This is a genomic window from Pontibacter pamirensis (assembly GCF_010015475.1).
In the GTDB taxonomy this organism is placed as follows: Bacteria; Bacteroidota; Bacteroidia; order Cytophagales; family Hymenobacteraceae; genus Pontibacter; species Pontibacter pamirensis.
Window position 1 is genome coordinate 57,672 of sequence record NZ_SSNI01000015.1, and the last position, 84,030, is coordinate 141,701.

At 48.9% G+C, this 84,030-nt stretch carries 77 protein-coding genes and 1 tRNA gene (1 of these 78 cut by a window edge); 27 read left to right on the forward strand and 51 right to left on the reverse strand.

Annotated features, from left to right (window positions below):
* The 3 genes from E1919_RS13835 to truA form a co-directional block, all read right to left on the reverse strand.
* Window positions 1-503, reverse strand: the 5' portion of a protein-coding gene (locus tag E1919_RS13835) for a GyrI-like domain-containing protein (protein WP_162053996.1). Its footprint begins 19 nt before the window's first position; 503 of the gene's 522 nt are visible here — the first part of the coding sequence; it begins with the start codon at window positions 501-503; the stop codon falls past the left edge of the window.
* A complete protein-coding gene (locus E1919_RS13840) occupies window positions 500-2,269 on the reverse strand; it encodes an ABC transporter ATP-binding protein (protein WP_162053997.1) in 1,770 nt (589 codons plus the stop codon). The genes E1919_RS13835 and E1919_RS13840 overlap by 4 nt, the downstream gene beginning before the upstream one ends.
* 338 nt (window positions 2,270-2,607) lie before the next feature.
* Complete coding sequence (truA, locus tag E1919_RS13845) at window positions 2,608-3,369, reverse strand: tRNA pseudouridine(38-40) synthase TruA (protein WP_162053998.1); 762 nt, start codon at window positions 3,367-3,369, stop codon at window positions 2,608-2,610.
* A gap of 347 nt (window positions 3,370-3,716) precedes the next feature.
* On the opposite strand from truA, the gene E1919_RS13850 reads away from it, so the two are divergent.
* The gene (locus tag E1919_RS13850; RefSeq protein WP_162053999.1) at window positions 3,717-4,217 is read left to right on the forward strand and encodes a DUF4293 domain-containing protein; all 501 of its coding nucleotides are present in this window, start codon (window positions 3,717-3,719) and stop codon (window positions 4,215-4,217) included.
* A 188-nt stretch (window positions 4,218-4,405) separates the two neighbouring features.
* Here E1919_RS13850 and E1919_RS13855 read toward each other — a convergent pair whose 3' ends face one another.
* The 7 genes from E1919_RS13855 to E1919_RS13885 all read right to left on the reverse strand — a co-directional run bounded on the left by E1919_RS13855 (window position 4,406) and on the right by E1919_RS13885 (window position 12,392).
* Window positions 4,406-5,149 (reverse strand): DUF4476 domain-containing protein, encoded by a 744-nt coding sequence (locus E1919_RS13855; protein WP_162054000.1) that lies wholly within the window; start codon window positions 5,147-5,149, stop codon window positions 4,406-4,408.
* Between the two features lie 171 nt (window positions 5,150-5,320).
* Window positions 5,321-6,010: an outer membrane beta-barrel protein gene (locus tag E1919_RS13860; RefSeq protein WP_162054001.1), complete on the reverse strand. Its 690-nt coding sequence runs from the start codon at window positions 6,008-6,010 to the stop codon at window positions 5,321-5,323.
* Window positions 6,011-6,147: 137 nt separating this feature from the next.
* Window positions 6,148-7,317, reverse strand: a complete 1,170-nt coding sequence (locus E1919_RS13865; RefSeq protein ID WP_162054002.1) for an AIR synthase related protein — start codon at window positions 7,315-7,317, stop codon at window positions 6,148-6,150.
* A gap of 147 nt (window positions 7,318-7,464) precedes the next feature.
* Window positions 7,465-9,486 (reverse strand): CHU_0125 family OmpA-like outer membrane integrity protein, encoded by a 2,022-nt coding sequence (locus E1919_RS13870; protein ID WP_237144377.1) that lies wholly within the window; start codon window positions 9,484-9,486, stop codon window positions 7,465-7,467.
* Window positions 9,441-9,923, reverse strand: a complete 483-nt coding sequence (locus E1919_RS13875) for a hypothetical protein (RefSeq protein WP_162054004.1) — start codon at window positions 9,921-9,923, stop codon at window positions 9,441-9,443. The genes E1919_RS13870 and E1919_RS13875 overlap by 46 nt, the downstream gene beginning before the upstream one ends.
* Window positions 9,924-10,030: 107 nt before the next feature.
* Window positions 10,031-10,852 carry a (Fe-S)-binding protein gene (locus tag E1919_RS13880; RefSeq protein WP_237144379.1) on the reverse strand — a complete coding sequence of 274 codons (822 nt, stop codon included), beginning with the start codon at window positions 10,850-10,852 and terminating at the stop codon, window positions 10,031-10,033.
* Window positions 10,853-11,018: 166 nt separating this feature from the next.
* A complete protein-coding gene (locus E1919_RS13885) occupies window positions 11,019-12,392 on the reverse strand; it encodes a 4Fe-4S dicluster domain-containing protein (RefSeq protein WP_162054005.1) in 1,374 nt (457 codons plus the stop codon).
* Window positions 12,393-12,560: 168 nt separating this feature from the next.
* On the opposite strand from E1919_RS13885, the gene E1919_RS13890 reads away from it, so the two are divergent.
* Window positions 12,561-12,633: transfer RNA gene (locus tag E1919_RS13890), tRNA-Phe, on the forward strand.
* Window positions 12,634-12,847: 214 nt separating this feature from the next.
* Here E1919_RS13890 and E1919_RS13895 read toward each other — a convergent pair.
* Window positions 12,848-13,948 carry a DnaJ domain-containing protein gene (locus E1919_RS13895; protein WP_162054006.1) on the reverse strand — a complete coding sequence of 367 codons (1,101 nt, stop codon included), beginning with the start codon at window positions 13,946-13,948 and terminating at the stop codon, window positions 12,848-12,850.
* Window positions 13,949-14,129: 181 nt separating this feature from the next.
* On the opposite strand from E1919_RS13895, the gene E1919_RS13900 reads away from it, so the two are divergent.
* Genes E1919_RS13900 through E1919_RS13910 form a run of 3 tightly spaced genes read left to right on the forward strand, consistent with a single transcriptional unit; the run spans window position 14,130 to window position 15,974 of the window.
* On the forward strand, window positions 14,130-14,510 hold the full coding sequence (locus E1919_RS13900; protein ID WP_162054007.1) for a phage holin family protein: 381 nt from the start codon (window positions 14,130-14,132) through the stop codon (window positions 14,508-14,510).
* Window positions 14,507-15,217, forward strand: a complete 711-nt coding sequence (locus tag E1919_RS13905; RefSeq protein WP_162054008.1) for a hypothetical protein — start codon at window positions 14,507-14,509, stop codon at window positions 15,215-15,217. The genes E1919_RS13900 and E1919_RS13905 overlap by 4 nt, the downstream gene beginning before the upstream one ends.
* Window positions 15,207-15,974, forward strand: coding sequence for a phosphoglycerol geranylgeranyltransferase (locus E1919_RS13910; RefSeq protein WP_162054009.1), 768 nt, complete (start codon window positions 15,207-15,209; stop codon window positions 15,972-15,974). The genes E1919_RS13905 and E1919_RS13910 overlap by 11 nt, the downstream gene beginning before the upstream one ends.
* Here the strand turns inward: E1919_RS13910 and E1919_RS13915 are convergent.
* From E1919_RS13915 to panC, 7 genes are all read right to left on the reverse strand, one after another.
* Window positions 15,957-16,883 (reverse strand): AraC family transcriptional regulator, encoded by a 927-nt coding sequence (locus E1919_RS13915; protein WP_115566281.1) that lies wholly within the window; start codon window positions 16,881-16,883, stop codon window positions 15,957-15,959. The two genes, E1919_RS13910 and E1919_RS13915, sit on opposite strands and share 18 nt — an antisense overlap.
* A gap of 157 nt (window positions 16,884-17,040) precedes the next feature.
* Window positions 17,041-18,183, reverse strand: a complete 1,143-nt coding sequence (locus E1919_RS13920) for an acyl-CoA dehydrogenase (RefSeq protein ID WP_162054010.1) — start codon at window positions 18,181-18,183, stop codon at window positions 17,041-17,043.
* 218 nt (window positions 18,184-18,401) lie between these two features.
* Window positions 18,402-19,082, reverse strand: coding sequence for a zinc metallopeptidase (locus tag E1919_RS13925; protein ID WP_162054011.1), 681 nt, complete (start codon window positions 19,080-19,082; stop codon window positions 18,402-18,404).
* Between the two features lie 14 nt (window positions 19,083-19,096).
* Window positions 19,097-19,588, reverse strand: coding sequence for a D-glycero-beta-D-manno-heptose 1-phosphate adenylyltransferase (gene rfaE2, locus E1919_RS13930; protein ID WP_162054012.1), 492 nt, complete (start codon window positions 19,586-19,588; stop codon window positions 19,097-19,099).
* A complete protein-coding gene (locus tag E1919_RS13935) occupies window positions 19,572-20,621 on the reverse strand; it encodes a lysylphosphatidylglycerol synthase transmembrane domain-containing protein (RefSeq protein ID WP_162054013.1) in 1,050 nt (349 codons plus the stop codon). The genes rfaE2 and E1919_RS13935 overlap by 17 nt, the downstream gene beginning before the upstream one ends.
* 9 nt (window positions 20,622-20,630) lie before the next feature.
* Window positions 20,631-20,978, reverse strand: a complete 348-nt coding sequence (panD, locus tag E1919_RS13940; RefSeq protein ID WP_115566286.1) for an aspartate 1-decarboxylase — start codon at window positions 20,976-20,978, stop codon at window positions 20,631-20,633.
* A gap of 97 nt (window positions 20,979-21,075) precedes the next feature.
* Window positions 21,076-21,933, reverse strand: a complete 858-nt coding sequence (gene panC, locus E1919_RS13945) for a pantoate--beta-alanine ligase (protein ID WP_162054014.1) — start codon at window positions 21,931-21,933, stop codon at window positions 21,076-21,078.
* A gap of 136 nt (window positions 21,934-22,069) precedes the next feature.
* Between panC and E1919_RS13950 the strand changes: the two genes are divergently transcribed.
* On the forward strand, window positions 22,070-22,882 hold the full coding sequence (locus E1919_RS13950) for a glycogen/starch synthase (RefSeq protein ID WP_162054015.1): 813 nt from the start codon (window positions 22,070-22,072) through the stop codon (window positions 22,880-22,882).
* 160 nt (window positions 22,883-23,042) lie between these two features.
* Window positions 23,043-24,878, forward strand: coding sequence for a glutamine--fructose-6-phosphate transaminase (isomerizing) (gene glmS, locus E1919_RS13955; RefSeq protein ID WP_162054016.1), 1,836 nt, complete (start codon window positions 23,043-23,045; stop codon window positions 24,876-24,878).
* Window positions 24,879-24,948: 70 nt separating this feature from the next.
* On the opposite strand, the gene E1919_RS13960 is transcribed toward glmS, so the two are convergent.
* The gene (locus E1919_RS13960) at window positions 24,949-25,626 is read right to left on the reverse strand and encodes a 3-hydroxyacyl-CoA dehydrogenase family protein (protein WP_162054017.1); all 678 of its coding nucleotides are present in this window, start codon (window positions 25,624-25,626) and stop codon (window positions 24,949-24,951) included.
* Window positions 25,627-25,677: 51 nt separating this feature from the next.
* On the opposite strand from E1919_RS13960, the gene E1919_RS13965 reads away from it, so the two are divergent.
* Window positions 25,678-26,058, forward strand: a complete 381-nt coding sequence (locus tag E1919_RS13965; RefSeq protein WP_162054018.1) for a RidA family protein — start codon at window positions 25,678-25,680, stop codon at window positions 26,056-26,058.
* 150 nt (window positions 26,059-26,208) lie between these two features.
* On the opposite strand, the gene E1919_RS13970 is transcribed toward E1919_RS13965, so the two are convergent.
* Window positions 26,209-27,231, reverse strand: coding sequence for a YihY/virulence factor BrkB family protein (locus E1919_RS13970; protein WP_162054019.1), 1,023 nt, complete (start codon window positions 27,229-27,231; stop codon window positions 26,209-26,211).
* 184 nt (window positions 27,232-27,415) lie between these two features.
* On the opposite strand from E1919_RS13970, the gene gltX reads away from it, so the two are divergent.
* From gltX to E1919_RS13985, 3 genes are all read left to right on the forward strand, one after another.
* The gene (gene gltX / locus E1919_RS13975; RefSeq protein WP_162054020.1) at window positions 27,416-28,957 is read left to right on the forward strand and encodes a glutamate--tRNA ligase; all 1,542 of its coding nucleotides are present in this window, start codon (window positions 27,416-27,418) and stop codon (window positions 28,955-28,957) included.
* A 128-nt stretch (window positions 28,958-29,085) separates the two neighbouring features.
* Window positions 29,086-29,448 carry a hypothetical protein gene (locus E1919_RS13980; RefSeq protein ID WP_162054021.1) on the forward strand — a complete coding sequence of 121 codons (363 nt, stop codon included), beginning with the start codon at window positions 29,086-29,088 and terminating at the stop codon, window positions 29,446-29,448.
* A 145-nt stretch (window positions 29,449-29,593) separates the two neighbouring features.
* On the forward strand, window positions 29,594-30,361 hold the full coding sequence (locus tag E1919_RS13985) for a TIGR00266 family protein (protein ID WP_162054022.1): 768 nt from the start codon (window positions 29,594-29,596) through the stop codon (window positions 30,359-30,361).
* Window positions 30,362-30,494: 133 nt separating this feature from the next.
* On the opposite strand, the gene E1919_RS13990 is transcribed toward E1919_RS13985, so the two are convergent.
* The gene (locus tag E1919_RS13990; RefSeq protein ID WP_162054068.1) at window positions 30,495-31,979 is read right to left on the reverse strand and encodes a GH3 auxin-responsive promoter family protein; all 1,485 of its coding nucleotides are present in this window, start codon (window positions 31,977-31,979) and stop codon (window positions 30,495-30,497) included.
* Window positions 31,980-32,059: 80 nt separating this feature from the next.
* Window positions 32,060-32,791 carry an LPS export ABC transporter ATP-binding protein gene (gene lptB, locus E1919_RS13995; protein ID WP_162054069.1) on the reverse strand — a complete coding sequence of 244 codons (732 nt, stop codon included), beginning with the start codon at window positions 32,789-32,791 and terminating at the stop codon, window positions 32,060-32,062.
* A gap of 192 nt (window positions 32,792-32,983) precedes the next feature.
* Between lptB and E1919_RS14000 the strand changes: the two genes are divergently transcribed.
* Both E1919_RS14000 and E1919_RS14005 read left to right on the forward strand, forming a co-directional pair.
* Window positions 32,984-33,802 (forward strand): glycoside hydrolase family 25 protein, encoded by an 819-nt coding sequence (locus E1919_RS14000; protein WP_162054023.1) that lies wholly within the window; start codon window positions 32,984-32,986, stop codon window positions 33,800-33,802.
* Between the two features lie 105 nt (window positions 33,803-33,907).
* Window positions 33,908-34,477 (forward strand): hypothetical protein, encoded by a 570-nt coding sequence (locus E1919_RS14005; RefSeq protein ID WP_162054024.1) that lies wholly within the window; start codon window positions 33,908-33,910, stop codon window positions 34,475-34,477.
* A 46-nt stretch (window positions 34,478-34,523) separates the two neighbouring features.
* Here the strand turns inward: E1919_RS14005 and recJ are convergent, their stop codons facing one another.
* The 11 genes from recJ to E1919_RS14060 all read right to left on the reverse strand — a co-directional run bounded on the left by recJ (window position 34,524) and on the right by E1919_RS14060 (window position 47,902).
* Window positions 34,524-36,230: a single-stranded-DNA-specific exonuclease RecJ gene (gene recJ / locus E1919_RS14010; protein ID WP_162054025.1), complete on the reverse strand. Its 1,707-nt coding sequence runs from the start codon at window positions 36,228-36,230 to the stop codon at window positions 34,524-34,526.
* A gap of 337 nt (window positions 36,231-36,567) precedes the next feature.
* Complete coding sequence (locus tag E1919_RS14015) at window positions 36,568-38,385, reverse strand: tetratricopeptide repeat protein (RefSeq protein ID WP_162054026.1); 1,818 nt, start codon at window positions 38,383-38,385, stop codon at window positions 36,568-36,570.
* A 283-nt stretch (window positions 38,386-38,668) separates the two neighbouring features.
* Complete coding sequence (locus E1919_RS14020; protein ID WP_162054027.1) at window positions 38,669-40,780, reverse strand: peptidylprolyl isomerase; 2,112 nt, start codon at window positions 40,778-40,780, stop codon at window positions 38,669-38,671.
* Window positions 40,781-40,843: 63 nt separating this feature from the next.
* Window positions 40,844-42,157: a hemolysin family protein gene (locus tag E1919_RS14025; RefSeq protein WP_162054028.1), complete on the reverse strand. Its 1,314-nt coding sequence runs from the start codon at window positions 42,155-42,157 to the stop codon at window positions 40,844-40,846.
* Between the two features lie 23 nt (window positions 42,158-42,180).
* The gene (locus tag E1919_RS14030) at window positions 42,181-42,354 is read right to left on the reverse strand and encodes a hypothetical protein (protein ID WP_162054029.1); all 174 of its coding nucleotides are present in this window, start codon (window positions 42,352-42,354) and stop codon (window positions 42,181-42,183) included.
* Window positions 42,354-42,890 carry an LPS export ABC transporter periplasmic protein LptC gene (gene lptC, locus E1919_RS14035; protein WP_237144381.1) on the reverse strand — a complete coding sequence of 179 codons (537 nt, stop codon included), beginning with the start codon at window positions 42,888-42,890 and terminating at the stop codon, window positions 42,354-42,356. Before lptC ends, E1919_RS14030 begins: the two co-directional genes overlap by 1 nt.
* Window positions 42,891-43,028: 138 nt before the next feature.
* Window positions 43,029-44,306, reverse strand: a complete 1,278-nt coding sequence (locus E1919_RS14040) for a hypothetical protein (RefSeq protein WP_162054030.1) — start codon at window positions 44,304-44,306, stop codon at window positions 43,029-43,031.
* Window positions 44,299-45,018: a type III pantothenate kinase gene (locus tag E1919_RS14045; protein ID WP_162054031.1), complete on the reverse strand. Its 720-nt coding sequence runs from the start codon at window positions 45,016-45,018 to the stop codon at window positions 44,299-44,301. The genes E1919_RS14040 and E1919_RS14045 overlap by 8 nt, the downstream gene beginning before the upstream one ends.
* 4 nt (window positions 45,019-45,022) lie before the next feature.
* Window positions 45,023-46,825 (reverse strand): pseudouridine synthase, encoded by a 1,803-nt coding sequence (locus tag E1919_RS14050; RefSeq protein WP_162054032.1) that lies wholly within the window; start codon window positions 46,823-46,825, stop codon window positions 45,023-45,025.
* A gap of 99 nt (window positions 46,826-46,924) precedes the next feature.
* Window positions 46,925-47,488 (reverse strand): SMC-Scp complex subunit ScpB, encoded by a 564-nt coding sequence (scpB, locus tag E1919_RS14055; RefSeq protein WP_162054033.1) that lies wholly within the window; start codon window positions 47,486-47,488, stop codon window positions 46,925-46,927.
* Window positions 47,489-47,512: 24 nt separating this feature from the next.
* A complete protein-coding gene (locus E1919_RS14060) occupies window positions 47,513-47,902 on the reverse strand; it encodes a TraR/DksA family transcriptional regulator (protein ID WP_115566308.1) in 390 nt (129 codons plus the stop codon).
* A gap of 373 nt (window positions 47,903-48,275) precedes the next feature.
* On the opposite strand from E1919_RS14060, the gene E1919_RS14065 reads away from it, so the two are divergent.
* Window positions 48,276-48,881: a DUF3575 domain-containing protein gene (locus tag E1919_RS14065; RefSeq protein ID WP_162054034.1), complete on the forward strand. Its 606-nt coding sequence runs from the start codon at window positions 48,276-48,278 to the stop codon at window positions 48,879-48,881.
* Between the two features lie 129 nt (window positions 48,882-49,010).
* Here the strand turns inward: E1919_RS14065 and ribH are convergent, their stop codons facing one another.
* The 3 genes from ribH to pdhA all read right to left on the reverse strand — a co-directional run bounded on the left by ribH (window position 49,011) and on the right by pdhA (window position 51,575).
* A complete protein-coding gene (gene ribH, locus E1919_RS14070; protein WP_162054035.1) occupies window positions 49,011-49,487 on the reverse strand; it encodes a 6,7-dimethyl-8-ribityllumazine synthase in 477 nt (158 codons plus the stop codon).
* Window positions 49,488-49,684: 197 nt separating this feature from the next.
* Entirely contained in the window at window positions 49,685-50,410 is a 726-nt protein-coding gene (locus E1919_RS14075) for a tetratricopeptide repeat protein (protein ID WP_162054036.1), read from the reverse strand.
* A 118-nt stretch (window positions 50,411-50,528) separates the two neighbouring features.
* On the reverse strand, window positions 50,529-51,575 hold the full coding sequence (gene pdhA, locus E1919_RS14080) for a pyruvate dehydrogenase (acetyl-transferring) E1 component subunit alpha (protein WP_162054037.1): 1,047 nt from the start codon (window positions 51,573-51,575) through the stop codon (window positions 50,529-50,531).
* Between the two features lie 138 nt (window positions 51,576-51,713).
* Here pdhA and recF point away from each other — a divergent pair, with 138 nt between their 5' ends.
* From recF to E1919_RS14105, 5 genes are all read left to right on the forward strand, one after another.
* Window positions 51,714-52,820: a DNA replication/repair protein RecF gene (gene recF, locus E1919_RS14085; protein WP_162054038.1), complete on the forward strand. Its 1,107-nt coding sequence runs from the start codon at window positions 51,714-51,716 to the stop codon at window positions 52,818-52,820.
* A 144-nt stretch (window positions 52,821-52,964) separates the two neighbouring features.
* Window positions 52,965-53,264 (forward strand): nucleotidyltransferase family protein, encoded by a 300-nt coding sequence (locus E1919_RS14090; RefSeq protein WP_162054039.1) that lies wholly within the window; start codon window positions 52,965-52,967, stop codon window positions 53,262-53,264.
* Window positions 53,257-53,544: a HepT-like ribonuclease domain-containing protein gene (locus E1919_RS14095; protein WP_237144382.1), complete on the forward strand. Its 288-nt coding sequence runs from the start codon at window positions 53,257-53,259 to the stop codon at window positions 53,542-53,544. Before E1919_RS14090 ends, E1919_RS14095 begins: the two co-directional genes overlap by 8 nt.
* Before the next feature lie 109 nt (window positions 53,545-53,653).
* Window positions 53,654-53,977 carry a DciA family protein gene (locus E1919_RS14100; protein WP_162054040.1) on the forward strand — a complete coding sequence of 108 codons (324 nt, stop codon included), beginning with the start codon at window positions 53,654-53,656 and terminating at the stop codon, window positions 53,975-53,977.
* Window positions 53,978-54,050: 73 nt separating this feature from the next.
* Complete coding sequence (locus E1919_RS14105) at window positions 54,051-54,605, forward strand: acyl-CoA thioesterase (protein WP_162054071.1); 555 nt, start codon at window positions 54,051-54,053, stop codon at window positions 54,603-54,605.
* Between the two features lie 105 nt (window positions 54,606-54,710).
* Here E1919_RS14105 and E1919_RS14110 read toward each other — a convergent pair whose 3' ends face one another.
* Window positions 54,711-56,804 (reverse strand): GEVED domain-containing protein, encoded by a 2,094-nt coding sequence (locus tag E1919_RS14110; RefSeq protein WP_162054041.1) that lies wholly within the window; start codon window positions 56,802-56,804, stop codon window positions 54,711-54,713.
* A gap of 589 nt (window positions 56,805-57,393) precedes the next feature.
* Here E1919_RS14110 and E1919_RS14115 point away from each other — a divergent pair.
* The gene (locus E1919_RS14115) at window positions 57,394-58,776 is read left to right on the forward strand and encodes a M28 family metallopeptidase (RefSeq protein WP_162054042.1); all 1,383 of its coding nucleotides are present in this window, start codon (window positions 57,394-57,396) and stop codon (window positions 58,774-58,776) included.
* Between the two features lie 78 nt (window positions 58,777-58,854).
* Here E1919_RS14115 and E1919_RS14120 read toward each other — a convergent pair whose 3' ends face one another.
* The 4 genes from E1919_RS14120 to E1919_RS28105 form a co-directional block, all read right to left on the reverse strand.
* On the reverse strand, window positions 58,855-59,121 hold the full coding sequence (locus tag E1919_RS14120) for a hypothetical protein (RefSeq protein ID WP_162054043.1): 267 nt from the start codon (window positions 59,119-59,121) through the stop codon (window positions 58,855-58,857).
* A gap of 134 nt (window positions 59,122-59,255) precedes the next feature.
* The gene (locus E1919_RS14125; RefSeq protein ID WP_162054044.1) at window positions 59,256-59,978 is read right to left on the reverse strand and encodes a head GIN domain-containing protein; all 723 of its coding nucleotides are present in this window, start codon (window positions 59,976-59,978) and stop codon (window positions 59,256-59,258) included.
* 160 nt (window positions 59,979-60,138) lie between these two features.
* Window positions 60,139-60,516: a hypothetical protein gene (locus E1919_RS14130; RefSeq protein WP_162054045.1), complete on the reverse strand. Its 378-nt coding sequence runs from the start codon at window positions 60,514-60,516 to the stop codon at window positions 60,139-60,141.
* A gap of 3 nt (window positions 60,517-60,519) precedes the next feature.
* Window positions 60,520-60,726, reverse strand: a complete 207-nt coding sequence (locus tag E1919_RS28105; protein WP_394351777.1) for a zinc ribbon domain-containing protein — start codon at window positions 60,724-60,726, stop codon at window positions 60,520-60,522.
* A 146-nt stretch (window positions 60,727-60,872) separates the two neighbouring features.
* Here E1919_RS28105 and E1919_RS14140 point away from each other — a divergent pair, with 146 nt between their 5' ends.
* From E1919_RS14140 to E1919_RS14160, 5 genes are all read left to right on the forward strand, one after another.
* Window positions 60,873-61,679, forward strand: coding sequence for an N-formylglutamate amidohydrolase (locus E1919_RS14140; protein ID WP_162054047.1), 807 nt, complete (start codon window positions 60,873-60,875; stop codon window positions 61,677-61,679).
* 87 nt (window positions 61,680-61,766) lie between these two features.
* Complete coding sequence (locus E1919_RS14145) at window positions 61,767-63,614, forward strand: flavohemoglobin expression-modulating QEGLA motif protein (RefSeq protein WP_162054048.1); 1,848 nt, start codon at window positions 61,767-61,769, stop codon at window positions 63,612-63,614.
* A gap of 50 nt (window positions 63,615-63,664) precedes the next feature.
* Window positions 63,665-64,714, forward strand: a complete 1,050-nt coding sequence (locus E1919_RS14150) for a glutathione synthetase (RefSeq protein ID WP_162054049.1) — start codon at window positions 63,665-63,667, stop codon at window positions 64,712-64,714.
* A gap of 830 nt (window positions 64,715-65,544) precedes the next feature.
* Window positions 65,545-67,875 carry a TonB-dependent receptor gene (locus E1919_RS14155; RefSeq protein WP_162054050.1) on the forward strand — a complete coding sequence of 777 codons (2,331 nt, stop codon included), beginning with the start codon at window positions 65,545-65,547 and terminating at the stop codon, window positions 67,873-67,875.
* Between the two features lie 11 nt (window positions 67,876-67,886).
* A complete protein-coding gene (locus E1919_RS14160) occupies window positions 67,887-68,681 on the forward strand; it encodes a DUF4249 domain-containing protein (protein WP_162054051.1) in 795 nt (264 codons plus the stop codon).
* A gap of 73 nt (window positions 68,682-68,754) precedes the next feature.
* Here E1919_RS14160 and E1919_RS14165 read toward each other — a convergent pair whose 3' ends face one another.
* Together E1919_RS14165 and E1919_RS14170 are read right to left on the reverse strand one after the other, a co-directional pair.
* Window positions 68,755-69,213: a hypothetical protein gene (locus E1919_RS14165; protein ID WP_162054052.1), complete on the reverse strand. Its 459-nt coding sequence runs from the start codon at window positions 69,211-69,213 to the stop codon at window positions 68,755-68,757.
* A gap of 23 nt (window positions 69,214-69,236) precedes the next feature.
* Entirely contained in the window at window positions 69,237-69,755 is a 519-nt protein-coding gene (locus E1919_RS14170; RefSeq protein ID WP_162054053.1) for a hypothetical protein, read from the reverse strand.
* Between the two features lie 350 nt (window positions 69,756-70,105).
* On the opposite strand from E1919_RS14170, the gene E1919_RS14175 reads away from it, so the two are divergent.
* A complete protein-coding gene (locus E1919_RS14175; RefSeq protein WP_162054072.1) occupies window positions 70,106-71,956 on the forward strand; it encodes an ABC transporter ATP-binding protein in 1,851 nt (616 codons plus the stop codon).
* A gap of 58 nt (window positions 71,957-72,014) precedes the next feature.
* Here E1919_RS14175 and E1919_RS14180 read toward each other — a convergent pair whose 3' ends face one another.
* The 7 genes from E1919_RS14180 to rnr all read right to left on the reverse strand — a co-directional run bounded on the left by E1919_RS14180 (window position 72,015) and on the right by rnr (window position 80,184).
* Complete coding sequence (locus tag E1919_RS14180) at window positions 72,015-72,794, reverse strand: DUF2490 domain-containing protein (RefSeq protein WP_162054054.1); 780 nt, start codon at window positions 72,792-72,794, stop codon at window positions 72,015-72,017.
* Between the two features lie 227 nt (window positions 72,795-73,021).
* Complete coding sequence (locus tag E1919_RS14185) at window positions 73,022-74,800, reverse strand: SLC13 family permease (protein ID WP_162054055.1); 1,779 nt, start codon at window positions 74,798-74,800, stop codon at window positions 73,022-73,024.
* A gap of 184 nt (window positions 74,801-74,984) precedes the next feature.
* On the reverse strand, window positions 74,985-75,416 hold the full coding sequence (locus E1919_RS14190; RefSeq protein ID WP_162054056.1) for a hypothetical protein: 432 nt from the start codon (window positions 75,414-75,416) through the stop codon (window positions 74,985-74,987).
* Between the two features lie 175 nt (window positions 75,417-75,591).
* Entirely contained in the window at window positions 75,592-76,077 is a 486-nt protein-coding gene (locus tag E1919_RS14195; protein ID WP_162054057.1) for a fasciclin domain-containing protein, read from the reverse strand.
* Window positions 76,078-76,176: 99 nt separating this feature from the next.
* A complete protein-coding gene (locus E1919_RS14200; protein ID WP_162054058.1) occupies window positions 76,177-76,806 on the reverse strand; it encodes a rhomboid family intramembrane serine protease in 630 nt (209 codons plus the stop codon).
* A 122-nt stretch (window positions 76,807-76,928) separates the two neighbouring features.
* Window positions 76,929-77,903, reverse strand: a complete 975-nt coding sequence (locus E1919_RS14205; protein ID WP_162054059.1) for a polyprenyl synthetase family protein — start codon at window positions 77,901-77,903, stop codon at window positions 76,929-76,931.
* Between the two features lie 10 nt (window positions 77,904-77,913).
* A complete protein-coding gene (gene rnr, locus E1919_RS14210) occupies window positions 77,914-80,184 on the reverse strand; it encodes a ribonuclease R (protein WP_162054060.1) in 2,271 nt (756 codons plus the stop codon).
* 326 nt (window positions 80,185-80,510) lie between these two features.
* On the opposite strand from rnr, the gene E1919_RS14215 reads away from it, so the two are divergent.
* On the forward strand, window positions 80,511-82,034 hold the full coding sequence (locus E1919_RS14215) for a tetratricopeptide repeat protein (protein WP_162054061.1): 1,524 nt from the start codon (window positions 80,511-80,513) through the stop codon (window positions 82,032-82,034).
* Window positions 82,035-82,081: 47 nt separating this feature from the next.
* Here E1919_RS14215 and E1919_RS14220 read toward each other — a convergent pair whose 3' ends face one another.
* Complete coding sequence (locus E1919_RS14220; RefSeq protein WP_162054062.1) at window positions 82,082-83,899, reverse strand: ABC transporter ATP-binding protein; 1,818 nt, start codon at window positions 83,897-83,899, stop codon at window positions 82,082-82,084.
* Between the last annotated feature and the right edge of the window lie 131 nt (window positions 83,900-84,030).

Below are 84,030 nucleotides of genomic sequence, written 5' to 3' on the forward strand. Positions count from 1 at the left end.
TCTACCACTCCCCTGTCATCTTCCGGAAACCATTCCACAAAGAAATCCTCCAGCTGCAGGTTCTCTTCCCGTGCATAGTCAAAAACAGCCGCATAAAGTTTATCAGGTGCCACCGCTATCGTAGCATTTACTTCGGCACGGACTACCTGCCTGCCGCCTGGCACAGCACGCAGTTCATACCCTGCAGGCAAAGTAATGTTATTTGTGTCTGGTACAATCACGCCAACAAAGGCTCTTAAGCTGTCCCCGCTTTTATCCGGGTCGTTGTAGTAGATATTTCCCAGCATGCCCTCCAGTTCGTTGTTGTCCAGCACCTCGGCTGCCCGTTGAAAAGTTTTGCTCAAAGCTTCGTCCTTTATAGAACCTACATAGGGTTGGCCTGCTACATACTTTGTTTCAGAGGTAATAACAGAAACCTCCGGAGCCGTAAAACCACCAATATATGTGTAGAACACCAACAAAATAATGGCGACACCGGCCATTACATAGAAGAATACTTTCATAAGTCAATCATGTTCTTGTACTGCATCTTATGTAGCTGGGCGTAGTAGCCGTTCAGCTCCAACAGCTCTTCGTGCGTGCCCATCTCTTTCAGTTCGCCCCTATCCAGCACAATAATTTTATCTGCTTTCTGAATGGTAGACAAACGGTGCGCGATAACAATAGAGGTACGTCCGTGCATCAGCTGGTCAATAGCGTACTGTATGAGCTCCTCTGTTTCAGAGTCTACACTGGAGGTGGCTTCGTCCAGGATGATAACCTCCGGGCTATACACCATGGCCCGCACAAAAGAGATTAGCTGACGCTGCCCTACAGATAGCGTGGCCCCGCGCTCCATTACCTGGTAGTCCAGCCCACCGGGTAGGCGCTCTATGAATTTACGCGCCCCCACCAAATCAGCGGCTTCCCATATCTGCTCTTTGGTGATGGCCTTGTTGCCTAAGGTAATATTATCGGCGATTGTGCCGGAGAACAGGAACACATCCTGCATCACCACACCAATATGGTGGCGCAACACACTCAGGTCATACTCCTGCAGGTCGTGGCCATCTATAATAATGTTCCCTTTATTGATTTCGTAGAAGCGGTTCAGCAGGTTGATGACAGATGTTTTACCTGCACCAGTGGCGCCAACAAAGGCTACCGACTGCCCGGCCTTCACTTCAAAAGACAAGTCTCGCAGCACCCAGTCTTCCTCCTTATAGGCAAACCACACGTTCTGAAAGCTCACATTGCCGCGTATCTTCTCTGGTGCATAGCTCCCGTTGTCAGGAATCAGTTCTTTGCTATCGAGCAGGCGCATGAGGCGCTCTGTACTCACCACACCTAACTGCAAGGTGTTAAAGCGGTCGGCAATCATCCGGATCGGGCGGAAGAACATCTGGATGTATAAGATAAAGGCCATCAGCGTACCGAGCGAAGTTTCATCTTCAATCACACCGTGGGCGCCATACCACACCAGTAGCCCCAGACCGGCCGCCCCGATAATTTCCGCTACCGGAAAGTAGATGGAATAATACATTACGGAGCGGATGTTGGCGCGGGTGTGCTCTTTGTTGATGGCTTTGAATTTGTCCATCTCGCGGTGCTCATTGTTGAAGATCTGCACGATACTCATGCCGGTGATATGCTCCTGCACAAAAGAGTTCAGCTTCGCCACTGCCGTGCGCACCTCCTGAAAGGTGCCTTTTATCTTTTCCTTAAAGATGTAGGTACTGATGATCATGATCGGAAACGTGGAAAGGCTGACCAGCGTCAGTTCCCAGTCAATGTAAAACATAAAGCCCACGATGAACACAAGCTGCAGAATATCGCCAATCATAGCCGCCAGCCCCTCACTAAACACGTCCGAAAGCGTCTCCACGTCCGATACGTTGCGTGTCACAAGGGTACCAATCGGGGTTCTGTCGAAAAACTTCAGGCGCAGGTCCAGGATATGGCGGTAGAGTTTGATGCGTATGTCGCGCACCACATTCTGCCCTAACCAGCCGGCAAAATAGGTATGCAGGTACTGCACAATAGCATGCACCACCAACAGCACCCCCAGTATCACGAACATGCGGTTCAGGCCTTCCCAGTCGTTGTTCAGAATCTCGTTATCCACGGTATACTGAATCAGGAAAGGACGTAGCGCAGCTAGGATAGCTGAGGCAAAGGTTAAGACAACGATAAAGTAAAAGGTTTTCATATACGGTGTCACAAAAGTGAACAGCCGCTTCAGCACGTCAGAGTCTAATACTATACCACTGTTTTTAGATTTATCTTCCAAAGTAATTAAAAGTCGCTACAGGTTGTGGATGAGATGGCGCAGCCGAAGCCATGCCTTCTTCTAACCGTTTGTAAAGTTAATAGTTTTGGATCAGGATTCTCAGGATTTGTATGATGTACAGGATTTACGCAATAAGGCTTCAAATGGTACCGCTGTCTGCTTAGATAGTTGATGCAGTGACCGGATTTTCTTTTGTTGTCATAGTTTATCTCCGGCCTTGCTGTCTTCTGGCGAAATGCTCGGTTTTTAAGCGCTTTTAGAGCAGACGCTCGCAGGAGCTGCGCACGCTGCGAGGTCTTTGGAACAGGCTCGCAGGGAACAGAGCTCCCTCTCCTGTTTTAGGAGAGGGTTGGGGTGAGGTTAAGTATACCCTCCGGATACTCCACCTTTGCCAGGTACAGGCCCTCTGCCGGCGCTGCCCCGCTGGACTGGCGGCGGTCCTGGCTGGCCACCACCTTCTCAAACTGCGCCACCGTCAGTTTGCCGCGGCCTACGTCTACCAGCGTACCGACAATCAGGCGCACCATGCCGCGCAGAAAACGGTTAGCGCGAACAGTAAACACCAGCTCCTCCCCTTGCTGCCGCCACACCGCCTCATACATGTCACAGCGGTAGTGTTTGGTATCGCCTTTTACTTTGCTGAAGGTGGTAAAATCTTCATACTTCAAAAGTATAGCGGCAGCCTCGTTCATTTTCTCCACATCCAGCGGGCGGCTGTGGTGGTAGGCGTAAAATCGTTTAAAAGGATTTGGGGTGAGAGATATATGATAGTGATAGGTGCGGGCAAGGGCATCGAAGCGGGCATGGGCATCGTCCGGCACCAGGTACAGTTGCTTTGCCACCACGTCGTCTGGCAGCAGGCGGTTAAAACGGTACACAGACTGCTGCGTATCAAGCTCCTGCTCCACATCGAAATGCACGAACTGCTGGCTGGCATGCACCCCGGTATCGGTGCGGCCGCTCCCGGTAGAATCGATTTGCTGCCGCAGCACTTTGCTCAGGCAATCGTCCAGCACCTCCTGCACCGATAGCGCATTAAGCTGCACCTGCCATCCGTGAAACCGGGTGCCGTCGTAGACTATCTCTAGAAAGTAACGCATGGTGCAAAGGTATAAAATTCCGGGGGCTAACGCATAAACCTAACAGCGCCGCTAAGAGTTGTGCGCAGCTGCGGCCAGCAGACTCTCGCAGGAGCTGCGCACGCTGCGAAATTTTTAGTATAGATCAGTTTAGATCATACCTCTTTGCGTTTCACGTGAAATGCTGTCTCGGTTTGTTAAGCATTCCGTGGGCGCAACTTTATCTCTGTAGGTATAGCAGGGAGGCTGCTGCCATACTCTACCGCCAGGTGCTTTGATGGCTTAACAGCATCAGCTTTGCGCATCTAATTTTTGTTTTACAGGTCTTTGTATAATTTTGCATCTCTTTATGAGTTAAAAAATATTTTATGATACAAAGAATCCAAACCGTATTTCTCTTCCTGCTAATCGTAGCGATGGTCTCGATGTTGTTTCTGCCGCTTTGGTCCAAGACAGATGCCGTTACAGGAGAAACTGTTGTGCTTTCGGCCTGGAGCCTGAAATCAGTCATCCTGAATGAGGAGGGCGATCCTATCGGGGCAGGAACGCTTCCGGAGCACGGCACCATTGGCATTGGCTTGCTGGCTATTGCAGCGGCAGTGATTGCAGCTTATGAAATCTTCCAGTACAGGAGCCGTCTAAACCAAATGAAACTAGGCTTGTTAAACACACTTGTGATGGCTGCACTGCTGGGCACTGCCTTCTATTATGCCACTTACGTTGGATCCGAAATGGTAGAGGCTAATAGCAATGGCTCCTATCATGCCGGGTTTTACATGCCCGTGTTCGGACTCCTGTTCAACGCTTTGTCAAACCGCTTTATCAAACGTGATGAAGACCTGGTACGGTCCGTAGACAGACTTAGGTAAGTTTAGGAGTTAGAGAGTTAAAAAGTTAGAAAGCCAAAAGCCGCTTCCGGACACTGCGTATGAGAGCGGCTTTTAACTTTCTAGCCTATTAATTCATAGCATGATTATGTACATGCAAAGAAAGGGACTCCATTGATTCATTTAAACTCTCTAACTTTCTAACTCCCAAACTCTCTAACTCAAGGTAACTACCTACGGCTGTTGCTGTAGCGTTCCAGTTCTTCCACGTTGCTGTCGAAGCGGAACACATCGTAGACGTAGTAAAAGTGCTCCCGGTCGCAGAGATAGTCGTAGGCAAACTTTGCAAACTCCACCTGGTTGGATTCATACTCAAATTGCTGTAACAGGCGCCTCAGGTCTTCTGCCATGATACTGCCGCTACGCACTGCTTCCCGGGCAATGGTTAGTTTGGTATTATCGAATTCCCGGCTGTTCATAGCTTGTATCACCCGGTCCAATTCCTGTGCTGTCAGCAAGTTGCGGCAGTTGTTGTCCTCGTAGCGGGGTGGTTGCGGCTCACGTCGGTTTTGGCGACCATAGTCCTCGTAACTTTCGTCATAGCGAGGTAAGGGCGGAACAGGGGTAACGACTACGGGTGGTGGCACTACTCTAACCTCCCTGATTAGGTGCAGATAAGCCCTCCTGCCTCTGGTACGCACGCCATAGTTAGCTTCCACCCCATTCGGCACAAGCACGCGCTGCCCCATCCGGTATACACCACGCCGGCTCCTGACACTCACCTCCACCAGGTGCCTGCCTGGCTGCAGGTGATTAATGCGCACATAATTCGATGCCCTGTGGTTAATAGTTCTGCCGTTCAGCTTGATATAGAATACCTCGCCTCTTTCGGCACTGAAGGTAAGAACGGAAGCTTGCGCCATCACCGGTAACACCAGTAGCACAAGCAGGAACGGGAGTAGAAGCTTTTTCATCGGGAGTATAGTTTTCAGCTTATACTTCTGTTAAACCAAGTTCTGTGCCAGACTAGATTACCTTATCCTATAGTGGACGACAAGTGCCAAGGATCTGTAAATTTGCTCTGACTTGGCTGAAGTAGTATATTGTCTCCTCCAGTACCTTTCTTCAAACCGCTGCTCAATTGGCTAGAGGCTATAATTAAACCCGACTCCCACAGATTTAGAAATGCGGAGAAACCCAGTAAAACCCTGGTCCCAATCATAGTAAAATGAATTGTTTCCTGTCAGGTTATATTTGAAGCCATGATATTCTATAAGTCCACTGAAGCGCTTGCTTATTTTATAGTTTAAGCCCAAGCCAGCAGTAACAAAGGCATTCATACCAGCGTCTCTTACATTCAGTACCGTTGAGATGTCATCCTGCCGTGTCTCTATCCTTTTGAACTTGGTGGTGCCAAAGGCGGGCATAACCGTACCGGTGCCATATAGTTGAAACCGTCTGAAAACTTTGAACAACACGTATCGCATGGTAACAGGCACAGCCAAAACGTGCGTGTTGGAGTAGGAATCGTACATCAGGGTGTCTGGGGAACCCGGCGACCAGTTATTATGGTCCGAGCTGCCCCCGTAAGCAAGCCCTGCCTGTATGCTTGCCCGCTCATTCAGCTGATAACCGAAGTTGACTGAAAGCGGGGCAAAATAACCTGACGTGACATCCTGAGCACCCTTGGGGTTTTTATAGTAGATATGGTGGGAGACAGTACTGAAACTGACACCAACATAAAATCTGCTCCTATCGGATACAGCGGAGTCTGGCTGCTGGGCTACGGCTTCTAAAGAGAGCAGCAGAAAAAGGAAGATTAGGTTTGTTCTCATGGTCAGACTACTATACGCCTCTGTGTAAATATAAAAATAATATAATCTGCACATACTGAAATATTTGCAACATCAGACACAAAAAAATAGCCACAGGTTGGCTCCTGTGGCTATTCTAAAGGTATAGTTATAAGCTGCTACCCTTCATAGTAAAACTCACCATACTTGCTTTTGATAGTCAGTTCGTTGGTTTTGCTATTCTCCACACGGCCAATAATTTTCGCCTCCACGCCAAACGCTTTGGAAATATCTATCAGATCCTTCGCATGGGCCTCCGGCAGGTAAATCTCCAGGCGGTGCCCCATATTAAAGACTTTGTACATCTCTTTCCAGTCGGTGTGGCTCTGCTCCTGTATAATGCGGAACAGCGGCGGCACCGGGAACAGGTTATCCTTCACAACGTGTACCTTATCGGTGAAGTGCAGGACCTTGGTTTGCGCTCCGCCACTGCAATGCACCATACCGTGGATGTGCTGTCGGTGCTCCTTCAGTATCTCCATCACGATGGGTGCGTAGGTGCGTGTCGGCGACAACACCAACTTCCCCATCTCCATACCTGTTTCTTTGTTTACGTCTGTCAGCCTACAGTTTCCTGAGTATACCAAGTCTATTGGTAGCTCCGGATCATAGCTTTCAGGGTAAGAGGCAGAGAGGTATTTATGGAACACATCGTGCCGAGCAGAGGTAAGCCCGTTGCTGCCCATACCTCCGTTGTACTCGTCCTCGTAAGTAGCCTGCCCATAGGAAGCAAAGCCCACAATCACGTCTCCGGCCTGGATGTTGTCGTTCGAGATCACCTCATCGCGGCGCATGCGGGCTGTCACAGTGCTGTCCACAATGATGGTGCGCACCAGGTCACCTACATCGGCTGTTTCGCCGCCGGTGCTGTAGATGCCCACGCCATTGTCGCGCAGCATTTGCAGCACCTCTTCAGTACCGTTAATAATGGCTGCAATCACCTCCCCCGGAATCAGGTTCTTGTTTCTTCCGATTGTAGAGGACAGCAGGATGTTATCGGTGGCACCCACACACAGCAGGTCGTCGGTGTTCATGACCACGGCATCCTGGGCAATACCTTTCCACACACTCAGGTCACCGGTTTCTTTCCAGTACATATAGGCCAGCGATGACTTGGTGCCCGCGCCGTCGGCATGCATGATGGCGCAGTATTCCGGGTCGCCGGTGAGTATATCGGGAATAATCTTGCAGAATGCTTTCGGGAAAAGTCCTTTGTCGATGTTCTTGATAGCGTTGTGCACATCTTCTTTAGAGGCTGAAACGCCACGGCGTAGGTATCTATTTTCCATAGCTCAGGGTAGTTTTTACAAATTTAAGAAAGGCTTTTGGATTAGCGGCAGCGGCAAGTATAAATTCAGAAGATAGACGCAGCGGCATAAATAAAACGAGCAGCATGAGGATTAACTCATGCTGCTCGTTTTGTAGCGCTACACTGATTACTCCTGTATACGCACCACTTTAAATTCGGTACGTCGGTTACGCTGATGTTCTTCCTCTGTTGTGGCGTTTGGCACCACAGGGCGGCTTTCACCATAACCTCTCGCTGTGATGCGGGAGCGGTCTATGCCTTCGGATATGATGTACTCTACGGCAGACTCGGCACGGCGCTGCGACAGGTCCTGGTTATAGGCATCGCTGCCGCGCTCATCGGTATGAGAACTCAACTCAATGGATATACCCGGGTTGTCTTTTAGTATCTGCACCAGCTTGTCCAGCTCCTCTGCCGCATCCGGACGAATGTTTGCTTTATCGTAGTCGTAGAAAATGTTCTCCAGCACAATCGCCTTCTCCCGCACAATTTCATTCAGCACCAAAGTAGCAGTTAGCCGCACTTCGTTAGTTCCTTCCTCCAGTTCATCCTGCGGAGGCGTTTTACCCACTGTCGTTATTTGCTCGCGGGCTGTAAAGAAGCCGGGCTTCTCCGCCACCAGCGAGTAAGTAGAAGCAGAATCGAGCGGGAACATAAACTGCCCGTTCGCATCTGTCGTTGTGGTGCTCAGCCTCTGGCCACTTGCATCCTGCAGCACAACGGTGCTGTTTGGTACTGGCGTGCGCTGGGTGGTGCCTTCACGCTGCTGATACAATGTGCCATCCACAAAGAAATTAACTAGCCTGATGTCACTCCTTACAAAGCGGTACAGGTCATCGCCCCCCTTGCCGCCCTCGCGGTTAGAGGAGAAGAAACCCATGTTGCCCGCCCCGACAAAGATGCCGAAATCATCACCTGGTGAGTTGATGGGCTGCCCCATATTTACCGGCTTGCCATCCTCAATGCGGAACAGATCCAGGTTACCCAAACCCGGCAGTCCATCAGAAGCAACATATAAAGTACCATCCGGACCTACAGACACGAAGTCTTCATTGCCCGGTGTGTTTATTTCAGGGCCGAGGTTCTCTGGTCTGGAGAAGCGGCCATTATCGTCGATGGTGGTTTTGTAGATATCGTTCCCACCCAGGCCACCTCTGCGGCTGGAGGAGAAGTACAGTGTTCTGCCGTCAGGGGAGAAAGCCGGGGAAGAGTCCCAGGCCTCGGGGTCGTTAATGCTGAGCAACTGTGGTTCTGTCCAGGCGCCCGATCGGAAGTTTGAGATAAACAAATCCACGTTCTGGCGGCCCTTTTTCGTTCCCTGGTTTCCCCGGGCAAATATTATAGTGCGCCCCTCGTTTGTGAAAGTGGCCAGGGCATCATGTATTCCTTCTGTGTTGATGTTCTCGTACGGACGCACAGCACCGCCCATTTCAGCAGCAGAATCTGTAAGCGTAGTGGCATACAGGTTTAAGAAGCCTTCGCCATTTCCCAAATACTCTTTACCCGGACCACGCGTGGAGGAGAATACTAGTTCATTTTCCAGCATGTATGGCGCAAACTCCGAAGCCTCTGTGTTCAGCGCCTCCAGATTGCTGATCTTATATGGCGTGGTGAGGCGAAGTATATTGCTGAGGGAACTCAGTGTTTCAACCTCGCGGGCGGCCAGCGCCTTTAGTTGCGGGCTGGTGCCTACGCGCACGTAATCCTGCAGTTGCCGCAGCGCCTCCTCATATTGTCCGTTGGCTTTCAGGGCAAGCCCATAGTAATAATAAGCGTCTTCTTTTCGGAAATTGGCATCCAGGGCTGCTTTATAATAAGGCATTGCCTCCGCTATGCGGTTGGAACGGCGGTAGGCCTCCGCTATTTTGTAGTTTACCTCGCCAGGATTGTTGGTATTCGCCAGTGCCTGTTTATAGAACTCGATGGCACGCTCATACTGTTCCCGCTCAAAACGTTTATCGCCTTTGCTCAGGTACTGGCCTGCACAACCGCCGAGCACCAGCAGGAGCAACAACAATACACTGATGGATTTAATTTGATGCGCTATGGATTTGAATTTCAGCGTCTGGTGCATGAACAAAATATGGTTAGGGTTTTGCCGTATCAGAAATAGCGGGAAAGCCAGCTGTTTCCGGCAGGCCGTGGCCATGCTTCCTGCAGCTCTCCGTAATTATTTACTAATGTATCAAAGTATAACGTATTCTCACTAATCTCGCCAGCTAATACCTTCTTTTTCAGTTCCTGCACACTTACCAGCTCTACCTCCCCCTCTTTCAGGAACGCCAGTTGCGTGCGGTCGAAAAAGGAGACCTGAAGCTGTTGCTCCAACTCCCGCACAAAATTAACGGATTTGTCGATGGAGCAACCGCTGGCAGCGGCGGCTGTTTCGTTATTGGCCAGCACTAAAAACTGGTTGTGCAGCAGCTCCGCAGAAGCCTGAAGGCCAGTACCATGACTACTCCACTCCTCTGCAAAACGCTGCAGCATCGGTTTTATTTTGTCCTGCTCTGCCTCCTTTAAGGGCCTGTTAGCCTGGTAAATCCAGAGGCGCGCATGTGGCGGCAGTTTGCTAAATGGAATGTACATTTTTTGATTGTTATTTTTTTTTGCTACATGGTTCAATTGTTAAATGGGTGATGAATTTAAGATGATTATCTAACCATTTAACAATTAAACCATGTAGCAATTAATCCTTACTTCGTAAGCCCTTCTGCCTGAGCAATCAGTTCGGCGATGTCGAACACCTGTACGTTTTCTTCCTGGTCCTTGTTCTTCACACCGTCGTTCATCATCACCATGCAAAAAGGACAGGCCGTGGCAATCACACTGTTTCCGCCTGTACCTAAGGTTGCCAGTGCCTCTTCTGTTCTTTCTACGTTCACATCCTTTTTGCCTGGCTCCGGCTCCTTAAACATCTGGGCACCACCAGCGCCGCAGCAGAGGCCGTTCGCACGCACACGTTTCATCTCCACGAGGTCTGCATCCAGCACCGCCAGCACTTCGCGCGGGGCCTCGTATATGTCGTTAGCGCGGCCCAGGTAGCAGGAGTCGTGGTACGTGATGCGGCGGCCTTTAAAGCTCCCGCCCTCTTTTACGCGTACTTTTCCCTCGTTAATCAGCTGCTGCAAAAACGTGGAGTGGTGAATGACTTCATAGTTGCCTCCCAAATCCGGGTACTCATTCTTCATGGTGTTGAAGCAGTGCGGGCAGGCGGTTACAATCTTCTTTACGTTATAGCCATTCAGCACTTCAATGTTGGTCAGGGCCTGCATCTGGAACAGGAACTCATTGCCGGCGCGCTTCGCTGGCTCGCCGGTGCAGCTTTCTTCAGTGCCTAACACCGCATACTTCACACCTATATGCTCTAAAATCTGTACAAAGGCACGCGTTACTCTTTTATAACGGTCATCGAAAGAACCCGCACAGCCCACCCAAAAAAGAATTTCCGGCTCTTCGCCGCTGGCAGCCATCTCCGCCATAGTAGGCACTTTCACTAATCTCTTATTTTCTTCCATCTGTATTTATGAATTGTTGGTTGCTAACTGATGATCGCCATTCTATACCTACCCCTTTCTACTTCTCTTTATTGTTCACAAGAAGCAGGTATAGCCAGGGCAGGACACAGCAATCAACCGTGTAACAATTCAACCTTCAATCAATTAACAAGTTAACAATCAACAATTAATTTTTGCTCGGCACGTAAATTTCGTCGGCCCAGTTAAAGCGGTCAGCTGGAGAAAAGGCCCAGGGAGCACCGTTGTTCTCGATGTTAGTGAACATCGTGTTGAGTGAAGCCGGCGCAGCAGATTCTTCCAGCACCAGGTAACGGCGCAGGTCCATAATGACGGATAGTTGATCAATGTTTACCGGGCAGGACTCCACACAGGCATTACAGGTAGTGCAGGCCCAAAGCTCTTCTGGTGTAATGTACCCCCGCAACAAGGTTTTCTCCTCAGTTACCTCCACACGCTCTTCGCCTAATTCCTTATAATGATTTGGTGCAAATATCGCCGGGTGCTCTCCCTTTTCTTCCATTCTGTCGCGGGTATCCATCACGATCTTACGCGGGGAAAGCAGCTTACCAGTAATGTTGGCCGGGCAAACAGAGGTGCAGCGTCCGCACTCGGTGCAGGTATAGGAGTCCATTAACTGCTTCCAGGTTAGGTCTTCTACATCCTTGGCGCCAAAGCGCTGTATGATTGGGTTGCCTTCTGCATCCATTTCAGGGGCTGGGGGCTGATAGCCCGGGTCCAGCATCGCTTTGATTTCATGCGTAATAGCTGGGTTTGTGGTGAACTTCCCTTTCGGCTTTAAGTTAGAGTAGTATACATTCGGGAAGGCCATGATGATGTGGAAGTGCTTGGAGCTTGGCAGGTAGTTCATGAAGGCAAGAATACCCACAATATGAAACCACCAGCCTACTTTCGCTATCACATAAAGCTGCTCCGGGTTATCTCCAAAAACATCCACGAAGAACTGGCTGACAGGATAGTAGCCTACCACCTCGCCACCTGTCAGCAGCACGCGCTTCATGTCTGCAATGTTGAACACGAACAGCGCAAGCATCAGCACAATCTCAGTAATGAGAATGATGTTAGCGTCTAGTTTTGGCCAGGCACGCAGTTCTACGCCATTCCATAGCCGGGGTACCTTTGTGACATTACGCCGCCACAGGAACATAACGCAGGCAATGATCACGAGCGCCGCCAGCACTTCGTTTAGGGCCATCAGGCCGCTGTACAACGGGCCCACAAAACCGAGCACGCGGTGCGTACCAAAAATGCCGTCAATCAGAATCTCCAGTACCTCCACGTTTATCACAATGAAGCCTACATACACGAACAGGTGCAGCACAGCAGGCAACATACGCTTAAACATTTTCTGCTGCCCAAAAGCCACCAGCAAAGTTTTATTAATACGTTCCGATGGATTGTCGTTAAGCGTAGTATCACGCCCCATCAGCACATTCTTGCGAATATTCCGCACCTGCCACACAAACAGTCCAATACCGATGGCAGCCACAATCAAAAAGATAATATTTTCTATTCCTATCACAGCAAACTATTCGTTATACATACTAATTTATAGCTAAAGATAGCAGAATACTGAGAATAATGTACGCAGGATGCATTTTTAAAAATATTTTTCGCCAGAATATTTGCTACTTAAAAGTTAGTTGCTACTTTTGCATACCCTTACGGAACAAGGGGGCACAACAGAGCTGGTGATGTAGCTCAGTCGGTAGAGCAAAGGACTGAAAATCCTTGTGTCGGTGGTTCGATTCCACTCATCACCACGAAAACCTCTCCTTAAACGGAGAGGTTTTTTTGTTTCTGGGCCTGTCTAAGAAGCAGTTTTTAGATATAGAAGAGGCTTCGGCAGTCCATAAGGATTGAAGCAGAATTAACAGTTTCTTTTTTGGCTAGTCCTGTGTCACCCCTTAACGTTGGTTCTCCAGAGAACCTTAGATTAGGGGGCACCAAAATCAAGGGGAAGTGACAGCTGTTGGCTTAGTCTTGGCAGTTGGTCTCCAGTTCCAGCAGCGCCGCAGAGTAGCCTAACTGGTAAGCCTTATACAAGTGCGCACAAGCCGAGTCCGATTGCTGCTCTAGCTGCGTACGCCCCAGCAGGTAGTAAATGCGCCCGTTTCCTTTGTCCAGTGCCAGTGCCCACCGGTAATCCTGCTCTGATAAATCATAGTTCCCCAACTTATAGTGTCCAAAGCCGCGGTAGGTCAGTGCTGACACAACATCCGAACCGCTGCTGGTTTTCTCAAGGTAAACGGATAGGTCAGCAATGGCTGGCTCATACTTTGTCAGGTAAAAGAGCCTTACCTCCCCCCGCTCCAGATATGCTCTCCAGAATGTGTTATCCAGTTCAAGCGCCAGTGTAAAGTCCTGTTCTGCCTGCTCGTACTGTTTCAGTTGCTGATAGCTGCGCCCGCGCATATAGAATACCTGTGCTGAAGGCTGCTCCCGCAATGCGATAACCCTGTTCAAGTCCCGCAGTGCCGAGGAGTAATTGTCGAACACGTTCAGTTCTATCTTAGCCCTTGCCTCGTAAGCCGCTGCGTTTTCAGGCATAAACTGAATGGCATCCGACAGCAGGCGGTGCGCACTGCTGTACTTCCCATCTTCTATATATGTCAGAGCTGTTTTGTACTTATCCTCGCCCGTAATATGATCCATGGCCACTTTCAGCAGCAGGCTGAAGAACAGCAAGCCTGCCACAAAGGCAAAGGTAATGTACCAGTCCTTGCGTGAGAAGCTATTATCATCGCGCTTGATATTGCGGTAGTGGCGTTCAGACACCCCTGCGGGTGGCCGTGAATGGGCGTAGCGTGGGTCCTCATACCGCTGCCGGTACTGCACTACCGAGCGCTGCTGCTGCTGCCGCTGAAACTGCAGGCGCATATCGTATCGGGCGCGTTTGCCGGGGTTAGACAGTGTCTGATAAGCACTGTTCACCAGCTTAAACAGTTCTTCGGCACGCGCGTTCCCTGGGTTCCTGTCCGGGTGGTACTTGAGCGCGAGCCGCTTATAAGCCCCTTTCACTTCTTGCAGAGAAGCTCCCGGGCTTATACCTAAAACGTTATATAGATTGTATTCCAAGCAGGTGTTAAGCTAAGAAAGTCGCTGTTAAATTTACCTAAATCCGGACAAGATATCGCAAAATCCGTACTACACTTTTAACTTCTTATATATTACGTATTTTAACTTAATTATACTTTACGTAAATTTTTGTCTATACCCTCGTATACAGGTAAAGCGTAAAAAAAAGCTAAAAGAAACTATGGAAATACAAGACAATGGAACACGGGACAGAAATCCCAACCTCATGGAGAACCTGATGGGGTATATTGACACTCGGATTGACATCATAAAGCTTGAGATACAGGAAAAGTTAAAAGCAGTCTTTGTGAGCACATTGCACTTTGCTTTGCTTGGGTTTATCGCTTTCATGTGCTTTATCTTCGTGAATATTTTTCTGGGCCTGTTGCTTAACTCCCTGCTAGATAGCACCTTTTGGGGTTTTGGCATTGTAGCACTTTTCTACATCATCATCCTGGTGGTGTTATTGGTAGGTCTAGACAAGAAGGCTTTCCAGAGCGTAGCAGATAAATCCTTTGACAATACATTATATAAACCAGACAAAAGAGAACCACACGTATGAGCGAGTTAACTAATCCTTTATTTAACAATGAGCGGGAGTTTTTAGAGCGACAGAAAGAAGAGTATAAAAACGCCCTGATAGGTGATGTTGATCAGATAAAATCCCAGGGACAGGAATACGGCAAAAAAGCAGCCATGGCTGGCGGGGTTTTACTAGCAGGCTACCTGCTGAAACGCATGATTAGTGGCGGCGCAAGTAAAGTAAAGTCAATTAAGGCGGAGCGAAAGAAGAAGAAGAAAGAGAAAAAGAACGCTATTAAGAGCATGGTCGCCACAGAAAACCATGTTACGCACGTACCATCCTCTACGCCTGTAATAGACGCTGATGTGAGGCAAAGGCATGTCAGGCTTGTGGCCGCCTCCACGCCTATTATAGATTACGATTCTCTGATGCATGAGCAGGAGGATGAGTATACTATCTCCTCGGAGCATATGCCCCACGCGGATCAAAGCCACAGCAGCAACAACGATACCCTCGATAAGACAAAAAAAAAGGTTAAATCAAAAGCTAAGGGTTTAAAGCGGTCTGGAGTAGGCAAAGTGCTTACACAGCAGGCAGTGGCATTCTTGCTCATATATGCAGGCAAAAAGCTGGAAGAATACTTACACAGTGTCTCTGAAAATAACGATATTGCAGCTAAGCCTGTAGTAGAGGTTACAGAAATAGAGACAACTGAGTATATTGTTCCGAAAGAGGATGCCATTTAAAGACAACCATCAAAAAATACAATACCAAAAAACAGGCAGGAAGCATTTTGCAGTTTTGCTCGACCCCGACAACCTGACAGAGGCTTCCTGCCTGAACCTTATTGACGTAGGTGCGTCTCACCCTATTGATTTCTTTTTTGTTGGCGGCAGCCTGATTACGACGGATAACCAGGCAGGCATTATCCGGCTCCTGAAAAAGAATACGGCTACGCCTGTTATTCTTTTCCCGAGCAACAGCCAGCATATCGACAAACAGGCAGACGGTATTTTGCTGCTCTCCCTCATTTCTGGCCGTAACCCTGACTTCCTTATAGGGCAGCATGTGCTTGCCGCCCCTACCCTTAGGGCCAGCGGGCTGCAGGTTTATCCTACAGGTTATATATTAGTGGATTCCGGCCGCCAGACCACCGCCTCTTACATGAGCGGCACTACACCTGTTCCTCACGATAAGCCAGCTATTGCCGCCTGCACTGCTATGGCCGGTGAACTGCTGGGCCTGCGTTACATCTATTTAGATGGCGGCAGCGGTGCCCTTACCCCTGTTGCCCCTGATATGATTGCGGCAGTGCGTGAGGCTGTAGACATTCCGGTTATAGTGGGTGGCGGCATTAACACAACAGCCAAGGCAACAGCTGCGCTGGAGGCAGGTGCCGACGTGATTGTGATAGGGAACCACATAGAAAAAAACCCCGGCTTTCTGGCCGAGGTTTCTAATCTTGTCTCTTCGTACAACGTTACTTTAGATGTTCACCGCTGATTCGCGGCGGCGCATCTTACCGGCAGGTATACCGAACATCATCTTAAAGCGACGGCAGAAATAAGCGGTGTCTTTGTAACCCACTTCCTTGCCAATCTCACGGATGCTCTTCTTGGTCGTGCGCAGTAAGAACACGGCACGCTCCATACGCTGGTACTCAATGTAGTCTTGTGGGTTAATGCCTGTCAGCATTTTGAAATACTGCCCAACATAGTCTTCCGATACATTTGCAACGTTAGAAAGCACTTTATTTGATAAGTCGCCACCAATGTTCTCCTTAATGTAGTTGAACAGGTCGATGAGGCGCGGGTCTTTGAAGTAAGTGCTGTTTGTAGCCAGTTGCTCCACGAACATTCTGTTACGCAGGATGTGGCGCACAATCTCCACCACTATTTGCTCAGTATACAGATTGATCAGGCGCTCTTTGCCAGGCAACTCCTGCATGCTCTCCTCCACTACTTTGATGACCAGGTTGGCCAGCTTGCTGTTGTTAGAGATCAGGAATGCTGGCAGGTCCAGAGAAGCAAAGAAGTTAACAGAGTCGAATACCTTCGCCTCAAAGCTCACATAGCTGTGGCTCTCTTCCGCATCACCTATCAGATCAAGATCGTTATTGCTTTTAAAGAACTTCTCCCTGTTTGTGATCAGGTCATCGTTCGTGATGGACTTTCCTTCACCTGATGGGCCATAGGTAACTTTTGTGCTTCGGCCGCCCGGAATGAATAGAAGTTCCCCTTCTTCTACTAACTGCTCCTCGTTGCCAAAAAAGATGCTGCCCTTATGGAGCAGAATCAAATTGTTACCTACATCATAGTAATTGCGCACCGTAAACGGCTGCTGCAACACCAGATTCTTAGCTTTAATGAATCGCACCCCAAGCGACTCAATAATCTTATTGTAATCTTCCATGTATGTTTACCAACTAACTTTTATACTGTTGTCCCTTTAATTTGGCCTAAAGCTAAGATTATTCTTTATAAAATTCAAAAATAATTTAAAAATTAAATTTTAATTAGAAAAACTATATCTAAGGCTTAAGCAGCAGGAACACAGCTATTTAAGACGATTATTTCTTAAGTAATTCTCTCGAAATTACTATTTTTTGTATCTCTGAGGTACCCTCATAAATTTGTGTGATTTTAGCATCGCGCATTAAACGCTCCACATGGTACTCTTTCACGAAGCCATAACCACCATGCACCTGTACTGCCTCCACAGTAGTTTCCATGGCCACTTTTGAGGCAAACAGCTTCGCCATAGCACCGGATTTAGTATAGTCCTGATGGGTGTCTTTGTCGTAGGCTGCCTGCAGGCATAGCAGACGGGCAGCTTCAATATTAGTCGCCATATCGGCCAACTTGAACTGAATTGCCTGGTGTTTTGCTATCTCTACTCCAAACGCTTTGCGCTCCTGCGCATATTTAACAGCAAGTTCGTAGGCTCCGGATGCAATGCCGAGCGCCTGTGCGGCAATACCAATGCGGCCACCAGCCAATGTTGCCATTGCAAATTTAAATCCGAAGCCGTCTTCGCCAATGCGGTTTTCCTTTGGCACCTTCACATCTGTAAACATTAACGAATGTGTGTCAGAACCCCGTATACCCAATTTGTTTTCTTTATTGCCAACCACAAAACCTTCCATGTCGCGCTCCACGATCAAAGCGTTGATGCCACGGTGCTTCTTCTCTGGATTAGTTTGCGCCATCACAATGTACACAGAAGCAGTGCTGCCGTTTGTGATCCAGTTTTTGGTGCCATTTAGCAGGTAATAGTCTCCTTTGTCTTCGGCAATGGTACGCTGTGAGGTGGCATCAGAGCCGGCTTCTGGCTCCGACAGGCAGAAAGCACCTATTACTTCACCTGTAGCTAGCTTTGTCAGATACTTTTGCTTTTGTTCTTCAGTGCCATACGTTTCGAGGCCCCAGCAAACAAGCGAATTGTTTACTGACATGACAACAGAGGCAGAAGCATCTACTTTTGAAATCTCTTCCATGGCCAGTATATATGACACAGCATCCATACCGCCACCGCCGTATTTCGGGTCCACCATCATTCCTAAAAAACCAAGTTCACCCAATTTCTTAACCTGCTCTGCAGGAAACTTCTGTTCTTCATCGCGCTCGATTACACCAGGCAGAAGTTCCGTTTGGGCAAAATCCCGGGCGGCAGCCTGTACTGCTAATTGTTCTTCCGTAAATTGAAAATCCATTCTTGATTTATCTATATAAATTTTCTACTAAACCTTATCTGGTACAAAACTAAGAATTCGGTGGCATTTATTAAACTCTAAATTCTACTTATTATTATGCAATACCCTGTGTCTGTTACTTATTTTAGCTACTCAGGTTCTGTTTTTTCCTAAAAACAAAGCGCTACCTATACATAAAGTATAAGTAGCGCTTCACAATCAGGCAGATTGAAAAATATTTAGTCGCGACGACCCATCAGCAGCGATACGTAATATAGCAAAGTAGCCAAAGAGCCCAGCGCCGCTACCACGTAGGTAAGGGCAGCCCATTTCAGCGCGTCTTTTGCCATGCCATGTTCCTGCGTAGTCACTACTCCTCTCCTGTCAATCCAGGCAAGGGCGCGCTTACTGGCATCAAACTCAACCGGCAGCGTTATAAAGCTGAATATTGTTGTCAAGCCGAACAGCGCTACACCAATAGCCAAAGGCACGGGCGTTGTCTGCAACAGCAGGATACCGATTAGAATAATCCACTGCATGTAGCGGGAAGCGATGCTAAGCGCCGGCACCATAGCCGATCGGAACTTCAGGAAGCCGTATGCCTTAGCATGCTGCACGGCGTGGCCGCATTCGTGGGCTGCTACTGCCGCCGCCGCCGCACTGCGAGCCTCAAACACATACTCACTCAGGTTTACCGTCTTGTCGGCTGGGTTGTAATGGTCCGTCAGGCGGCCCGCTACAGACATCACGCGCACATCCGTAATGCCATTGTCGGCCAACATCATTTCTGCTATCTCACGGCCGCTCAAACCAGAGCTAAGGGGTGTCTGGGAATATTCCTTGAACTTACTCTTTAATCTATGACTCACCCACATGCTAATGAGCATGAAAACAATACCAATAAAATATATACCTATCATGTTTCTATTTTAACTTATAGTTGATTTAACTGCTTCTCTATTTTCTTTACAATATTGGTGGTAGAGTAGCCTTTTACCAAAGGCACTGTTTTCACCTCGCCACCCCGAGCCAACACTACCTCGTGGCCTACAATATTTTCTATGGTGTAATCATCCCCTTTTACTAATATGTCCGGCTGTACTGCCTCTATTAGCTCCTGAGGCGTGTTTTCATCAAACAGCACTACAGCATCTATAAACAAAAGGGATGCCATAATTCTGGCGCGTGACATTTCGTCCTGCAAGGGCCGGTTAGGACCTTTTATACGGCTGATAGAGGCATCGGTATTTAAACCCAGCACCAGTTTATCGCCAAGCTGGCTGGCTTTCTCAAGGTAGTCGACATGGCCGAGGTGGAGCAGGTCAAAACAGCCGTTCGTGAAAACAATTTTATGCCCCCGCTTGCGCCAGGCATTTACCTGGTCCTGCAACTGCGGAAGTGTGAAGATTTTATCGGTTGATTTCATGGGTTTCTGCTCTTGGTTTTGAAGGGTGCAGGCGCGCGCTTCTTTGTTTACGCAACATGCTCCCCATAAAACTAAGCACTCCCATTAGAACAACCAAAAGTGTTTGCGATGTGTGCGCCAGCAAGGCATACGCCATACCCGCTTCTTTAGGCACCCCGTATAGCAGCAGCGTAGCCTGCACCAGCAAGTGATATACCCCGATGCCTCCCTGCACCGGCGCCGCCATACCCAGGCTTCCCACCACCAATACCGACAAGCCAGCCCCCCATGATAGCCCGGAGGTAGCAGGCAAAGCGTAGAAAACCACTAAGCTCATGCCATAATACAACCCCCACACAAACACAGTATGCATCCAGAAGGCGGTTTGGTTTTCCAGCTTCGTTATACTGAAAACGCCCTTCAGCATGCCTTTTACAAAGTCAACTGCCTTCCGGAAGTATGTGTTTTTACGCAGGCGGCTCAGGTAACGCAGCCCAATAACCAGCAGCATGACCATCAAACCCAACAGCACCCAGAACAACCAATACAAGGAGCTCATGCTTTGCTCCATGTTGCTGTACTTATCCGAAACAAGACTTAGGAAAAATGTCTGAATGCGGCCGAACTCTATCAGAAAGGTTAACCCTATGGCCATCAGCAGCATGACCATGTCGATGATGCGTTCCGCGATAACAGTACCGAAACCCGTGTTCACGGGCACTCCGTCTGTGCGCCTGAGCACACTGCAGCGCACCACCTCCCCCATTCGGGGCAGTACGAGGTTTGCCACGTAGCCAATCATCATGGCGCTGTAGGTGTTGCGCACCGAGGGATGATAACCGGTGGGCTTAATTTGCATCTGCCAGCGGATGGCGCGGCTCAGATAGGCCAGCACTCCCATTACCAGCGACACCAGCACCCAGCCATAGTCAGCATGGAGAAACTCAGCCCACATTTTCTCAAAGTCCAACTCCTTGAGTGCATACCACATCAAAAAGGCGGATACCCCTAGCAATAGTGCTGGCTTTAGAAATGAGAGCAGTTTCTTCTTCATGAAGGCATATTACACCAAGCGGTTATGCTGGTCGGGGAATACGAGCGTTGGAGTATGGCTCTTCGCATCTTCAAACTTTATGCTGCAGTAGGAGATAATGATAACAATATCGCCCACCTGCACTTTACGCGCCGCAGGGCCGTTCAGGCAGACAGTGCCGGTACTGCGCTCTCCCTTTATCACGTAAGTTTCGAAGCGCTCGCCGTTGTTAATGTTAACGATCTGTACTTTCTCATTCTCCACCACATTGGCCGCATCCATCAGGTCCTCATCAATGGTAATGCTTCCTACATAGTGCAGTTCGGCCTGAGTTACCTTGCAACGGTGAATTTTAGATTTTAAAACCTCAATATACATGGTGTGTTTCTGTAATGAGCCGCAAAGTTAGATAATTGGCCTCAGATTAACTATCAATGCCTTAAGTGCCACTTTGCCTCCTCCATGGCTAAACAACCTATACTTCGTTTAAATTCACCAGAATGTTATCTATAAGGCGCACAGGTCCTACAACAGCCGCAATACAGAGCGCCACTTCCTGAACTTTCCTCACGTCCTGCACAGGTTGCAGCGTGGAGGGATCGGCGATTTCGAAATACTCCAGTTCTACCCCATGCACACTTGTGAGATAAGCAGCTACCTCTGCTTTTGTCTTTGCCACAGGCTGCTTTCGAAGTTGCGCTTCGGCTAATTTAAGGGCTTTATAGAGGGTGGGAGCAACCTGACGCTGCTCCGTATTCAGGCGGGTGTTTCTGGATGACATGGCCAGACCGTCCTCCTCGCGCACGGTGGGGTAGCAGACTAGTTCCAGGTCAAAACTAAGTGTATGCACCAACTGCCGCACAATCGCCACCTGCTGCAGGTCTTTCTGGCCAAAGTAAGCACGGTGCGGCTGCACCAGGTGAAACAGCTTGCTTACAATGGTGGCAACCCCATTGAAATGCCCCGGCCGGCGCTCCCCCTCCATCACATCTTCGAGCGCCCCGAAACTAAACTGCAAAAGCGGCTGTTGTTGTGGATATATCTCTTCTGAACTTGGGGCGAAAAGAACATTGCAGCCAACTGTTTTCAGCAGTTCAGTGTCTTGGCCCAAGGTACGGGGGTATAGTTTATAATCGTCCGGGTTATTGAATTGTGTGGGATTAATAAAAATACTACAGATCGTGACATCGTTCTCTTGAGCGGAGGCCTGAAGCAGTTGCAGGTGCCCTTCGTGCAGGGCGCCCATGGTAGGCACAAAGCCAATGCTTTTGCCGCTACAGCGTAATGCCTGCACCCGCTGCCGGATGGTACTAACCTGCTTTATAACTTCCATGTCGGTCCTATTCGTTTTTGGGATTGGTAAAAGCCGGCAAAAGTAAGTTATAACGTTTAAAATTGAAAATTAGAATAAAAATTACTAATTTTGCACGTCCCATTACTGTTGCTTTTTAAATTTTAACCACATATCCATGTCTAAATTGCGAATCTTATACGCCGCCACCGAGATGAATCCCTTCTTACAAACCACTAAAGTAGCTGAATTTCTTCAGACGCTACCACAGGGAATGCAGGAACGGGGAATGGAAATCCGCATTTTTGTGCCACGGTTTGGTCTGATCAATGAGCGCAAGAACCGTTTACATGAAGTGGTACGCCTTTCTGGTATTAACATCGCAGTGGGCGATGATGAGAAACCGTTGGTAATCAAGGTAGCTTCTATTCCCAATGCAAAGCTACAGGTTTATTTTATCGACAACGAAGACTATTTCCACAGAAAGTCTGTCTTTGTTGATAAAAACAACAAGTTCCACGCAGACAACGATGAACGTGCCATCTTCTTCTGCAAAGGTGTATTAGAAACAGTAAAAAAGCTAGGCTGGGCACCAGACATTGTACATTGCAACGACTGGATGACAGGTCTGATTCCAATGTACCTGAAAACGACTTATAAGAAAGATCCTATCTTCAAAGATGCCAAGTCAATGTTTACAGTGTATAACCACAACTATAAGCAGAAGTTTGATGAAGGTTTCCTAGACAAGGTGAAAATGATGGATATTAACGACAGCATGCTTACGGAACTGCAGTCTGCTGATTGTGATGGTTTTGTGAAGTGCGGTATGAAGTATGCTGATGCTGTTATCAAAACAAACGAAGACTTTGGCGACAGCATCAATGCCATATTCAGTGAGTTCAAAAAGACAAAGAGCATCAGCACAGTTAAGCCCGATGATACACTCCTAGACTCATACTATGAGCTTTATAATCAGCTTGGCCAGTAATCTGCTAAATTCTGTGCTTTAGATTTAAATCAAAGTTTAGCTAAATTACGTTAGTATAATATATTACGTTAGCATAATATTAGAATCCCTAATAATAGGTACCTTTGTGGTACCTATTATATTTTGTAACAAACTTAAAATTTTATATCAAACTTAAATTATGTGTGGAATTGTAGCATATGTTGGGCATAGAGAAGCTTGCCCGATTATTTTAAAGGGCCTGAAGCGACTAGAGTACAGAGGCTATGACAGTGCAGGAGTTGCACTCATGAACGGCTCTCTGAACATCTATAAGAAGAAAGGAAAGGTAGCCGACTTAGAAGCTTCTCTCGCAGAGATAGATACACACGGAAACATTGGCATGGGCCACACCCGCTGGGCTACACACGGTGAGCCAAACGATGTGAATGCACATCCACATTACTCCACGTCAAAAAACATTGCCATTATCCATAATGGTATTATTGAGAATTATGCTTCGCTAAAGCAACTCCTGATTCAGAAAGGCCATACGTTCCAATCCGATACGGACTCAGAAGTATTTATCAACCTGATTGAGGAAATACTTAAAAACAATGACTGCTCTTTACCAGAAGCAGTACGTTTGGCCTTGCACGAAGTAGTGGGCGCATACGCCATTGTAGTACTATCCAAAGATAGCCCTAACCAGTTGATAGCAGCACGCAAGGGTAGCCCATTGGTAGTAGGTATTGGTAAGGGAGAATATTTTCTAGCTTCTGATGCCACGCCTATTATTGAGTACACAAACGAGGTGGTATACCTGAACGATTACGAGCTGGCTGTTATAAATAACGGCGAGCTGGACATCCGAACGAAAGAGGACGTGAAGCAAACTCCTTATGTACAGACTCTGGAGATGGCTTTAGAGTCTATCGAGAAAGGTGGCTACGAACATTTCATGCTGAAGGAGATTTTTGAGCAGCCCCGCTCTATCCTGGACAGCATGCGTGGCCGTATGATTGCAGAAAGCGACCACCTCATGATGAGCGGTATCCGTGAGTATGAGAACAAGTTCGTGAATGCAAAGCGTATCATTATTGTAGCCTGCGGTACATCATGGCACGCAGGGCTGGTGGCGGAATATCTCATTGAAGATTTTGCCCGCATACCTGTAGAGGTAGAGTATGCCTCAGAATTCCGTTACAGGAACCCGATTATCACAGAAGATGATATTGTTGTTGCCATTTCACAGTCTGGTGAGACTGCGGACACACTGGCTGCCATTGAGTTGGCCAAGTCCAAAGGAGCTACCATATTTGGTATCTGTAACGTGGTGGGCTCGTCTATTGCCCGCGCCACAGATGCCGGTGCCTATACACATGCAGGCCCTGAAATTGGTGTTGCCAGTACAAAGGCCTTCACTGCTCAGGTAACGGTGCTGGCACTCATTGCGATGATTATCGGCAGCAAGCGCGGAACATTAGAGGAAACCAAGCTTCGCCAGCTGATGGTAGAGTTGGAGACCATTCCTGCAAAAGTAGAGCAATGCCTGCTGTTGGATGACCAAATCAAGGAGATATCTGCAAAGTATAAAGATGCCACTAACTTCATCTACCTTGGCCGTGGTTACAACTACCCGGTTGCGTTAGAGGGCGCACTGAAGCTGAAAGAGATTTCTTACATTCATGCAGAGGGTTATCCTGCGGCAGAGATGAAGCACGGCCCAATTGCCCTAATCGATGAGCAAATGCCAGTAGTAGTCATCGCGACGAAGGACAGCTCGTATGAAAAAGTGGTTTCAAACGTTCAGGAAGTGCGCGCACGTAAAGGCAAAGTAATAGCCGTGGTAACAGAGGGAGATACTACTATACCGTCTATGGCGGATTATGTGATTGAAATTCCTGAGACAAGTGAGCACCTGATGCCATTGCTGTCTGTTATTCCACTGCAGTTACTCTCTTACCACATTGCTGTAATGCGCGGCTGTGATGTAGACCAGCCACGGAACTTAGCAAAGTCTGTAACGGTAGAGTAACACCTAGACCTAGTATCCAATAAACAAGAAAGGGAGCCAGCGCTGGCTCCCTTTCTTGTTTTATATCAATCTAAAACTGCTCTCCTTTCAGGTACTTGATCTTCAGCAGCGGACAGATTTTGTATCGCTCGTCTTTTGTGTCTTCGTATACTGCCTGCAGCACCTCATACACGTTTGCTATACCCATCTCATTCGCCCACTCGAAGGGACCCTTAGGATAATTTGTACCCAATTTCATACCCTGATTTATATCTGCGATGCTAGCAGTCTCCTCCTGCAGGGTAAAACAGGCCTCGTTGATGATCATGCAAATCATGCGCGGGGTTACCATGCCTACTCTGTCATCCACCAGCAGGTACTCCGTGCCTAGTGCAGCGCAAACGTCTTTTAACTTCTCTTCATGCTCCGGGTTTAGCAGGCTGACCTCCAGCACAGGCCGGTTCAGCAAAGTTGGCAGGCCGTTAATACCGATCAGAGTACAAGGCTCTTCTAGTTGAGCCTCCTTTACCAGCGCCGCCAGTTGCACCGTGGCGGCATTGCAGAATACCACCTGCTCCGGTGCATAATAACTTAGGCGCTCCGGCTGCCTGTGCAGCAGAAAGTCGAATATAATGTCTGTTGGCTGTAACTGCTCACCATGAAGGTTATGGTGGTGCAAAAAGGAGAAGCTGATTTCTTTGTTCCCCTCCGGGAACTTCTGCTTAAACTCTCCGGCCATTTCAGCGCCTGATAAAACAACTATGTGCATAAAAATTCAGTACTTTTGATAGTAAAGATACAATTTAAAACGAATCCGTCTATGGCACACAGCATCATCACCTCTTCCCAGGCCCCTGCTCCTATTGGCCCATACAGCCAGGCAACTTTGGCAAATGGCACCTTGTACGTATCAGGCCAGATTGCGCTTAACCAGGCAAGCGGGGAACTGATAAACGACAGCATCGAAAACGAAACGCACCAGGTTATGAAAAACCTCAGCGCTATTTTACAACAAGCAGGTATGGGCTTTGAGAATGTGCTAAAGTGCACCATCTTCGTAAAAGACCTGAACAACTTTGGCCGCATCAACGAAACCTACGGCAGCTATTTCACCAGCAACCCACCAGCCCGCGAAACCGTGGAAGTAAGCCGTTTGCCAAAAGATGTTAACGTAGAGATTTCCTGCATCGCAGCCAAGTAGCGAATTGATAAGGCAATAAACTCTACTCTGCGACAAACGCTATACGAATGCTTTGACAAAGGACAAAGGATACAAGACAAAGGAAAACATCAGAGCCTCTTTTAGTCTTTCTTCCTTTGTCCTCGTCTTTTGTCAGATTTTGCCTTTCCCTCAGATGTTCGCTCCCTGAGAGGCTGCGCCTTCGTCTTCTTCCTCAGAGGCTTGTCCTTCCTGCTCACCAATCATTTCTTCTTCATCCACACCCGGCTCGACATTAACAGCTGAGTTCCCAACCTCTACCTGCCTCCGGATGACACGCACCGCATACTCTGCAGGATAGATGTTAAAGCCATACTTTCGGGAATACACAAACGTAAACACTGCACCAAAAAAGATAATCTGGGAATTAAAAAATACCCAGGTAAGTATAACCACCACAGAACCTGCTGCCCCATATACCGATCCTACGTCGTTCTTGCCCAGGTAAAAGCCAATCAACCCACGGAAAGCAACAAATAGCAAAGCTGTTACCAGCGCCCCAACCCACACATCGCGCCATTTTATTTTGGCATCGGGCAAGAACTTATAGATACAGGCAAACAGGAAAGACATAAGTAGCAGTACAGAGGCGAAGTTTGCAAAATGTAGCACATATATGACCCAACTGGAGAAGCGTGCCGTCAGGAAGTCGCCTATGGCTACCAATATTGCGTTTACCAACAGCGAGAGCAACAGGATTACGGCAATTATCAGAATCATACCGAAGGAAAGAAACCTGTCGAGGATCAGCTTCACATATCCTCGCTTGGGCTTGGGCTTCACGTACCATATCTCATTCAACGAATCCTGGAGCGAGATAAAGACACCCGTGGCCGCAATAAAAAGGGCAATAACACCTGCTATTGCAGCCAGCGTTATGTTCGAAAACGCATTTACGTTTTCCACCATCTTCTGCACCGAGTAAGCCCCCTCCGTGCCAATAACCTCCTTTATCTGATAGTATATCTCACCAGACACTGCCTGCTCCCCAAAAAAGTAACCGGCTGCGCTTATAATAATGATGAGCATGGGCGGCAATGCGAAAATAGTATAGTAGGCCAACGCAGCACCCTTTTGCCAGGAGTTGTTATCAATAAACTCTGATGAAGTCTCCCTTAAAAGGCCCCATATTATTTTAAGCCGGCTTTTTACCATGGCACAATTTAGGATTCTTTACTAAGCAAGTACGGAAATATCTGATTATGTTTATAATCTATTAACTCTCACCGCCCTTCCTTGTTTCTGGCTCCGCTGCCTTTGCTGGCGGAGCATTTACCTAAACAAACTTTATTTTGTACCTTTGTGCCGAATTAGAACGACCTGAACCAGACAAAAATACATGGAAAGAGAAGTTAGAGTACGCTTTGCCCCAAGCCCGACCGGGCCTCTCCATATCGGTGGTGTGCGCACTGCCTTATATAATTACCTGCTGGCCCGCAAAACGGGCGGCAAAATGATTCTGCGCATCGAGGACACAGATCAGACCCGCTTTGTGCCGGGCGCTGAAGATTATATCCGTGAGTCGCTGGAGTGGTGCGGTGTTGAGCTGGACGAGAGCCCATGGAACGGAGGCCCCTATGCGCCATACCGCCAGTCGGAGCGCAAGCCGATGTACATGCAGTATGCGCTGCAACTCATCGAGAGCGGCCATGCCTACTACGCCTTTGATACGGCCGAGGAACTGGACGAAATGCGTGAGCGCCTGAAAGCAGCCAAAGTGGCCACGCCACAGTATAACGCCATCACCCGCGCCACCATGAAGAACTCGCTCACCCTGCCAGAAGATGAGGTGAAGCAGCGCCTGGAGTCTGGTGAGCCTTATGTTATCCGTCTGAAAGTGCCCCGCAAAGAGGAAGTGCGCCTGAAAGACCTGATCCGCGGTTGGGTAATGGTACACTCTTCTGCCATTGATGATAAAGTACTGATGAAGTCGGATGGTATGCCGACGTACCACCTGGCCAACATCGTAGACGACCACCTCATGAAGATTACGCACGTAATCCGCGGTGAGGAGTGGCTGCCATCAGCGCCCCTGCACGTGCTGCTGTACCGCTACCTGGGCTGGGAAGACACCATGCCGGAGTTTGCCCACCTGCCGCTGCTTCTGAAGCCGGACGGCAATGGCAAGCTAAGCAAGCGCGACGGCGATAAGCTGGGTTTCCCAGTATTCCCGCTGCGCTGGCAAGATCCAAATATAGGTGAGGTATCATCAGGCTACCGCGAAAGCGGATATTTACCAGATGCGTTTGTTAACTTCCTGGCTTTTCTGGGCTGGAACCCGGGTACACAGCAGGAGCTCTTCTCCATGGACGAGTTGATAGAGGAATTCTCTGTAGAGCGCATCGGCAAGTCAGGCACGCGGTTCGATATTCAGAAGGCCCGTTGGTTTAACGAGCAGTACCTGCGCGCCAAACCAGACAGCGAACTGGCAGACTACCTGCTGAAGGCACTGGAGGAGCATGATATCACCACTTCGCATGAGAAGGCAGAAAAGATTGCCGGCCTGATGAAAGAGCGCGTAAGCTTTCCGCAGGATTTCTGGCAGGAGGCGAAGTACTTCTTTGTTGCCCCGACAGAATACAGCGAAAAGGTAGCTTCCAAAAAGTGGAACAGCCAGTCTGTAGCCGTGTTTGAAGACTTCAAAAACAAGCTTTTTACGCTGGAGGATTTTAACGCCGATACAGTGAAAGATCTGCTAACTAGCATTCTGGAGCGCCACAACATGAAGCTAGGGCAGGTAATGCAGGCGCTGCGCTTAGCGGTAACAGGCGCAGAAGCGGGCCCGGACCTGATGCACATCATTGAGGTAATAGGACGCGAAGAGACAGCTTCCCGCATCGAATCCGCTATAAATAAACTGAGCTCATATGCTGCAACATAAGCGGCATACTTTAGATAAAGAGAAAGGCTAACCATATGGTTAGCCTTTTTTATTTCCTGCTTTGGACCTTCTTTGCAACAAATTGCGGCTGCTTAGCTTATATAACAAGAGTATAAAACTGTAAAACCATGGCTAAAAATAAAAAAGACGACAAGAGCAGCAAGAAGAAGTCGAAAGTGCACAAAGACCTGGAAGGTTTTGAGATAAAGGTGAACGAGCACGGCGAAATCATATCCAACTATAGCATCGACAAGATAAATGAATTCCTGAACCAGAACGTGGAAGACAAAAAACTGGTGAAGCGCAATGCAGCCGAAAAGGCCAAACGCGAGGAGGAGGAATTTCATATAGAAGAAGGCGAAGAAGTGGAAGAAACAGACGAGGACTTCGTGCGCACCACCACTTCAACATCTGATGCAGAGGATGACCCTGACCTGCCCAAAGCCCGTCGCAGTAAAGGTGATGTGGATGAGGAGGATGATGAGGATTAGCATTGTACAGTCAAAGTCAATACACTGTATATAGGCAAACAAAATATATATTTGAATCTCATGCATCAGGTTATATAGAAACAGCGACCAATACGTTTTATAACTGCAGTCAAATCGCATCGTTTAACCAACCTTACATATAACTATGATAAATTCACACGAGATCGATTACAAGATTTTCGGTCATGACATTCAGGTGCTGGAAGTTGAGCTTGACTCAAACGAAACCGTAATTGCCGAGGCCGGTGCCATGGTATACATGGAAGAGGGCATTGATTTCCAGACAAAGATGGGCGACGGCTCTAATCCCAGCCAAGGCTTCTTAGGGAAGCTGGTTTCAGCAGGCAGCCGCATGATAACTGGTGAATCGCTCTTTATGACGCATTTTACGCACCGTGGCTATGGCAAAAGTCGTGTGGCTTTTTCCGCGCCTTACCCAGGCACAATCCTGCCTATCGACCTCCGCCAGATGCGCAACAGCAGCCTGATTGCTCAAAAAGATGCTTTTTTAGCTGCTGCGCTAGGCACAAAGCTCAGTATCCACTTTAACCAGCGCTTAGGCTCCGGCTTCTTTGGTGGCGAAGGTTTTATACTGCAGCGGATGCAGGGTGATGGCCTAGCCTTTGTACATGCCGGCGGCACCGTAGTAGAAAAGGAGCTGAACAACCAGACACTGCGCGTGGATACCGGTTGCGTGGTAGCCTTTGAGGAAGGCATCGATTTTAGTGTACAGCGTGCAGGCGGGTTAAAATCGATGATATTTGGCGGCGAAGGCATATTCCTGGCTACCCTTAGAGGCACCGGCCGGGTATGGCTACAGTCTATGCCAGTGAAGAAACTGATTGAGGCACTGATGCCGCACGGTGAAAATACCAAAAAAGAAGGTGGCATGTTCAGCAGCTTTATGGAATAGCGGTCGCTGTCGCTCCCAATTCTGAATTATAAGTGGAGCTGTTTAGGTCAGTATAGTTTTAAAACAGCATCGGCCCCGGCAAGTACAAACTTGCCGGGGCCGATGCTGTTTAAGCTTAGGTAAATAAAACCAGCTACATCCCGTTTACCTGCATCATCTCCTCCAGGTATTCACGGGAGTTGCTGAGACGGGGCACTTTGTTCTGGCCTCCTAACTTGCCCTTGTGACGTAGCCAGTTCATAAAAGCACCTTGCGGGGCAGCGTGTACAAGAGGCTCCTGCAGCGCAATATCATTCTGCCGTTTAGCATCGTAGTCAGAGTTTACGTCCCGTAGTGTTTCGTCCAGCACCTGCGTAAAACGTTCCAGGTTATCCGGCTGTTTTTCAAACTCGATCAGCCACTCATGCCTGCCGCGCTTACCGCTCTCCATATAAACCGGTGCCGCCGTGAAGTTAGAAATGATGGCACCAGTAGCCTGACAGGCTTTTGTAACAGCAACCTCCGCATTCTCCACGATCACCTCCTCCCCAAAAGCATTTATAAAATGTTTGGTACGTCCGGAAATCTTGATTCGGTATGGGCTGAGACTGGTAAAGCGGATGGTATCGCCAATCTTGTACCGCCACAAGCCGGCATTTGTCGAAATCACAATTGCATAGTTCTTGCCCAGTTCCACCTGGTCTAGGGTGAGGGTTTTAGGATCCTCCTCCTCATACTGGTCCATTGGAATAAACTCATAGTATACGCCATAGTCCAGCATCAGCAGCATTTCATCTTCTGTGCCGGCCTGGTCTTGTATACCAAAGAAGCCTTCGGAGGCATTGTACACCTCCAGGTAGTTCATTTTATTTGATGGAATGATATCGCGGAAAAGCTGGCGGTAAGGACCAAAAGCCACCGCACCGTGCGTAAACAGCTCCAGGTTAGGCCACACCTCCAGGATGTTGCTTTTACCAGTTACCTCGAGAATGCGCTTCAGCAATACATAGGTCCAGGTGGGCACGCCGCTCATGCTCGTGACATTCTCCTCTACCGTTATCTCCACCATTTTCTCGATCTTCTCCTCCCACTTATCCATCAGGGCTACTTTGAGCGGCGGGGTGCGCATGGCCTCGGCCCACATCGGCAGGTTTTGCATGATTACCGCCGACACATCACCACAGGAAACTTTGGAATTTATCTCGCTGGGTCTGTGGCTACCGCCGATGGAGAGGCCTTTGCCTGAGAAAAGCTTTGTGTCCGGGTATAAGTTCACGTAGATGGAGAGCATGTCTTTGCCCCCTTTGTAGTGGCAATCCTCCAGCGACTCCGGGCTAACCGGAATAAACTTACTGCGGGCATTGGTGGTGCCGGATGATTTGGCGAACCACTCAATCTTACTTGGCCACAGCAGGTTCTGCTCCCCCTTCATCACCCGCTCTATGTACGGGTATAGGTTCTCATAATCTGTTACCGGCACCCGCTCCTGGAACTCCCGCACCGACAGGTTATCTTTGTAGCCGTATTTCCTGCCCCACTCGGTATCTTTTGCGGCACTGATCAAATTCTGGAACAGCTCTGCCTGCACCTCGTGCGGGTACTTCCGAAACAGATCGATGTCATGAATCCGCTTCTTCATTACCCACGTCACTATAGAGTTTATTATTTCCAACTGCTGGAGGTTAAATTGTTGTTCGTGTACTTGATTGCTTTAGGCAGTTAAACCTTCCGCTTCAGCTCAAAGTGCTTTCCTAAGTATACGCGGCGCACCTGCTCGTCGGCGGCCAGTTCTTCTGCGGTTCCTGATTTCAGGATCTTTCCTTCAAAGAGCAGGTAAGCGCGGTCTGTAATGGAAAGGGTCTCGTTTACGTTGTGGTCGGTGATGAGGATACCGATGTTCTTGCTTTTCAGCTTCGCTACGATGCTTTGTATTTCTTCTACGGCAATGGGGTCCACACCGGCGAAGGGCTCATCCAGCAGCACAAATTTTGGGTCTACGGCTAAGGCACGGGCAATCTCGGTGCGGCGGCGCTCTCCCCCTGATAGCACAATGCCTTTGTTGTTGCGCACGTGCGTTAGAGAAAACTCCTCCAGCAAATCCTCCACCTTTTCGTGCTGCGCCTTTTTAGGCAGTTTCGTCATTTCCAGCACCGCCAGAATATTCTCCTCTACCGTTAGCTGCCGGAAAACAGATGCTTCCTGCGCCAGGTACCCCACGCCGCGCTTGGCTCGCTTGTACATTGGCAGGTTCGTAATGTCTTCCTTGTCCAAATATATCTTACCGCTGTTGGGCTTTACCAAGCCCACAATCATATAGAAAGAGGTAGTTTTACCGGCTCCGTTGGGGCCCAGCAATCCTACTATTTCTCCCTGGTTTACCTCCACGCTTACATCATTTACAACGGTGCGGGATTTGTACTTTTTTATCAGGTTATCTGCTCTCAGTATCATCGTGGCTAAATTACGCATAAAGGCTGCATCCTGCAACGTGTAGGTGTTGGAGTACCTGCCACTACCTTAACGTCTTATATTTTAAATCTGCTATTGATATGGAACTAATATTCTCTATAATCCTTATTATTATATATTGTATAAGCGGAGATTAATATATAACTTATAACTCGCTTATCTCAAACATGAATTATGCCGCTGTTTTCAATTTTATCGGTGTGCCAGAAACTGGCTTTTTCAAGCCTGCTACTTTTAGCGGGACATACCGGTATGGCGTCTGCTCCTACAGAAGTCACTCATAACGACCCTACCAAACCCGGCACCGCCAGCAGCAGCCCGGTCAATGCTACGGTGAAGGGTATTGATGTGTCGAGGTGGCAAAAAGATATTAACTGGGAATTAGTAAAGGAGGAGGAAATCGTCTTCTCCTTCATCAAAGCCACTGAAGGTGATTTCAGGCAAGACCCATATTTTACGCGCAACTGGAGCGAGTCGAAGCGCAACGGAATCAGGCGGGGCGCCTATCATTTCTTTAAGCCACTTGCTCCCGTACAGTGCCAAATCGAGCTCTTCACGAACTCTGTCGTGCTGGAACCGGGCGACCTGCCACCGGTGCTGGACGTAGAGGTATCAGACCCGCAGGTAAGCCCCACACAGTTGCGCGAAAGCATCCATACCTGGTTAGAGGCGGTAACAGCGCACTATGGCGTAAAGCCTATTATCTATACCAGCCAGAACTACTACCGCCGCTATCTGCAGGGGCATTTTAAAGGCTATCATTTCTGGATTGCCCGCTACAGCCCTATACAACCGGAGGTGCACCACACCGACAGCTGGATGTTCTGGCAACATACCGATAAAGGCCGGATAACGGGTATTAAAACAGCCGTAGACATGAACTTCTTTCTCGGCGACGTGGAAACCCTGTCTCAGCTGTGCATCCCGGATTTAGTCGCCTCAGAAGAACCAAGCCCTCTGAAGCAGTTAAAGCATATGTACCCGCTGCCCTAGGTATAGCTGCCTGTCTGTTGTTTTCTTTCCTAATGCCATCGCTGCTGATAGTTTGCACTGGCTTACGCATCTGCTTTTGAACCTATCCCTATAAAATTACAGCGAATGGAAACACCCTTACATAAAACAGCAGACGAGGCTATAGAAACAGCAGCCTCTCCTGCCCCCACGCTCGACCAGCACAAACTGGAACTTTACATGCACAGGCTAAGCATGGAGCAGCGCCTTGTCAAAGGCATACTGGCTGGTTTGCTGGCTGCTGTGGCAGGAGCAGTTGTATGGGCTGTTATCACGGTTATAACAGGCTACCAGATCGGTTACATGGCTGTTGCTATTAGTTTTGCGGTGGGGTACGTGATGCGAACCATGGGGCAGGGAATAGACAAAGTCTTTGGTGTGATGGGGGCACTGCTGGCACTGTTAGGCTGCGTGTTGGGTAATTTCCTGGGCATCTGCGGCTTTGTAGCCGAAGATAATGCATTAGGCTACCTGGAGGTGCTGCAGACGTTTGACTACAGCTATGTGCCGGAACTAATGGTGGAGACGTTTTCTCCTATGGATGTAATCTTCTACGGCATCGCCCTGTACCAGGGATATAAAATGTCTTTCCGGCATGTAACCCAGGAAGAACTGCTTGCCAACGCCAGTACAGCTCCTGTTACTTTTCAATTGTAAGCAGAAAGGCTCCCGACGACCTGTGAGCTCTTTTGCTTACCCTGTGTTATTTTACCCGGATATCTTTGATGCGGAGCTGCAGCGAAATAACGCCACGGTATATGTTTTCTTCCACTGTATAACACACATTAAACGGAATGCCTTTGGAGATGGCTTTGTAGTAATCGCTGAGGCCGAAGCCAATGGCATCAATGGTATGGAAGCCATCCTGCGTCAGGCGCAGCTTCAGGTGTGTATCGCCTACAATGCGCACGCTTCCTGTGTCATACACGCACTCTGACTCAAACACCGGCCCCATATTACCGGGCCCGAAAGGCTCCATCTGCCGGATAATATTATAGAAGTTGCGGGTTATCTGCTTCAGCTCTATTTTACCGTCTATCTGTATCTGCGGAATTTTCTGCTCTGCCGTAATAGTACTGGCCACTACTTCCTCAAAACGCTCCCGGAAAGCCTGCACGTTCTCTACGGGCATTGTAAGGCCTGCTGCATACATGTGTCCGCCAAACTGCTCCAGCAAATCGGCGCAACTCTCGATGGCATCGTGCACGTTAAACCCGTGCACCGACCGTGCCGAGCCTGATGCCACACCATTTGATTGGGTAAGGATGATGGTGGGGCGGTAATATTTTTCGATACAGCGGGAGGCTACAATACCAATCACGCCTTTGTGCCACGTCTCCTTAAACAGCACCGTAGAGTTAGCCGACCGCAGGAAATCATCCTCTTCAATCATCTGCAGCGCCTCTTTGGTAATGTTTGAGTCTTTGGTGCGGCGCTCCTTGTTAGACTCATTGATGATGGCGGCCATTTTAAAAGCCTCATCTTTTGTCTGGGCCAGCAGCATGCGCACCGAGTTCTTGGCATCTCCCATACGTCCGGCGGCATTGATGCGTGGCGCAAAGCCAAACACAATGCTGGTGATGTCCATCTCATAGTTGATGGCGGCTAGTTCTTTCAGCGCATCCAGCCCCGGGCGCATGGGCTGCGGGCCGTTCAGGTGGCGAAGCCCGTAGTGCGCCAGGATGCGGTTCTCACCCGTAATAGGCACTATATCTGCCGCTATGCTCACCACCAGCAGGTCGAGCATCTTAAAAGCCTCTTCCTGGTCAATGTCGTTTTGTATACAGAACGCCTGCGCCAGCTTAAAGCCCACACCACAGCCTGACAGCTCTTTGTAAGGGTAAGGGCAATCCACTTGTTTCGGGTCCAGCACCGCCACAGCCTGCGGCACATCTTCGTCTGGTAAGTGATGGTCGCAGATAATAAAGTCAATGCCTTTTTCTTTGGCTAAAGCTACTTTATCAGCAGACTTGATGCCGCAGTCGAGGCTGATGATGAGCTTGAAGCCGTTCTCTGCCGCCCATTCGACGCCTTGCTGCGAAACGCCGTAACCTTCTTTGTACCTGTCCGGAATGTAGAAATCTATCTGGTGAGTGTAATGGCGCAGGAAACCGTACATCAGCGCCACAGAGGTGGTGCCATCCACGTCATAGTCACCATATACCAGTATCTTCTCACTTTTGTGCAGGGCTTCGTTCAGGCGATCCACGGCTTTGTCCATACCCTTCATCAGGAAGGGGTCGTGCAGGTCTGAGAGGGAGGGGCGGAAGAAGTGCTTCGCTTCTTCAAAGGTGCTGATGCCGCGCTGGCAAAGAATACTGGCTAAGGTGGGGCTGATTTTGAGGCTTTCTGATAAACACTCTACTACCTCTGCTGGCGCCTCCTGGCTATATACCCACCTTTTCTCCATATGCTTCTGCTACACTACAATCGTTTAGTTGCAAAGGTAGCTTTTTTCAGGGATTTTTGAGTGAAGGTGCCGGCTTGCTGCCTTCACCTTCGTCTTAAATTTCGTATTTTTGTTGCGGTATAACAGGAAAGAACGTGAAACGACTCAAGGAGCTTTTCGAAAAGTATAAGAACTATTCCCTCGACCTGATAATGTATGGGTTCTTTGTTCTTTTCATTCTAGTCCTCATCATTTTCTTCGGATGATTTCGCGTATCACGACGTATGACGTGTCTCGATTCTTCGGCAGGATATATGAAGCACAGGAGTTTATGCATTGAGCAGTTTGCCTCAGCTCTTTAATTCACGGTATCTCCACGCAACTTGCGGAAGCGCTTGCGGGCTTCTGCCGCAAAGATGCTTCCCTGGTGCTTTACCAACAGGTCGTTGTACAATTGCTGTGCCTTCTCCCTGTCCTGCAGGTTCTCTTCGTAAATAAAAGCCAGTTTATACAAGGCATCATCGCTCAGAATGTCAATTTTTGGGCCGTCCACAATTTTCTGCAGGTTTTCAACGGCCTTCTCAAAGTCCCCGGTGCGCTCATAAATGTTGGCTTTCTGGAAGTATATTTCATCTGTGAGGCTGTGCCCCGGAAACTGCTGCAGCATACCATCCAGCGCTTGCTGCGCCTCCTGCAGCTTGTTTTGGAACACCAGCAGGTCGATGGCAGCGTAGGCTTCCATGGCAACCGTAGACGTGTCGAGGCCGGTGTTATCTGTAATTAGCAGGCTCAAGTCCATGGCATCGTTGGCTATCTCGCGGCTGGTGGCTAGCTTCAGAATATCGAGGTGGGCCTGTGCCAGTTCAAAGTCGCCTTTGTAATAGTTGAGGCGGGCGTTGCGCAGCTTCGCCTCGTGCCCTACCGGCGTCTCCTTATGCGACTTCTCCACCTGGGAATATAGCAGGGTGCTTTCCCAGGGTTCCCCCTTCAGCAGGTAAATATCCCCCAGGGTGAGTTTGCTGTCTGCCACCAGGCTGGAGTTTGCCCGGGGCATACTGATGGCCTCCTGCAACAGGGCAATGGCTTTTTCTTTATCATCTAGTTGGAAGGCGTATAAGGACGCCATATGCTGCAGCACCTCCACAGTTTCGGAAGTGCGTCCCACCTCGCTCAAAAGCGCATCATAGTCTGCTAACAGCGCCTGTATTTTCTCCCCGCTTACCGGAAACGTATTCTGCACCTGCTCTTCGCGGGCATTTATCAGGCGCTGCCGTGCCACCAGGTAGTAGGGCCCCTCTGGGTACTCCTGCACAATATACTCATAGGCCTCAATGGCACCCTGGTAGTCGTTGTTCTTGAGGCTGATGGCTCCCAGTTCCATTACACGGGTACCGCCGCTGCGGGTACGCTTGTCTACGGCACGTGCCTGTAGCAGTGCACTGTAAAAGTCGCGGCGCTGCACATACAGCCAGATAAGCAGCTCGTTAAAGGCCAGCTTATCGGGGTTCTGCTGCACCTTCAGGATCAGCTCTTTCTCCAGTGCATCAAAGTGCTCTTCTTCCCGCATGCTGTTCTGCAGCATGTTCTGCGCATAGCCCAGCTCTTTTTCATCTGCCTGCACCAGATTTAATGCTTCGAAAATCAACTGCTCCGTCTTCTGCCGGTACATGTACAGCGAAATCAGCGAACGGTTATACGCCATAGGGTCGTTGTTTAGCTCACGGCCGCGCAGGTAAGCCTTTTCGGCATAGTCATAAAGTTCGTTTTGTATAAAAGCACTGGCCATCGTAATAACCGCCTCTGGTTTGAGCCCGGATATCAGATTGTTGAATTGCTTTTCGGCAGCGGCTTTATTTCCTGCAGCCTGATATACTATACCTAAGTCCACTTCATAGCCAGGGTTGTCCGGGAAACGCTTGCTGGTTTTCTTCACCAGCTTCTCAGCTTCTTTATAGTTCTGCTGCGCCAGCAGGACCTTCAGATAGTCCGGGTACACGACATTAAACAACCGCTGCTCATTTATCAGCTTAGCGTATAGCGATTCGGCTTTTTTGTAATCGCCCTGGCTTAAGTACTGGCGGGCCAGCTCCAGGTCCTGATGCTGTGCCCGTGCCGCTGGCACAGCTGCCAGCATAAGCAGCGAGAGCAGGAGGGTATGGTATAGTTTTGTTAGCATAGTTTCCTTAAAACGATGTGGTAGCGCCTGTTGATATGCACTTGATCTATAACATTTTATAAAGTTCCTGAAAAAGGAAACCGGGAGGATATTCAGTTTCTCCCTGGTACTTTCTTCTTAACTATGAATATACTGAATCAGTTTAATTTTTTTACACATAATTGATTGCTGCAGGCTGACGGCCTGCCGTGTTTGCTTTAGCTGAAGCACACCCAATTAGACATAAAAGCAGAAAGCCACTCTTTGGGGAGTGGCTTTCTGCTTTTTGTATGTTATTTCTTGATTAGAAGAATCTAACGCGATTGTCTTTTACATCCGCTTTTTCTCTGATAGCTTCGAAGGCGTTGCTCTGCACAGAGTTTGTGCGGGTACCACGCATTTGCTCTTTCACATTAGAGAAGTCGTTGATTTCCGGGGCAGGGTTCATTTGCGTCAGTTCTACCATCAGCACACCGCTCTGGCCCTCAAATGGAGCTGTACGGGCACCTGGCTTTAAACCGAAAGCCTTACCAACAGCCATTGGCTCTACACCTAAACCAGGTATAGCAGCAGAGGCAAACGTTACGTTATCAGCAGTTCTGACTGTTGCATCCGGGCCATAGCTAGCGGCAATCTCGTCTAAAGTACCTTGCTGGCCCTCTAGTTTCGCGATAATTTGCTGCGCCTTTAACTCATTGCGTACCGCAGCAGTTAGTTCCTCACGCACATCCTCCAGTTTTGCATAGCCTTTTTCACGCTTGTTTGTGAGCGTTGCTACTACAAACTGATCTTCTATTTCGAACACAGGCGATACATCACCTACGTCAGTGTCTTTGGCATATGCCCAGCGCACCAGTTCACGCGCGTTGTTGAGGTTGTTTACAACAATGTTGTTTTTACCAATGGCAGTTGCTTCTTCTTTCACCAGAGATGGATTCTGCGCAACATTCTCTCTAAGTTCTTCAGCGCTCTCACTCGTACCGGATAACTCATCCGCTACCGCATAAGCAGCATCACGTGTGGTCTCGCTTGGTTCGATGGCGCGTTGCACACCAGCAATCTGATACTCCTGGTTTGACTTAGGAGCAGTTACCTTGACAATATGGTAGCCGTACTCAGTCTCCACAAGGTTTGGCAGCAGACCAATGCCTGAATAATTAAACACAGCCTCGTCAAACTCCGATACCATCTGTCCTTGCGGGAACCAACCTAAATCACCACCTGTAGAGGCAGTACCGTCTGTGCCATACTGTGCAGCCATCTGTGCAAAGTCAGCACCGTTCCTGATTTGCGCCAGCACATCCTGTGCTTTTGCCTGGGCAGCAGCTTTAGCCTCTGGCGTATCATTCTCTGGTCTGATCAGGATGTGGCTTGCTCTTACAGCACTTGCGTCTGCTTCTCTTACATCCGTTACTTTGAAAAGCGCTTTAGTGCTGTTTTCACTGTATGGACCGTAAACTTTACCTTCTTCTAAAGGCAACTGGTTGCGAAGTGGCTCTGGGAGCTGGCCCGGGTTACGGTAAGTGCCATCGAAAGGAACGTCAGAGTTCGCGTTTACAAAAGCTGAATCGTTGGTTGCCGCCGCAAACTGCTGCGACAGCGTACCTAACTCCTGATTTATGTAGCTGCTATCTTCAGGGGATGCGTTCACCGGAATGGTTACAAACTCCATTGAGCGACCTTCGTCAACTTTGTAGAGCTCTTTATTGCGGTCAAAGTAATCCTGCAGTTGTGCGTCCGTTACCTGCACTGCTGAGTCTGATACACTAACGAAAGGCACAAATAAAGCTTTAATACTAGCAGAAGCGTTTTGCGCCTGGTAATAGTTCTTAGCCTCTGTGTCTGTAATATATACTGTCTTGGTCAGCAAGTTCATGTACTTCGACTGCATACGGTCAGCATAGATGCTCTGCTCAAAGTTAACCCACATCGGGCGTGCTTCCGGGCCCATCTGGTCCAGGTTCTGCAGGTACTGCACTACCTGGTTGCGGTCGAACTCACCTGTCTGAGGATTGGTGAAAGCTTGCTGCACAGCCGGGTGAATATTGTTACCCTGCACCATGTCTGCCAGTTCTTCTTCCGTTACCGCTATGCCAAGGCGGTCATATTCTTTCTGTAGCGCAATTTTAAAGATTAGCTGGTTCCAGGCCTGCTCACGCAGCATTGCTAGCTCCCCTTCGTTGGCAGCACGGCCGGTTCGGTTTTCGTAATCCGCTTTTACCTGCTGCAACACCTGGTCAAATTCCTGAAACTCAATTTCTTCACCGGCTATTTCACCAACGGTATTTGCATCGTTTCCCAGAAGCCTTGAGTTAGGCCCAAGCAGGTCGCCGCCCACAACAAAAACGCCAAGCCCTATCGCAATGGCGCCTACAGCCCAACCAGACTTTTCTCTAATCTTGTTAATTAATGCCATTCTTTATTTAAATATAAAAAGGATTGTGCAAAATAAGGTTAATCGTGCTAATATTCAAAATTTTTATCTTCCTGTTTGGTCCGCAGCATCTGCCTGAGAATCTGTGTTTTTAACAAGCTTCACAGCATCAATGCGGTTCTCATCCATTGTGAGCACCCTGATAGTGAAAGGTGGCACTGTCACCTCGTCACCCGGAAGAGGTATCTCTCCGAATACAGACAAAATTAATCCACCTAACGTTTCATAATCACCCTCTGGCAAAGCCAGGTTATACTTCTCGTTCAGGTAATCGATTTCGTGGCGGCCACTCAGGAAGTAGATTCCTTTCTCAGGCAGCACCCGCTCCAGAAGCCGCTGGTTTACATCGTACTCGTCCTCTATCTCCCCAAAGATTTCCTCAATTACATCTTCTACAGTAACTATGCCAGAGGTGCCCCCAAACTCGTCTACCACCACTGCCACGCTGCGGTGCTCTGAAACAAACTTCACAAACAACTCACTGGCCATCATACTCTCCGGCACCATACTTACCGGCCCCAGAATTTCAGAGATATTCCGGGGCTGCTTAAACATGGCAAGTTGGTGGCAGTAGCCAATGATGTTATCAATAGAGTCTTCGTAAATAAGGATTTTGGAATGACCTGTTTTCACAAATGCCTGCCCCAGTTCCTCTACTGTGCTTTCCACATCCACCGCCTTTATCTCGGTGCGCGGCACCATACACTCCCGCACCTTCACGGTTTTAAAATCCAGGGCATTGTGGAAGATGAGCGGGTCTACTTCGGGCGCACCCTCCTGTTCCGGGTGGTAGAGGTGGTTCTTGATGAAGGCATTCAGGTCTGTAAACCCGAATACCGGCTTCTCCTCTGAAAACTCAATCCGGAAGAACTTCTCTGCCACCCATTTGCTCAGGCCCACAATCAGGAACACCACCGGGTACAGCAGATAGTACACAACCAGAATGGGCACAGCCAGCACCTGCAGCATGCGGTTAGGGTTAATGGCGAAAAGGCTGCGGGGCAGGAACTCAGCAGTGAGCAATACCACCACCGAAGCCACAATGATCTGCAGGAAGAGCACAAGCAAGCTGAACTGCATTGAATCAGGCAGGTACAGGGAGAACAGCTGATGCAGCACACTGGCAATGGCCAGGCCGTACAGCACTAGTGCCAGCGTATTACCTATGAGCGTAGTGCCCATCAGGCGGGCGGGGCGCTTTAGCAGAAAGCCCAGGATGCGCCCCGAAAGCTCCCCGTTTTTCTCGTTCAGCTCAATCTGGATTTTATTGGCAGCCATAAAGGCCATCTCTATACCCGAGAAAAAGGCAGAGAACAGAAGCGCGATAAACAATATAATGATCTGACTGGGGTCTATCATAAATGCGTTTGATCCAAAATAAATCAGGCGCCGTTTTTCCTTTTACGGTAGTAATACAGCATATACAGCACCAGGCCAATCATAAAGAGCCAGTAATTACCGAGAACATCATCTTCCACCATGCTGCGGTGAACCCCGATAACCATGATCACGAATGACAACGATAGTAAAATAACATTTACAAGCCTTTGGTTCATTATTCTTTCAGATTGAATTGCCCGGTTACTTTCCGGATTCTATAGTTTGAGAAATCCTGGTCTGCTTCGAGCCCCTGTCCTATCACCACTTCTTCCGGCGATGTTATTTTCACTAATTTGTCGGTATAGATCTGGGCCTTGCGCCTGTCCCAGAACAGTTCTTCTGTCTCCAGTGTCTCCTGCTTTTTCAGGTTGTTTACAACCACATTACCCCGCGCTTCGAAAAGGTTCTGATTGCGATCCTGCTTACCGTAGTTTGCTTTTATAGTAGAGGTTACCTTCTCCCCCTGCTCGTAAAACTCCACGAAAAGGCCTTCCGGAAAAATACCGTCGCCGCTCTCAAACTCCTGCTGCACGGGTGCCTGCAGCTTCACAAGCAGCCGGGCAGAGTCGCTATAGAGCGTAACCACATCCTGGTTCTCTATTGTTGGCCCTGTATACTTTTGCTCCTTATCAGGGTCTTTTAAATCTTCTTTACAGCCGAAGCTTAAGATGGCCATTATAGCCATTAGCCCGACCATGTATGCTTTATGCATTGTTTTGGTTAATCTGATTTATGGTAAGGTAGCAAAATCTGTGCTGAAACGATTATACCTTTGAACCTGCAAATTTATCATGCAAAAAAGGCCGCTTCATGAACGGCCTTTTTTGCATCAGGAAATAAAGAGCTGCTATTATTCGATTCTACGCTTAATAAACCACCGGCTGTTTACCGTAAACTCCAGGCCAAACTGAAGGTAGTCTTCCTTCACCAAACCGTAGTCGGTGGTGCCGCGCTGCCCGTAGCCTACGGAAATATTCAACTGGTAAAGGTCATATAGCGTGGAGCGACCAATAGGCAGTGTTGCTCCTGTTGTTACTCCCCTATCAGTGATGCGCTGGCCATTCAGGACGTAAGGTGTTTCGCTGTAGTAAAGGCCCCCACGGTACGTGATGCGCTTAAAGTAGCTGTCGATGGAGTTAGCCTCGGGCGTATACTCCGCGCCTAATGCCGCACGGTAGCTGTCTTCCAATCCACCATTGCTCCCGTCAAAGTTTTTGTACTTAGACCACTGGTAGCTGGCAAAATCAGCGGCCACCGTCAAGTTGGAGCCATTGTCGATGCTGATACCTGCTCTCATACTTGCTGGTATCGTAACGCTGTTTTCTGCACTATCCGCCGGAGAGGCAGCCTGCGTAGAACGCTCATACGTTACCATGCGCTCGGCATCCAACTCCGTCTTAAAACTATATACACCACCGGCACTCACAAACAACTTGTCAGCTAATTTCTGGCGGTAGTTGGCTCCGGCTCTGAAAATGAAGTCGCTGTAGCTGGTGCGGTCCACTATAGTAACACGCTCCAAAGCCATGTTTTCCTGCTCAGGGTCGTTTATGGTGCTGGAGGACTCGTTTGCAATGTTGCCGAAGATATAGGAGGCACTACCACCCAATGTAAGGCCTCCTGCAATTCGTACGCCATGGGCAAAATATACTTCTGACAAGCCGCCACTGCCCACATACTCCCGGAGGATGGTAGCCTCCGGATTGCCTTCTACCACATCCGATACATTTACCTGGTAATTTACAGTAGAGAACGGGCGTAAACCTACAGCCGAGCTCCAGCGCTTCGTAACCGGCACTGAAAGCGACACGTTATTCAAGTTGCCGTTACCATTCGTCTGTGAATTGCCCTCATTGCTCACTCTTTTTGCCTGCCCCGCAATGCCCATTGTAAAGTTGGTGATGCTGTTGTAATAAAGCAGGGCCGGGTTAGCCAGGTTCGGCTGGTAACTGTTGGCCGCACTGATACCGGTACCCGCCATACCGGCGTTTCGTATGCTGCCAAAGTTTTCGTTTATTTCTCCCAGCCCATAGCGGGAGTAGGGAGTGCTGCTGATAAGCTGTGCCTGGGTAGTGTGCGCTAAGCATAGCGCAGCAAAACCTATCAGTACTCGGAATGTCTTATACATTATGTGTCAATATTCTGTGAAGTCCGATTAAGACCAATTCAGGAATTACAAAGATGCGTCCTTTTAACTTACTTTCAAAAAATCCCGCATCTCCTCCGCAAAGTATAACCACCAGATCGGCAGCTTTTTCAGTGTAAGCCTGAATAAATCCGTTCAATTCCGCCACGGTACCTGTCAGCACCCCGCTCAGGATAGACTCTTCGGTGCTTTGCCCCGTTAGCGGAAAGCCTTTTTCAACCCGCTGTACTAACGGCAGCCGCCCTGTAAAAGTATGCAGGGCTTTAAATTTCATGGTTAGCCCCAAGGAAATGCCTCCGCCATGGTAGTTGCCCCCGCTGTCGATAAAGTCATGCGTAATGCAGGTGCCGGCATCAAATACCAGGCAATTGCGGCCCGGGAAAAAGTAATGGGCGCCTACCGCTCCTGCTATTCTATCGGCCCCCAGCGTGTGAGGTGTTTTGTACAGATTAGAAACAGGCAAGGCTGTCTGTGCGGTAAGCTCTAAAAACTTACCGGTTACAGACAGCCTTTGCTGTATATCTTGTGCGTTGGCCGCCACCGAGGCAACTATGGCATGGTTAAATTGCTGGCTTTGCAGTTTTTCCGGCAGTTGTTCCTGCTCCTGAAAATAACCTTGCTCCACCAGGGCATCTCCTTCAAAGATGCCATACTTTGTGCCCGTGTTCCCGATGTCGATAGCGACGCTGCGCATACAATTACATAAAGTACTTCAGCCGGACTACTTCTTTTTCTGAAAGGTAGCGCCAGTTGCTGCGCGGCAGGTCTTTCTTTGTGAGGCTTGCGTACTGCACACGGTCCAGCGTTACCACCTCGTAGCCCAGGTGCTCGAAAATGCGGCGCACAATGCGGTTACGGCCAATATGAATCTCTATACCTACAAATTTATTAGACTCTCCCAGAATGGCTACATCATCCACTTCTGCTTTGCCGTCTTCCAGTTCCACCCCTTCAGCGATTGTCTTAAAGTCTTCTTTTGTGAGCGGCTTGTCGAGTTCTACCTGGTAAATTTTCTTAATACCGTTGGAAGGGTGCGTCAGCTTTTGTGCCAGTTCTCCATCATTCGTGAACAGCAGCAGGCCGGTAGTGTTACGGTCCAGCCTACCTACCGGGAAAATGCGCTCTGTAGAAGCATTAGCTACTAAGTCCATCACTGTCTTTCTTCCCTCCGGATCATCGGTGGTGGTCAGAAAGTCTTTTGGCTTGTTCAGCAGCACATAGACAAGTTTTTCGCGGTTCAGGATTTTCTTGCCATACTGTACGTTGTCAGTCGGCTGTACTTTATAGCCCATCTCCGTAATCACTTCGCCGTTCACTTTAATCTCACCTGCTTCAATCAACAAGTCAGCTTCGCGGCGGGAGCAAATACCAGCGTTCGCAATAAAGCGATTCAGGCGGATCGATCCATCCTCTTCGCCTTCTTCCTGGCGATTTGTTTTTTTGATGCGCGGGTTGTCTTTGTAGCGGCTCAGGTTATAGTTAGGTGTCTGCGGATCTTCACCCTTGCTTTCACCAAAGCGGCTGTTGCTGCGGTCGCGGTCGCCAAAGCTTTTGCTTTTCGCGTCTCTGTCGCCCCCAAAGCTGCGCTTCTCACCAAAAGATGATTTGCCTTCGCGGTTAAAAGGACGGTCACCGCCTTCTCTGCGACCAGCGCCGAACGGCTTTCTGTCGCCGCCTTCGCGCCTGTCAGGACGGTCTGAATTATAGGAGCGTCTTTCACCGCCTTCATTTCTTCCGGCACCAAAGCTTTTTCTTTCCCCTTCATCACGACGTGGTCTGTCGACTCCAAAAGAACGTCTTTCGCCGCCCTCTCTTCTGTCTGCTCGGTCACCTCCAAAAGAGCGTTTATCTGCATCGAAGGGTCTTCTTCCGCCTCTCTCACCACCTTCTCTTCTATCGCCGCCGAAAGAACGCTTTTCGCCGCCTTCTCTTCTTTCAGGCCTGTCAGTGCCAAAAGAGCGTCGCTCAGATCTATCTCCGCCACGGTCATCTCTCTTGTCGGAGCTATAGCCGCCTCTGTCGTTGCTGCGTCTTTCCGGACGGTCAGAGTTGAATGAGCGTCTCTCGCCGCCTTCTTTTCTGTCGCCTCCGAAAGATCGTCTTTCACCACCTTCTCTTCTTTCTGGTCTGTCGCTGTTGAACGGCTTGCGTTCTCCGCCCTCTCTTCTGTCGCCGTAAGGGCGTCTTTCGCCGCCTTCGCGTCTGTCTGTTCGGTCTGCGTTGAAAGGCCTGCGTTCGCCACCTTCCCTGTTAGGGCGGTCTGCGTTAAAGGAGCGGCGTTCGCCGGTATCCCTTCTATCGTTATCTCTCCTGCCAGAACCGAAGGAGCGGCTGTTACCGCGATCTCCCCTGTCATCTGGCCTGTCAGACTTGTCTCTTCTGTTAAATATTTTCTTGCCTTCGCGGTCGTTGTTTGCCGGCCTGCCAGATGAGTTTCTGTCAGCGCCTCTTCTGCCTGCCCCTGCGTTGTCGCGGTCAGGTCTTTCGTTATCTCTTGCCATGGTAATATAGTTATGGATGCAGTATCGCTACTGTACCTCTTTTGTGTGCATTATTAAGGAATAATGATGTATTATAGTTCAAAAGGGATGTTGAACCATTTAATCGGCTGTTTCGCCTATCGCGTTCTCTTCGGTGGCGAAATCTTTTAGCTGCGGAAGGTCTTTGATGTGGTTGATGCCGAAGTAGTCCATGAACTTCTGAGACGTGCCGTATAAAACGGGTCTGCCAATTGTATCGGCTTTGCCTCTGATCTCTATTAGTTCTTTCTCTAAGAGTTTATGGATGGCATAGTCACAACCCACACCCCGTATTTGCTCTATAGCTGATCTGGTGACAGGCTGCTTATAGGCGATTATCGCCAGCGTCTCCAGAGAAGACGCTGACAGTTTTTTCTTTGACTTATGTTTTAAGTATGTGCTTACTGTCTCCTGGTACTCCGGCTTGGTGAGGAACTGGTAGCCCCCTCCGATGGCGTAGATTTGAAAGGCGAAGCCCGCTTCCAAAAGCTGCTCGTTTATACCTTCCACAGCCTCCAGCACATCGCTCACCAATATCTCTTCCATCCCCAGCGACTCCTGTAAGCAGCGCTGGATTTCTTCAATGCTGATGGGCGATTGGGCACAGAAAACAAGTGCCTGAATATGGTTTTGCAGAATATTCAAGTGGTAAAAGTAAAGGTACTGGTACTAATCGTTACGCTGAAGCTTGGCCTCAATAGAATGCTGTGTGTGCGGTACAGCACGCAGTCTTTCTTTCGGGATAAGCTTGCCTGTTACAATGCAAACACCATAAGTGCCGTTCTTAATGCGGATCAGGGCGTTCTCCAACTGCTGGATGAACTTCATCTGGCGGGAAGCCAGCTGGTTCAAACTTTCTTTCTCAGCTGTGTCAGCACCATCTTCCAACACCTTTGTAGGCGAAGCGGTGTTATCGGTACCAGAGTCGTTGCGGCGGCTAAGGGTTTCTTTTATAAAGGCCACCTCTTTACGGGCGTTTACCAGCTTTTCTTGAATAATAGCCTCAAACTCTGCTAACTCCTCTCTGGAATAACGCTGTTTTTCTTCGTTTGTATTCATTCTATTTTTTTAGAACTGGTTATAGTTTTAACCTATTTTTATTTGTTGGTAAACTAAATTCGATTCTTTAACTAGTATAATGACATAACAGCCACGAAAGAATTTAAGTTTAATCTGCTATATATCTCTCTTCAAATCCTTTGCCAACGCTGCTCCAATGAGTCGAACAAAACCTAAATTTCGTGCAAAAATAAGAGGAATATCCGTACTTTACTACCTCTCATGTTAAATAAAGAAATTTTATCTACTTTATAAACGCCTCACTTTCTGTAGTATAATAACCGTGCCGGTTTTGCTGTTATTGGAACGAATGTTGCTTTCAAGACTAGTGGCCACTGCAGGCCGGCAACCCCATTTTAAGAAGTTTATTTATATGAAGAAGTTTACCTTTTTGTTAGTCTTATCGCTTCTGTTGGCTTTTGTGGCAGTAGCTCCTGTTAATGCACAGCGTAGAGCAGCGGCACCTGCCAATAACCGCAATACCGTAGTAAAAGTGAATGTGCTCAGTCCTTTTGTGCTCACAGCCTCTGGTTTTGTGGAGCATGCGTTCAGCCCAAAGATCAGTGCCCAGCTAGGCGCTTTTGCAACAGGTGCCAGTGTAAAGGATGTTGAATTCAGAGGCTATGGCTTTACGCCGGAGGTGCGTTACTATTTTGCGGAACAGGCGCCGGATGGCTTTTACGTAGCAGGTTATGGCCGTGTACTGAATTACAGACTGACAGTAGAGGACACGGAAAGAGGAGAAACCTATGAGGCGACCTATAAACCTATTGGAGTTGGTGTGGCTGCCGGTAATCAGTTTATTTTTAACAACGGCATTTCCCTTGACCTGTTTTTTGGTATAGGTGTAAATGGCGGCAGCCTGAATGTTAAATCAGGTACAAATGAAGACTTTGACCGTGGTGTGCTGGATTACCTGAACATCTTGGGCAGTGGCGTGAGATTCAGACCAGGTTTAACAGTTGGCTATGCCTTTTAAGCTAAAGACATTCAAGAAGTAAATCAAGCGCCCCACCTCAGTACTGAGGTGGGGCGCTTGATTTTTGGCAATCTTCTACAAACCTCGCGCCAGCATCAGTTTCTTTTTATTAACCGCTGATTAACCACTTTAAAAGCTCAGCATTCTGATAGCTGCCGCTGCTGCCTCCACGCCTTTGTTGCCGTGTTTGCCTCCTGCCCTCTCCAGTGCCTGCTCTAATGTGTTTGTGGTAACAAGCCCAAAGGAAACTGGCTTGTTGTACTTCATGGACACATGCGTGATGCCCTGCGCCACAGCGTAATTGATGTAGTCGTCGTGCTTTGTATCGCCTTTAATGACCACTCCAATACAGATCACCGCATCCATCTCTTCCTGCTGCGCCAGAAACTGTGCCCCCAGGGTCAGTTCAAAAGAACCGGGAACTGTGTTGATAAAGATATTCTCTTTTTTGGCCCCATGCTCCAGCAGGGTATCGACTGCGCCCTGACACAGGGTGCCGGTAATATCGTCGTGCCACTCTGATACCACTATTCCAAACATCTTGTCAGAAATGTCTTTCAAATTTTCTTTGTTATACTCGCTCAGGTTTTTCAGTGATGTTGCCATGCTAGTTTCGTTTTTCGTTGCTCGTTTATCGTTATTTGCGAAGTAAGGCATGCGTTCGCTGCTTCTCCCAAGTCTTAGACAGATGTTGGGGAGGTATATATACAGTAATCCGCAAGTAGGCCGTACAACAAAAAAGCGCTTCTGACTGGCTCACCAGCACAAAAGCGCTTTTTAATAAGGCCTAAGCCTGTCTATACTTATTGGTTGCCACTTGCCATCATTTCGGCACGGGCTTTATACTTCTTCGCGTCTACTACTTCAGCAGATGCAGCAAAGTCAGAGATAATTCTGTCGTATACTTCCGTTGCGGAGGCAAAGTTATTGGCTGCTTCGTAAGCGATACCGGCTTTCATCAGGTACTGTGGCGAAAAGAACGGGTTCTCATTGTAATTAGCTGCCTGCACATACATGTCAGCCGCTTCAGCGTTCTGTCCCTGCTCCAGCAAAGCATCTCCGGTTAAGCTATAAGCACGTGCCTGCATCAGGTAATCATCTGACTCAAACTCACGCAAATGTTCTGCCGCCTCGGCGTATTGGCCTTGCTTTAACAAGGCAACACCAGCGTAAAAGTTAGCTAAGTTGCCTGCATCTGTGCCACTGTACTCATCTGCTATCTGCAGCAGGCCCTCATACTGTCCGTCGCCGTTCAGCGCTTTGTTAAGAGAATCAGCCTCAAAATAGTAGACTGCCTGGAACATTGCCTGCTGTGCCTCCTGGTTCTGTGTGCTACGGTAGTTATAGTACAGAAAGCCACCGACAACAATAGCAGCGATCAGGGCGAACACACCGAGTAGCTTCGACTTGTTTTTCTTCACGTAGTCCTCTGACTGCGTCAGGCGACCTGCCAATGCATCCGGACTCTCAACCAGCTCCTCAAAATCGCTGTGCTTCTCGTTGTGCTTCTTAACTGTTTCTTTTGCCATTAGTAGTAATGAAATAATAAATTCAAAATTAGGAATTAAAATTTGTTTTAGACAACATTCCTAATGCCTGAACATCAAAATAATAATTTTTAATTCCTAACTCTGAAATATTTATGCCTTAGTCCATTATATAAGGATAATCCTTCTCTACATAGATGTCGGTGTAGAGTTCAGAAGGATCCGGATAAGGAGAATCTTCGGCAAATTGCACAGCATCTGCCACGCGCTCTTTAATTTTATCATCAATCGCATCCAGTTCTTCTTCTGTTGCCCACTCCTGTAGCAGGATAGTGGCTCTTACAGCCTCTACAGGATCTTTCCCTTTGTAGTCTTCCAGCTCTTCTTTTGTTCTGTACTTGGCAGGGTCAGACATCGAGTGGCCTTTGTAGCGGTAGGTTCTGAACTCCAGCAAGGTTGGGCCCTCACCGGCACGCGCACGCTCCGCAGCTCTCGCTACAGCCTCGTGCACATCCTCCACGCTCATGGCATTTACAGGCTCAGAAGGCATGTCATAGGCTTCGCCTAAGGTATAAAGCTCTGTTACGTTGGAGGTACGCTGCACCGAAGTGCCCATAGCATACCCGTTGTTCTCTATCACGAAAATCACCGGCAGCTTCCAGGTCATGGCCATGTTCAGGGCCTCGTGGAAAGCTCCCTGCCGTACAGCACCGTCACCCATATAGGTGATGCACAGGTTGCCTGTTTTGTTGTACTTCTCAGCAAAGGCGATACCAGCTCCCATTGGAATCTGAGCACCCACAATACCATGACCACCTATAAAGTTTACCTCTTTATCGAAGATGTGCATGGAGCCACCTTTCCCTTTAGAGCAGCCTGTTGACTTTGCAAAAAGCTCGGCCATCACAGCACCCGGGTCTGTACCCAGCCCCAGTGGGTGTGCGTGGTCGCGGTAAGCCGTAATCCACTTGTCGTCTTTTGTAAGCGCGCTAATTGCGCCGGCAGCACATGCTTCCTGGCCGATGTACAGGTGGCAGAAACCTTTAATCTTCTGCTGGCCGTATAACTGACCCGCTTTTTCCTCGAAACGGCGCATGAGCTTCATCTGCTCATACCACGTCATGTATGTTTCCTTTGAAAACTTTGGCTCAGCCTGTACCTTTGCTTTCGGTGCTTTTCCTTTTGCCTTTTCTTTCGTATCAGCCATAAGTATTAGTCTATGCGTTATCTTGAATATCCGTTGACTGCCCTTGAGCAGGTTTAACTTTATTAAACTACGACAAATATAAGCCGCTAACGGAATTTAGCTTGCGAAATTAAGGAAAAAGATATCAATTAGAAACGAATGCTCCTCGAAAATCTAAGTTTGCTGTATTTCAAGAATTACGAGGAAGCCACGCTCAGCTTTTCGGAGCATATTAACTGCTTTATAGGCGATAACGGCAGTGGCAAGACCAACCTCCTGGATGCCATTTATTACCTCTCTATCACCAAAAGCGCTTTTCCGGGCACTGAGCTGCAGAGTATTAAGCAGGGCGAGGACTTATTTATGGTGAAAGGCCGCTTTGAAGTGGAGGGCAGCAAGCACACCGTGCAGGTGAGCCTGAAGCAGGGGCAGAAGAAGACGGTAACGCACAACAAGGCGCTGTATGAGAAAATGAGCGACCACATCGGGCGCTTTCCGGTGGTGCTCATCTCCCCTTACGACACCGACCTGATCCGCGAGGGCAGCGAGGAGCGCCGCAAGTACTTCGACAGCCTTATTTCGCAGTTGCACCACCCTTACCTCGAGCAACTGATACAGTATAATTATGTGCTGAAACAGCGCAACTCGCTGCTAAAGCAGTTTGCCGAACGCCATTACTTCGACCGCGATTACCTGCACATCCTCAACGAGCAGCTGGTGGTTCCGGGAGAGCTGCTGGCACAGGAACGGCAGAAGTTCTTAGAAGAATTCGTCTCGATTTTCCGGAAGCACTACCGCCACATCTCCGAAAGCAGTGAAGAAGTGAGCCTGACTTACAAAAGCCAACTACCGCATGCTGATTTTGCACAACTGCTGCACCAGGCCGAGCGGAAAGACCTGGCGCTACAGCGTACCACGGTAGGCCCACATAAAGACGACTTTGTTTTCCTGATGGATGGCAACCCTGTCAAAAGCTTCGGCTCGCAGGGGCAGCAAAAAAGCTTCGTGATTGCCCTGAAGCTGGCACACTTCGAAGTCATTGCGGAGCGGCAGCACCACAAGCCCCTCCTGCTGCTGGACGATATCTTTGACCGCCTGGATGAGAAGCGCATCACACAGCTCATGCAAATGGTAGCTGCCCACACCTTCGGCCAGATTTTCCTGACAGACACGCACCTGGAACGCACGGACAAAATACTCTCCGGCCTCTCAGAAAGTATCCGTAGATTTGAGGTGAAGGAAGGGACGGTTAAATTAATTGCTTAATTGTTGGTTGTTAAATTGTTGCTTTTTGTCAGGCTTTAGGGTAAGAAAAAATATTGCTTTTCAGTTACTTACATAACTAGGGAACTGTAACAGAAACATAAATTACGTATAAGCTTACGTAGTAAATAACATTTATCTGAGACCATGAACCTAATTGATTCTAATATCGACAAACTCGTGGACCTATGTAAAAAACATAAGGTGGCTAAACTGTTTGCATTTGGCTCTGTAGTAACAGACAGATTTAGCAAGGACAGCGATATAGATTTGATAGTCGATTTCGAAGAGGTTGATGTAAACCACTATGCCGATAATTATTTCAATTTTAAATTCTCCCTGGAAACTCTATTTAAGCGAGAGGTAGACTTGTTGGAAGAAAAAGCCATAAAAAACCCCTTTCTCAGAAAATCTGTTGACGCAAAGAAAAAGTTGGTCTATGGATGAAGAACTGAAAGTGTGGCTCTATGATATGCTTCAGTCCATCAATGAAATAGAAGGTTATTTTGAGGACAGACCGAAAGAACTGGAAGCGTATCGGAAAGACACAAGAACAAAGCGTGCGGTAGAGAGGAATTTAGAAATAATAGGTGAAGCTGCTAATAGAATTTTGAAGGCATCTCCGGGTTTTCCTTTACCGGATGCGAAGCAGATTATAAGCACAAGAAACAGAATTATCCATGGCTACGATACTGTTTCAGATGATTTAATCGGTCCATCATTGTAAGCCACCTGCCCAAGCTTAAAACACAGGTAGAACAGATGCTAAAATAGGACAGCCACAGTATTGGTCCTATTCAATCATTCAAAACTCAGTTATTCAAAATTCCCAAAACGTGCGTTACTACAAGAAGAAAGAGGAGATAGACAAGCGAAAGGCTGATATACAGCCTATCGGCGACAGCATTAAGTCGCTGATGCAGGCGTACCGGCTGCAGGGCAAACTTAACGAAGTACAGATTGTTGAGAGTTGGGAGAAGATCATGGGCAAGCCTATTGCCATGAAAACGCAGCAGCTGTTTTTTAAAGATCAGAAGCTGTTCGTGCGCCTTACTTCTGCCCCGCTCAAGCACGAGCTGAACATGTCGAAGAGCAAGGTAATTGAGTTGCTGAACCGCGAGGTAGGCGGCGAGGCCGTGAAAGACGTGGTGTTTCTGTAAGCGCAACAGCTACGGCCATAACAGAGTATAGCTTTTGTATATCCAATTACACCTATACTATACTTACCTTTTCATGACTGCACCTGCTTATCGCGCCGTATCCTATTCCCAAACCGTTCTGACGGAACTGATGATCCCAAGTTATGCCAACTTTGGCGGCAAGATTCACGGAGGCATCCTGCTCTCGCTCATGGATAAAGTAGCCTATGCCTGTGCTGCCAAGCACGCCGGCAACTACTGTGTCACGGTATCGGTGGATGGCGTGAATTTTCTGCAGCCTGTGGAGGTAGGCGAACTGGTGTCGCTGCTAGCCTCTGTTAATTATGTCGGCAACACCTCACTAACAGTCGGCATAAAAGTGATTTCGGAGAATGTGAAATCAGGATTCGTGAAGCATACTAACACCTCCTACTTTACCATGGTAGCCAAGGGCGATGACGATAAACCTGCCCAAGTGCCCGGGCTTAAGCTGGCAACTCGCGAAGACGCCCGCCGCTTTCTGGAGGCCATCAAACGCCGCGAACTCTCCCGCCGCTACCAGACAGAACTCGCCAACACCAAAACCATCCTGCAGGTAGAAGATGAACTGCACCTGCTGCAGGAAGAGCGTTGCCAGATTATGTTCTGACTAGTACAGTTGTCAGAACCTTCACAAATCAAAGCCCATTTAATAAGTCGAACTGCCTCTGCTGCTCCTTATTAACCAGCAGAGGCAGTCCGACGCTTATGACTTCTATCTTTCCTTCAGCAGCTTACCACTGGCTATTTTACCGTTAGCAGCTAGCTTGTAAAGGTATAGCCCACGGCTCACAGGCTTTCCATAGCTGTCTGCGCCATCCCACACCAACTCCTGTTGCCCTGCGCCTAGCCTTTCAAAGTTTAGCTCCCGCACCTTCTGACCTGAAGAAGAGTATATTTCCAGGCTGACAGACTCCTCCTTCTGTAGGTTCAATGAGATAGTAACTCCTTCCGCAAAAGGGTTAGGATAGGTGATAATCTGCTCCGTCTCAGTTGTGGTTAGTACTACAGCTTTCTTTTTCGCCTTATTGGTAGGTTGTATTACAGTATAAGAGAAGCTACTTACAGCTTGGCCTCCGCCCGCCAGCTTAACGGTTACTCTTCCTGTAGTGGCTCCTTCCGGTACAGTTACCCTTAACAGGCGGTCGTTACGAACAGTCAGGTCGGTGGCCGGAACACCATTAAAGAGCACCTCACTTGCTGTGGCGAGATGCTCCCCCACAATATTTACCTTAGATCCCACATACCCTCTCCTAGGTGCAAGGACATGAATACTGGGCTGAAGCACCTTGAATTCTCTTCCGCTTGTCACTTCCCCACCTGTAGTTGTGATGGTAATTCTGCCGGTGGAGGCATCGGCTGGAACAAATGCCTGAAGTTCTGTGTCACTGATGACCTCAAAATCTGCCTCAGCACCATTAAAGCTAACAGAGGAAGTAGCGAGTAGGTTAGCACCTCCGAGGGTAACCATGGTGCCGGGAAGACCTTTATTAGGAGAGAAAGAGGTAAACTCTGGAGGTAAAACTGCATCCTCAATGGTGATGGTGTAGTCCTCAATCTCTCCGAACAGAAGTGAGTCTGAGAACAGTCCGGGAAAATCTGGATCATATGTAGCACAGGCCTCAGCACCACGAAAAGGGAAGGAATTTGACCTTACCCGCATGCGCACAGGACCCGTATTCGCAGAGGCAGGTATAGTCACCGTTCCATTGAACGGATCAGTGCTGACGGATGGAGAATATACTACTCCTCCGGCTTCCACATAATTCTTACCGATGATTGGGGAGGCATATACCAGTTCCCCCTCATCATCAAAGTCCCTGTCGTTGTTGTAGTCTAACCACACGCCGAAAGCCTGTGCCACAGGGCCCGACTGTACGCTGATGCTGTAGCTTTCGCCTTTCTGAACATTAGTAGTAAGCGTGCCGGTAGGTTCATAGTAAATGTAGCCGCCTTCTCCGCTGCAACCGGAGTTGTTGTTGACAAGCGTGTTAAAACTGAAGTTATCGATGTAGGAGCCGTTGCCACAACCGTTGGGCGCATACGGCGCACAGTAACCTATAGCGATGGTGTAGTCCTGTGTTTCACCGTAGTTGCCAGTTGTACAGGATTCCGAAGCGATGAACACACCATCTGGCCTGCTCCTTACTCGCAGGCGCCTTACCCCCGAAACAGCATCGGCAGGAATCGTAATGGTGCCGGTGAATTCTGCCCCTACCTCGGGAGAACTGTAGACATATTCACCGGGATCATCAAAGTCTTTATCGTCGTTGTAATCTATCCACACCCCGTAAGCCTGCGCCTGCGCTACCTCACCATATTGTGAGTATGACCGTAGCGTGACAGGGTAGCTTTGCCCCTGCTTTACGGTGGCGCTGTAGTTGGAGTCTCTAGTTATATCGTAGAAGGGGTAGAACTTGGTATAGCTATTATCATTCTGGCAACCCTGCCCTACCGCACTATAGTAAATACCGGCGAATCTAAAGTAACCGATAAAATTATCGCCCGCGCAGCCGCTGGCCATCGAGGGTATGCAGTAAGGGTTGGTTTCATCCTTCACCTTCACTACCCAATAGTCAGAGAAACCTTTTGTGGCCTCACTTTTTCCTCCACTATTTCCCGTATATATATTCTCTTCGGGAAATGTTGAAATTATGCCTCCATATGTACTATCCCATACTTTAGTCTCACCTGTAGCTGTAAAGGACAGAAAGGTCAGCAGCAGCTGCGTAAGGTAAACCCGGTGCTTCCGGTAACAGAAGATTACAATATTATTGCTGGTGCATTTTTGTATTACAATTTCTTCCATAGCTTGTTAAGTTAAAAAACATGACTGATGAGATGAGCACATTTGAGAGTGCGAGTTGTGATCTTGTAAACCAAAACAACAAGCTGCACCAGCGGGGAGAGGAGCAAATATTAAAATCTTGTGAACTGATCTTACTTCCAGAGAAAGGGGTTTCTAGGAAGTGTGTGATACCCGAGGAGCGGCTACGAAGCTTATGTGGGAAGATTACCATCGCTTCTGTTCAAAATAATTTTATTGCGACTGAGCAAGAGGCCCAGACTTTAAATGGCGTAAATAGCTATCTGTTACATCTTCCGTATGAACACGATCTTCTACTGCAGCAAGCATATTATCTTCTACTAAGCTAAAACAATAAAGTTATAGTATATATACAATTATTTACAAATAAAAGCATTGCTACATTGATTCAAAAGTAATATGCTACTATAGCTATATAATTTATATTATATTTTATTGTAATAAGTCAAAGGTATCACACAGAAACAACTGCTCATTACGCAATGGCCTCCTCTCACAGAGCTGTTCATACAATGATTTTAGAGATTTACTTTGTATCTTTAGGGTCTATCATTCTTACAATTAAACGTACATGACCTTAAAACATAACCTAAAACGAGCGCTGGCACCTATACTGGTGGCAGGCTTTTGCCTTACCTCTCCCACCCTTAGCATAGCCCAGGAACCTGTACGCCAGAATGACGAGATAAAGCAGATGGTGAACCAGCTATCGGCCCAGAACCTGGAGCAGCTGGTACAGACAATGGTTAACTTCGGCACCCGCCACACGCTTAGCACCACCACCAGCAAAAAAGAAGGTATCGGTGCTGCCCGCGAGTGGGTAAAGTCTGAGTTTGAGAAGTACGCCAAGGCCTCTAACGGCCGCATGACGGTAGAGATGGACCGCTACATTGTGAAAGCCGACGGCCGCCGTATTCCGCAGGATGTGGAGATGGCCAACGTAATGGCGATTCTGAAAGGCACTGACCCGAACGACGACCGCGTGATTATTGTAGGCGGCCACCTCGACTCGCGTGCCACTGATGTGATGGACGCTAAAAGCAAAGCGCCCGGCGCCAACGATGATGCCTCTGGTGTAGCCATAGTAATGGAAATGGCCCGGGTTATGGCTTCCAAGCAGTTTCCGGCAACACTAGTGTTCGTTGCTTTCCAGGGCGAAGAGCAGGGCTTGTATGGCTCCACCCACCTGGCAGAGCGTGCAAAAAAAGAGAATTGGAATCTGGTGGCCATGCTGAACAATGACATTGTGGGTAACTCTTTCTCAGCTGAGACAGGCCTGCATGACAATACCAGCGTGCGCGTCTTCAGCGAAGGTGTACCTGCCAATGAAACAGAAGAGCAGGCCCGCCTGCGCAGAACACTGGGTGCTGAAAACGACAGCCAAAGCCGAAACCTGGCCCGCTACATGGAGAACACCGGCGAGAAGTATGTAGACCAAATTGATGTTGTGCTGGTGAACCGCACCGACCGCTTCCTGCGTGGCGGTGACCATACCCCATTTAACCGGGAAGGCTTTGCGGCTGTGCGCATGAGCGAAACCAACGAAGACTTCGACCACCAGCACCAGAACGTTCGCAAAGAAGACGGCAAGCAGTACGGAGACCTGATTGAGTACATGGACTTTGAATACCTGCGCAAGAACACCGGCGTGAACCTGGCGACGATGGCCAGCTTAGGCTGGGCACCTGGCGCCCCTGAAAAAGTTGGTGTGCTTACGTCTGACCTCACCAACAAGACAGACCTGCAGTGGCAAGCCCCGACCAAAGGCAAAAAGCCGGCAGGCTATTACGTGCTGATGCGTGAAACCAACAGCCCGACCTGGGAGAAGAAGTTTTTTGTAAAAGACACAAAGGCTACGCTCAACTACTCTAAAGACAACTACTTTTTTGCAGTACAGTCAGTGGATGACGAAGGCCACGCCAGCCTTCCGGTGCTGCCAGTGCCGGTGCGATAGTCTTATAACTAAAGTATAAGTATATTTCATCATAAAAAGCGAAGCCGGTGCTATAGCAGTACCGGCTTCGCTTTTTTGTTAATCCCGCTTCACCAGCTTGTTGAAGTTCCCGTTCGGGTCGTGCAGCAGGGCTAGTTTGCTGTCGTCAAATTCTTTAAAGAACTCCTCCCAACTCACTTCTTCAAAGCTGTCGTTGCTGTCGCTCTTGCCGGGGAAGTGAATACGGAGTAGGCCTTCTCCACCTCCGTCGTTCTCTGTGCCTTTTATGATGGACGGCTTGCCGCCATGCTGCTCCGCCCATTTCTTTATCTCATTGTGGTTCGTTGTTTTCTTAGCTTCGCTCATAGTTTTATAGGTTTATATCGTTCTGTTAAGCTTAACTATACGAACAGTCACCATCAAAGGATAATGACTCACCAGGCCACAAAAAAAGCAGCCTTAAGGTAAAGCTGCTTTTCCGGTTAGGTTTGTATCTAATTTTAGATTTTTGAAATCTTGGCTGCCGAAGATGTTTCAGCAGTAATGCTCGGGCTGCCTTTATAAGAAATTGAAGTGGCACCCGAGGCACTTATATCCAGAGTCTCTGTGGCATACACCCTCACCTTGCTTGCGCCGCTGGCTTCCACTTTTACGCGCTTGGCCTGTAAGTCAGCAGCCTCTACTTTGGAGGCACCCGACATATCCATGTCTACTTCATCGGCTCTACCGGTTAACTCTATCTTGCTGGCACCACTCATATCGGCTTCAAGTCTGTCTGTGTTGATATCCAGGTTGACTTTAGAAGCTCCGCTCATATCCAACTCCAATGCATCTGTTTTAAACGTAGAATTGCCTGTTACTTTTACACCTCCGCTAATGTCCACACTGCTCAACTCTCTCATGGTGATGTAGGCCTTCATCCCTTTCTTGGTTGTCACACCGTCTTCATTGTAGATGTGCAGCACACCATTACGGACTTCCGACTTGATATTGCTCAGCAGATTTTCATCTGCCTCCAGCCTCAGGCTCTCCTGGTTGCCTTGTGTAATCTCTACAGCAAAGCCGCCGCTCACATTAATACCCCTGAAGTCAGACACGTTCCTGTCCTGGGTTTGGATGTTGCCATTGCCACGCAACTGCTGCGCCATTAAGGGAACAGTTGTAAACAGAAGTGCTATGAGAAACACAAAGAGAGAGGTGGTGTAAGATTGAATACCTTTCATAGTTTTATTAGTATGGTGAATGATCTTTTCCGGTGCAAAGGCTGCTAGCACAGCTCCTGAAGTAACACGCTAACTAAAAGATGCAAGATTCTGCAGAAGGTTGCTTGAGGGTGAGAAAAAATTTATTTAAAGTTAAAACTTCAGCGAAAGAGGAAGTAAACTACTGCTCTATAGCAGCAGGAGCTTGAAGCGGCTTGTTCATACTATGGTGAAAGGCAAAGGCTCCGAGGGCATAAGCTACCACATCCAGCACATCGGCGGTATACAGCAGCTTGTAAAGCGGCAGGAGCAACTCAAAGCAGACACTAAAGGCTGCTACCGCAAATATAATGTGCCTCACCGGTATGGTCATGCTTTGATTCTGAAAGTATACCCGCTGCACGGTTAATATAATTCCTAGTGTCAGCGGCATACACAGCACATCATCGAGGTAAGCGTAGAGCGGCCACACATATACCTGCGCCTGCTCCAGTGCCCGGTTCAGGCAAAACAGCAGTATGCATATAACAAACAGGGGATGCTGCAGGCTTTTCATCATACTTTATAAAGCTACCAGGAACACGCCCAGCATGATGCTACCCAGAACGAGAAGAAAGATTTCGGTTGGCGTAAGAGTTTTGAACCAGCTTTGATTAAACTTATTTCTGCCACCTAGTATCTGGCCGCAGTTAGGGCAAACTTTTGTTTTGACAGGCACTATTTCGCCACAGTTTGGGCAAGTTTTCATTTTCTTTTCTGGAGCAACCATGGCAGCAGGGTGTGGTATTAAAGTTTAGACAAATCCTATGCTTACTATACTGTCTTGCGTATCTCAGGTTTGGCAGCAACAGCAATAAGCCGCTTGGTATAACCTTCAGCCACTTTAGAGGGTACATTCTTAGCAAACAGAACGCCATGAATAAACCAACAGAAAGCAACGCATACTACACGATAAAAAGTGGCAACAGCCCTCTGGTGGCCACCGCCATCCACAGCGGGCATGATGTGCGCCAGAATATCAGCAACCTGTTTGCACTGGCGGCAGAAGAACGGCTCCGCGAAGAAGACCCTTTTACAGACGCATGGGTCGTGATAACCGACAACCAGATTATCGGGCACAATTCTCGCTTTGAGTTGGACCTGAACCGGTCTCCCGAGCAGGCTATCTATCGCCGGCCTGAAGATGCTTGGGGCCTGAACGTCTGGAAAGAAGATTTTCCTGAAGAACTGGCCAGGGAGTCGATGAGCCGCTATGACCAGTTTTATGCTGACGTAAAACAGATGCTGACCAAGATCCAGGAGCAGCACGGCTGCTTTGTTGTATACGACCTGCATACCTATAACCATAAGCGCGAGGGAGCAAACGGCCCCGCCGCTAACCCCGAAGAAAACCCGGAAGTGAACATTGGCACCGGCAACATGGACCGCGAGAAGTGGGCACCGGTCATAGATGCCTTTGTGCACAGCTTGAGTGTCTACGACTACGAAGGCCGCCACCTGGACGTGCGCGAGAACGTGAAGTTTAAAGGAGGCTACTTCATGCGCTGGATTCACGACACCTTCGGCGACAAGGCCTGTGTGATGAGCGTCGAGTTCAAGAAGTTCTTTATGGACGAATGGACAGGAGAACCCGATGAGGCACAGGTGCAGGAGATTCGTAAAGCACTCGAGCACACCACCAAACCTGTGCTGGAGGCGCTTGCTAAAGTATGCCAACCTTAAATGGAGTAGATGTAAGTCGGGAGATGACCTGCTAACAGGCATAAACCCATACCGTTTGCTGCTTCCTGTCTATCACAAACCAACAGAATGATTGAAACTATAACCGATAAGTTTATAAAGAAGATAAGCCGCAGCCTGGAGCGCGGCAAGCAAGTGCACCGGCGGCTGCCACAAGGCGGGCTGGTCTACATCGACAGGCCCCTGCCCTTCCTGGTGCTGTTCCGCCACCCTTCTGGCAAGCCGGACCATGCCACCGCCGATTTTGTAAAGGCAACTGCTTCTTATATCATCTCGCATGAAGAGCAAACACCCCGGCTGCAGGAACTGGTCCGGGCAATAGCGAGTGCTATGGCAGACGAGTTTGGCGCTTTTATGATACTGGAACTGATGGCAGCTCCTTCAGACGATCCAGCAGCTCCTATGTTTAAAGTACTGGGGCCGGAGAAACAGCTGCCTGCCACCATCAGCACCCTTACCAAAGAACTTGAAAACATTAAAGTCAGCGGTCTCCGCACGGACGTAGAGACAGCCTCCAACAAGCCACTGCTGGAGGGGGCCCAGCGCCTGATGACGGAGGAGGAGCTGAAAAAGCACGGTTACCTGATGCTCGGGCTACAGCTGAAAACCGTTTACTGCGACAGTGAGACAGGAAAGGCTTACCCCTTGCTGCTGCGCACTATCCGGGAGAAACTCTCCAACGCCATCAAGAAAACAGTGTATGACTTCGTGTCGGTGCAAACAACACACAAGCCCATCCATTTCCAGGCGCTGGGGCGACAGGCCGTAAACCGTGTGGTGTGGCGCATCGACAAGCAACTCACCAGCATCAGCGACCAATTCCAGTTTCTGATGCTCGTATCGCCGGTAAACCATAATGAGGCCTGGGCTGAATTCAGGAAGTCGAAGTTCAAAAAAGAGCCGCACCTCCACTACCGCCTGATGCCTGTGGATGTTGACAAACTGAAACGCAAGCTCTACAACATCTCCGTTGAGAAGGTAGACGACCCCACGCTGGCTTACCTGTTCCGGGACAAGCGCCATGAACTTGACAAGATGCTGACCATGCTGGCCGACCGCAACACACCTGACTTTATGTACAGCAGCATGCAGGTGTTTGGTGGCGTAGACGACCAACTGCTGAAAATAGCCGAGGGCATTCTGGCCGCCATTCCCGAACCGACCCGCGACACAAACGTTGACATCATACCTGTTGCAGAATTTGCCGCGCTGGCCGAACAGGAAATCGCATTTCTAAAAGAACAGTATCCCGGCGTGGATTCTGGTGTAAAAGTGCGGGATGATATCGTAGGGCTGCTGGTGTCCAAAGGAAAGCTGAATGTAGGCTCAGACTACATCATACCCCGCCACCGCGCACAGGCGCTGATACAGCATGAGGTGGGCACACACATCCTGACCTATTTTAATGGAAAAGCGCAGCCGCTAAAGCAGCTGTATGTGGGCAGCCCGGGCTACGAAGAACTGCAGGAGGGGCTGGCGGTGCTGAGCGAATACCTGGTAGGCGGCCTCGACCAGGACCGGATGCGCATGCTGGCGGCACGTGTGGTGGCCGTTTACCACATGACCAAAGGCTGCAGCTTCCCGGACACTTTTCTGCGCCTGAAAGACGACTACCATTTTGATGACGATACCGCTTTTGATATCACCATGCGCGTGCACCGCGGGGGCGGCCTCACCAAAGATGCCGTATACCTGCGCGGCCTCGTGCACCTGCTCGACTACCTGAAGCAGGGCCACGAACTGGAGCCACTCCTCATCGGTAAAATTCGGCAGGACTACATTCCGATTGTGCAGGAGCTGATTTACCGGAACGTGCTGCGCCCGGTGCCTATCAAGCCCCGCTACCTCCTCGACCCAGCCATCAAACCGAAACTGGAACAACTAAAAGCAGGCATTTCAGTATTTAACCTACTGTGAGTGATTTTCACGGTACCTGTTAAACAAGTATAAAAACGCACCTGAATAAAATGAACATAGGATTTGTAGTAAACGAAGTAAACACTGAAAAGGCAAACTACTCCACCATCTTCCTAGCGCAGCGCATGCACAACCAGGGGCACACCGTGTACCTGATGGGCGTCGGGGACCTTGCCTATTATCCTGATGGTTATATGGGCGCCACGGCCACGCAGGCTGACCCCAAGCACAAGTACAAATCCGGCGCTACTTATTTAGAGGCCATTCAAAGCGACAAGGCAAACAAAGTGCGCGTTACAGCCCCGGACCTGGACGTGCTCATGCTCCGCAACGACCCTTCCGCTGAACCGGAAGGGCGCACCTGGGCACAGAACGCAGGCATTATTTTCGGGCAGTTGGCCATGCGCCACGGCGTCATCGTGCTCAACGATCCTACTTCGCTTTCAGATGCTGTAAACAAAATGTATTTCCAGCATTTTCCGGAAGCCGTAAGGCCACGCACGCTGATAACGCGCGATAAAGACGAGATAAAGGAATTTTTTAATGAGCAGAAAAACAACATCATCCTCAAGCCACTGCAGGGCTCCGGCGGCTCCGGCGTGTTTATGGTAAAGAAAGAAGATGCCACTAACCTGAATCAGATTGTGGAGGCCATCAGCCGCGATGGCTATGTGATTGCGCAGGAATACCTTCCGGAGGCCACAGAGGGCGACGTGCGCCTGCTGGTCATGAACGGTGAGGCGCTGCAGCACAAAGGGAAATACTGCGCCATTCATCGGGTAGGAAGCAAAGATGATATACGAAGCAACCTACATGCCGGCGGCTCCACGAAAGCAGCAAAAGTAACGCAGACCATGCTCGACTTGGTGGAGCTTGTAAGGCCTAAACTCATTCAGGACGGTATGTTCCTGGTAGGCCTGGATATTGTAGGCAATAAACTGATGGAGATAAATGTATTCAGCCCCGGAGGCCTGTATGATGCGTCTGAACTGGAGGGCGTAGATTTCGCAGAACCTCTAATGGCTGCGCTGGAGCGAAAGGTGCATTATAAGAACACCTATGGTGTACAGATCAACAACACAACCGTAGCGATGATTTAGCACACAAAACAGCAGCAAACAAGTTTTTAGATGGCTAAGTTTACCAGGAGTGCATACTCCTGTGACTTAGCCTCTTTTTATGAGGCATCAACTCAATATTTGAGTTGATTAAAAGCTGCTAAAAATATTTCACACCCTAACTCATTAATAGTAAAATAGTTAGAACAAAAAGTGGCGTGCGGCGAAAAATATTTAGGTTTATCGCTTTCTAAATCGAAAACAAAAAACTAATTTTGCACCCGATTTAAGGGGGAGATAATTCCGGAAGGCTAATATAGATAGTGATTGCAGAACAAGCAAGATCTTCCTGTGTTATTTCCGATTTTTCTTAACTATGGTGCCAGATATTACATAGTTGGAAATTGAAGAAATCCCTTCCCTGCCCCAGAAAAGATGTTTAGAGATAAAGAATAAAGTTAGTTAAAGTTTAGATTAGTTTGTTTTAAGGTGAGAGAAAGCCCCGGCTATATAGCTGGGGCTTTTCTCATTTATACCTCTCCTATCTTACATCACGCACTTGTACAAGCCTGAGCTATGGCAACCTCTGATTTGACACCCCCACGCTGTTTCGCTTTCCTGGGACCACAGAATTGAAATCCCCAGAATATAATTTATCCTGTGTTAAGGGGGTTTCATATATGATAAAAGGCTTTTCATATAAAAGCCTACAAGATCTTGTCAGAGTCCTTTTCTAAACTTTTCCAAAAGCATACTTTTGTACCTGCTTAGAGACTGGAGTCTGAACAATATGCTTGCTTTTAAGCAACGTTTACAGCTACTAATCAGGCAACTGCGCAAACCACACAACGAATAAAACTATGATTTTGAAAATGCAAAAGCTTCTGAGCTCACTGTTGCTGCTGTGCCTTTTCGCACTGCCAGCCTTGGCCCAGGAGAAGGTGACCTTAAGCGGTTACGTTAAAGACAAATCCTCCGGTGAGGGCCTTATCGGCGCCTCCGTTAGCGTACAGGAACTACCCGGTGTAGGCGTAGGAACAAATGAGTACGGCTTCTACTCGCTCACCTTACCAAAGGGCAACTACACGCTGCTCTACACCTACCTCGGCTACATTACGCTTTCAAAACCGCTACAGCTCACCGCAAGCCAGAAGCTTGATGTAGAACTAGCTCAGAATGCCACTGCTCTGAAAGAAGTGGAGATTACCACCCGGAAAGAAGATGAGAATGTGCGCTCCATGGAAATGAGCACGCTCAAAATGCAGGTAGCCGATATCAAAAGCATGCCTGCGCTCCTGGGGGAGGTGGATATTGTGAAGGCGATACAGATGACGCCGGGCGTGCAGACAGCCGGCGAGGGAACCTCCGGCTTCTACGTGCGCGGTGGCGGCGTAGACCAAAACCTGATTTTGCTGGATGAGGCACCGGTATATAACGCCTCCCACCTGATGGGCTTCTTTTCTGTTTTTAATGCCGATGCCATCAAGGATGTACAACTCTACAAAGGCGGCATCCCGGCGCAGCACGGTGGTCGCCTCTCCTCTCTGCTGGATATCCGCATGAAGGAGGGCAACAATAAGAAATTGGCCGTGTCAGGTGGTATCGGTACCATCTCCAGCCGCCTGACGGTGGAAGCGCCGATTGTAGAGGATAAGAGCTCTTTTATTCTCTCCGGTCGCCGCACCTATGCGGATATGTTCTTTGGCCTGAGCAGTGATGAGAACATCAAAGACAACAAGCTTTACTTCTACGACCTCAACACCAAGCTGAATTATACACTGGATGAGAAGAACAGGCTGTTTGTTTCCGGTTATTTTGGCCGCGACATGGCTGCTACCAACGACTTTAAGATGAATTGGGGCAATGCCACGGCTACAGTGCGCTGGAACCACCTCTTCTCAGACAGGCTCTTCTCTAACACCACCTTTATCTTCTCAGACTTTGACTATGCTTTAGGCTCTAAGGAAAAGGCTTCGGAGTTCACATGGAAGTCGCACATCATTGACTACGGCATCAAGAATGATTATACCTATTTCCTGAACCCGAAAAACCAGCTGCGCTTTGGGGTGCAGGCCACTTACCACAATTTTATGCCGGCAGAGGTGGTGCCGGGGCCGGAATCTTACGTGACAAACCTGAAGCTTAACTCCACCAGCGCCCTGGAGGCCGCAGTATACCTGAGCAACGAGCACCAGTTGACAGACCGCCTGACGGTGGATTACGGGCTGCGCCTCTCCAGTTTCACCAATGTAGGACCGGGTAAAGTATACAAGTACGACGAAGCTTTCGAAACACCCATTGACACCGTAGCATACGGCCGCTTTGAGAAAATCAAAAGCTACGGTGGGCTGGAGCCTCGCCTCTCAGCAAAGTATGATTTAAATGATAGGAGCTCCATCAAAGCTTCTTATAACCGCACATTGCAGTATCTACATTTGGTGTCTAACACCACCTCGTCTATGCCTTTCGACGTGTGGATACCGAGCAGCACCTATGTAAAGCCACAGCTAGCGGACCAGGTAGCCGCCGGTTACTTCCGAAACTTTGCTGATAACACCTATGAGGCATCAGTAGAGGTATATTATAAGTGGATGGACAACCAGATAGATTATAAAGACTACGCGGAGATTTTCCTGAACGAGCGCCTGGAAACGCAGCTGCTGCGGGGCACAGGCGAGGCCTATGGAGCAGAGTTTTACCTGCGCAAGCAGAAAGGGCTGCTGACCGGCTGGCTGAGCTATACCCTATCTAAAACAGAGCGCACCGTGCCGGGCATAAACAACGATAACCCTTACCCGCTGCGTTACGACCGCCGCCATTCCGGTAACATCGTGCTAGCCTACCAGTTTAGCCCGAGCATTAACTTCGGTGCCAACTGGACCTATGCCACGGGTGGCGCCATTACCATGCCGGTAGGCCGCTACGAGTACAACGGCAAAACCTACCCGGTATATTCTGAGCGCAACGGGTATCGCCTGCCAAACTATCACCGCCTGGATTTGTCCGCCACCTATGAGAAGCCGAAGAACGAGTTCAAGAAGTATAGCGGCAGCTGGACCCTCTCCCTTTACAATGCTTATAACCGTAAAAACGCTTTTTCTATTTATTTCCGCGAGAACGAAGACGACAAAACTAAAACAGAGGCCGTGAAGACATACCTGTTCGGAATCATCCCGTCACTCTCCTACAACTTCAACTTCTAAGCGCTTACACTATGAAAAAATATATCCTGATAAGTCTGAGCCTGCTCTCGTTTGCCTTCAGCAGCTGCGAGGAAGTGATAGATTATGAACTAGATACAGCCGAAACCAAACTAGTAGTGGAAGGCCTGATCACAAACCAGCCGGGGCCTTACTCCGTGCGCCTCTCCAACACCAAAGGCTACCTCGACGAGGGCCGCACGCCGGGCGTGAACGGTGCACTTGTAATTGTTTCTGATAACCAGGGCACTGTAGATACGCTGCAGCAGGTAAGCGACGGCATCTACCAAACCACTAAACTTCAGGGCCAGCCGGGAAATACTTATTATTTAAAAGCGGTAGTGAACGGCAGGGAGTATACCGCCCAAAGCTATATGCCCACCGTGTCGCCGATTGAATCTCTTAAGTTTGAGTATAAAACTTCTCCCAATGAGGAAAACGAAGGCTTTCACCCTATCCTGCGCTTCTCTGACCCTGCCGGTAAAGGCAACAATTACCGCTTTAACGTTACTGTGAATGGCGTGGTAAAGCCTGATGAGCTAGCCGTAATCAACGATGAGCTCTACGACGGTGAAACCGGCGACGTGGACATGCAGTTCGGTCTAGAGGAAGGCGACAGACTGAAGATAGAGTTGTTTTCACTGGATAAGCCAGCCTATAAGTTCTGGATAGCACTGGTAAATCAGCAGAATGAGGGAGGTGGGCCTTTTGACGTCACACCAGGCAACGCGCCCAGCAATATCAGCAACGGAGCTATCGGCTTCTTCGGTGCTTCGGCTGTATCAGCGATAGAGGCTGAGGCGAAGTAAACAGTACATAGATAAAAAAGCAGAAGCCCTGGCATTTGTCGGGGCTTCTGCTTTTAGGACTGGAATAGAAGGCTTACAGTTTCGGCTCCACTATAAACCAGGCAACCAGCACAGCAAGCGGTATCAGCGTAAGCAGTATCTTCAGAACTATCCCGGGAGCTGTTGTGCCCGACCTCCAGGAGCCCCTGCGGAAGGTATACCGCAGGCTAACAATCAAAGAAATCAGCACCAGCACTGATAGTACGGCGTGCACGATTGATATAATCTGAGTAAAAGCGGCCTCCGAAGCTGTTATACTCATCCATGCGTTTATCACCCAGGGTATTGCCGCTAACAGGCTAAGTAGCGCCAGCAATGTTCCTATCTTAACTTTAAAAAGCGTTAGCCAGGAAGCTATTCCAAACAAGGCCATGGCGCCCACCAAAGCAGCGTTAGAGACAGTAGAATGAGGCACGGATGCATAGCCTCTAAAGAAAAGAATGACCGTGGCAACGGCAAAGCCAGTCAGGAAGTACAGCAGGTATCTCGTCATAAAGATACCATACTGTAAAAAGGCTATTTCAGATATTTTTCAGGGAGAGGAGCTTTCTCTGTCTCCGGTGTAAAGAGTAGGCTGGCAATCCACCAGCGCCCCTGGTCGTACACCAGCTGGTACGTATTCACACCGCGGTCTTCTACCTTGCCTGTTGGACTGCCGGTGCGGGTTTCGTAAGTCTGAAAGGCAGTTGCCAGATTCCCGAAGCGCTTGATGCGCAGCGCCAGCTGGTTTTCGTAAAAGCCGAGATTTGCGTAGGCCGGCCCATTGCGCTCTGCAAAATTTTCTACCGTAGTGAGGCGCACAAAGCTGCTGTCACCTTTGTAGAACACACCACCCATTTGCGCACCTGGCAGGAACAAGGCCTTAAACGCCTCCATATCCCGCTGCTGCCCTTTCGGGCCGGAGATAATCTTTAAACCAGCCGCCGTGATGGCTTCAATGCTTGCTACATCTGCTTGAGGTGCGGTAATTTGCTGTGCCAGCAGCACATGGCACAGGCCGCAGCAAAGCAACAGAGTGAGAAGGTGTTTTTTCATAAGCATCTATTTTCGGACTTTCCCCGAGCTGGCAAAAGCGGACATCAGCTTGCTTCCCTCCACTGTTGCAAAAGTACCTCCCTTTAGGAAGCTATACCTCTGCAGGAGCACTCACTACAAACCTGCTTGCCAAAAGTGCCGCGTTTCAAGCATCTACGTTCTTTGAGCTGCTTAACAACAAGCTATTTACACTGCTAAATATAGTAGGATTTGGGTTATCACAAGATGAAAACGCTCTGCTAAAGATCTTTAATTTTATACCTTACCGGCACTAGCTGCCAAACATAACTGGCTGATGCCTGTATAGGAATAATGGAGGCTGCGAAGGCATCAAGAGAGAACATATGAGCATGACAACGAAAGGAACAAGAGCTGCTGCCGACAAAACCGATACTGAGAAGAAAAGCTTTCGGGAGCAACTGGGCGCACTCAAGAACCTGCCTAAGTTTTTCCAGCTGATATGGAACACGAGCAAGCGCATGACCATCACCAACATGCTGCTGCGACTGGTTAAATCTGCGCTGCCTATCACGATGCTGTATGTGGGCAAGCTGATTATTGACGAAGTGATACGGCTGATTGACGTGGCGGGAGAGCGTGACCTGAGTTACCTGTGGCTGCTGGTGGCACTGGAACTGGGGCTGGCCGTAGCATCTGACTTAATAAACCGGGGCATTACGCTGATGGACAGCCTCCTGGGCGACCTGTTCTCTAACCGCACCTCGGTGGCGCTGATAGAGCACGCCGCCACACTGGACCTGGCGCAGTTCGAGGATGCCACGTTTTACGACAAGCTGGAGCGGGCTCGGCGGCAAACAGTATCGCGGGTGGTGCTGATGTCGCAGGTGCTGTCGCAGTTGCAGGATATCGTGACGATTGCCTTTCTGGCGGCTGGTCTGATTGCCTTCAACCCCTGGCTCCTCCTGATTCTGCTGATTGCGGTGGTACCTTCCTTTTTAGGAGAAAGTCATTTTAACGAACGCTCCTACTCCCTCTCCCGCTCCTGGACGCCCGAGCGCCGTGAACTGGACTACCTGCGCTACATCGGAGCCTCCGACGAAACAGCCAAAGAAATCAAGACCTTTAATCTCTCCGGCTTCCTGGCAGGGCGATTTCGGGAATTGTCTGATAAATACTATACCCTCAACAAAAGCATCACCGTGAAGCGGGCAGTCTGGGGCAGTGCCCTTTCCGCCATCGGCACCCTCGCCTACTACGGCGCCTATGTTTTCATCCTTTTCGAAACAGTGATGGGCGTGATTACGGTCGGTAGCCTTACGTTTCTAGCTGGCTCCTTCAGCAGCATGCGCAGTTTGCTGCAGGGTATCATGACGCGCTTTTCCCAGATTGCAGAAAGTGCCTTGTACCTGCAGGACCTGTTTGACTTCCTGGAGCTGAGACCGCAAATTACACCGCCCGCTAACCCGCTGCCTTTGCCACGGCCCATTCAAAAGGGTTTTACATTTGAGAACGTCGGCTTTAAGTACCACAACAGCGAGCGCTGGGCTGTAAGGTATCTTTCCTTTCACTTGAATGCAGGAGAAAAGCTGGCGCTGGTAGGCGAAAACGGGGCAGGCAAAACAACGCTTGTCAAGTTGCTGGCAAGGCTGTACGAGCCTTCTGAAGGACGGATTCTTTTAGATGGTGTAGACCTCCGCGAATACGACCTGAATGACCTGCGGCACCAGGTGGGCATCATTTTTCAGGATTATGTGCGCTTCCAGATGACAGCCTCTGATAATATTGCCATCGGCCAAATCAGCAACATTCTGGATAAAGAGCGGATACAGGGCTCTGCTCAGAAAAGCCTGGCCGACCTCGTGATTCAGCGCCTACCGGACAAGTATGAGCAGGTGCTGGGTAAGCGTTTTAACAAGGGAGTAGAACTGTCGGGGGGCGAGTGGCAGAAAGTGGCTTTGGCCCGCGCCTACATGCGCGACGCGCAGCTGCTGATACTGGATGAACCTACCTCTGCGCTGGATGCCCGTGCCGAAAATGAGGTTTTCCTGCGTTTCTCGGAGCTGATAGAAGGCCGCACCGCTGTCCTTATCTCCCACCGCTTCTCCACCGTCCGCATGGCCGACCGCATCCTGTTCCTGGAGCAGGGTCAACTGAAGGAGTTGGGCTCACATGAGGAACTGCTGGCCAAAAATGGCAAGTATGCAGAGCTGTTCCTGTTGCAGGCGAAGGGATACCTTTAAGTTAGAGAGTTAGATGAGTTAGAGGGTTAAGGAGTTGTTTTGGGTAAAGACAGTTATGCTACTGTTTTACATCTTCCGGAACAGTACTCTGCTTCTTTTTGAGGTCAATTTTGTGATATACGCTAAAGCTGATGATATCCCGGCTGAAGTATTGGTTTCCGGATGCCCGTTGCTGGTACCATTTCAGGTAACCTGCTTCGAAGGCCACATTTTTATGTATTGCATAGTTGAGGCCCACATAAATCCTGTTCTGGTCAAACCTGTTATAGTTGATTCTTTCTCCGGCATTGATATGGATCTCGTCGTTTAGCTTTAGTTTTAGCGGCAGCCCATGAATAGTGGCCAACTGATACTCTAACCCAAGGCGGTACCTGAAGCGGTAGTTGGTATTATACCCTTCCGCCAGTTCCCCATCCTCTATGTTCCTGAAGAACCTCTTTTCAATTCTATAACGATGCCCTATAAGCAGTTTACTAAAGGACTGTTTGTAATCAAATTGAATGTGCGGTCGCAGTTCAGGCACCACTAGCTTGTTTGCTGCGTGGGGATCTTGCGGGCTTTGCAGGAAATAGGTGAATCCTGCCGAAGCATTCCAGCCTTTGCCTAGTGCATAGTTCAGGTGGCTGCGCGTCACAAATTGGTGCTGCGCATCGGGGTTCATGTACCGCCTCTCATGCACCTCCGTAATCAACAGCCATTTCGGGCTAAACTCCAGCGTATTGTTATAGGCGTACCAGACTAACTGCTGCTGTGTTACCTGCTTGCCCGTGCTTTGGGCATATAGAGAGGGTGCGGCAATAAAAGAGAGAAGAACCAGGTATACCTTATAAGCGCTCATACTACTTTAAATTCAACAAATGTACGCTGTATTTCTTACAAGCAGCTAAGTAGAAAACGTAGGAGCTTCCTTAAATGCACCTTTTTTCTGATAAAGGCTGCAAGCCGGTTTCTAAGGGGCCATGTGCAAACACTTTCACTTGTCTAGAATACCCTTTACATCATCGAAAGTAAGTACCGCTTGGTTAACTTCTTCTCCACGTGGAACATCCCTCACAGAACCTGAGGCTAGAAAGGGAAGAAGTACGGAAGTATGAGGGAGGCGAGCAACCAGAGGAGTAGGTTAAGGGGAGTGCCCACCTTCAGATAATCGGTGAAACGGTAGTTGCCGGGGCTGTAGATCATGGTGTTCGTCTGGTAGCCAACTGGCGTCATAAAGCTGAGGGAGGCTCCATAGGCAACAGCCATCAGAAACGGCCGCACGTTTACACCTAATTCCAGTGCCGTAACAATGGCAATGGGTGCTAACAGTGCCGCCGTAGCATTGTTCGACATAAAGTTCGTTGTCATGAAGGTGATAAAGAAGAACACTGACAGCAGCGCATGGGGCCCATAGTCTCCCAGGCCATAAATCAGGTAATCGGCCAGGAGCCTGGCAGCTCCTGTTTTCTCAAGGGCTGCCCCCATTGAAAGTACGCCCGCCAGCATAAAAATTACTTTCCAGTCGATTGCTTTGTAGACTTCGTCCATCCGGATACAGCGAAAGAGGATGAGCAACACAACACCCACTACGGCGCTTAGTACAATGGGCACTAAACCTGTGGCGGCGGCCATCACCACGCCTACGCTGATGATCATGACCGGGATAATTTTGCTGTAGTTAAAGTGGCTACGCTCTGTTTGAGAAATAATCAGCAAGTCCTCGTTTTCCCGAAGTTTGTTTGCCTGGTGCGCATTAGCGGAAATCAGCAGTACGTCTCCGGCTGAAAGCTTTACGTGTGTGGGCTTCTCATTTACGATTTCGTCGCGATGGCGGATAGCCAGTACGGCAGCACCATGATTGTACGATCGGAAGTTGAGTTCTTTCAGCGACTTTCCTTCCATGTAGGAGTTTGGGGTAACGATGGCCTCGTACAACTTGCTGTCGCTGGTACGCAGTTCTTCGTCCAAGAATTTCCGCTCCGATTTCAGCTTGATGCCTTTTTCTTCCTTCAGCATTTTAAGCTTTTCTACTCCACAGCGTATCTTCAGCACATCATTTGCCTGCAGAATCAGCGAAGGTGTGGCGTGGAGTTTAGATTCCTGGCGCGTCACCTGCATTACTTTCATATCCAGGTTCTGGACCAGGCCCAGCTTTTTCAGCGGCTCCCCCACCGACGGGGAATCAGGAAGCAGTACCACCTCCGTCACATACTCCCCCAGATTAAACTCCTCCGACAGGTCTTTAGAATGCTTGCGGCTGGGCAGCAGGTGCCTGCCAACAAAAAACATGTATGCAACACCTACCAGCAGAAACAAAATGCCTGCCGGCGTAAACTCAAACATCTGCAGCGGCTCCTGGCCCTGCGCCTGCGCGATGCCACTGACCAGTATATTAGTAGATGTTCCGATAAGGGTGCAAACACCACCCAGCAACGCACCAAAAGAAAGGGGAATAAGCAGCTTAGAGGGGCTGACATCTATATCCTGGCTAACCTGTATGACGACAGGCATCAGGAGTGCCACTACAGCAGTGTCGTTTATAAAAGCAGAAAGTGCTCCAGAAATAAGCATGAGCGAGAGCAGGCAGAGGAGGTAATTTTTACGCCCAATCCGCGTCAGGACTAAGCCAATACTATTTAATGCACCGGACTTGAAAATAGCAGAACTAATGACAAACATAGACGCTATCGTGATAGTAGCCGGATTGCTGAATCCTGCCAGGCCCTCTGCAGGAGTCAGGACACCAGCCACCATAAATAAGGCCATTATCATAATGGCCACTGTATCCATAGAGAGTTTGTCGGATACGAACAGAACGACCGCCAGCGCAATTATTCCTAATACTATGGCAATCTCAAATGTCATAGGCCCGTTAGCAAAACTTTAGGTGCCTGCATTTTTTGCTTTTGTGATCGTCCGGAATGTATTCTGGCAGGATCAGCAGCAGGCAAAATTAACTGTACAGATGTAATTTATATGCCTGCATACGGACAAAGGGAGAAAAAGCTATATATTTTACTGATTATATGATAGTTAAACAGAAATAAGTTTACTTTTCATTGCTCAGCCAAGCCTCAGCCTCCTTACATGATGTAAAGCACCTCAACGGCAACTGGCTTTCACTCATGATTTCCTTGAGTTGTAAAGTGGCAATGCGATCGACCGGTTCAACGCTGGCAACCCGGACAAGGCCGGCTTTCCTTAGAAGCGTTTGCGCCTCTATATGCAGCCTACACAGCCGCTGCGGGTGCGTAATCATGGTGCGCAGGTCTGAGAGCAAATTAAAGCCAGGCTTTGCCAACTTCAGCGCTTTCTGTATATCGTCCAAATAATGCGGAACAGCCTCTTTGTTTTTCCAGAAACCCTTGATGATAAAATAAATTCTATTCTTCACACTATCGTAAAGCAGTTCATAGCACTGGTTTTGGGCCACTACTATTTTGGACTCATTTGGAGCGGTATGTTGGTTGGTACTAAACATAATATCTAGTACATTCTACGTGCTTTCACCGCTGCTGCATTTAACAATGTACAGTAAATGTTAAATATTAAGAGGATTATAAAGTAAAGAAGCACTTATACAGCACTGGGAGCAGGTTAACAATACACCTTAACAGCATGGCGTATTTTGCACTAAAATATATAGTGAACAAGATTTACTCTAGTGTTAGCTTGCTCGAAAGGCCGTGCAGCACCCCATTGCTAACCTGTATGTTCTTCGTTTCGATACGTGCGCCATTTACCAGCGTGTGGTCCTTTTTGCGGAAAATGTTAAGCTTTGTCCGGGCCAGTGTCTCTACGGTAGATCCATCTTTCAGATCCTTTTCAAGGTAAGCGCCTTTTAAAATATGATTGGAAATAACGGCTCTCAGTCGTGCGGGGGCTAATTGTTGCAATGCAGTAAGTTCCGCCTCCGGCGGAGCCAGCACTGTATAAAGTTCCTTATCAGAGAGTATAGGTGTTAAACCTGCTTTTGTTATAAGGTTTGCCAGCACCGGCCTTTCCTGCATCACGTATTGCATCAGGGTCATCCGCTCCTTCGGAACTAATGCCATTTCCTGCGCCTGTACAGGCTGGAGGCAAACCAGCAACAGTGCAATTATAGCAATACTAACATATAACTTCTGATACAATAGCTTCATGATGTTAAGCAGCATACTTAGTAGTATACGTAACAATCACTACGACAGCCAGGAAAAACTCACACAAGACATCGCAATAGAAGTGCAATTTAACCCGCTTTAAAACAGGCTCCAGTTACTGATCTCAGAGAAGAAGTTTGGCAATGCCTGCGGCACCAGCGCAATACTAAGCACAAAGCCATAAACAGCGCCATACAGGTGCGCATCGTGGTTAATGTTGCCTTCCATTCGCCTGCCAGAGTAGTAAGAGTACATCACATATAATATACCCAGGATAAACCCTGGAATACAAAGCAGCCCGTAGAGGCATATATCATTAGTAGGATAAAACAGGATGCTGGAAAAAACCACAGCTGCTACCCCACCTGATGCACCTAAAGCCCGATAGGCCGGGTTGTTGCGATGTTTGAAATAAGTAGAAATATCCGATACAATGATACCTCCGATATAAATAAGCAGGTATAACAGAATGCCTGTTACTGGTCCGAAAATAATGCTGAGTGTCTGTTCCACTGCTCCCCCAAAGAAGAAAAAGGTGAACATGTTAAAGAACAGGTGCGTGAGATCAGCATGTATAAACCCAGAGGTTACGAAACGATACCAGGAATTGTCGCGCTGCACCGCATAGGGCTGAAAGATCCAGGAATGCATCACATTTTCGTTTTTCCAGGCATAAAACGAGGTACCGACCGTGATGATAATGAGTATAAGGGTGACGCTTAAATCCATAGGATGAAAAATTTGAATCAGATAAAAGACAAAGGAAGAAAGACTTCCGAGGGTATAATAAAGCAATCCCTTCTGTCTTTCTTCCTTTGCCAAAAACAATTTAGCAATTTAGCAATCAGCCATCAACTATCCCGCTCCATCAGCTGCAGGGCCAGGCCACGGATGGTGGCTTTACGCTCTTCGGGTAACTGAATGGCATCTAAATGGTGAAGGGCCTTTTGAAAGTAGCGGTCAATCTGCTGTTCTGTCTGGTGCCGGATGTTGAGTTGGTTGTAGACCGCTGTGATGGCTTCTACTTTTTCTTCGGCTATACTGTCATCCGTTTTGTCACGCCAGCTGATGATGGTCTGCCGCTGCTGTTCGTTAGCCTGCTCCAGCGCCGTCAGCATCAGGAAGGTTTTCTTGTCCGATAGGATGTCGCCACCTACCTGCTTCCCGAACTTGGCTTTATCACCATATACGTCCAGCAAATCATCGCGCAGCTGGAAGGCAATGCCCACATTATCTCCGAAAGCCTTCAGGTGCTCCGCATCGGAAAGCGGCGCGTTCTGAAGGATTGCCCCAAGCTCCAGGCTAAAGCCCAGGAGCACGGCAGTCTTCAGCGTAATCATGCGGATATACTCCTGTATGCTTACCTGCTCGCGCTGCTCAAAGTTCATGTCCAGTTGCTGGCCCTCGCACACCTGGGCAGCTGTTTCGCTGAACAGCTCCAGCACCTGCGCCAGCTTGTCCTGCTCCACACCCAGCAACAACTGGTATGCCCGCACCACCATCACATCGCCACTGAGAATAGCCGTATTGGCGTCCCATTTTTCGTGCACGGTTTGCTCACCACGGCGCAGCGGTGCCTTGTCCATAATGTCGTCGTGCATGAGCGTGAAGTTGTGGAAAACCTCTACCGCCACCGCCGGCAAAACCGCCTTGTCCACATCGTCGTCATACATTTTTGCTGCCAAAAGTACCAGCAAAGGCCGTATGCGCTTCCCGCTCAAGGCCATGATGTACCGGATGGGCTCATACAGCTCAACCGGGTGCTCGCCATATCGGAGCGTGGACAATGTGTGATTTATCTTTTCAGAAAGGGTGCTGATATCCACAGGATACTTACTATTTTTTCAGGGTTTCGATTAACGTCAGATCAATGGTACGGTCGGCAAGGTTGGCGCTTTTCACCTCTACCATCACCTCATCACCAAACGAAATAATGCGTTTGTTCTGGCGGCCGATGATGCGGTAGTTGTTCGCGTCCAGTTCGTAGTAGTCGTCGTTAAGGTCAGACAAACGAACCATACCTTCGCACTTGTTTTCCTCGATCTCCACAAATATACCCCATTCTGTGACACCAGACACAATCCCTTTGTATTGATTGCCAATAGTGTCTTTCATAAACTCTACCTGCTTGTATTTAATAGAGGCACGCTCCGCATCTGCGGCACGTTTCTCCATCTCAGAGGAGTGGCGGCAACGCTCTTCGTATTCATCCTTCTCCTCTGACTTGCCTCCGTCGAGGTAATGCTGCAGGAGGCGGTGCGCCATCATATCCGGGTAACGGCGTATGGGCGATGTGAAGTGCGAGTAGTGGTCAAATGCCAGGCCGAAGTGGCCTTCCGGCTCCGTGCTGTACTTAGCCTTTGCCATGGTCCGGATAGCCAGGTTCTGCAGTACGCTCTGCTCCGGCTTACCTTCTATCTCTTCTGTAAGGTTGTTCAGTTCTTCTGATATATCACCATCCGGGTCTACTTTGTAGCCGAACTTGCGGGCAAACAGCGAGAAAGTGCTCAGTTTGTCAGGGTCCGGAGAGCCGTGGGTACGGTATACCATAGTCGGACGGCGCTTGCCTTTGCCCAAATTATAGACATACTCGGCCACTTTCTTGTTGGCCAGCAGCATAAACTCTTCTATCATCTTATGAGCGTCTTTACGCTCTTTCACATACACATAAAGCGGCTTTCCGTTCTCATCCAGCTTAAACTTTACTTCTGTTGTCTCAAAGCTGATGGCGCCGTTCTTAAAGCGTTTGTCTTTGAGCTTTTTGGCGATACCGTTTAGTATGTTTATTTCTTCTGCAAAGTCACCTTCGCCGGACTCAATACGCTCCTGTGCATCCTCGTAAGCAAAGCGGCGGTCGGAGTAGATGACGGTGCGACCAAACCACGAATCGTATAGTTTGCCGTTCTCGTCCAGCTCAAACACCGCTGAAAAAGTTAGCTTCTCCTCTTCCGGCCTTAAAGAGCAGAGGCCGTTGGAAAGGCGCTCCGGCAGCATTGGTATGGTTCTGTCTACGAGGTAAACCGAGGTCGCTCTGCGAAAAGCTTCTTTCTCGAGTGTAGTCTTTGGCTGCACGTAATGCGTTACGTCGGCAATATGTATCCCAATCTCGTAATGCCCGTTCTCCAGTTTCTGTATCGACAGGGCATCATCAAAGTCTTTCGCATCAGCCGGGTCAATGGTGAAGGTCGTGACGTCGCGGAAGTCGCGGCGCTTGGCTATTTCAGCCTTCGTTATCTTATCAGAGATGCTTTCCGCCTCTTCCTCCACCGCTTCATCAAACTCAAACGGTAAACCAAACTCCGCCATGATAGAGTGTATCTCGGCCTCATGTTCACCAGCCGGGCCAAACACACGGGTTACTTCCCCGGTTGGGTTCTTACCGGGGCTCTTCGGCCACTCCACAATCTTCACCAGCACTTTGTCGCCGGATTGCGCACCGTTCAGTCCACGCTCTCCCACAAACACATCAAAGTACAGCTTCTTAAAGTCGGGCACCACAAAGCCAAAGTTCTTCGACAACTCCATAATCCCCACCAGTTCTGTGCGGGATCGCTCCAGCACTTCAATAACCACACCCTCCTGGCGTCCGCCGTGCACGGTTGGCGATACTTCTACTTTTACCGTGTCACCGTCCATCGCATACTTCAGGTGTTCCCGGAACACGCGCACGTCCTCTTCGCGCCCTTCCGACACGATATAGGCGTACTTGCTGTTTGCGAGATCAACGCGACCAGTGATGATATCCACCTTCAGGTTCAACATGAACTTTTCGTCGTCAATCGGCAGCAATTTATTTTCCTTCACCAGGGTCTGCAACAGGCTGTTTACCTGCTCACGGCCTTTTTTGTCTGTTATCCCCAGGCGGCGGCACAGCTGGCGCTGCGTAAATACGGTATCCGGGCTGTCGGAGAAAGCTTCCAGCACCCGTGCTTTGGCTGACTTAGGGGTATCTTTGCGGCCGGAGGAAGATCCGCCGCGCCTGGAGGAGGAGCCTCCCCCTTTAGATGATTTGCCTCTTGATGATGAATCGCCCCGTCCTCTGGGGCTGTTGCGTTCGTTGCGGCTGTCGTTGTCTTTGCCGCCTTTGTTACTGTCTTTACTTCTCATGTATCTCTTTATGCATCTGGCAGCCACAAAACAGCCGCCGCTTCTATTTACAATCTTTTACTTAAATAGTTTATTTCCTATACGCCGGATGTGGTTGTATGGCTAAGGTGATGGGAAATTTTATGGTGAATTTATATATAATACTTCATATATAAGCTATAGATAAGTAATTAACCGCCTTGCGTCAGGCTTCGTGTAGTAGCAGCAGAGAAAATAGTTATGTTTTACAGACAGAGTTTGAATTACATGTTATCAAACAAGCCCGTAGAAACGTAGATGGAGGAAACAGCATAGTATATAACGGTACCGCCAAAACCTTTCACGCAATGGCAAAGAAAAAGAAGAAGGGTGCGCCTGCAAAAGGTAAAAATGCACCGGCAACTCTTAACGACGAAAAATACCTCTCCAGCGGCCGCGCCAGAAGCTTACCCATCTATAAATGCGTAATAAATGAACATTGGGAGGAGGATGGCATGGCCGAAATTTTTGTCTCCAGAAAGCACGTAAACGGCCACGTGACGGTAGGCGTTTACCTGGTAGATACGTTTTGTACCGGCGTCAAAAGCACTTTCTATTACTTCAACACGACGGAAGAAAAGTTCGAAGATCTTCTTACAAGCATTCCGGTGGACATGGAAGATATTTCGTACGAGCTGGCCCACAACATTATATACGGTGCTATTGCCTATGCACAGGAGTATGGCATTGCTCCTCACCCTGAGTTTCAACTGACACAGATGATACTGGAAGAAGATACCGAAGACGTGGAACTGATTGAGCTGGAGTTTGGCCGCAACGGAAAACCTGCGCTGCTCATAAACCCCGCCGGTGATCCCAGAGCGGAATATTACCTGCGCCAGTTAGAAAAACACGCCGGACCTGGTAATTATGATGTGGTGGATGGCCGTTTAGGAGAGGCTTTGGATGACGATTTTGAGGATGACCTGGATGATGACTATTATGCTTTTCCGGAGGATTGGGACGAGGGGGATTGGGAGGAGTTTATAGATGAAACGGAGCCGGAGGAGTTAATTAACTTCATAGAAGCGGCTGGTTATATGTATGACAAAACAGTTGCCGCGCCAACCCAGGCCGTTGACCTGCTCACTTCTGATTTGGAACACGTGGGTATGGCCATTACCTATGAGCCCTTACAGAACAACTATTCTGACGAAGAGCTGAGTGAAGCCGCTCAAATTATAGCAACGGTAAAAGCATCTGTCCCCTCCGAGCAGACAAACCCCTTAGACATTCTGAAACCAGATTATGCTTCAGATAAACCCGGCACAGGCCTGCTAAAGCCTAAAGACAACTCAGAATCAGTTCTGAAGCAAACAGTAGAGCGGCTGCAGCAGAATATAAAAAAATGGCCGGAGAACCCGATTTTCTGGAATTACCTGGCTATGACGTACCAGCAGTTGGGTGAAGATGAAAAAGCGGAGGAAACAATCATCCAGTTGCACGAGCAGTTCCCGGATTACCTGCACGGCAAAATAATGTATGCTGAACTGCTGCTGGACCAGGAAAAAGCAGACGAGGTTCCGGCTGTTTTCAACAACCAGTTTAACCTGAAAGGGGTGTACCCGAACCGCGATATGTTTCATATATCCGAACTGGTGATGTTTAACTTCCTTATGGCTGATTACTATCTTGAAGAAGGAAATCTATACATGGCCAACATGTATGTGAAGATGCTGGACCAGATGGAAATACCTGATAGCGTATCGCTGAACATGCTGCTGTTGATGAGGGTGAACGTTGCCCTTGTAAAGGAAATGGCGCCTGTACTTCAGGAAGCAAAACAAAGCGAAGAAAAGAAACGAGAACTGATTGCGCAACTGGTAAATTAAGTAGTGTATCCCCAGGAATGTATTTGAAACCTACCGGGGCCTCGGTTCTAACCCAGCGCCTTCATAGCTTTCCGCTTCTGCTGTGCTGCCAGAATGTCTTCCGGCTCGCCCCTGGGTATAGCGCTGAGAAGGGTTCGGGTATACTCCTGCTGCGGGTTTTTGAACAGTTGGTCGGGGGCACCGCTCTCTATAATCCTGCCTTTGCTCATCACCAGGATACGGTCTGACATGTACTTTGCTACGGAGAGGTCGTGGGTGATGAAGATATAGGTTATCCCGAACTCCTGCTTCAGCTTGTTGAGCAAATTCAGTACCTGCGCCTGCACCGAAACATCCAGAGCAGACACCGACTCGTCGCAGATGATGCATTTTGGTTGCAGTGCCAATGCCCGCGCAATGCTGATGCGCTGCCGTTGCCCCCCTGAAAACTCATGTGGATAACGCTGGAAGTGCTCCGGCAAAAGCCCCACTTTATCAAGCAGTTCCATTGCTTTTGCACGATGCTCTTTGCCACTGGTATAAAGCTTATGCACACGCATCGGCTCCATTATTGCCTCTCCTACTGTATGCATCGGGTTCAGCGAAGCGTAAGGGTCCTGAAATATCATCTGAAAGTTGCGGCGGCTTTTACGCAATTCCGTCGCGCTAAATTGGGCAATATCGTAGCCCTCAAAAAGAATATTCCCCTCCGTTGGCTCTACCAGCCGCAACAGCGCACGACCTAGCGTTGTCTTGCCGCAGCCCGACTCTCCAACCAGACCAATCGTTTCACCGGGCTGCACCTCAAAGCTCACGCCATCCACTGCTTTTATATACTCGGTGGTGCGGCCAAAGAAGTTTTTCTTTGCCGGAAAGTATACCTTCAATCCTTTAACCTGCAACAGCGGTGGCTTCTGCCCGTTTGCCTGTTGCTGCTCCAGGTACGTTAATGTATGTCTCTTCACCACATCCTCTAGTGGCGGCTCGTGTGCGTGCTTTTTCTTTTCGATGATGTTCCCGAAGGCATCCTCCTCCATAAAGTCAGACACGGTGGGCAAAACAGACTGTGGTTTATCTGATAGCTTCGGGCGGCAGGCCAGAAGGCCTTTGGTGTATGGGTGCTGCGGATTTGTGAAAATATCGAATGTGTTGCCTTGCTCCACCAGTTTGCCTTTATACATGACCAGAATGCGGTCGGCTATTTCGGCTACCACACTTAAATCGTGCGTAATGAACAGCACAGCCGTGTTCTCTTTCACACGCAGCTCGTCAATTAGTTGAAGCATGCGTGCCTGCACCGTTACGTCGAGGGCGGTGGTGGGCTCGTCGGCAATGAGTATGGCGGGCTCGCAGGCCATGGCCATGGCAATCATCACGCGCTGCTTCTGCCCACCAGAAATTTCGTGTGGATAAGCATCATACATCTGCTCCGGGCGTGGCAGCTTTGCCTTCTCAAAAAGCTGTATCGTGCGTTCCCTCGCCTCTTGTTTGGTTAATTTAGTATGCAGCAGCAGCACCTCTGCCACTTGCTTTCCACAGGTATACACCGGGTTCAGCGACGACATCGGCTCCTGGAAAATCATACTGATTTCTTTTCCGCGCAACCCCTGCAGCTGCTTCTCAGGTAGCTGTAGCAAATCAACCTGCCCAAACTCATTCGAATGAAAAACAGCCTCCCCTCCTGCTATGCCGCCAGGTGTATCCAACAGCCGCATTACCGACAACGCTGTTACAGACTTCCCCGAGCCTGACTCTCCTACTATGGCTACCGTCTCTCCCGGAAATATTTCGAATGATATTTTATCCACGGCTCTGACAATGCCACTCTGTGTGGAGAAAACAGTTTCTAAATTTATGATTTGAAGTATGGGAGTGGGTGTGGCCAAAGTAAGAGCATGTTTAAATTTGTAACGTTCTGATTTTTAGTCAATCCGGTTAAGAATGAGCTGACAATTCTGCCATAGTACCCATGCTTCTGCGCTTTTAGTGGTCTTTTCATGGTCTTTGTCGAGCCTTC

Bases quoted from the DNA above. Each gene is read 5' to 3' on its own strand.
- rnr (WP_162054060.1), bottom strand. From the start codon at position 80,184: ATGAGAAGTAAAGACAGTAACAAAGGCGGCAAAGACAACGACAGCCGC.
- ribH (WP_162054035.1), bottom strand. From the start codon at position 49,487: ATGGCAACATCACTGAAAAACCTGAGCGAGTATAACAAAGAAAATTTG.
- E1919_RS14170 (WP_162054053.1), bottom strand. From the start codon at position 69,755: ATGAAAAAACACCTTCTCACTCTGTTGCTTTGCTGCGGCCTGTGCCAT.
- E1919_RS13910 (WP_162054009.1), top strand. From the start codon at position 15,207: ATGCCATTTAAAGACAACCATCAAAAAATACAATACCAAAAAACAGGC.
- E1919_RS14125 (WP_162054044.1), bottom strand. From the start codon at position 59,978: ATGAAAGGTATTCAATCTTACACCACCTCTCTCTTTGTGTTTCTCATA.
- E1919_RS13960 (WP_162054017.1), bottom strand. From the start codon at position 25,626: ATGCACATAGTTGTTTTATCAGGCGCTGAAATGGCCGGAGAGTTTAAG.
- E1919_RS13915 (WP_115566281.1), bottom strand. From the start codon at position 16,883: ATGGAAGATTACAATAAGATTATTGAGTCGCTTGGGGTGCGATTCATT.
- E1919_RS14090 (WP_162054039.1), top strand. From the start codon at position 52,965: ATGAACCTAATTGATTCTAATATCGACAAACTCGTGGACCTATGTAAA.
- E1919_RS14145 (WP_162054048.1), top strand. From the start codon at position 61,767: ATGATTGAAACTATAACCGATAAGTTTATAAAGAAGATAAGCCGCAGC.
- E1919_RS13920 (WP_162054010.1), bottom strand. From the start codon at position 18,183: ATGGATTTTCAATTTACGGAAGAACAATTAGCAGTACAGGCTGCCGCC.
- E1919_RS14110 (WP_162054041.1), bottom strand. From the start codon at position 56,804: ATGGAAGAAATTGTAATACAAAAATGCACCAGCAATAATATTGTAATC.
- E1919_RS14050 (WP_162054032.1), bottom strand. From the start codon at position 46,825: ATGGCAAGAGATAACGAAAGACCTGACCGCGACAACGCAGGGGCAGGC.
- E1919_RS14155 (WP_162054050.1), top strand. From the start codon at position 65,545: ATGCAAAAGCTTCTGAGCTCACTGTTGCTGCTGTGCCTTTTCGCACTG.
- E1919_RS14020 (WP_162054027.1), bottom strand. From the start codon at position 40,780: ATGGCATTAATTAACAAGATTAGAGAAAAGTCTGGTTGGGCTGTAGGC.
- recF (WP_162054038.1), top strand. From the start codon at position 51,714: ATGCTCCTCGAAAATCTAAGTTTGCTGTATTTCAAGAATTACGAGGAA.
- lptC (WP_237144381.1), bottom strand. From the start codon at position 42,890: ATGCATAAAGCATACATGGTCGGGCTAATGGCTATAATGGCCATCTTA.
- E1919_RS14095 (WP_237144382.1), top strand. From the start codon at position 53,257: ATGGATGAAGAACTGAAAGTGTGGCTCTATGATATGCTTCAGTCCATC.
- E1919_RS14140 (WP_162054047.1), top strand. From the start codon at position 60,873: ATGAATAAACCAACAGAAAGCAACGCATACTACACGATAAAAAGTGGC.
- E1919_RS13950 (WP_162054015.1), top strand. From the start codon at position 22,070: ATGTCTAAATTGCGAATCTTATACGCCGCCACCGAGATGAATCCCTTC.
- E1919_RS13865 (WP_162054002.1), bottom strand. From the start codon at position 7,317: ATGGAAAATAGATACCTACGCCGTGGCGTTTCAGCCTCTAAAGAAGAT.
- E1919_RS28105 (WP_394351777.1), bottom strand. From the start codon at position 60,726: ATGGTTGCTCCAGAAAAGAAAATGAAAACTTGCCCAAACTGTGGCGAA.
- E1919_RS13850 (WP_162053999.1), top strand. From the start codon at position 3,717: ATGATACAAAGAATCCAAACCGTATTTCTCTTCCTGCTAATCGTAGCG.
- rfaE2 (WP_162054012.1), bottom strand. From the start codon at position 19,588: ATGAAATCAACCGATAAAATCTTCACACTTCCGCAGTTGCAGGACCAG.
- E1919_RS14045 (WP_162054031.1), bottom strand. From the start codon at position 45,018: ATGCGCAGCGTCGCTATCGACATCGGGAACACGGGCACAAAGTATGGC.
- E1919_RS14025 (WP_162054028.1), bottom strand. From the start codon at position 42,157: ATGATAGACCCCAGTCAGATCATTATATTGTTTATCGCGCTTCTGTTC.
- E1919_RS13990 (WP_162054068.1), bottom strand. From the start codon at position 31,979: ATGAAGAAGCGGATTCATGACATCGATCTGTTTCGGAAGTACCCGCAC.
- E1919_RS13985 (WP_162054022.1), top strand. From the start codon at position 29,594: ATGATAAATTCACACGAGATCGATTACAAGATTTTCGGTCATGACATT.
- E1919_RS14015 (WP_162054026.1), bottom strand. From the start codon at position 38,385: ATGCTAACAAAACTATACCATACCCTCCTGCTCTCGCTGCTTATGCTG.
- panC (WP_162054014.1), bottom strand. From the start codon at position 21,933: ATGGAAGTTATAAAGCAGGTTAGTACCATCCGGCAGCGGGTGCAGGCA.
- lptB (WP_162054069.1), bottom strand. From the start codon at position 32,791: ATGATACTGAGAGCAGATAACCTGATAAAAAAGTACAAATCCCGCACC.
- E1919_RS13965 (WP_162054018.1), top strand. From the start codon at position 25,678: ATGGCACACAGCATCATCACCTCTTCCCAGGCCCCTGCTCCTATTGGC.
- glmS (WP_162054016.1), top strand. From the start codon at position 23,043: ATGTGTGGAATTGTAGCATATGTTGGGCATAGAGAAGCTTGCCCGATT.
- E1919_RS13860 (WP_162054001.1), bottom strand. From the start codon at position 6,010: ATGAGAACAAACCTAATCTTCCTTTTTCTGCTGCTCTCTTTAGAAGCC.
- E1919_RS14105 (WP_162054071.1), top strand. From the start codon at position 54,051: ATGACTGCACCTGCTTATCGCGCCGTATCCTATTCCCAAACCGTTCTG.
- E1919_RS13875 (WP_162054004.1), bottom strand. From the start codon at position 9,923: ATGTACATTCCATTTAGCAAACTGCCGCCACATGCGCGCCTCTGGATT.
- E1919_RS14175 (WP_162054072.1), top strand. From the start codon at position 70,106: ATGACAACGAAAGGAACAAGAGCTGCTGCCGACAAAACCGATACTGAG.
- E1919_RS14060 (WP_115566308.1), bottom strand. From the start codon at position 47,902: ATGAATACAAACGAAGAAAAACAGCGTTATTCCAGAGAGGAGTTAGCA.
- E1919_RS14180 (WP_162054054.1), bottom strand. From the start codon at position 72,794: ATGAGCGCTTATAAGGTATACCTGGTTCTTCTCTCTTTTATTGCCGCA.
- E1919_RS13900 (WP_162054007.1), top strand. From the start codon at position 14,130: ATGGAAATACAAGACAATGGAACACGGGACAGAAATCCCAACCTCATG.
- E1919_RS13880 (WP_237144379.1), bottom strand. From the start codon at position 10,852: ATGGAAGAAAATAAGAGATTAGTGAAAGTGCCTACTATGGCGGAGATG.
- E1919_RS14030 (WP_162054029.1), bottom strand. From the start codon at position 42,354: ATGAACCAAAGGCTTGTAAATGTTATTTTACTATCGTTGTCATTCGTG.
- E1919_RS14120 (WP_162054043.1), bottom strand. From the start codon at position 59,121: ATGAGCGAAGCTAAGAAAACAACGAACCACAATGAGATAAAGAAATGG.
- E1919_RS14005 (WP_162054024.1), top strand. From the start codon at position 33,908: ATGGAAACACCCTTACATAAAACAGCAGACGAGGCTATAGAAACAGCA.
- E1919_RS13970 (WP_162054019.1), bottom strand. From the start codon at position 27,231: ATGGTAAAAAGCCGGCTTAAAATAATATGGGGCCTTTTAAGGGAGACT.
- E1919_RS14130 (WP_162054045.1), bottom strand. From the start codon at position 60,516: ATGATGAAAAGCCTGCAGCATCCCCTGTTTGTTATATGCATACTGCTG.
- E1919_RS13935 (WP_162054013.1), bottom strand. From the start codon at position 20,621: ATGAAGAAGAAACTGCTCTCATTTCTAAAGCCAGCACTATTGCTAGGG.
- E1919_RS14000 (WP_162054023.1), top strand. From the start codon at position 32,984: ATGCCGCTGTTTTCAATTTTATCGGTGTGCCAGAAACTGGCTTTTTCA.
- E1919_RS14185 (WP_162054055.1), bottom strand. From the start codon at position 74,800: ATGACATTTGAGATTGCCATAGTATTAGGAATAATTGCGCTGGCGGTC.
- E1919_RS13980 (WP_162054021.1), top strand. From the start codon at position 29,086: ATGGCTAAAAATAAAAAAGACGACAAGAGCAGCAAGAAGAAGTCGAAA.
- E1919_RS14040 (WP_162054030.1), bottom strand. From the start codon at position 44,306: ATGTATAAGACATTCCGAGTACTGATAGGTTTTGCTGCGCTATGCTTA.
- E1919_RS14215 (WP_162054061.1), top strand. From the start codon at position 80,511: ATGGCAAAGAAAAAGAAGAAGGGTGCGCCTGCAAAAGGTAAAAATGCA.
- truA (WP_162053998.1), bottom strand. From the start codon at position 3,369: ATGCGTTACTTTCTAGAGATAGTCTACGACGGCACCCGGTTTCACGGA.
- pdhA (WP_162054037.1), bottom strand. From the start codon at position 51,575: ATGGCTGATACGAAAGAAAAGGCAAAAGGAAAAGCACCGAAAGCAAAG.
- gltX (WP_162054020.1), top strand. From the start codon at position 27,416: ATGGAAAGAGAAGTTAGAGTACGCTTTGCCCCAAGCCCGACCGGGCCT.
- E1919_RS14065 (WP_162054034.1), top strand. From the start codon at position 48,276: ATGAAGAAGTTTACCTTTTTGTTAGTCTTATCGCTTCTGTTGGCTTTT.
- E1919_RS14165 (WP_162054052.1), bottom strand. From the start codon at position 69,213: ATGACGAGATACCTGCTGTACTTCCTGACTGGCTTTGCCGTTGCCACG.
- recJ (WP_162054025.1), bottom strand. From the start codon at position 36,230: ATGGAGAAAAGGTGGGTATATAGCCAGGAGGCGCCAGCAGAGGTAGTA.
- E1919_RS14190 (WP_162054056.1), bottom strand. From the start codon at position 75,416: ATGTTTAGTACCAACCAACATACCGCTCCAAATGAGTCCAAAATAGTA.
- E1919_RS14150 (WP_162054049.1), top strand. From the start codon at position 63,665: ATGAACATAGGATTTGTAGTAAACGAAGTAAACACTGAAAAGGCAAAC.
- E1919_RS14115 (WP_162054042.1), top strand. From the start codon at position 57,394: ATGACCTTAAAACATAACCTAAAACGAGCGCTGGCACCTATACTGGTG.
- E1919_RS14075 (WP_162054036.1), bottom strand. From the start codon at position 50,410: ATGGCAAAAGAAACAGTTAAGAAGCACAACGAGAAGCACAGCGATTTT.
- panD (WP_115566286.1), bottom strand. From the start codon at position 20,978: ATGTATATTGAGGTTTTAAAATCTAAAATTCACCGTTGCAAGGTAACT.
- E1919_RS14160 (WP_162054051.1), top strand. From the start codon at position 67,887: ATGAAAAAATATATCCTGATAAGTCTGAGCCTGCTCTCGTTTGCCTTC.
- E1919_RS13905 (WP_162054008.1), top strand. From the start codon at position 14,507: ATGAGCGAGTTAACTAATCCTTTATTTAACAATGAGCGGGAGTTTTTA.
- E1919_RS13870 (WP_237144377.1), bottom strand. From the start codon at position 9,486: ATGGCCACGGCCTGCCGGAAACAGCTGGCTTTCCCGCTATTTCTGATA.
- E1919_RS13855 (WP_162054000.1), bottom strand. From the start codon at position 5,149: ATGAAAAAGCTTCTACTCCCGTTCCTGCTTGTGCTACTGGTGTTACCG.
- E1919_RS13925 (WP_162054011.1), bottom strand. From the start codon at position 19,082: ATGATAGGTATATATTTTATTGGTATTGTTTTCATGCTCATTAGCATG.
- E1919_RS14195 (WP_162054057.1), bottom strand. From the start codon at position 76,077: ATGAAGCTATTGTATCAGAAGTTATATGTTAGTATTGCTATAATTGCA.
- E1919_RS14200 (WP_162054058.1), bottom strand. From the start codon at position 76,806: ATGGATTTAAGCGTCACCCTTATACTCATTATCATCACGGTCGGTACC.